We start from the raw sequence: 115,343 nt of genomic DNA, 5'->3' as shown, positions 1-115,343 counted from the left end.
CGCAGCCCGTCGATCAAGAAGTCCACGACCCGCAGGCTGCGCTCGGAGTAGTCCAGTGGCAGCCGGGTGCGGACGGTGGCACGGGCGACGAAGGCAGCCGCGCACGCACGCATCTCGCCCGCGCACGGTCGTGTGTCCACTCCACCCATGACAACGTTCCCCCTTGGCTCGGATCAGAGGGAGCGGAGTCTCGTTCCCCCTTCCACCAAGCGGAACCTGACTCCCCAACATCACAGGTCGCAGGAGTGTCAATCGCCACATGGGCACTCACACCAGATGTACGACCTTCTTACCCTGGGGTGCGTCGCGCCGATCACTTCACACCGGACGGCAGGGTCACGTGCCCGCTGAACACGCCACGGTTGTCGGCGCGCACCTCCTGACTCACTGTGATGTCCCCACCCTGGAACGGCACATGAAACGCGAACGCGTACCGATGTGCCGCGACCCGATACCCATGAGCCGCATCCCCCAGATCCCACGTCTCCGTGAAGCTCTTCAGCGTGATCTGGCCGTCCGTCGCCGTGACGCCCGCCTTGCGCAACTGCGCCAGCGCGGGCTCCACTTCGCGCACGGCCCGCTTGAGCGCGGGACGGCCGCGGGCAGCCGACAACCCCCACCCTGACGCGCTCACCCGAAGTCGTACGCCCGCCCCTGTACGACTCACCGTCGCACTCTTCGCGTACGCGGCGAACGCGTCCAGCTCGGCCAAGGGGTCCTCGACGTCATCGGCGATATCGGGCTCGGACAGCGCCCCCTTCTTCCACCCCTCGTCACCCTTCTTGACGTAACCCGTGCCGCCGACGACATACACCACCTCGGGCTTGCGCTCCCCCTTGCTGGTGGTGATCGTGCCGGTCTGCCGGAGCGCGACGGGGGCGGTGGTCCGGTGCACGGTCGCGGCGTACGTCGCCCCGGACGGCGCCTGCCCCTGCATCACGGCGGACTCGCTGCCCCGCAGGGCGAACGTCCACCCCTTCTCGGCACCCATGGCCTCCCGGGCACGGGCGACGAACTGCGCGGCGGTCTTCGGCTCCGGCCTCGCCTTCGGTGTGCCCTTCGGCGCAGATTCTGTCTGCGCGGGCTTGGAGGAAGTGTGCCGCCCGGCCGGCCTCCGCTCGCCGCCCTGCGATGAGCAACCGGCCGACACGGCCACGGCAACCGCGACCGACACAACACCGAGCGCACGACGCCCACTCGGGCAGGGGGATATTCCGATTCCGGGCAGCACGAATCAACCCTTCAACAGAGATGGTGAGTTCGATGGAGGCCCGGTTATACAGCAGCGGCGGAGAAGACGGCGAGCGTGTGGATGAAACGGGGCGAGTGAGACAGAGCAGGCCTGGTTGCCGGCTCAGCCGCCGCCGACAGCAGCTTGACCTCGTAGTAGGACCGGGGCGTCAACCAGGCGGCCAGGCAGGCGGCGCCGTTCCGGCCAGGACAGCGCTTCCCAGTCTCCCGGCCAGCAGGAGGCCCGCGGGAGGTTGACCGCCCGGAGGCCTGACGGCGCCGTAACCCATGCACCGAGGCGGGAGTTCGGGCCGCGAAGGGCAGTTCCAGAAAGGCCTGCACCCGCAGCACGCTCGGCGCAAGAAGCCCGGGCGCGGGAAATTGCCCGGCCAGATGGCTCAGGGCGGAATTCCGCGACGCCAGAGCGAACCACCCGACGGGCAGATACCGCGCGACGAACGACGGGTCCCCGTCGTGGACGCGCAGGACGTAGACGGTGAACAGGCCAGGGCACGCGGGGTGATCGCGAGGGCCGAGACGACCGACGCGACGACCACCACGTCCCCGAGTGTCCGCACGTTCATCACGTGTGGACGTACACCTTGCATTCCGTGCCCGTCCGGTGAGTCAGGACACCCACCGGCTCGTCCCCGTCCCGGAGGTAGCGCTCGTCCTCGTCGCCGTCGGTCCAGCCGTGGTCCCGCGCGAAGGCCTGGACACCGGCGATGGCTCCGTCCCGGGAGGAGGCATTGCGCAGTCCGCTGCCGGAGACGAAGCCGGACACCGCGGGACAGGGCATCCACAGCACGGCCGCCATCGGGTACTCGTCGTCCGCGGACCACGCGTAATACCCGACGACCTTCGCCGACGCGGGCACATCGAGGCCGAAGTCACGGAACGCCTTGGCCGCACTCACATCGGTGTGCGTGCCCGGGAAGGCGCCCGGAAAGTGCTTCTTCGGTTCCTCGCCGCACGAGGCGACCGCCGGCAGTGACAGCAGACCCAGAAGCAGGCCCGCGGCCATGCGCCGCATGGCACGGATGTTCATCTCACCTCCCGATCGAGTACGAGTAGCTGCCCCAGACGCTGTGTGACCAGTTGCTCGCTCGCCATGCGCGGCAAGCACGTCCAAAACGCGTCCGCCTACGGGAAGTTCGGCCCGTCGGGTGACGTCCGGGCCTTTCTTTGCGCTTTACAAGTATCGCCTGTGTGACAGGTGGTGTCATCGTGGTTCGTTTCTAGGGGTGGGGTAGTTGAGTCCTCGCAGGACGCGTGCGTACAGACCGCTCAGTCTCAAGCGGAGGGCGTGGCTGACGCTCGGAGCCGTCGTCCTGGGTGGCGCGGGAGCCGTCACCTATGCGATCGCGGATCCCGGCGCGCAGAGTGACGGCAAGGGCGCCGGCCGCAAGGCGGCCGTGCACACGGTCAAGTTGGAGAGCCGGGGCGCCGGCCGCAAGGGTCTGGGGCAGCAGCGCACCGACCGGTTCAGCGCGCTGTTGCTGACCTGGGACGACGCCCATGTGAACGCCAAGGGCAGGCCCGAGGTGCGCACCCGGGACATCGAGACGGGCAAGTGGTCCGGGTGGCAGCGGCTGGCGGACGATCCGTTCCAGGCCGACGGAGTGGAGGCACAGCGGGCCGCCGGTGCCGTGCGCGGCGGTACGGCCTCGCTGTGGACCGGTGACTCCGACGGCGTCCAGGTGCGCCTGGTGAACGCCGACGGCACCGAGGCGGGCGGCCAGCCGGCCGGCATGGACGTCAGACTGCTCGACCCGGGCACCGACCCGAAGGGCGCCACGGAGCCCGCGGCGTTCGCGGAGGAGACCACCGCCCCGGCGACGGACTCCGCGGCACCGACGGGCTCCCCGCTGCCGACGGACTCGCCGGCCGAGACCGTCACGCCGAGCGACCCGCCGGTCCCGACGGACCCGCCGTCCGACTCGCCTTCGGCCTCCGTGTCCGACTCGGCCTCCGCGTCCGTCTCGCCGTCCCCGTCCAGCACGGTCCCGGCCCCGCGCCCCTCCACGGTCGCGAAGCCGCCGATCATCACGCAGGCCGAGTGGGGCGCCTCCACCGCCTACAACGGCACACCCGAGTACGGCACCGAGATCAAGGCCGCCGTGATCCACCACACGGGCGTCGACAGCGACAACAAGTTGTCCTGCGCCGAGTCCCGTGGCCGTATGCGGACCATCCAGCAGGAGCACTTCGCCCGCGGCTACTTCGACGTCGGCTACAACTTCGTCGTCGACCGCTGCGGCCAGATCTTCGAGGGCCGCAGCGGCGGCGCGGACCTGCCGGTGATCGGCGCGCACGACATCGGGTTCAACACCAACACGGTCGGCATCTCGTACATCGGCAACTACATGAGCGCGCAGCCGTCCCGGGCCGCGCTCGACTCGATCGCCCGCATCGTGGCCTGGAAGTTCGGGATGTACGGCGTCGACCCGACCGGCAAGGTGACGCTGACCTCCGGCAGCGCCGCGGGCGTCGACGGCAACAAGGTCGCGAAGGGCACGTCCGTCACGCTGCCGCGCGTCTTCGGGCACCGGGACACCAACACCACGGCCTGCCCCGGCGACAACCTCTACAAGAAGCTCCCCCTGATCGCCACGCTGGCCAGGACGCCGGGTGTCTCGCACGCCCTGCGCACCTCGGACTACAACCGGGACGGCATCACCGACCTGGTCGCCGGCACCCCCAAGGCGAACTCGGTGACCGTCGTGCCGGGCGGCGTCGACGGGCCGGTCAAGGCGTCGAAGGTGACGCTCACCCAGAACAGCCCCGGAGTCCCCGGCTCCTCCGAGAGCGGCGACGCCTTCGGCACCTCGACCTCCTGGGGCGACGTCAACGGCGACGGCTACGCCGACCTCGCGATCGGCGCGCCCGGCGAGGACGACACCAGCGGCCACGCGGACCGGGGCGCCGTGACGGTGCTGTACGGGCCGGGTCTCAACTCCGGTTTCTCGTACACCACGTCGGGTGTCACGGCCACGGGCGCCAAGCTCGGCTCCACGGTCACGGTCGGCGACTTCAACGGCGACGGCAAGGCGGACGTGTTCTCGGCCGGCACCGGCAAGGGCGGCAACTGGAACGTCCGGCTGACCGGTGGCGCCACCACCGCCGGCACCCTGACCACCGCCACGGGTTCGGTGGCCTATCTGGACGCCGCGACCGGCGACTTCAACCGGGACGGCTACGGCGACGTGGCCCTCAACTACCGTGACGCGGGCGGCATCGGGCGCGTGGTCCGGTTCGCAGGCTCGGCGACGGGTCTGACCAAGGCGGGCGTCATCTCCGTCAAGGGCGGCCGGTCGATCGCGGCCGGAGACGTCAACGGCAACGGTTACGACGACATCGTCATCGGCCAGCCGGTCGCGGGCGAGTCCGGCGGCAAGGCGGGCGGCCAGGTCACGATGGTCCCGGGCACGTCGACGGGCTTCACGACCACCGGCATGACCGTGATCCACCAGGACACGACGGGCGTCCCGGGAGCGGACGAGTCCGGTGACGCCTTCGGTACCGCCGTCTCGGTCGGCGACTTCAACGCCGACGGCTACCAGGACGTGCTCGCGGGCGCCCCCGGCGAGGACCTCACCCGCGACGGCGTGAACCGCTCCAACGCGGGCGCGGCGTTCCTGGTCAAGGGCAGCGCCGCCGGTCTCACCGGCTCCGGCGCGGTCCTCGTCTCGCAGGACACCACGGGGGTCCCGGGCAGCACCGAGACCGACGACCGGTTCGGCTCGTCGGTGTCCCTGACGGACCTGTCCGGGTACGGGCGCGCCGATCTGACGTTCGGTGTGGAGGGCGAGGACGCCGGTGACGGCATCCTGATGTACCTGCCGAGCAACAGCACGGGCCTCGGCTACAGCCAGACCCTCGTCCTCAGCAGGTCGGCACTGGGCACACCGGCGGGGGCCCGGCTGGGCCAGACGCTGACGCCGTAACCCTGTTCAGCAGTCGGCCGGGGTCCCGCACAGCGGGGCCCCGGCCTTCGGTTTTTCCGAGCCGTGTGCATTTCTGTTTTCCCGAGCCGTACGCATGCGGCTCGTCCGAGCCGTGCGGACGCGGACTGTCGGAGCCGTGCGGACGCAACCCGTCAGAGCCGTGCGGACGCGGCCGTCGCGTCCCGGCACAGCAGTCGCAGCGACCCCTGCCCGTCGAAGCAGCGGCGGGCCTCGGCGATGGGGTCCCAGAGCCGGCCGTCGGACGTACGGACCCAGTGGTCGCCGCCGGTCGCCCACCACTCGGCGCCGGTCTGCCGGACGATCACCTCACCGGCGTACGCGCCCAGAGCGCGCAGCACGTTCTCGACGGCGGCGTACGGTGCGTCCTCGCGCCGGATGTCCTCGATCAGCCGGTCGACGCGCCACAGGCTCTGCGCCGAGTAGTCGAGCCGCACCCGCGCGCCCTCACGCATGGTCGCCACCGCGTCGGCCGCCCACCGCACCGGCTTCGCCGCCGCATGCGGCCTGGTCTCCTGCTGTGTTCTCACATACTCGACAGTCACATTCGGTAGAGCGAGGTCAGCGGCGTTTTCGTCACCGAGATCCGGGCCGTTTCCGCAACCGGTGCAGGACCGGCGCAGCGCGCCCGCACAACGCCCACAGGATCCGCTCAGGATTTCGGGTTTGCCTGTGAGTGATGCTTGGGGCCTCCGGTGCGCTCCATTGAGTGATGAGCACGTACTTCCATCTCCGCGCGATACCTGCCCCGGCGCTGCGCAACAGCGCCAACTGGCTGCGCAGGCTGTTCGAGGACGACTGGAACACGGTGCGGGTGCGGCTCGACCGGCACCGTGAAGAGATGCTGGACAAGCGGTATCTCGACCACGATCTCCTCTACGTCGGCGCCTCGCTGCGCCATGACATGGAGGGTCCGGAGACCGACGTGGTGCTCGGCGGGCGCCGCGTCTGTCACCCCGACCCCGCCCAGCCGCCGTTCCTGCTGCTCACCGCGGCGGAGGCGGACCGGGTCGCCGCATTCCTCGACTCGATCGACTTCGAGTCGCTGTGGCGTCTGGCCCGGCACGATCTCGTGCCGCGCGATGCCGATGCCGACACGGAGTCACAGGTCCGGGCCGCCTTCGAGTCGGCGCACCGGGATCTGTCGGCGTTCTACGCACAGGCGGCTCACTACGGCGAAGCAGTGGTGAAGTGGATCGTGCGGTGAAGCGGCTCGTGCGGTGAAGCGTGCCGAGGCGGGCGGTGCGCTGGGCCTCAGGCCCGGCCGCGTGCCCGCCGCGACACGACCGCGCGCAGCACCCGCCGCCCCTCGACCGACACCTCCAGCGCCCGGCGCAGCCCGCCCGCGCCGTGCTCGGCGAGCAGTTCCAGGACGGTGACCTGGCGCCGCAGTTCGGCGGCGACCAGCGGCGACATGCCCTCCGTACGGCCCTCTCGGCGCTGGTCGACGGAGCCGGCACCGTCCTCGGCGGGGTCGAGGAGGCGGTGGATCTGGAGCGAGGCGACCGAGCAGGCGTCGGCCCACACCCGTATCTCGGCGGCGTCGCGCACGGCCGGGGCGGCGCCCAGCATCCGGCGGGCGAGCAGCGCGGCCTCGTCCTCGCCGGGCTCGTCGGGGTCGGCCGAGTCGAGCGCGGCGCGCGCCTTCTCCAGGCACTCGCCCCAGTCGCCACCGCCGTCCGTCAGGCTTGCCCAGACCGGCCGAAGGACCTCGTCGTCGCCGCCCAGCAGGGGGACGCACCGATCCAAACAAGCCAACCCGCTGGCAGCCAGTCCGCGTTCGTCGGCCTGCGCGATCAGTTCCACCAGGCTCATCCACGCCTCCCTCGCCAGGGCGCCGACCTTACGGAGCCCGCACTTCCCCTTACTGCGTGCGATGGGCCGGTAGTGTCACAGGGGCACCACACCGAGCAGGTCGAGAAGGCGGAAGAAGAGGTTTTCGGCCAACGGGTCGGGGTCGGCGGTCAGCACCTCGATCAGCGCCTCGGCGCTGACCGTGTGCCCGGCCTCGGCGGCCCAGGCGACCGCGCGTCCGGCGGCGTCGGCGGGTTCGAGGAAGTAGTCGTCCAGGGTGAGACCCTCGCGCTCGGCACCCAGGTACCCGGCCATCGCCGCCCGTGCCAGACACGTGGTCCAGCCACCGCTCTCCGGCGCGGCCGCCTCGACGACCGCACAGGCGCTGTCCATCACGTACCCGAAGAGCGCGGGCGCGCCGGTCTGTTCGGCGAGCGCGTTCATGTTCCCGATGTCGCCGCCGTCCCCGGTGTACTCCCACACCTGCCAGCCGCCGGGCGCCGAGGCCCGCCGGGTCATGCCCTGGGCGCCGGACAGCGCGTCCAGCTCGGCGAGCGGCCGCTCGGCGCGGCCGACGACGAAGTAACCCCAGTGCCCCATTGCTCGTCCCCCCACGGCCGCACGGTTCGGTCGCGCCGAATACACCACAGTCGTACAGGGGTTCGCAGCCGTATGCGGTATTGCACGTCGGGAAGGGCAGTAATGAGCGCCGAGGAAAGGCGGTATTGCGCGCCGGGGGAGGTCAGACCGCGGCGGGCACCGGTCCCGCGAGCGCCTTGTGGTGCTGCATCCGGGTCAGCCGCAGCACGACGAGGACGGCGAGCACGGCCGCCGCCATGTCGAGCACGTCGGAGAACAGCATCGTGCGGGTGGCGTCGCGCAGCTCCGCCGCGCCCTCGGCCCTGCGGTAGCCGGTCAGCGCGGCCCGGTCGGCGAAGAGCGACATGATCCACAGCGTCCACCAGGCGTTGACCAGCGCGTGCGAGGCGGGCTTGCCCCACGGGCTGCTGGCGTCCCAGATGTCGAGGGTGATCCGGCGCGGGTACCACAGGTTCACCACGGGGGTGAACCAGCCGCCGATCGCCCAGCCGCGCGACTTGCTGTGCCCGGACGCGTCGAACACCTCGGCGTTGACCCGCACCCGGTGGAACCAGCACAGGAAGACCACGATGCTCCCGATCAGCGCGACTCCCTGGACGATGCCCGACGCACCGTAGAGGGAGTCGGCGCGGTGGGCCCGCCGCACCACGTCGGAGCCGCCCGCGCCGTCCACGAGGTCACCGGTGACGTCGAGCTGCAGGAAGTCGGCCCAGATCGCGAACAGATCGGCGGCGATGACGAGCCCGAGCGCCACGGCGGCGGCCCGGCCGAGCACCACCGGCGAGCGCAGCCGGGCACCGGGCGCGGCGGCGTTCGGCACTCCGGTGTACGGCGTCCCGGTGTACGTCGGCATCGGCGCGGGCGGCTCGCCCGCGCACCGGGTGCAGAGGGTTCCGCCGGGCGCGGCGGCGAAGTGATGGCAGCGCGAACAGATCATTGAGTCCCCCGAGGTGTGGTCGCGAATCCGGGCACGGCTCTCCCCCGTGAGGCACGTGCGCGGTATCCGGAAGATACGGTTCGAAAGACTCGTACGTCCACTCGATCGGGCGTCAGCCCAGCCGGTCCGCCAGCTTCTTGAACTCCGTCCAGGGCATGGTGGGTGTGCCCGGGTCCCACAGCTTCTGGGCGGTGGCCCGCAGCGGCATCCGGATGCCGGCGGCCACCTGGTCCTGCGTCTGGGCGTACGCGCGGTCGCTCCAGACCGCGAAGGACCCGCCGAGTATCTGCCCGTCGTACCGGGCGGGCACGGCGGTGGTGCCGCGCAGCACCCGCGGGTTCCACTGCTCGTAGATCCGCTGTCCCGTGGGATAGACGAAGGTCTGCGGCTCCCCGAGGACGTAGTACAGGAACTCGTCGTTGTAGTTGAGGACCTGCCGTCCCGCGCTCAGGTACTCGATCGGCTGCCGGGCGCCGATCTCCTTGCCGGTCCAGTAGGCGACCTGGAGGTCCTTGGCGGGCTGGACGGACGTGCCCCGCAGGAAGCCGTCGTTCCAGACCCGTATCGTCCGACGGTGGGCGCGGACCGTGTCGGCGCGGTCGTCGAGCCAGCCGGTGGTGAGGTCGGCGACGGTCCCGCCGGAGCCGTACGCCTTCCGCGCGGCCGCGGCCAGCTGCGGGTAGGAGGCCTGCGGGTCGGCGACCACGAGCGCCTGGTACTCGTCGCCGCCGAGGTGCCAGTAGGCGCCGGGGAACACGCTCGCGTACTCGCCCAGCAGGTCGTCGACGATCGCCGCGGACGCGCCCTTGGATATGTCGATCGCCCCGCGCGTCGGAACGCCCTGCGCGTTGCGCAGTTGCAGATCGGGGTGGGCGGCGAGGACGGCGCCCAGGTGCCCGGGCGAGTCTATTTCGGGCACGACGGTGATGTGCCGGCCGGCCGCGAGGTCGACGATCCGCTTGACCTGGGCCTTGGTCAGATGGTTGGCGGAGACGATCTCGGGGTGGGTCGTGGACTCGATCCGGAACCCCTGGTCGTCGGAGAAATGCAGCCCCAGCTGGTTGTACTTCAGGTCCCCCAGCTCACGCACCCGGTCCTCGATCCAGGACGCGCTGTACGGCTTGCGCGCTATGTCCAGCATGAACCCGCGCTGCGGCTTGGCCGGCTGGTCGCGGACGACGCCCTCCGGGGCCGTACCGCCGCCGTGGACCTCCTGCTTGAGGGTGCGCGTGCCGTAGAAGACTCCCGCGTCGGCGGGACCGGTTATGTTCACGCCCCCGCCGCGCACGGTCATGGTGTACGACTCCGGGTCCGCGCCCTTGCCGCCGCCGAGCGCCAGCCGTACGTCCCCCGGGCGTACGTCGTTCTTCTCGCCCGCGTACGACAGCCCCAGCTCGCCGGCTATGAGCCGCCCCTCGTCGGCGAGCGCCGGGTCGCTCACCACCACGCGCTCACCGCGCGCCGTACGCCAGCCGGGGCCGTGTGCGGGGGTGTGGGAGCGGACGGCGGGGATCGTGCGGGGCGCCTGGGACAGCGGGTAGGAGCGGGTGGGCGTCGGGGCGGCCGGGGTCTTGCCCGGGGTCGTCGCCGTGGTGCCCGGGGCCGTCCGCTCCGCCCCCGCGGGCTGTCCGCCGTCGCCCCCGCCCGTGGAGGCCCAGACCGCGAGCCCGGTGCCGAGGGCCACCGTGCCGACGAAGGCGGCGGCGGTCAACGCCCGCCTCCGCCTCACCTGCTGCGCCGACGCCCGACGCCTGTGCTGGCTCACCTTGCCAACCTATGACTCCCGGAAGGGCGATGCGTCCACCGCATGGTCCGAAACTCTCCCGTCCGAGTGAAATTCGGGCATCCTTCGGACACACCCTGACCGCTCTCGGTAACGTGGCGATACATCTTTCCCAGCTTCCCCTGCCAAAACACATGTGACGCGAGGACCCACGCTGCCTGCGCACCGTCTCCCGTACCTTCCGGAGCAGACCCGCACTCCCACCTGCGCCGACCTTCTGGAGGGCTTCAACACCGCGCCCGTCGAAGAGGCTCACGCCGTCCTCCTCGCCTGTCTGCGCAGCGTGCGCTGGGCGCGGCGCGTCGCCGACCACCGTCCCTACCCCGACCTGGACTCCCTCCTGGCTGCGGCGGACGAGGCGGCGTACGACCTCGCTCCCGCGGACCTCTCGGAAGCGCTGGCCGGGGAGTCGTTGCCGGACCTGCCCGAAGACACGTACTCCGCCGCGCACACCGCACTGAGTGCCGCACATGCCGCATACGAGGCACGATTCGGACACGCGTTCATCATCTATCTGGGTGACACTCCGCCCGAGGAAACCCTCGACCGCATCCTCGAAGGAATCCGGTCACGATTGACGAACGATCGCGAGGAGGAGCGCGTCCTCACGGCGGAAGAGATCCGGCGCCTCGCGAAGCAACGGCTGGGGCAGCTGCTCGGGGGCGCGGGGAGCCGCACGAGAAGCCACAACGCACCCGCACCCGGCAGATAACGGGACAGCCCACCCCAGATGCCGCCCCGCCAATAGCCCGTCCGGTGCCAGTTTGATCACACGAGGTAGGCCCCCTGTCAGGCGAGCGGCGGCACGTGGCTACGATGCTGGGGGCCGGTGGACCGTACCCGGCCGGGCCCGACCGACAACCGAAGCCGGCGCGGCCCTAGTCCCCGCTCCCGGAGGGTTCTTCCGTGCCGGCTGGAACGCTGTACCGCGGCCGGGAAGGAATGTGGTCCTGGGTGGCTCACCGAGTCACCGGCGTCCTCATCTTCTTCTTCCTGTTCGTTCATGTGCTGGACACTGCTCTCGTCCGTGTCTCCCCCGAGGACTACGACAAGGTCGTAGCCACGTACAAGACGCCGATCGTCGCGCTGCTGGAGTACGGCCTGGTGGCCGCCATTCTCTTCCACGCGCTCAACGGCCTGCGCGTCATCGCCGTCGACTTCTGGTCGAAGGGCGCGCGCTACCAGAAGCAGATGCTGTGGTCCGTGGTCGTCGTCTGGGTCGTCCTGATGGCCGGCGCGATCTACCCGGTCCTCGGCCACGCCGCTCGTGTCCTGTTCGGGAGCTGACGCCGATGTCCACCACTGAAACCACCGCGTCCGGGATCGGCCCCGTCGAGGGCGACGCCCTGTACAACGTCGACAACCCGGCCCCGCTCATCGAGGCTCCGCGCAAGCGCACCAAGAAGACCCCGCGGTCCACCCGCGGCAACTTCGAGATGGCCGCCTGGCTGTTCATGCGCCTGTCCGGTGTCGTGCTGGTCGTCCTGGTCCTCGGCCACCTGCTGATCCAGCTTTTCCTGGACGGCGGCGTCTCCAAGATCGGCTTCGCCTTCGTGGCCGGCCGCTGGGCGTCCCCGTTCTGGCAGGTCTGGGACCTGTTGATGCTCTGGCTCGCGATGCTGCACGGTGCCAACGGCCTGCGCACGATCATCAACGACTACGCGGAGCGCGCGAACACCCGGCTGTGGCTCAAGGGCCTGCTCTACACCGCCACGGTGTTCACCATCCTGCTGGGCTCGCTGGTGATCTTCACCTTCGACCCGAACATCCGCTAGGTACGGGGCTGCGAGAATCATGAAGATCCACAAGTACGACACCGTCATCGTCGGCGCCGGCGGCGCGGGCATGCGTGCGGCCATCGAGTCCACGAAGCGCAGCCGCACCGCGGTCCTGACCAAGCTCTACCCCACCCGCTCCCACACGGGCGCCGCGCAGGGCGGCATGGCCGCCGCGCTGGCCAACGTGGAGGAGGACAACTGGGAGTGGCACACCTTCGACACGGTCAAGGGCGGTGACTACCTGGTCGACCAGGACGCCGCCGAGATCCTGGCGAAGGAGGCCATCGACGCCGTCCTCGACCTGGAGAAGATGGGCCTGCCGTTCAACCGGACGCCGGGCGGGACGATCGACCAGCGCCGCTTCGGCGGTCACAGCCGCAACCACGGCGAGGCCCCGGTCCGCCGCTCCTGCTACGCGGCCGACCGCACCGGCCACATGATCCTCCAGACGCTGTACCAGAACTGCGTCAAGGAGGGCGTGGAGTTCTTCAACGAGTTCTACGTCCTGGACCAGCTGATCACCGAGGTCGACGGCGTCAGGAAGTCGGCCGGTGTGGTGGCCTACGAGCTGGCCACCGGTGAGATCCACGTCTTCCAGGCGAAGGCCGTCATCTACGCCTCCGGCGGCACCGGCAAGTTCTTCAGGGTGACGTCCAACGCGCACACGCTGACCGGTGACGGCCAGGCCGCCGTCTACCGCCGCGGGCTGCCGCTGGAGGACATGGAGTTCTTCCAGTTCCACCCGACCGGCATCTGGCGCATGGGCATCCTGCTGACGGAGGGCGCCCGTGGTGAGGGCGGCATCCTCCGCAACAAGGACGGCGAGCGCTTCATGGAGAAGTACGCGCCGGTCATGAAGGACCTCGCGTCCCGTGACGTCGTCTCCCGCTCCATCTACACGGAGATCCGTGAGGGCCGCGGCTGCGGTCCCGAGGGCGACCACGTCTACCTGGACCTCACCCACCTCCCGCCGGAGCAGCTGGACGCCAAGCTCCCGGACATCACCGAGTTCGCGCGTACGTACCTCGGCATCGAGCCGTACACGGACCCGATCCCGATCCAGCCGACCGCGCACTACGCGATGGGCGGCATCCCGACGAACGTCGAGGGTGAGGTCCTGTCGGACAACACCACGGTCGTCCCGGGTCTGTACGCGGCCGGCGAGGTCGCCTGTGTGTCGGTGCACGGCGCCAACCGTCTCGGCACGAACTCCCTGCTGGACATCAACGTGTTCGGCCGCCGCGCGGGCATCGCCGCCGCCGAGTACTCCCAGAAGGCCGACTACGTCGAGCTGCCGGAGGACCCGGCGTCCTTCGTCGTCGAGCAGATCGAGCAGCTGCGCACCTCGACGGGCAACGAGCGGGTCGCCCAGATCCGTCGCGAGCTGCAGGAGACCATGGACGCGAACGTCATGGTGTTCCGCACCGAGCAGACGATCAAGACGGCGGTCGAGAAGATCGCCGAGCTGCGCGAGCGCTACAAGCACGTGTCGATCCAGGACAAGGGCAGGCGGTTCAACACGGACCTGCTGGAGGCCATCGAGCTGGGCAACCTGCTGGAGCTGGCCGAGGTCATGGCGGTGTCGGCACTCGCCCGCAAGGAGTCCCGCGGCGGCCACTACCGCGAGGACTACCCCAACCGCGACGACGTCAACTTCATGCGCCACACCATGGCGTACCGCGAGGTGGGCGACGACGGCACCGAGTCCATCCGTCTCGATTACAAGCCGGTCGTCCAGACCCGCTACCAGCCGATGGAGCGTAAGTACTGATGGCAACTCCTGTTCTGGACAAGGTGGAGGCGGAGGCCGCGTCCTCTCCCTACATCACGGTCACGTTCCGGGTCCGCCGGTTCAACCCGGAGGTCTCGGCCGAGGCGGCCTGGGAAGACTTCCAGCTGGAAATCGACCCGAAGGAACGTGTCCTCGACGGTCTGCACAAGATCAAGTGGGACCTCGACGGCACCCTCACCTTCCGTCGTTCCTGCGCCCACGGCATCTGCGGCTCGGACGCGATGCGGATCAACGGCAAGAACCGTCTTGCCTGCAAGACGCTGATCAAGGACATCAACCCCGAGAAGCCGATCACGGTCGAGCCCATCAAGGGCCTCACGGTCCTCAAGGACCTGGTCGTGGACATGGAGCCGTTCTTCCAGGCGTACCGGGACGTCATGCCCTTCCTCGTCACGAAGGAAACGAACGAGCCGACGCGCGAGCGTCTGCAGTCGGCGGAGGACCGCGAGCGGTTCGACGACACGACGAAGTGCATCCTCTGCGCCGCCTGCACGTCCTCCTGCCCGGTCTTCTGGAACGACGGCCAGTACTTCGGCCCGGCGGCCATCGTCAACGCGCACCGTTTCATCTTCGACTCGCGTGACGAGGCCGGCGAGCAGCGCCTGGAGATCCTCAACGACCGCGACGGCGTGTGGCGCTGCCGCACGACCTTCAACTGCACGGACGCCTGCCCGCGCGGCATCGAGGTCACGAAGGCGATCGCCGAGGTCAAGAAGGCCCTGATCACCCGCCGCTTCTGAGCTCCGCTCCGCTACGGCGAGGTGGGCCCCGCCTCCGGTTTCACACCGGAGGCGGGGCCCACTCGTCTTCCCGGTCCCGCCGCTCTGCGACACCGCCGGGCGGGTGACCTCCGCGGTCTGTCCCCGGGGGTGCCTGCCGCGCCGTACCTAATCTGACGGCATGTCAGATGACGAGTCGTACGAGCTGCTCGGGTTCGACAACGTGCTGCTTCCCGTCGGTGACCTCGGGGAGGCCGTCGGCTTCTACGAGCGCGCCGGGTTCGGTGTCGCCTTCCGGTTCGACGAGGGCGGGATCGCGCTGCTGAAGGTCGGCGGCGAGACGCCCGGGATTCTGCTGCGGGTCGAGGAGGAGCTGGGCCACCGACCGCCCACCTGGCCCTCGCCACGCGTCTGGCTGGAGGTGCCGGACGCGCGGGTCGCGGCGCGGAAGCTCACCGAGCGCGGTGTCACCCTGCTCGACGAACCCTTCCCCGTGGCGACCGGCTGGACCGTCGAGATCGCCGACCCCTGGGGCAACGTCCTCGGCTTCGCGGACTACTCCAAGCGCCCGGAACTCGGCAGACGCCCCTGAGGCGAAGCCCGCCACTTTTGAGTTGAACACGTTCAAAAACAGGTCTACAGTCATCCCTGTCAGCGTTTTGAACGCGTTCAAGAAGGGGTGGGGCATGGACCGCACCGTCATCGCCTACGTCATCTACCTGGCCGTCAGCATCGCGCTGACCGTCTGGGTGGCCCGCACGCTCAGCCGCAACGGACGGATCTTCCTCTCCGACGTACTGCACGGCAACGAGCAGCTCGCCGACGCCGTCAACCACCTCCTGGTGGTCGGCTTCTACCTGGTCAACCTGGGCTTCGTGGCGCTGTACCTGAGCGGTGACGACACCATCGAGGACACCCGCGGCATCTTCGAGGCCCTGTCGACCAAGCTCGGCGTGGTGCTGCTCGTGCTCGGTGTGATGCACCTGGGCAACGTGTACGTGCTGAACCGGATCCGGCGGCGCGGAGTGCTGGACCGGGAGCAGGTGCCGCCCGTCGCGCCGCAGGGCTGGGCCGCACCGGGCACCGGGGTGTGAGCGCCGTGCCGGCCACCGCAGACCGGGGCGCCGTGCGCGTCCCGGTCCACGGGCTCACCGTGCTGTACGACGCCGAGTGCTCCCTGTGCGCCCATGTGCGCGACTGGCTCGTGAAGCAGCGTCAGTTGGTGCCGCTGGAGCTGGTGCCGGCGGGGTCGGCACAGGCCCGGCGCCGGTATCCCGGGCTCGACCACCGCGCCACCCTCGACGAGGTCACCGTCGTCGGGGACGCCGGGCAGGTCTACCGGGGCGCCGCCGCCTGGATCGTCGTCCTGTGGGCCCTGCGCGAGTACCGCCCGCTCGCCCACCGGCTCAGCACCACGGTCGGCACCGGGATCGCCAAGGGCGCGGTGCTGGCCGCGGCCAAGTGGCGGGGCTCGCAGTGGGGCGCGGGCGCCCAGTGGGGCGGGAAGGTCTACCGGCGGGAGGACGGCTGGTCGTACGACCCCCGCCAGGGCTGGTCGTACGACCCTCCGGGGTGCGACGGCGGTGCCTGCGCCAGTCGTTAGGCTCTTTGCGTGTCCGCGATGAACGAGTCCGGCCGGCCCGGTGAGGCCGACGCCCCCAGCAAGTCCGAGCAGACCCGCGCGCTGATCCTGGAGACCGCGATGCGGCTCTTCCAGGAGCGCGGCTACGACAAGACGACGATGCGGGCCATCGCCAAGGAGGCCGGGGTCTCCGTCGGCAACGCGTACTACTACTTCGCGGGCAAGGAGCACCTGATCCAGGGCTTCTACGACCGGATCGCCGCCGAGCACCAGGTGGCGGTCCGTGAGGTCCTGGCCCGGGAGACCGACCTGGAGGCGCGGCTCGCGGGCGTGCTGAAGGCGTGGCTGGACGTGGCGCGGCCGTACCACGAGTTCGCGGTGCAGTTCTTCAAGAACGCCGCCGATCCGGACAGCCCGCTCAGCCCCTTCTCGCCGGAGAGCGAGCACGCGCGCGTGGAGGCGATCAGCGTTCACAAGGAGGTGCTGCGCGGGGCGAAGACCAAGGTGCCGGAGGAGCTGCGGGAGGTCCTGCCCGAGCTGATGTGGCTCTCCCAGATGGGGCTCGTCCTGTACTGGATCTTCGACCGCACGGAGGGCCGCGAGCGCAGCTACCGCCTGGCGGCGCGGGGGGCACGGCTCACCGCGCGAGGCGTGTCACTGGCCCGGTTCCGGGTGCTGCGACCGCTGGTGCACGAGGTGCACGAGCTGTTCACGGACTTCCTGCCCGGGATGACGCGGGCGCTGCCGGATCCGGCGGGCAAGGGGCGGCGGGGCGGGGTGGGGTGATCACTTTCGGGTGCAGCGGTTCGAACGGGACGGCGGGGGCCTTGTCTGCCTACGATGATGTTCTCGATACCAGCCCAGGGAGGCACGTGATGTCCGCAGCATCCGTCGAGCGGCCCCATGGAGACCGTCCGCAGATCGCGGAAGCCAACCGGCTCATGGAGCGCAATCCGGGCTACCGCGTCGAGATCATCCGAGGCAATCTCATCGTGTCCCCGCCCCCCGACGGCCCGCACGCCGTAGCCCTGACCGACCTCATGCTCCCTTTCATCGCCGCAGGACTGCACGGCAGCGATACCCGGGTCGTCCAGGGCCTCGGGCTCTGGCTGCCGACCGGCACCGAGGACTACGCGATCCCCGACCTGTCCCTCGTCGACGCCGACTTCCGGGACCACTCCGTCGAGAACAACTGCTACGACCCGGTCTGCTTCCGCCTGGTCCTGGAGGTGACCTCCAACAACTACCGGAACGACCTGCGTGGCAAGGTGAAGGCGTACGCGAGTGCCAAGATCCCTGTCTACGTGATCGTCGACCGCAGACACCAGCGCCTCCACGTCCTGACCGACCCCGCCGGGGACGATTACGAGAACCACCGCCCGTACTCCCCCGGCGAAGTCGTCACTCTGCCTGCGGTCATCGGCGCCGAGGTCACTCTCGATGTCGACGCGATTCTCAAGGCGGGTCGGCCGGAAGCTAATTGACCGCGTCCACCTCCCCCTCCGCCAGCTCCACGTCGTGCACCACCGGCCCGTCCGCGACCGCCACATGCCTGGCCCTGGAGCCGTACGAGCCCGCCGTCACCGCCAGCACATAGGAACCCGGCGCCGGGACCGACACGATGTACGAGCCGTCGGCCAGGGACGTCACGCGGTCCAGTTGGCGGCCGGACTTCGAGAGCAGGGTCACCGCGGCGTTCTCGACGGGGTCGCCGTCCGCCGTGCGGACGAAGCCATGGACCACAGAAGCGGGGCCGCTCCGCTGTTCAGCCGGTTCCTCGTCCTCTTCCTTGGGCTCCACCGCCAGGTGCGGCAGCCGCTTCTCCAGCCACCCGGGCAGCCACCAGTTCGCGCCGCCCAGCAGATGCATCGCCGCCGGCACCAGCGCCGTACGCAGGATGAACGCGTCCAGGGCCACCGCGACCGCGAGGCCCACGCCCGCCGTCGCCGCGCCCGAGTCGCCGCTGAGCACGAACGCCAGGAACACGCAGACCATGATCAGGGCCGCGGAGTTGATGACACGGCTGGTCTCGGCCAGACCGACACGCACCGCGCGCGCGTTGTCCTTCGTGTGGACCCACTCCTCGTGCATCCGGCTCACCAGGAACACCTGGTAGTCCATCGACAGGCCGAAGAGCAGGGACAGCATGATGACCGGCAGGAAGGCGTTGATCGGGCCCTCCTTGCCGAGGCCGAGCAGATCCAGGCCCCAGCCCCACTGGAAGATCGCGACGAGGACGCCGAAGGAGGCCGCCGCCGCGATCAGGTTCATCACCGCGGCCGTCAGCGGCACCACCAGGGAGCGGAAGGCGATCAGCAGGAGCAGGAAGCCCAGGCCGACGATGGTCGCGATGAAGTACGGGAGGCGGTCGCCGGTGACCGTCGCGAAGTCCTTCGACACGGCCGTCACACCGCCCACGTGCGCCTGCACGCCCGCCTTCGGGATCACCTCGTCCCGCAGGACGTCGATCAGGTCGTCCGTCTGCTTCGACTGGGGCGAGGTCGTCGGGACCACCTGGATGACGGTGACGCCCCGGGCGGGCGGCAGCGGCGCCACCCGGGCCACCCCGGACGTCGCCTCGATGTCCTTCACCAGGGTCGTCGAGTCGCCGCCGGACGTCACCACCTGGAGCGGGCCGTTGAAGCCGGGGCCGAAGCCCTCCGCGAGCAGGTCGTACGCCTTCCTCGTGGTCGTCGACGCGTCGTCGTTGCCCTGGTCCGTCGCGCCGAGCCGCAGCGACAGCACCGGGAGGGCGAGCGCGGCCATGAGGACCACGGCGAGCACGGCGATCGTACGGGGGCGCTTCTGGACGCCCTCCGACCAGCGCACCGCGAGTCCGCTCGTCCGCTCCCGCTCGGGGCCCTGTGCGGCGAGCCGGCGGCGCTGACGGCGGCTGAGCACCCGGGGGCCGAGGAAGCCGAGCAAGGCCGGCAGCAGCGTGGTCGCCGCGAGGACGCTCAGCACCACCGTGAGGGACGTGCCGATCACCACGCCGTCCAGGAAGCGCAGGTTCGTCACCAGCATCCCGGCGAGCGCGATGCACACCGTGCCGCCCGCGAACAGCACCGCGCGGCCCGAGGTGTTGAGGGCGGTGACCGCCGACTGCTCCGGGTCCATGCCGCGCAGGATGCCGCGCCGGTGCCGGGTGACGATGAACAGCGCGTAGTCGATGCCGACGCCGAGGCCGATCAGTGTGGCGAGCAGCGGGGCCAGGTCGGGGATGTCGGTGGTGTGGCTGAGCAGCTGGGTGGAGAACAGGCCCGTGCCCACGCCGAAGACGGCCACACCGATCGGCAGCAGCATCGCGAAGAGCGAGCCGAAGGCCAGGAACAGCACGACGGCGGCGGCCACGATGCCGACCATCTCCGCGAGGCCCGTCGGCGGCTCCTGCACCCGCTGGATCGCCTGGCCGCCGAGCTCCACCCGCAGACCGCCGCGTTCGGCCGCCTGCGCGGTGTCGACGACGTCCTGCACCAGGTCCTTGGGCACGGCGTTCGCCCGGTCCGTGAACGTGATCTGCGCGTACGCGATCCGCCCGTCGCGGCTGACCTGCGCCGCGCCGCGCGGGCCGGAGTAGGGGCCGGTGACGTCGCCGACGCCCTTCATCTTCGCGATCTTCTCCAGCGCCGGCTGGATCCGGGACCGTACGTCCTGGTCCTTCACCGAGCCGGAGTCGACCTTCCACACCACCGTGTCGGTGTCGCCCGAGCTGTCCGGGAACGCCTTCTCCATCAGGTCGTACGCCCGCTTGGAGTCCGTGTCGGGAAGGGAGAAGACGTTCGCGTAGTCCGTGCCCGCCGTCGACGCCGAGAATCCCAGGCCGAACAGCGCCCCCACCCACAACAAAAGGACCACCAGCCGGTGCCGATAGCACCACCGTGCCAATGCTTCCACGCTCAGAACTCCTTGATAGTCCGGTTCATCCGGTTCATCCGGTCGGTCGGTTGGTCCCCCAGGTCCTGGGCAACAGGATTGGGGGCGCCACTCGCGTGAGGACATGGGACCGACTTGACTCTCAAGGAACTCCAAAGCTGCGACCGGCCCCGTTGTCGGTGGGCGTACGGATACTTGGGGCATGACGGCTCCAGGAACCGTGCTGGTTGTGGAGGACGAACCGAGCATCGCGGACGTCCTCGCCATCGCCCTGCGCTACCACCGCTTCGAGGTGATGACGGCGGGCACCGTCCGCGAGGCCCTCGCGCTCGCCGAGCGCACCCGGCCCGACGCCGCGCTGCTCGACGTCATGCTGCCGGACGGCGACGGCCGCGCCCTGGGCCGCGAGCTGCGCGCCCGGCAGCCCGAGCTGGCCCTGGTCTTCCTCACCGCGCGCGACTCGCCCGCCGAGATAGTCGGCGCCCTCGCCTTCGGCGACGACTACATCACCAAGCCGTTCGACATCGACGTGGTCGTCGCCCGGATCGCCGCCGTGCTGCGCCGCACCCGCCCGGCCGACGTCATCCCGCAGCAGCCGCCGCTGCGCTACGGCGACCTGGAGCTGGACGAGACGACGTACTCGGTGCACCGCGCGGGCCGCACGGTCGAGCTGACCCCGACCGAGTACGCGCTGCTGCGGTTCCTGGTGCGCAACGGCGGCCGGATCGTGCCCAAGGAGCAACTCCTGCGCCACGTCTGGCAGTACGAGCACACCCCGGCCGAGTCGACCGTCGTCGAGACCTACATCAGCTATCTGCGGCGCAAGCTGGACACCCTGGGGCCCCCGGTGATCACCACCCGGCGGGGCGTCGGATACGGGCTGGCATGAGGCTCCCGCGGTTCGAACGGCCCCACGGGGTGCACTCCCTGCGCGGCAGGATGACCCTCGCGAACGTCGCGCTGCTCGCCGTCGGCATCATCGCGGCGACCGCGGTCAGCCTGATGGGGATGCGCCACTATCTGGTCGGCCAGGTGGACTCCGAGATGGTCAAGATGCGTGACTCGCTGGGCGGTTCGCGGCTCACCCTGCGCCAGATCGACTCGCTGAGCGTGCTCGGCGTCATCCGCGACCGGTTCGCGCCCGGCGGCACGGACGAGCAGCCGGCCCCGGACTCGATCTTCGCCGCGGTCGACGGCCGGGGCGAGGCCATGACGCTCTTCGACATCGAGCCCACCGTCGCGCAGCGCGGCCTCGCGGCGGCGGTGGACGATCCGCGGGCGCTGGCCGCGGACCCCGAGCCGCACGATGTCACGGTGCGCGGCGCCGCGTACCGCGTGACCGCGATCCGGCTCGCCGACGGTCACTACATCCTGCTCGCCACCTCCACCGACGGCCTGCACAAGGGCATAGCCAAGGCCCTGAAGCTCGACCTCGCCGTCGGCGCCCTGCTGATCGGGCTGCTGGGCTGTCTGACGATGTTCAGCGTCCGGCAGGGGCTACGGCCCCTGGAGGACATGGTGGAGACCTCGTCGGCCATAGCCGAGGGCGACCTCACCCGGCGGGTCCCCTCCAGCCACCATCCGACCCAGGAGGTCGAGCAGCTGCGGCTCGCGCTCAACTCCATGCTGCACCAGGTGGAGTCGGCGTACCGGACGCGCGAGCGCAGCGCGGCCCAGCTGCGCCGGTTCGTCGCCGACGCCTCGCACGAGCTGCGCACCCCGCTGTCGGCGATACGCGGCTACCTCCAGCTCTACGACAAGGGCATGCTGACCGAGCCGGACGAACGCCGACGCGCCTGGGACCGGGTGAACGCCGAGGCGGACCGCATGGGGCGGCTGGTCGACGAGCTGCTCACCCTCGCCCGCCTCGACCAGCGGCCCGAACTGCGGCTGCGGAACGTGGACGTGAGCCGCCTGGTGCGGGACGCGGCCGAGGACCTGCGGGTGCAGCAGCCGGGCCGCCCGGTCACCGTGGCCGCCGACGGCTCCCTGCTGGTGCGCGCGGACGAGTCGGGGCTGCGGCAGGTGCTGGGCAATCTGGTGACCAACGTCCGCATCCACACACCCGTCGACGTGGCGGTGCGGCTGGGCGTGGAACGGGCGGACGGGACGGTCCGGGTGTGCGTCGCGGACGAGGGCCCGGGACTGTCCGAGGAGGACGCGGCACGAGTCTTCGACCGCTTCTTCCGCGCGGGCGGCGGCGCGGGCAGCGGACTGGGCCTGGCCATCGTGCAGGGCGTCGTACAAGCACACGGCGGCGAGGTCGCAGTACGAACCGCCCCCGGGCAGGGGCTGGCCGTGACGGTGAGCCTACCGACCCGAGCGACGGCAGAACCGTAGGCCGTACCGGCGGCCAGGGCAAAGTCCGCGGCGGGCCGAGGAGAACACGGCCAGGGCCGTCAACCACTTCTTCCGTGCCGACGGCGGCGCGGCCCGCGGACTCGGCCCGGCCATCGTGCAGGGCGTCGTACAAGCACACGGCGGCGAGGTAGCGGTACGAACCGCCCCCGGGCAGGGGCTGGCCGTGACGGTGAGCCTACCGACCCGAGCGACGGCAGAGCCGTAGGCCGTACCGGCGGCCAGGGCAAAGTCCGCGGCGGGCCGAGGAGAACACGGCCAGGGCCGTCAACCACTTCTTCCGTGCCGACGGCGGCGCGGGCCGGCGGACTCGGCCCGGCCATCGTGCAGGGCGTCGCACAAGCCCACGGCGGCGAGGTCGCGGTGCGAGTCCGTACGGCCGGCCGAGGAAGACGCGACGCGGGCCGTCGTGCAGGCCGCCAGGGGGCGGGGGGTCAGGTGTCGGTCGTTATCAGGGCCCATACCGTCTTGCCGTGTCTGCCGCGGCTCCATACCCCCCAGGCCGTCGCGATGTTCTCCACGAGGTGCAGGCCGCGGCCTGTCTCCGCGCGGTCACCCACCATGCGCAGCCGGGGTTCGAGGCGGCCCTCGTCGGAGACCTCTATCAGGCAGGAGCCGTCCGCGAGTGCCGTCACCGCGACCTCGAACTCCCGCTCCAGAGACGGGCCGTGGCGTACGACGTTGGTGGTCAGCTCGGACACCAGCAGCACCGCGTCCTCCAGCGCCGGGTCACCGGGACCGTGGCCCCAGTCGGCCAGGTGGTCCCGGACCCGGTGCCGGGCGAGTCCGACGGAAGCCGGATGCCGGGGCAGCCGGAAGGAGTTGCGTCTCAGCACATCTGCTCCTCACCCCATGCGCACCTCCGTCACAGGGTGCCGCGTCGGGTGTCTGCCCCGCGTCATTCGGCAGTAAGTTCCCGCGGGCGCGATCGGATCGCGTCAGATCCAGGTCAGCCGCCACAGCCGGAACACACCCGTGCCGTCCGAGAGGTACTGGCCGCCGCCGACGTCCTCGCTGCTGATGACGTACTCCTTGCCCTGCCACAGCGGGATCAGCGGCACGTCGGCGGCCACGTCCGCCTGCAGGTTGCGGAAGTCCTGCGAGGCGAGGCTGCGGTCGGCGTACGTCTGGCTGTTCACGATCAGGTTGTCGACCAGTTTGTTGCTGTACCCGGTGTGCATGGTGGAGCCGGTGCCGACCAGCGGGGCGGCGAAGGTGTCCGGGTCCGGGTAGTCGGCGACCCAGCCGACCGCGTACGCGTCGAGCTTGCCGGCCGCCCAGCGCTTCTGGAAGTCGGTCCACTCGTAGCCCTGGACGTCCACCTTGAACAGACCGCCGGCCTCCAGCTGCTTCTTCAGCTCCGCGGCCTCCTCCGCGCCCGCGCCGCGTCCCTTGCCGTAGCCGAAGGTGAAGCGGACCGGCAGCTTGACGCCGGCCTGGACGAGCAGGGCCCTGGCCTTCGCGGTGCTCTGCTTCGGGTAGTCGTCGAAGAACGAAGTGGTGTGGCCGGTGATACCGGTCGGGATCAGCGAGTACAGCGGGTCGACCGTGCCGTCGTACACCTTCGCGGCCAGCTGCTCACGGTCGATCAGCCAGGCCATGGCCCGCCGGACGGCCACCTCGTGCAGCGGGGAGTTCGCTCGGGTGTTGAGGTAGAGGTTGCGGGTCTCGGAGCTGTCGGACTCCGTGACACGCTGGTCGGGGTCGCTCGCCGAGAGGCGGGACAGGACCGCGGGCGGCAGCGTCCGCGTGGCGACGGCGACCTCCTTGGCCTTCCAGGCGCTGTTCAGCTCGGCCGAGTCGGCGTAGTAGCGCAGCCTCACGGGGCGGCCGGTGCCGCCGAGGTCGCCCTTGTAACGCGTGTTCGGCGTGAGGTCGGCCCGCTCGTCCTTGGTGTACCCGGACAGCGTGTAGGGGCCGGTGCCGTCCACCTCGGTGCCCCGGCGCAGGGTGTTGGCCGGATATCTGGTCCGGTCGACGATCGAGCCGGCGCCGGTGGCCACCTTGAACGGGAAGGTGGCGTCCGGCGACGCCAGATGGAAGGTGACCGTGTTCCCTTCGGCGCTCACCGAGTTGAGCGTGGACAGCAGGGACGCCGGGCCGACATCGGAGTTGATCTTCTTCACCCGGTCGAAGGAGTACTTCACGTCCTCGCCGGTCACCGCGCGCCCGCTCGGGAACGTGAGCCCGTCGCGCAGCCTGCACTGATACGTCTGGAGTCCGGTCCCCACGAACGCGCAGCTCTGCGCCGCGTCGGGCACCGGCTCGACACCGCCCGGTTCGAAGGTCAGCAACGACTGGAAGACATTGCTGAACAAGGCCCAGGAACCGGCGTCGTAGGCACCGGCCGGATCGAGTGATGTGACGGCGTCCGTGGTGCCGACGGTGATGGTTCTGTTCGTGTTCCCCTGCGACGGCAACAACTGCCAGCCGCCCACTCCCGCGGCCGCAAGTACGAGAAGCGTCACGAGAATCCGCATGCGAACAGATCGCATGGTGGTGCCCTCCCCAGGACCCAGCCTGGCCCTACCCAAGGCCAGCACAAAAAGTGCCACTCCCCTAAGTGGCGCGGCTCACCTAATCACACGTGTTTCAACCGGGGGAAGAGCAATCTGGCGAGATGAGAAAGAACTTACCGGACGCTTGTTTCCGGTGAATTTCACAGTGCTTTCACAGTTACGTCCCGCGAATGCGGGTCACGCCTGCCTCGACGCCAGCTCGATCACCGTGATGTCCGACGGCGCGCCGACCCGCGTCGGCGGCCCCCAGGCGCCCGCGCCCCGGGAGACGTACAACTGCGTGTCGCCGTAGCGGTCCAGGCCCACGACGGTCGGGTTGGCGGCGGCCGCGACGAAGTTGCCGGGCCAGAGCTGCCCGCCGTGGGTGTGCCCGGAGAGCTGGAGGTCCACGTGGTGCTTCACTGCCTCGTGGACCTGGACCGGCTGGTGGGCCAGGAGGACGACGGCGCGCGAGGTGTCGCGGTCGCCGAGCGCCCTGGCGAAGTCGGGGCCCTGGCCCTCGCTCTCGCCCGCCAGGTCGTTGACGCCGGCCAGGTCGAAGGCGGGCAGTTCGGTGCGGGCGTTCTCCAGCGGGTGCAGCCCGAGCCGCCGTACCTCCTCGACCCATTGCGCGGCGCCGGAGAAGTACTCGTGGTTCCCGGTGACGAAGTACGCCCCGTGCCGCGCGCTCAGCCGGGCCAGCGGGGCGGCCGCCGGGCCGAGGTCCTGGACGCTTCCGTCGACGAGGTCACCGACGACCGCGATCAGGTCGGGCTGGGTCGCGTTGATCGTGTCGACGACCTTCTGCGCGAAACCCCGGCCGAGGACGGGGCCCAGGTGGATGTCGCTGACGACGGCGATCCTGAAGCCGTGCGCGGACCGCGGGAGTTTGGCCAGCGGGACCGTGACGCGCTTCACGCTCGGTCCGCGCAGCACGCCGTACGTCCCGTATCCGACGGTCACGACGGCGGCGGTGGCGGCGGCTCCGCCCACGACACGGGAGACGAAGAGGCGGCGGGTGAAGTCGGCGGTTTCGGGGGTGGCGGAGCTGTAGGGAGCGGGCGGCCCGGCGGCGGGGCTGTCGGGAGCGGGACGTACGGCGGCGGGTCCGGAGGTGGGTGCAGCGGCCCGGGGTGCGCTCGCCGAGGGGGCGTTCGCGTCGTCCCGGGCCGCGCCCTCGGCCGACGCGGCGACGCTCGCCGTCTCGGGCTCGGGCTCTTCGGCCGCGGGCGCCCGCGCGGGGGCTCGCTTCTCGATGAGCCGTCGCAGCAGGGGCCGTACGGCCTCTCCCGCCACCACCGCCAGCATCAGGTACAGCCACAGCGCCATCCACAGGAAGCCCGGCCAGGCCAGGGTGCGCTGGAGCCAGAAGGGGGCGCCGGCGCGTTCGGCCACCAGCGCCGTGATCATCAGCGTGGGACCGGCGACGAGGACGACCGTGCCCACGCGGCGGGCCGGGCCCCGGCGGCGGGTCGTGTCGCGGACCAGACGGCGCCAGAGATACCGGTGCAGCCCGGCCACGACGGCCAGGACGGCCAGGGCGACCAGGACGAAGACGATGACCAAGCTGCCGTATCCCCCGCTATGACGTCCGGCGCAGTGCGCGCAGTCCGCGCAACCCGATGACCCCGATGACCGTCCCCAATACGAAGGAAACGACCGCCAGCAGCAGGTGCACCCAGAAGTAGGCCGTCGGGTGGCCGTCGTCGAAGGCGAGTCCGCTGCTGTCCTTGATCAGATTCTTGACGAAAGTGACCCAGATGACCCAGCTCCACACCCCGAAGGCGAGCAGGAACCAGGAGACCGGGCGGCTGAGCTTCATGCACCCAGTATCGCCGTCGGCTGTCCGGATCCGCGCCCGGGGTGGGAGGGTGCGCGTTACTTCGAGATCCGCTGAAGGTACGTTCTCGATCGTGCCCGCACCCAAGAAGACCGGTAAGCGATCCCTGCTGCTCGCTTCCGCCACCTTGCTGTCCCTTTCGCTCACCGCGCCCGCCGCCCTCGCGGCCCCGCGCCCCTCGACGAGCCCGTCCGCCACTCCCCCGGCGCACATGTCGACGGTCGGCGGTGCCCGCCTCGGCCAGAGCGGTACCCAGGTCAACCTCGGCAGTGGCGTCCCCGTGCTGCCCAAGGACCTCACCGCGCGCTCCTGGATCGTCGCCGACGCCGAGTCCGGCGAGGTGCTCGCCGCGCACAACCCGCACTGGCGACTGCCCCCGGCGAGCACGCTGAAGATGCTGTTCGCCGACACGGTCCTGCCGAGGTTCCCCAAGTCGACGAAGCACAAGGTGGTGCCGTCCGACATGGCGGGCATCGGCGCCGGTTCCAGCATGGTCGGGATAAAGGAGGACGAGACCTACACGGTCCACGACCTGTGGCTCGGCGTCTTCCTGCGCTCCGGCAACGACGCCGTGCACGTGCTGTCCGCGATGAACGGCGGCGTCGAGCAGACCGTGAAGGACATGCAGGCGCACGCCGAGGAGCTGCAGGCGCTCGACACGCACGTGGTCAGCCCCGACGGCTACGACGCGAAGGGACAGGTCTCCTCGGCGTACGACCTGACCCTGTTCGCCCGTTCGGGGCTGCAGAAGAAGGACTTCCGCGAGTACTGCTCGACCGTGCGGGCGGCGTTCCCGGGCGGGACGACCAAGAAGAAGGGCAAGTCCGTCCGCGGGACCTTCGAGATCCAGAACACCAACCGGCTGCTCAGCGGGGACAGCGACGTCCCGGTCTACCAGGGCATCGCCGGTGTGAAGAACGGCAACACCACCAACGCGGGCGCGACCTTCACCGGAGTGGCCGAGCGCGACGGCAGGGTGCTGCTGGTCACCGTCATGAAGCCGGAGAAGAACGAGCACAACGAGGTCTACAAGGAGACCGCCAAGCTCTTCGACTGGGGCTTCAAGGCGGCCGGCAAGGTCACGCCGGTGGGCGAGCTGGCGGCGCCGAAGAGCGCCGCGCAGTCCAGCGCCCGGCCGAGCGTCACGGCCGCCGCCGGGAAGACCGGCGGTAGCGGGAGCAACGGGTCCTCGAAGCCGGTGGTGAGCGCCTCCGCCGGGGGCGGCGGCATCGGCATCGCGCTGGCGATCACCGGTGGACTGCTGGCGCTGCTGGCGGGCGGGGTGTTCCTGGTCAACCGCCGCTGGCCGCTGCCGGATCTGGTGCGCCGCCGGTCGTCCCGTCCGTGAGCGCCGTCTCCTCGCTCTCCGTCGCCGTCCAGGCGGCGGAGAACAGGACCAGTTTCGAGGTGAAGTTGATCCACAGCAGCAGGGCCACGGGGACGCCGAAAGCGCCGTACATGCTCTTGGTGGCTACTCCCTGGATATAGCCGCTGAGCAGCAGTTTCAGCAGCTCGAAGCCGACCGCGCCGATCAGCGCCGCGACGAGCAGGCGGCGGCGCGGCGGCTCTACGCCGGGCAGCAGGGTCAGGACGTAGAGCAGCAGCAGGAAGTCGGCGAGGACGGCGACGGCGAACGCGACCGTCCGCAGCAGGACGCTGCCCCAGCTCGCGCGGCCGATGCCGAGCTGGTCGCTCATCCAGCCCACCATGGCGGAGGCGACGGTGGAGACGGCGAGGGTGGTCAGGACCGCGCCGCCGAAGCCGACCAGGACGCCCGCGTCCTTGGCCTTGCGCAGCAGGGGGTTCTCCTCGCTGTCGGGCAGTTCCCACACCGCGCGCAGGCAGTCGCGCATCTGGCCGACCCAGCCGATGCCGGTCAGCAGCAGAAAGGCGCCGGCGATGAGTCCGACGGTGCCGGCGTTCTGGACCAGGGCGTGGATGTCGAGCTGGTCGGAGATGCCGGGGACCTGGTCGGCGATCTTGTTCTGGAGGTCCCGCTGCTGCGAGTCGCTCAGGGTGGCGGCGGCGATCGCGGTGGCCACGGTCAGCAGCGGGAACAGCGCGATGAAGCTGATGAAGGTCATCGCGGCGGCCAGCCGGGTCCACTTCACCCGGTCCAGTCGCTCGTACGACCGCCACGCGTGCGTGGCCGTCAGGCGCGTGACGAGCGGCCCGATGACGGGGAGTTTCTTCAGCCAGTCCATGATCCGACTCTGCCCTCGTTGTGGAACACCCATGTCCGAGTACCCCAGAACCGCAGGACGGTGGCCAGCGCCATGCCGATTCCCGCCCCGGAGACGGTGTCGGCGCGCTGCGAGGTGAGGCCGAGGCCGTAGTGGCTGATGGCGAGGCACAGGAGCTGGACCAGAGCGCCCGCGATGTTCACGGCGACGAAGACGGCGTACGGGCGCATGCCCCGCGGCTGAGTGTGCCGGTAGGTGCCGAGCGCGTTGCCGGTGTAGGCGACCGTGCAGCCCGCGACGAAGGACAGCGCCTTGGCGGTGAGCGGGTCGAGGGCGGCCGGGCCGCGCAGCCAGGTGAACAGGGCGAGGTCGGTGACATAGGCGAGGAGACCCACGGTGGCGAAGCCGAGCACCTCGGCCCGCTGCGCCCGGGTCACCAATTCGCCACGGCCAGGCCGTACATCGCCAGCCAGGCCGCTCCGATCAGGGCCAGGGCCCGGTCGTGCAGGACCACGTCCTCGGGCTCGCCCGCGGTGCCGCGGTCGGCGAAGACGGCATATCGGAGGATCGCGAGGATGAAGGCGACCATCGACAGCTGCCGCCAGGGCAGCACGCTCGCGTGCGGCACACCGCCCGACTCCAGGGCCCACATGCAGTAGGCGAGGACGGCGACACCGGCCGCGAGCTGCCAGACGAAGCGGAGGTAGCCGGTGGTGTACTCGGTGAGCAACGCGCGCGTGGCGCCAGATTTTCCGGCCATCTGCAGGGCTTCGGAGTAGCGCTTGGCCGACACCATGAACAGCGCCCCGAAGCCGGTGGTGATCAGGAACCAGCGGGACAGCGGGATGCCGAGCGCGACCCCGCCGATCATCGCCCTCATCAGGAAGCCGGTGGTGACCACCACGAGGTCGACCACCAGGACGTGCTTGAGGCTCACGCAGTACGCCAGTTGTACGCCGATGTAGGCCGTCAGGAGCGCCGCGACGACGGGTGAGGTCAGCCAGGCCGCGGCGGCCGGCGCGAGGACGGCCAGGGCGCCTCCGGCGGCGTAGGCGACGGGCACGGGGACCTGTCCGGCGGCGACCGGGCGGCGGCACTTGGTGGGGTGTGCGCGGTCGGCCGCGGCGTCACGGGCGTCGTTGATCAGGTAGACGGCGGCGGCGCAGCCGGTGAACAGGACGAAGACCAGGCCGACCTGGACGAGGGCGTGCCGGGAGAAGATCTGCCCGGCGGCGGCCGGGGCGGCGGCCACGAGGGTGTTCTTCACCCACTGCTTGGGGCGGGTGGTCTTCACCAGGCCGGTCAGGACGGTGGCGGTGCGCACGCGCGCGGGTGGCTCGTGGTGGGCGCGCTGCTCCAGGAGGGCCGATTCCGTCAGGGGCGCTGTCTCAGTCATGGGCGCTCTCCCTCATCCAGCGCGCCCCGAGCCGGGCCGTGAGCGCCCCCAGCGCCGCGCCGGCGGCCACGTCCGTGGGGTAGTGGACGCCGACGACCAGGCGGGAGAGACACATGGCGGCGGCGAGCGGCGCGATCCCGTAGGTCCCCAGCGCGCCGAAGGCGACGGCGGCGGCCGCGGAGGAGGCGGCGTGGGAGCTCGGGAAGGAGTGCCGGCCCGCGGTGCTCACCAGGGGTTCGATGTGCGAGGGGCGCGCACGGCGCACGAGCCGCTTCACGCCCATGCTGGCGAGGTGTGCGCCCGCCACGAGCGCTGTGCCACGCAACCAGGAGCCGCGCCGGGTGCCGTCCACGGCGGCTCCGACGAGTCCCGTCCCGAGCCACAGGGCGCCGTGCTCGCCGGCGAGGGACAGGCCGCGTGCGGCGGAGGCGACGCGCGGAGCGGTGCCGCAGGCATGCAGTGCAGAAAGGATTCTGTGGTCCAGGTCGTGGAAGTCGTCCATGTGGACTCACTGTTCACGTCGACCGCCGCCAGCACTACGACAATATTGTGCGACATACCATTAATCACCCATTTCGGGGATGAGCGTAATGTTCCATAACCAATCGCCCATATAAGGGCGATACGGTCACCGCCATGTCCGAAGACACGGTGTCCGTCACCGGCTGGGGCCGCACCGCCCCCACCGTCGCCCGGCTGATCCGCCCGCGGAGCTACGAGGAAGCCGTGGCCGCCGTCCGGAACTGCGGGGCCCGGGGCAGCATCGCGCGGGGACTGGGGCGGGCGTACGGGGACGCCGCGCAGAACGCCGGCGGTTCCGTCATCGACATGACGGGGCTCGACCGCATCCACGCCATCGACGCCGACGGCGGCACCGTGCTGTGCGACGCGGGCGTGTCCCTGCACCGGCTGATGGAGGTGCTGCTGCCGCTCGGCTGGTTCGTGCCGGTGACGCCCGGCACCCGTCAGGTCACGGTCGGCGGGGCGATCGGCGCCGACATCCACGGCAAGAACCACCATGTCTCCGGCTCCTTCTGCCGCCATGTGCTGTCCTTCGAACTCCTGACGGCCGACGGCGAGATCCACGCGGTCGGCCGCGGCACGCCCCTGTTCGACGCGACCGCGGGCGGCATGGGCCTGACCGGGGTGATCCTCACGGCCACCATGCGGCTGCTGCCGGTCGAGACCTCGTACCTGTCGGTCGACACCGAACGCGCCACCGACCTCGACGACCTGATGGCCCGTCTGACGGCCACCGACCACCGCTACCGCTACTCGGTCGCCTGGATCGACCTGCTGGCCCGCGGCGCGGCGACCGGGCGCGCGGTGCTCACCCGCGGCGAACACGCGCCCCGGCAGGCCCTGCGCAAGGGCACACGCGCGTGGCGCCGTCCGCTGTCCTTCCGCCCCCGGCAGCTCCCGGCCGCCCCCGCGCTCGTCCCCGAGGGACTGCTCGGCCGTACGTCCGTGGGACTGTTCAACGAACTCTGGTACCGCAGGGCGCCCCGCACGCGCAGGGGTGAACTTCAACACCTCTCCGCCTTCTTCCACCCCCTGGACGGAGTGCCGCACTGGAACCGGATCTACGGCCGCGGCGGCTTCGTCCAGTACCAGTTCGTCGTCGGGTACGGCCAGGAGGAGGCCCTGCGCCGGATCGTCCGCCGTATCTCCGAGCGCCGCTGCCCCTCCTTCCTGGCCGTCCTCAAGCGCTTCGGGGACGCCGACCCCGGCTGGCTCTCCTTCCCGGTGCCCGGCTGGACCCTCGCCCTGGACATCCCGTCCGCGCTGCCCGGCCTCGGCGCGTTCCTCGACGAACTCGACGAGGAGGTCGCCGCGGCCGGCGGGCGCGTCTATCTCGCCAAGGACTCCCGGCTGCGCCCGGACGTGCTCGCCGCGATGTACCCCCGGCTCGCCGACTTCCGGGCCCTGCGCACGGAACTGGACCCACGCGGGCTCTTCGTCTCGGACCTGGCCCGACGCCTCGGCCTCTGAGTCCGACTCCAGCCGTTCCGCCCCCCAACCCGCCCCAAGGAGCTGTCGTGAAGGACGCCTTCGGCATTCCCCAGTCCGTGCTCGTCCTCGGCGGCACGTCAGAGATCGCGCTGGCGACCGTGCGCAGGCTCGTCGCGCGCCGCACCCGCACGGTGTGGCTGGCGGGCCGCCCCTCTCCCACCCTTGAGGAGGCCGCCGAGGGCCTGCGCTCCCAGGGGGCGGACGTCCGCACCGTCGCCTTCGACGCGCTCGACCCCGGGTCCCACGAGAGTGTGCTCGGCAAGGTCTTCGCCGAGGGCGACATCGACATGGTGCTGCTCGCCTTCGGCATCCTCGGCGACCAGGCGCGCGACGAGCGGGAGCCGATGAACGCCGTGCGCGTCGCCCAGACCAACTACACGGGCGCGGTGTCGGCGGGCCTGGTGTGCGCGCGGGCCCTCCAGTCCCAGGGGCACGGCTCCTTGGTGGTGCTGTCCTCGGTCGCCGGTGAGCGCGCCCGCCGCTCGAACTTCATCTACGGCTCCAGCAAGGCCGGCCTCGACGCCTTCACCCAGGGTCTCGGCGACGCGCTGCACGGCACCGGCGTCCACGTCATGGTCGTACGCCCCGGCTTCGTACGCTCCAGGATGACGGCCGGTCTCGAAGAGGCACCGCTGTCCACCACACCGGAGGAGGTCGCCACGGCCATCGAGCTGGGCCTGCGACGACGCACGGAGACGGTGTGGGTACCGGGAATGCTCCGCCTGATCATGTCGGCCCTACGCCACGCACCACGCGCGGTGTTCCGCCGCCTGCCGATCTAGCAGAGCCCGCTACGAGCACCCCAAAGGGGCGCGGGGAACTGCGCGACCAGCCACGAGGGCGCCGCAGAAAACCGAGTCCGGGCGCCCAGGACGCCGCACCCGATCAGCTCGGCCCGCGGCACGCGCCCCAAAGGGGCGCGGGGAACTGCGCGAAAAGCCACAACGGCGCCGCAGACAACCGACGACCCACCCCGCCGCCACCAGCCAGGCGCCCGCCGCCCGAATCCCGGGCGCCCAGGACGCCGCGCCGATCATCCCCGCCACGAAACGCGCCCCCAAAGGGGCGCGGGGAACTGCGCGAAAAGCCACGACGGCGCCACAGCCAACCGACGGCCCACTCCCGCAGATCCGCGGAGCCTCAACGGCTGGCGATCGTGCCGCGTTCCGCGTCCGCGTGGCCCCCCTGCGGGGGTACCACCGAGCCGCCGAAGGTGAACTCCCGGAGCTTGCGCCACACGCCGTCGGGGCCCTGTTCGTAGAGCGCGAAGCCCGTGCAGGGCCACTCGGCGTCGTAGTCGGCGAGTTCCTCGAAGGCGCGGTCCATCGCCGCGTCGTCGATGCCGTGCGCCACCGTGACGTGCGGGTGGTACGGGAACTGCAGCTCGCGCGCCACGGGACCGGAGGCGTCCCGGACCCGCTTCTGCAGCCGGGCGCAGGCCTCCGCGCCCTGGACGACCTTCACGTACACCACCGGCGACAGCGGCCGGAACGTGCCGGTGCCGGACAGCCGCATCGGGAAGGGGCGGCCGGCCGCGGCGACCTCGGTCAGATACGCCTCGACGGCCGACAGCCGGGTCGCGTCGAGCTCCGTCGGCGGCAGCAGGGTGACATGGGTGGGGATGCCGTGAGCCGCGGGGTCGCCGAAGCCCGCGCGCCGCTCCTGGAGCAGGCTGCCGTCAGGCTCCGGGACCGCGATCGACACGCCGATCGTTACGGTCCCCACGTCGTCTCCTGTCGTCGTGTCCGGTGCGCTGCCGGATGCGCTGTCGAGTGAGGTGTCTGGTTCGTACTCAGCCGTCCGGCTATCGACTGTAAGGCCACGGCTGTGCTGTGGGCAGGCGCAGCCGGAGTGATGTACAGCGCTCTGCCCGACGCACGTACGTGCGGTCGTACGCCTCAGTGCTTGGCCGGCAGGAAGCCCACGCGGTCGTACGCCTGGGAGAGGGTCTCCGCGGCGACGGCCCGCGCCTTCTCCGCGCCCTTGGCCAGGATCGAGTCGAGCGTCTCGGGGTCGTCCAGATACTGCTGGGTGCGCTCCCGGAACGGGGTCACGAACTCGACCATCACCTCGGCGAGGTCGGTCTTGAGCGCACCGTAGCCCTTGCCCTCGTACTTCTGTTCAAGTTCGGCGACACCCGCGCCCGTGAGCGTCGAATAGATCGTGAGCAGATTGCTCACGCCCGGCTTGTTCTCGGCGTCGAAGCGGACCACGGTGTCCGTGTCGGTGACGGCGCTCTTGACCTTCTTCGCGGTGATCTTCGGGTCGTCCAGGAGGTTGATGAGGCCCTTCGGCGTGGACGCCGACTTGCTCATCTTGATCGACGGGTCCTGGAGGTCGTAGATCTTCGCCGTCTCCCTGAGGATGTACGGCTTCGGGACGGTGAAGGTCTGGCCGAAGCGGCCGTTGAAGCGCTCGGCGAGGTCGCGGGTGAGCTCGACGTGCTGGCGCTGGTCCTCGCCGACCGGGACCTCGTTGGCCTGGTACAGCAGGATGTCCGCGACCTGGAGGACCGGGTAGGTGAACAGGCCGACGGAGGCGCGGTCGGCGCCCTGCCTGGCGGCCTTGTCCTTGAACTGGGTCATGCGGGAGGCCTCGCCGAAGCCGGTGAGGCAGTTCATGACCCAGGCGAGCTGGGCGTGCTCGGGCACATGGCTCTGGACGAAGAGCGTGCAGCGGTCCGGGTCGAGGCCGGCCGCGAGGAGCTGGGCGGCGGCCAGCCGGGTGTTGGCGCGCAGCTCCGCGGGGTCCTGCGGGACCGTGATCGCGTGCAGGTCGACGACCATGTAGAACGCGTCGTGGGTCTCCTGCAGGGCCACCCACTGGCGGACGGCACCGAGGTAGTTGCCGAGGTGGAACGATCCGGCCGTGGGCTGGATTCCGGAGAGCACGCGGGGACTGTCAGAGGCCATGCTCATCATTCTCTCAGAGCGCGGCCGCCACCCGGAACGGGTCCCGGGCAGCCGCGGGGGCCGCCCGGGGTGCCCGGGGTCAGCCGAGGTCGATCTCGGGGTACAGCGGGAAGCCCGCCACGAGGTCCGTCGCCCGCTGGGCGATCTCCTCCGCGGTCTTCGCGTCCAGGACGTGGGCCGCCTTGGACGGGGCGCCCGACTTGGTGGTGCCCGGCTCCGTCGTCGTCAGGACCCGGTCGATCAGGCCGGCCACCTCGTCCATCTCGGCCGTGCCCAGGCCGCGCGTGGTCAGCGCCGGGGTGCCGATGCGGATGCCCGAGGTGTACCAGGCGCCGTTGGGGTCGGCCGGGATCGCGTTGCGGTTGGTGACGATGCCGGACTCCAGGAGCGCGGCCTCGGCCTGGCGGCCGGTGAGGCCGTAGGAGGTGGCCACGTCGATCAGGTTGAGGTGGTTGTCCGTGCCGCCGGTCACCAGGGTCGCGCCCCGGCGCATCAGGCCCTCGGCCAGCGCCCGGGAGTTGTCGACGATGCGCTGGGCGTAGTCCTGGAACGCGGGCTGCCGGGCCTCGGCGAAGGCGACGGCCTTGGCGGCCATGACGTGCGGGAGCGGGCCGCCGAGGACCATCGGGCAGCCGCGGTCGACCTGGTCCTTGAGGGAGTCGTCGCACAGGACCATGCCGCCGCGCGGGCCGCGCAGGGACTTGTGGGTGGTCGTGGTCACGATCTGGGCGTGCGGGACCGGGTCGAAGTCGCCGGTCAGGACCTTGCCCGCGACCAGGCCCGCGAAGTGGGCCATGTCGACCATGAGGGTCGCGCCGACCTCGTCGGCGATCTCACGCATGATCCGGAAGTTCACCAGGCGGGGGTAGGCCGAGTAGCCCGCCACGATGATCAGGGGCTTGAACTCACGGGCCGACGCGCGCAGCGCCTCGTAGTCGATCAGGCCCGTGGCCGGGTCGGTGCCGTAGGAGCGCTGGTCGAACATCTTGCCGGAGATGTTCGGGCGGAAGCCGTGGGTGAGGTGGCCGCCGGCGTCCAGGGACATACCGAGCATGCGCTGGTTGCCGAAGGCCTGGCGCAGCTCGGCCCAGTCGGCCTCGGAGAGCTCGTTGACCTGGCGGACGCCGGCCTTCTCCAGGGCGGGGGCCTCGACGCGCTGGGCGAGGACGGCCCAGAAGGCGACGAGGTTGGCGTCGATGCCGGAGTGCGGCTGGACGTAGGCGTGGCGGGCGCCGAACAGCTCCTTGGCGTGCTCGGCAGCGAGGGACTCGACGGTGTCGACATTGCGGCAGCCGGCGTAGAAGCGGCGGCCGACGGTGCCCTCGGCGTACTTGTCGCTGAACCAGTTGCCCATGGCGAGCAGGGTGGCCGGGGAGGCGTAGTTCTCGGAGGCGATCAGCTTGAGCATCTCGCGCTGGTCGGCGACCTCCTGCCCGATGGCGTCGGCGACGCGCGGCTCGACGGCGCGGATCACGTCGAGGGCGGCTCGGAAGGCCTTCGACTCGGTGGAGAGAGACGCGGGGCTGGCGGAATTCTCGGGCATCGGGACCTCCGGACGTGACATTCGGCGTACTCGGCTCGGCCCAGGCGCACGGCACTGTTTCCCTCTCGGGCCGCTCCCCGATGGTCCGTCCCATCCCAGCGCGCCAGTTACGGCCCGCTGGTCAGCCTACCGGGCGCGTCGGATTCGGCAGGTCCCACGTCCACCATGCGAGCGAGGATAAGAAAGGGACGAACCCGACTCTCTGGCCCTCTGGAGATCCCGTGAACGCTACGGAGACGCTCATCGCCGCCGCGGACGCCCACAGTGCGCACAACTACCACCCGCTGCCGGTGGTCGTGGCCACCGCGGACGGCGCCTGGATGACGGATGTCGAGGGGAGGCGGTATCTCGATCTGCTGGCCGGGTACTCGGCGCTGAACTTCGGGCACGGGCACCCGCGGCTGGTGGCGGCGGCCAAGGCGCAGCTGGAGCGGGTGACGCTGACGTCCCGGGCGTTCCACCACGACCGGTTCGCCGCGTTCTGCACCGAGCTGGCCCAACTGTGTGGCATGGACATGGTGCTGCCGATGAACACGGGCGTGGAAGCCGTGGAGACCGCGGTGAAGACGGCCCGGAAGTGGGGCTACCGGGTCAAGGGGGTGCCCGCGGAGATGGCGAAGATCGTGGTCGCGGGCGGCAACTTCCACGGCCGTACGACGACCGTGATCAGCTTCTCCACGGACCCGGAGGCACGGGCGGACTTCGGGCCGTATACGCCGGGCTTCGAGATCGTGCCGTACGGCGACCTGACCGCGATGCGGGAGGCGCTCACCGAGAACACGGCCGCGGTGCTGCTGGAGCCGATCCAGGGCGAGACGGGGGTGATCGTGCCGCCGGAGGGCTATCTGCCGGCGGTGCGGGAGCTGACACGGGAACGGAACGTGCTGTTCATCGCGGACGAGATCCAGTCGGGCCTCGGCCGGACCGGGCGGACCTTCGCCTGCGAGCACGAGGGCGTCGTACCGGACATGTACGTGCTCGGGAAGGCGCTGGGCGGCGGGATCCTGCCGGTGTCGGCGGTGGTGTCGAGCGCGGAGGTGCTGGGGGTGTTCCGGCCGGGCGAGCACGGGTCCACGTTCGGCGGGAATCCGCTGGCCTGTGCGGTGGCGCTGGAGGTGATCGCGATGCTGCGGACCGGCGAGTACCAGGCGCGGTCCGCGGAGCTCGGCGCGCATCTGCACCGCGAGCTGGGCGCGCTGCCCGGCACCGGCACGGTCACCCAGGTACGGGGGCGCGGGCTGTGGGCCGGGGTCGACATCGCCCGGCGGGTGGGGACGGGACGACAGGTGTCGGAGCAGCTCATGGACCGGGGTGTCCTGGTGAAGGACACCCACGGCTCGACGATCCGGATCGCCCCACCGCTGGTGATCAGCAAGGAGGACCTGGACTGGGGCCTGGACCAGCTCCGCGGCGTGCTGGGTGTCTAGTAGGGCCTGTCCGGCGGATCAAGTCGCAGGAAAGCAGCTGCGCCGAATCAGCCCAGGTGAGCGGGGTCATGGGGGTGCCCCCTGGTCGAGCGAAGCCGAGAGCTTGGGGGAGCGTCCAGCTGCAAGGCGGAGGAGGGCGTCGACGCGATGGGGGTCCCCCCTGCTCGAGCGCAGTCGTAGAACTTGGGGGAGTCGGCAACCGACGACAACGCCTGGGGGTCCCCCTGCTCGAAGAGCTTGGGTGAGGGCGTGCCAGGCCCCGCGTCTGCGGCATGATCCGCCGGACAGGCCCAGGCGCTGTTCAGGCGTCCTGGAGGATCACATGGGGCAGGAAGCGGGCGTACTCGTCCGTGATCAGGCCCGAGGACTCGCGGATGCCCAGCCCGGCCGACTCGTCCTCGACGACCCAGGCGCCGAGGACGACGTGGTTGCCGTCGAAGGCGGGGAGCGGGGCCAGCTGCTGGTAGCAGCAGGGCTCCTCGCGCGGGACGGGCTCCGTGCCGGGCCGGTGGACGGTCACGCCGGCGCCCTCCCGGCCCAGGAGGGGTTTGGCGACGTAGCCGGTGGTCGCGGCGAGCTCGCGCGGGCCGTCGAGGTAGGAGGGCAGGAGGTTGGGGTGGCCGGGGTACAGCTCCCAGAGGATCGCCAGGAGGGCCTTGTTGCTCAGCAGCATCTTCCAGGCGGGCTCGATCCACAGGGTGCTGCCGGTGCCGCCGCCGTTGTCGAGGGTGTCGAGGACATGGCCGGCGAAGGCATCGGTGGTGAGCCACTCCCAGGGGTAGAGCTTGAAGCAGCTGCGGATGAAGCGGAGCCGGTTGTCGACGAAGCGGCCGGAGAGCGGGTCCCAGCCGATCTCCTCCATGGAGATCCAGTCGGTGTCCAGGCCGGCCTGCTGCGCGGTCTCCTTCAGATAGGCGACGGTCATCAGGTCCTCGCCCAGCTCGTCGTCGGAGGAGTGCGCGAAGTACAGGGGGCTGCCGGGCGGGAGGAGCGCGGCCTGCTTCTTCCAGGCGGCGACGAGGCGTTCGTGGAGGGAGTTCCACTGGTCGGCGCCGGGGAAGCGGTCCTCCATCCAGAACCACTGGGGTGAGGCGGCCTCCACCAGGGAGGTGGGGGTGTCCGCGTTGTACTCCAGGAGCTTTGCCGGGCCCGTGCCGTCGTAGCGGAGGTCGAAGCGGCCGTAGACGGAGGGGAGTTCGGCGCGCCGCCGCCAGGCCTCGGTGACCGCCCGCGCGATACGCGGGTCGGTGATGCCGAGGTCGGCGAGGCGGTCCTTCGCCACGATGTGCTCGGCGGCCACCAGGCACATGCGGTGCAGTTCCTCGACGGTCTCCTCCAGCGCCTCGACCTCGTCGAGCGTGAAGGCGTAGTACGCGCTCTCGTCCCAGTACGGGCGCAGCGAGCCGTCGGGGTGGCGGGTGAGCGGGTAGATCAGCCCCTGTTCCTCGACGGTCCGCTGCCAGCCGGGGCGCGGTTCGATCGTGCGGCGTTCCATCTCGCGTGTCCCGTTCAGCCGCCGGAGCTGCCCTTGCCGCTGCCGAAGCCGCCGCGGTGGACCCCGCTGTGGTGGCTGTCGTCGTCCGTGGAGCCGCCACCCGAGCCCTTGCTCGGCCTGGTGAAGGAGCCGCCGTCGACCCAGCCGTTCTTCTTCTTGCCGCCGTAGTACCAGGCGCCGTTGACGGAGACCTTGGTGACCTTGGTGGACTTGCAGTTCTTGTCGGCGACGACCTTGTAGCCCTTGGCGAGCTGGTAGCTGTCGCGGTCGACGCAGCGCTTGTCCGGTTCGGACGAGCAGGCGGTGAGGGCCGCCGCGAGGAGACCCATGCCGCCGAGGACGACGGTTCCTGAGCGCAGTTGCCTGCGTGTGCTGGCCATGTTCGTGTGTCCCCCGTCGGCTGATTTCTTGTCGCTCGTCGGCTGATTTCTTGTCGCTGTCCCGTCAGCTTAAAGATCGGTAAGAGCGCCACCCCAGGGACCCCCGGGTTTTTCCGCTCCCCTACAGTCGCTTTGTGCTCTTTGGAATGCTGTGCGCCCTTGGCGCGGCGGTCTGCTTCGGTACGGCGACGGTGTTGCAGGCGATGGCCGCGCGAGAGGCCGCCGACGCAGGTGGGGGCGGGGACGCGGCGCTGCTGCTCCGGGCGCTGCGGCAGTGGCGGTATCTGGCCGGGCTCGCGCTGGACGGGCTCGGCTTCCTGCTGCAGATCGCGGCGCTGCGGTCGATCCCCATCTACGCGGTGGGCGCGGCCCTCGCGTCCAGCCTCGCGGTGACGGCGGTGGTCGCGGCGCGGCTGCTGCGGGTGCGGCTGAGCGGGGTGGAGTGGGGCGCGGTCGCGGTGGTGTGCGCCGGGCTGGCGATGCTGGGGCTGGCGTCCGGAACCGAGGGGGACCGGTCCGGCTCGGCGGCGCTGAAGTACGCGATGCTCGGGACGGCGGTGGGGGTGCTGCTGCTCGGGACGGTCGGCGGGCGGCTGCCGGGGCGCGGGCGGGCGTTGTTGCTGGGGCTGGGGGCCGGGTTCGGGTTCGGGGTGGTGGAGGTGTCGGTGCGGCTGATCGACTCGCTGAAGCCGTACGACCTGCTCACCAACCCCGCGACCTATGCCCTGCTCCTCGGCGGCGGCGCCGCGTTCCTGCTGCTGACGTCGGCCCTGCAGCGCGGTTCGCCGACGACGGCCACCGCCGGGATAGTGATCGGGGAGACGATCGGCCCGGCCGCGGTGGGGGTGGTGTGGCTCGGGGACCGTACGCGGGAGGGGCTGACCTGGCTGGCGGTGCTGGGCTTCGTGGTGGCGGTGGCGGGAGCGCTGCTGCTGGCGCGCTTCGGCGAGGCCCCGACGGCGGACACCGCCCCGGTCACCGAGCCGACCCGGCCGCGCTCCTGACTCCCTGACGCATCACGGACAACCTGACGCATCACGGCAGCACCCGGCACAACGCCTCCAGCGCCCCCGCCCACGCATGGTCCGACGGTGTCCCGTAGCCGACGACCAGGGCGTCCAGTGGCTCCGTCGTGGCCTGGGCGTGGCGGTAGAAGGCGAGGCCGTGCAGGGCGAGGCCCTGCCAGGCGGCCGCCTGCACGACCGACGGCTCGGTGCCGGGCGGCAGGCGCAGCACGGCGTGCAGACCGGCCGCGATACCGGTGACCCGGACCTCGGGCGCGCGGGCGGCGATGGCCGCGACGAGGGCGTCCCGGCGGCGCCGGTAGCGCAGCCGGGCGGAGCGCACATGACGGTCGTACGCCCCGGAGCCGATGAACTCCGCCAGGGTCAGCTGGTCCAGCACCCCGCAGGTGTCGGCCAGGCCCTTGACCGCCACGCACTCCTCCATGAGGGACGGCGGCAGCACCATCCAGGCCAGCCGCAGGCCGGGGGCGAGGGACTTGCTGGCGGTGCCCAGGTACACCACGTGGTCCGGGTCCAGGCCCTGGAGCGCGCCGACCGGCTGGCGGTCGTAGCGGAACTCGCCGTCGTAGTCGTCCTCCAGGACCAGCCCCCCGGTGCGCCGCGCCCAGTCCACGACGGCCGCCCGCCGGTCGGCGCGCAGGGGTGTGCCCATCGGGAACTGGTGGGCGGGGGTGAGCAGCACCGCCGCGGCGTCCGGCAGGGCGCGGGTGTCCGTGGCGCGTGCGTCGTAGGGCAGGGGCCTGGTGGTCAGTCCGGCGGCCGCGAGCAGGTCCCAGTGGACGAAGAGGCCGTACGACTCGACCGCCACCGTGTGTGCGCCGCGCGCCCGCAGCACCGTGCCGAGGATCCTCAGCCCGTGGGAGAAACCCCCGCACACCAGGATGCCGTCGGGAGCGGCGCGCACGCCCCGGGCGCGGGAGAGGTAGCCGGCCAGGGCGGTGCGCAGTTCGGGGCGGCCGCGCGGGTCGCCGTAGCCGAGGGCGTCGGAGGGGGCGGCGGTGAGGGCGCGGCGGGCCGCCCTGAGCCACTCGGTGCGGGGGAAGGAGGCGAGGTCGGGGGTACCGGGGACCAGATTGTGGGTGGGCCGGCCGGGGGCGCGGGGCCGCGGAGCCGTATCGCTGGGCGGTACGACGGCCCGCTCGGCGACCCGGGTCCCCGATCCCTGCCGTGCGGTGAGCCAGCCCTCCGCGACCAGGTCGCCGTATGCCTCGGCGACGGTGTTCCGGGCGATGCCGAGGTCGGCCGCGAGGGTCCGGGAGGAGGGCAGCCGGGTGCCCGGGGCGAGCCGTCCGCCGCGCACGGCGTCCCGCAGTGCGTCGGTCAGCCCACGGCGAAGCCCACCCGCGCCGGAGGGCTCCAGATGCAGATCAACCCCGAAAGTGGCCCAAGGTCTCCCCATGGAAATGGACCATACCCCTGGGCCGCCTGCTCCATAGAGTCGAAGGCATGACCAACGAACCGACTGACACCCAGTACGCCGCGGAGATCGCCCCCCGCCTGCAGTGGGCCGAGCACGCCCCGGGCGTGTACAAGGCGATGATCCACCTGGAGACCGCCGTCCGCCGGGGCCTGGACGACCCCAAGCTGTACGAGTTGGTGAAGATCCGCGCCTCGCAGCTCAACCACTGCGCGTTCTGCCTCGACATGCACACCAAGGACGCGCTGGCGGCCGGCGAGAGCGTCGAGCGGATCGTGCAGCTGAGCGCGTGGGAGGAGTCGCGGCACTTCTACACGGAACGCGAGCTGGCCGCGATCGAACTGACCGAGGCGATCACGGTCCTCACCGACGGCTTCGTCCCGGACGAGGTGTACGACCACGCCGCCAAGCACTTCGACGACGCGGAGCTGTCCCACCTGATCGCCGCGATCATGATGATCAACGCCTGGAACCGCTTCGGCGTGAGCACCCGGATGACACCGGGGCACTATCAGCCGGGGCAGCAGGGCTGAGGCATCGGCCTGGAAGGTGCTGAGCAAGACCGGTAATTGCCCAGGGCCGCCCTCGGCCAGAAAAGCCGCCTTGAACGCGCCGAGAGACGCCGGTCCGCGGTGCGGAAGTTGACGCGCGGCAGGCCGAGTTCGGCGGGATTTCCGGCGAGCGTCGCCGTCTCCGGCTCCGCGTAGTGGTCGCCGGCATCCAGACCGACCGGGCACCAGGCCGAGACGCACACGGTGCGGTCGATCAGGTCCGGCCTCGCGTTGGCCGCGGCGGTCGAATGATGCCGCCGCGGCTGTGCGCGACGAGGATGACCCGACTCGACTGTCAATTGGGGACTTTACGTGTGCATGACGTGCGCATAAGGTGTCTGCGCATGACCGGGCTTGACCTGCCCGCGTCCGTGCACATGTATCAGCGACCGGGGGAACACCGTCGCTCACGGGGAAAGTTCGCTTCGTCATGCCGCCGTACCCGTTCGTACGGCTTCTGGGCTGCTCCCGGCACGCATCCCCCTTGACGAAGACAAGGATGCCTCTTTGCGTTCCACACCATGGTCCCGCCTGGCCAGATCACGCAGTTCAGGTTTTGTGACCACCTCCGCCGTGGCGTTGGCAGTGCTGGCCGGGCTGGCGGTCCAGCCCGGTGCGTCGCCGTTGCGGGCCGAGTCGGCGAGTGATTCCTATCCCTGGTACGAGGACACGGCTGCCGAGCAGTTGCGGCAGGACCAGTGCCTGATGGCCGACGTGCTGCGGCTCGGCGGCACGTCGATGGCAGCGACCGCGCAGGACGGCCTCAACCAGACGCCGGAGAAGCTGCATGTCGCGGCCGACCGGAAGAACTGGGAGAAGACACCGCTGGCCGTCGCCTACAAGGCGGACAAGGACGCGGCGAGCAAGGAGGGCGCGGCGCTGTCCGCGCTCCAGGAGTCCTGGAAGAAGCCGCTGGACGGTCTGGAGACGCCGGGCGGGTTCACCGTGACCGGGTTCCACTGGCCGCCGGGCACCGGCAACGACGGCCAGCAGACGTTCTACGGGCAGACCGGTCTGACCTCGTGGATCTCGGACCGGTACTGGAAGACGGACTCCGACTTCTACGACGACGAGACGCCCGCGGCCGACGAGAAGACACTCTCCGCCGTCGATCAGGTGGGCGGCCCGTTGTACGGGCAGGACCCGAGTCCGACGGGCAAGACGCAGCAGGAGTGGAACCAGGCGCTGGCCGAGCACGCCGCGTTCGAGTGGATGCACGGCCGCCCCAGTGCGAACCCGGGTGCGGACGACGCGCGGATCTTCCTGGCCTCGGGCGGCTTCCCGCGCACCGCACCGCAGCCGGGCACGCCGGAGTACCGGATCGCGGTGGAGGACGTGAAGTCCCGCTTCGCCGCGTGCGGCTGGCGTGACCCGCTGGATCCGAACGGTGTGCTGGACGACATCACCTCCACCGCGGCCGGCGAGTGGCAGCAGGAGATCGCCTCCCAGGCCACCCAGCGCAACCAGATCCTCGACGCCAACAAGTCAGCGGTCGACGCGCTGACCAAGGGCACCAAGGCCCTGGGCGAGATGCTCGGGCACTCATGGATCGCCGACCACGCCACCCGCTGGCAGGACTACTGGTCCGCGGGCGGTATCGGTTACATCGGCGACGCCCCGCTGACCATCGAGATCCCCGGCGCCAAGGGCAAGTGCCTGGACGTGGAGGGCGGCGGCACGGCCAACGGCACCGCGGTCCAGGTCTACACGTGCAACGGCGGCTCCGCGCAGGAGTGGCAGTTGCGGGGGTCCTACGACGGCGGCTACGCCCTGGCGAACACCAAGTCGCAGAAGTGCCTGGACGTGGCCGGCGGCAAGAACGCCGACGGTACGAAGATCCAGATCTCGAGCTGCAACGGCAGCAAGGCGCAGCAGTGGGACTTCGATGTACGGGCGGCGGGCGTGTTCCGCAACGCCGCGACGGACAAGTGCCTGAACCTGCCCTCGTTCGACAACAGCAAGAACTCCTCGCTGCTGACCTGCAACAGCTCGGCCTCGCAGAAGCTGCGCGTGGTGCCCAAGGGGCACACCGGCGATGACAAGCTCGGCTATCCGACCACGGCGCAGTTCACCAAGGCGAAGAACGCGGTGAGCTCGGCGCAGGCCGGGTCGAAGAGCCAGCTGGCCGTGATCAAGGCGCAGTTGGCCGCCGCGCAGAAGGCCGCGACCAGTTCGGACACCGCGCTGCAGACCGCCTACGACACCGCGGACGCCAACGGTGCGCCGCGGGGCCGGGGTCTGCTGGTGGGCCAGCAGAAGGCGCAGGTGACCAAGGGTGCGGTCGCGGCTCTGACGGCGCTGGTGAAGGCCGGCGAGACCGCCGATGCCGCGACCCGCGCCTCCGCCGGTGACAGCGCGACCATCGCGCAACGTGCGCTGGCGCAGGCGGCGCAGGCCAAGGCCGAGTTCCGCAAGGAGGCCGCGAAGACGGCCGAATGGCAGGCCAAGTCCGCGGCGGATGCGGCCAAGGTGCACCGCGACAACGCCAAGAAGGACAAGGAGACCGCGGAGGCCAAGCTCGCCGTCGCGCTCAAGGCCGAAGGTGACGCGAAGGCGGCCGCCGCCGACGCGCACGCCAAGCGGCTCACCGCCGAGGCCGAGGAGAAGACGGCCAAGGCCGAGAAGGAGACGGCCGCCGCCAAGCAGGCCGAGGCCGCCGAGCACAGGAAGAACGCCGAGGCCGAGGCGACCAAGGCCAGTGACGCCAAGGACCGGGCCGAGGCCGCCGAGAAGACCGCGCAGGGCAAGCGGGACGACGCGGTCAAGGCCAGGGACCACGCCAAGGCCATGCGCGACGACGCCTGGGACGCGCGGCAGGAGGCCAACGCCAAGCGAGCGAAGGCCGACGCCAAGGACGCCTACGCCGACAAGCTCAGCTCCGGTTCGGCGGCAGAGGACGCCCGCGCGGCCGCGAACGAGGCGGACAAGGCCGCCGACGACGCGGAGACCGCGGCGGACAAGGCCGGTTCCGAGGCCAATGCCGCCACCGAGGCCGCGGCCGCGGCGGACGCCGCCGCCACCCGCGCCGAGGCGGCCGCCAAGCGCGCCCGCGCCGCCTCCGACGCCGCCCAGGCCGACAAGCTCAAGGCCGACGCCGCGGTGAAGACCTCGACGGCCGCGGTCGCCGACGCCATCAAGGCGTCCAAGGACGCCGCCGCCGAGGCCCAGACCGCGGTCAAGCTCGCCGACGAGGCCGAACAGCACGCCAAGGACGCCAGGACCCAGGCCGACGCCGCCAACGCGGAAGCCGTGAAGGCCATCGCCGCGGCGGCCAAGGCCGCCGGCTACGCCCATGTCACCGCCCAGGCCGCCGTCGACGCCGCCAAGGCCGCCGAACAGGTCGCCGCCCCCGCCAACGACGCCGTCCAGCTCGGCTCTCCCTACGTCGACACCGACTCCGCCGCCGGCCTGGTCGTCCTGACCGGACAGGCGTCGAAGTCGATCGCCGAGCAGCAGCAGGCCGTCGCCGACGCGCACGCCAAGAACGCCAACGCCGAGGCCCAGGCCGCCAAGAACCTCGCCGACCAGGCCAAGGGCGACGCCAAGGAGGCCTACCAGCACGCGGCCAACGCCGCCCAGTACGCGGCCGACGCCCGCACCTACTCCAAGGACGCCCTCGGTTACGCGGCCGACGCCGCCACCGCCGCTTCCAAGGCGGCCGACTCACTCGCCCGCACCATCGACTACGACAAGCAGGCAGCCGCCGACGCCGCGGCCGCCGACAAGGCCGCCGGCAACGCCGAGGGCTACGCCAAGGACGCCCGCGACTCCGCCGACCAGGCCGAACTCGACGCCTCGGCCGCCCGCGCCGCGGCCTCCCAGGCCGAACAGGACGCCAAGGACGCCCGCGCCGCCGCCACCCGCGCCGACACCGCCGCCACCGAAGCCGAACAAGCGGCCAAGGACGCCGACAAGTACTCCACGGAGGCCCAGCAGGCCGCCACGGAAGCGGAGGCGGCTCAGGCGAGCAAGAACGTCAAGAACGGCTCGGGGACCGGTGTCGGCGGGGTCTTCTCCGTCATCGACGAGATCAGGCAGCGCGGGGAGCCCGAGCAACTCCCCAACGAGTGCCACGACCTCATCGTCTGCGACAAGATCGTGTACGTCGCGCACTTCGACGCGGTGGTCAGCTTCTACCTGTGCGCAAACCCCGACGTGCCCGCCACCCCGGCCGGCTGCCCGGTGGACGACACGTACTTCCTGAAGACGGTCACCATCAAGGACCAGACCAAGACGGTCAAGATCTCCACCTGGGACGCCACCGTCGACGTCTGGAAGGGCATCGCCAAGTCGATCAAGGGTGATTTCACCGGCTGTTACCACAAGGTCTTCGGCGGCGGCGAGGGCAGCGCGAGCGACTGCTTCTGGGCCGCGACCTGGCTCCCGCTCGGCGGGCCCATCGGCAAGGTCGCCGATGCGATCCGCGCCGTGGACGCCGCCATGCGCACCGGCATCGGCGTCGCCGACGCGATGAAGGCCCTGCGTGCTCTGGACATCGACGCGGAGGCGTTGGCGAGCATCGAGCGGTCGGTGAACGCCTACGAAGAATCCCGCATGGCATGCCGGCCCAACAGCTTCCCCGGCGCCACGCACGTGTTGATGGCCGATGGCACGACCAAGGCGATCAAGGACGTCAGGACCGGTGACGCGGTCCTCGCCACCGATCCCGGAAGCGGCCGGACCGCGGGGCGAGCTGTCACCGACACGATCTACACGCCGGACGACACCGACTTCGCCGACATCACGATCGACGCCGGCCGGTCACGGATCACCGCCACGCAGCACCACCCTTTCTGGTCGCCCAGCGCCCACCGCTGGATCGACGCCGGTGATCTCAGGCCCGGCCAGACGCTGCGCACCAGCAGCGGCGAGACCGTCACCGTCGTGGGCGTCCACCGCTACCAGCGGCTGCACTCCGCCTACAACCTGAGCGTCGCCGAGATCCACACCTACTACGTGCTGGCGGGGACCACGCCGGTGCTGGTGCACAACACGTTCTGCCCGATCGGCTTCGCCGACCTGGGGGGCGGCAGGCTCCAATCGCCCGGCGGGCTGATCTACGGTCTCGACCGGAGGTTCGGCAACAAGATCGACCATGTGCTCGCCCACACGGTGCCCGATGCCTCCAGAGCGACCCACACGGTGTTCATCGAGAAGGACCCCGGCAAGGTCCTCGCCCTGGTGGACGAGGCGTGGGCCATGCAGAGCAAGGCGATAAAGGATCCCGCGGATGCCTTCAGGTTCGTCTTCCCCATGGGAAGAGCAATCGGGACCAGGGGCGAGAAGTATCTGCAGATCGCGGTCAATCCGCAGACCAAGGAGATTCTGAGCGCCTATCCGGTGGCTGCGCCGTAGCGGTCCGCGCCACGTCGTAGAAGAAGCGGAAGAACGGGACCGGGCCGGCGCCGTACGCGCCGGCCCGGTCCCGACTCGACGAGCATGAGGCAACGTGAGGCAAAGTGATTCCACCATGCACAGCGACATGACTCAGCGGATCAGAGAACTGCTGGACAGTGACTTCCCGGCCGCGTCCGCACTGGGCGAGGAGATCCATCATCGGGTTTCGTCCGGAGACTTCGAGTGGGCGAGGCTGCTCGGCGCGGAGCTCGCCCGGCGGGCCGCCCGCGAAGGCGAGGATGCGTCCGAACACGCCTTCCTGCTCGACCGGTTGCAGACGGCCCTTGCCACCACGGCGGGACAGCAGAGCCTGCGCGCTCTGCTGTGTCTGCCCAGCAGCCTGCGGGCCGGAACGTCGGCACGGACCAGGGCCGAGCGGCGCCTGGCCCACCTGGTGGCCCTCGGGCATCGGCCTGCGGACATCGTGCCGGTCGTCTACGGCGAGCGGCTCGGCACCGCAGCGTCGGACGAGTTCAGGGCCTGCCTGCTGCACGAGCTGGTACTCGTAGGTGTCGCAGTCCTCCAGTACCCGCTTCTGCGGTCCTTCGGCGAAGCGCTCGTGGCCGAGGGGCATCCGCTCGCGCCCCTGCCGCTCCGCCTGCTGCCGGCGGAGCGTGCGCTGCTCAGGCCGACGCACGCTCCGCACGACTGGACGTGGGCCCTGCCCCCGGCAGCGGTGGAGCGGCACAGCGACCAACCCGAACTCCGTGTCTCCCCGGAGATGCGCCGGCGCACTGCCGCGGTCGATCCGGCGGACATCACCGTTCCGGAGGTTGCCGAGGCCATGAGCGCCGCGGTGCGGCACTGGCTCGACGAGTCCAACGGCATGGTCGCCGCGCAGGAGTTCTGGTCCGCGTCCGCTGTCTCACCGGACGACTTCGCAGCCGTCTTCGAGCGGCTGCCACTGACCGCATGGCCCACGGGAGAAACCAGGACCCGGCTGCACCCGGCCACCTCCGACAGGGTGCTGCGGGTGCTGCTCACCGCGGCGGTGCGCAGCCCCGCCTACGGCAACGGCATGTTCGGTGCGTACGGGCGGCTCGCCGCCTGGCGCTCCCTCGGCGGCATGGTCGGCGCCGCCCCGGACGCGCCGATCGACCACACGGCCATGCTGGTCGAACAGGCACACTGGTTCATCGCCGACGCCTCGTCGGACTGGTTCCACCAGGTGGCCTGGGACCTCGCCGTGGCCGCGCTGCGACCGGGCGGGCAGGAGATCGCGGTCCTCGCCGCCACGGACACCGACTGATTCCAGGCGTCAGGAAAGCCACGCCTTCCACACCGACGGATGGCTCCGCACCCACTGCCTCGCCGCGTCCTGCGGACTCATCTTCTTGTCGGCGATCATCAGGGACACCTCGTTCTGGTCCTCCGTCGTCCACTGGAACTTCTTCAGGAAGGCGGCCGCCTTGCCGCCCGACTCGGCGAAGTCCGTGTTCAGGTACTTCTGCAGCGGGGTGTGCGGATAGGCGCAGGTGATCTTCTTCGGGTCCGCGTCGCAGCCGTCCTTGTACGGAGGCAGCTTCACCTCGGTCATCGGGACCTTCTTGAACAGCCACTGGGGCGCGTACCAGTAGGTCAGGAACGGCTTCTTCTCCTTGGCGAACTGCTTGATCTGGGTGATCTGCGCCGCCTCGGAGCCGGCGAACACCACCTGGTAGTCCAGCTTGAGGTTGCTCACCAGCGCCTTGTCGTTGGTGACGTAGGACGGGGAGCCGTCCATCAGCTGGCCCTTCCCACCGCTCTCCGCGGTGCGGAAGAGGGAGGCGTACTTGTTCAGGTTCTTCCAGTCCGTGATGTCCGGGTGCTGCTCGGCGAGGTACGTCGGGACGTACCAGCCGATGTGCCCGGTCACCCCGAGGCCGCCGCCGCGCACGATGGTCTTCTTGTCGTCGACGTACCGCTTCTCCTGGTCGGGGTGGCCCCAGTCCTCCAGGATCGCGTCGACGCGGCCCTGGCTGAGCGCGTCCCAGGCGGGGATCTCGTCGACCTGGACGGTGTCGACGCGGTAGCCCAGTTCGTGCTCCAGGAGGTACTGGGCCACGGCCACGTTGGACTGCCCACCGACCCAGGACTGTACGGAGAGCGTGACGGTCTTCGCTCCCTGGGCGTTGGCGAAGGGCGAGGCCTGCTTGGTCATGTCGGCGGCCCCGCACCCGGTGGTGAGGGCCAGCACGGCCACGGCGGCCGTGATCGTCGTACGGCGCATGTCAGGCTCCCTTCCTCGCGCGGCGTTCCGTCGGCTGGGTCACCCGGTCGAGCACCAGGCCGAGGCAGACGATGGCCGCGCCGGCGACCAGTCCGGTCGCCAGGTCGCCCTGGGCCAGACCGAAGGTGACGTCGTAACCGAGGGCGCCACCGCCGACCAGGCCGCCGATGATGACCACGGCGAGGACCAGGACCACGCCCTGGTTGACGGCGAGCAGCAGCGCCGGGCGGGCCAGCGGGAGCTGGACCTGCCAGAGCTGCTGGCGGCCGGTCGCGCCGAGCGAGCGGGCCGACTCCAGCGCGGCCGGGTCGACCTGGCGCAGGCCCTGCGCGGTGATCCGTACGACGGCCGGGAGCGCGTAGACGACAGCCGCGGCGACGGCGGGGGCACGGCCGACGCCGAACAGCGCGACGACCGGGATCAGATACACGAACTGCGGCATCGTCTGGAAGACGTCCAGCACCGGGCGCAGGGCCCGTTCGAAGCGGTCGCTGCGGGCGGCGGCGATGCCGGTCGCGAAGCCGAGCACCAGGGTGACGGCGACGGCCGCGAGGACCTGGGAGAGCGTGTCCAGGGACGGCTCCCACACGCCGAGCACACCGATCGCGGCCATCGCGAGGACGGCGGTCAGGGCGGTGCGCCAGGTGCCGATCAGCCAGGCCAGGGCGGCGACGATCAGCAGGACCGACCACCAGGGCAGCCACTGCAGGCCGCTGCGGACGGGGTCCAGGACCCAGGTGGTGAAGTGGCCCGCCCAGTCCGCGGTGCCGCCGATGTACGGGACGCCGGAGTAGAGGTGGGCGGTCATCCAGTCGACGGCGCGGTTGACCGGCTCGGCGATGTGCAGGACCCAGCCGGAGGGCCAGTCGAGGCGCCCGGCAAGACGCGCGGCCAGGGCGGCGGCGACGGCCACGAGGGCCCCGTAGGCCCAGGGCCGCGGATCGCGGTGGCCCTCGCCGAGCTTCTCCCCCGCCGCGCCGGTCACCCGGTCCAGGACGACGGCGAGCAGCACGATCGGGATTCCGGCGGCGAGCGCCGCGCCCACGTCGACGGAGGCGAGCGCCTGGTAGACGCGGTCGCCGAGGCCGCCGGCGCCGATGACCGACGCGATGACCGCCATGGACAGGGCCATCATGATCGTCTGGTTGAGGCCGAGGAGGAGTTCCTTGCGGGCCAGCGGGATGCGGGCGGTCAGGAGGCGCTGGCGGCCTGTGGCGCCCAGCGACTCCACGGCCTCCAGGACCTCGGGGTCGGCGCCGCGCAGGCCCAGCGCGGTGAGGCGGGCCATCGGCGGGGCGGCGTAGACGACGGTGGCGAGGACGGCCGCGGGGACGCCGATGCCGAAGACCAGGACGACGGGGAGCAGATAGGCGAACGCCGGGAGCACCTGCATGGTGTCCAGGACCGGGCGCAGGGCGCGGTCGAGGCGGTCGGAGAGCCCGGCGGCGAGGCCGAGCAGGACGCCCACGACCACGGACGCCAGCACGGCGACCACCATCAGGGCGAGGGTCTGCATGGTCGGCACCCACATGCCGAGCAGACCGCAGACCACGAACGCGGCGGCCGTGCCCAGCGCGAGGCGGACGCCCGCGACCCGCCAGGCGACGAGCGCGCCGACGGCGGTGACTCCCGCCCAGCCCGCCGCGAGAAGCGCCAGGTACACCACGCGCACGGACAGGACGACCGCGTTGCTGATGTAGCCGAAGAAGTAGAGGAACAGCGGGTGGCTGTCGCGGTGGTCGATCACCCAGTCACCGGCGCTGGTGAGCGGCCCGGACAGATCGACGGTGAGGGCGTGCGGCCAGGTTCCGCTCGCCCAGCGGGCGGCCGCGAGGGGGACGAGCACGGCCGCGGCGAGGGCGAGCAGCACGAGCTTGCGGGCGGCGGGGCGCCGGAGGAATCCGGGCAGCGCGAGCCGCGGAGCGTCGGCGGTGACCGTGGCCATCAGACCACCTCCCTGGGCAGCTCCGTTCCGGCGACCACGTCGATCAGCCGCTCGTGGTCCACCACCCCCAGGCACCGTCCGTCGTCCATGACGCAGGCGGCCTTCCCACTGCGGGCCACCGCCTTGATCGCGTCGGCGACGACGGCGTCGGGGGCGAGCGCGCCGGGATGCTCGGGGCCGCCGCAGGCGCCGGGCCGCATCGCCGTGCGGACCGTCATGACCTGCTCGCGCGGGACGTCGCGGACGAACTCGCGGACGTAGTCGTCGGCCGGGGAGCCGACGATCTCCTCCGGGGTGCCGAGCTGGACGACGCGGCCGTCGCGCATGAGGGCGATACGGTCGCCGAGCTTGAGCGCCTCGGCCAGGTCGTGGGTGATGAAGACCATCGTGCGGCCCTCCTCCCGGTGCAGCCGTACCACCTCGTCCTGCATGTCGCGCCGGATGAGCGGGTCGAGGGCGCTGAACGGCTCGTCGAAGAGCAGCACTTCGGGGTCGACGGCCAGCGCGCGGGCCAGTCCGACGCGCTGGCGCTGGCCGCCGGACAGCTGGCCGGGCCGGCGCTTCTCCAAGCCCTCCAGGCCGACCTTGGCGACGACCTTCTGGGCCCGCGCCCGGCGCTCGGACCTGCCGACGCCCTGGATCTCCAGGCCGTACGCCACGTTGTCGAGGACCGTGCGGTGCGGGAGCAGGCCGAAGTGCTGGAAGACCATCGCGGCGCGGTGGCGGCGCAGTTCGCGCAGCCGGGCGCGGTCCATGGCGCGGACGTCCTCGCCGTCGATGGCGATCGAGCCCGCGGTCGGCTCGATGAGCCGGGTCAGACAGCGCACCAGCGTGGACTTGCCGGAGCCGGACAGGCCCATGACGACGAAGACCTCGCCCTTGCGCACGTCGAAGGAGACGTCCTGGACGGCGGCCGTGCAGCCGGTGCGGGAGCGCAGTTCGGCGGGCGGGAGGGCGGCGAGCTCGGCGTCGGCGGGGACGCGCTGCGCCTGGGGGCCGAAGACCTTCCACAGGCCCTCGACGGAGAAGACGGGGGTGTCGGTGGAATCGCCGGTGGGCGGCTTGCGGGTGGGGGCCGTGAGAGCCATCAGGCCTCACCTCCGATCAGGTCGGCTGCCTTCTCCCCGACCATGAGCACCGCGATCATCGGGTTCACGGCGGTCATGGTCGGGAAGACGGACGCGTCGGCTATGCGGATGCCGTCGAGGCCCCGGATGCGCAACTCGGGGTCCACCACGGCCAGTTCGTCGTCGGCCGCACCCATGCGGCAGGTGCCCGCCGGGTGGTAGACGGTGTGTGCGACCCTGCGGGCGTACTCGCTCAGCTCCTCGTCGCCGGTGATCTCCGGGCCGGGGCACACCTCGCGCTTCAGCCAGCGGGCCAGCGGCTCGGTCTTCGCGATCTCACGGGCGATACGGATGCCGTCGACGAGGGTGCGGCCGTCGTAGTCGTCCTCGTCGGTGAAGTAGCGGAAGTCCAGCGCGGGTTTCTCGGCCGGGTCCGAGCTGGTCAGGTACAGCCGGCCGCGGCTCTTCGGCTTGGGGATGTTCGGGGTCATGGAGACGCCGAACTCGGGGCGCTCGTAGCCCAGTCGTTCGGGGTTGTCGGTGAACGGGACCTGGTAGAAGTGGAACATCAGGTCCGGGCCCGCGTGTTCGGGGTCGCGGCGCACGAACAGGCCCGCGTCGGAGTCCATCGCGGAGTTCTCCGGAAGGGGACCGTGGGTCTCCCAGACGATCACCGACTCGGGGTGGTCGAGGAGGTTCTCGCCGACGCCGGGCAGATCGAGCGCGACGGGCATGCCGAGCTTCTCCAGATCCGCCTTCGGGCCGATGCCGGAGTGCAGCAGCAGGCGGGGCGAGTCGACCGCGCCCGCGCACAGCAGGACCTCGCCGCGGGCCCGTACGAGGAGTTGCTCGCCGTCCTTGGTGCGCGCGTGCACGCCGCGCACGCGGGTGCCGTCCAGCTCCAGCTTGTGCGCCCAGGTCTCCAGCAGGATCGTCAGGTTGGTGCGCTCGTCCATCACCGGGTGCAGATAGGCCACCGAGGCGGAGGAGCGCTTGTTGTTCTCGGGGTGGTAGGCGAGGTCGAAGAAGCCGGTGCCCTCGGTGAAGGGCTTGCGGTTGAAGCCCTCGACACGGGGCACGCCCAGCGCGCCCTGCGCGGCCTCGACGAAGTCGCGGGCGATGTCGTTCCGGTCCTTCTCGTCGACCGGGACGATGTTGTTGAGCAGCCGGGCGTAGTACGCCTCCATGGGCACCGCGCCCCAGCCCCTGGCGCCGGCCGTCTCCCACTCGTCCCAGTCGGACGGCAGCGGCTTGAAGGCGATGAGGGTGTTGTGGGAGGAACAGCCGCCGAGGACACGGGCGCGGCTGTGCCGGATGTGGGAGTTGCCGCGCGGCTGCTCGGTGGTCGGGTAGTCGTAGTCGAGCTCGCCGCCGAGCAGGCCCGTCCAGCGGCGCAGGGTGAGGACGTCGTCACGGCCGACGTCACTGGGGCCGCCCTCGATGACGGCGACGGTGACGTCGGGGTTCTCGGTGAGGCGGGAGGCGATGACGGAGCCCGCGGTGCCGCCGCCGATGACGACGTAGTCGTAGACGTGGGGGGTTTCGGGCGCTTGAGGCATGGGGGTTCTTGCTCCGGAGGGATCGGGGAGTCAGGCCGGGGGCCTGGGGGGCCGGGGGCGGGGGCTCAGCCGGCGAACCAGCGCACGGGCTTCGGCGCGAGGTTCTGGTAGACGTGCTTGGCCTCGCGGTACTCGGCGAGCCCGGCGGGTCCCAGCTCACGGCCCACGCCGCTCTTGCCGAAGCCGCCCCACTCCGCCTGCGGGAGGTAGGGGTGGAAGTCGTTGATCCAGACGGTGCCGTGCCGCAGCCGCCCGGCGACGCGCCGGGCGCGGCCCGCGTCGGCGGTCCAGACGGCTGAGGCGAGGCCGTACTCGGTGTCGTTGGCGAGGGCCACGGCCTCGTCCTCGGTGCGGAAGGTCTCGACGGTGAGGATCGGTCCGAAGACCTCCTCGCGGACGACCCTCATCTCCCGGTGGCACTGGTCGAGGACGGTCGGCTCGTAGAAGTAGCCCGCCCCTGGCCTGGTCGCGGCGGGTTCGGGCCGCTTGCCGCCGGAGCGCAGGACCGCGCCCTCGGCGAGCGCCGAGGCGACGTACGACTCCACCTTGGCGCGCTGCTGCTCGGAGACCAGCGGGCCGCACTCCACGCCCGGCTCGGTGCCCCGGCCGAGGCGTATCCGGCCCGCCCTGCGGGCGAGTTCGGCGACGAAGCGTTCGCGCAGCGGCTCCTCGACGATGAGCCGGGCGCCGGCCGAGCAGACCTGGCCGCTGTGGATGAAGGCGGCGTTGAGGGCCTGGTCGACGGCGGTGTCGAAGCCCTCGTCGGTGGCGCAGGCATCGGCGAAGACGACGTTGGGGTTCTTGCCGCCGAGTTCGAGGGCGACCTTCTTGACGGTCGGGGCGGCGGCCTGGGCGACCTTGGTGCCGCTGACCAGTCCGCCGGTGAAGGAGACCAGGTCGACGTCGGGGTGCTCGGCGAGCCGGGCGCCGACCGTGTGGCCGGGCCCGGTGACGAGGTTGGCGACCCCGGTGGGCAGCCCGGCCTCGACGAGCAGCTCGATCAGGGCGATCGTCGTCAGCGGGGTGATCTCGCTCGGCTTGACCACGAAGGTGTTCCCGGCGGCGAGCGCCGGGGCGATCTTCCAACTGGCTTGCAGGAGCGGGTAGTTCCAGGGCGTGATCAGCGCGCAGACGCCGACGGGTTCGTGTACGACGACGCTGTGCACGTCGGCCGAGCCCGCGTCGACCACACGGCCGGGGGCCTCGGCGGCGACGAGGCCGGCGAAGTAGCGGAAGGCGTCGGCGACGCAGTCGATGTCGACACGGCCCTCTTCGAGGGTCTTGCCCGCGTCCCGGCTCTCCAGCAGACCCAGCTCTTCGCGGTCGCGCACGAGGAGGTCGGCGACCCGGCGCAGCAGCGCGGCCCGCTCGGCGACGGGCGTGCGGGGCCAGTCCCCGGTGTCGAAGGCACGGCGGGCGGCGGCCACCGCGAGCTCCGCGTCCTTCTCGTCGCCCTCGGCGACGACCGCGAAGGGCAGGGCGTCCGCCGGGTCGATGATCTCGCGCGTCGCGCCGGAGACCGCGTCCAGCCACTCTCCTCCCGCGTGGATGGTCGCCGTCGACCGTCGTTCCGTTCTGTCCGCCATGTTCGGTGATGCCTTCCGTTCCTGTTGCGTTCCCCTGTGTCACATTCGTGTCACTCTCGGGGACGGAGGCCGCCTGCCCCGGCCACCGGATTGCATGCGCAATCGACACCGGAAAGTGCGCCACCTCACGGAACGTGCGGGCAAAACGGGACAAAAGGAGGAACGGTTCCGTGGCTTCGACCGCCGACCACGACCGCCGACCGGGTCAGAGGTCGGCCAGGAGGCGCCGCAGGCTGGGCGACTCGCCGGTGCGGAAGGTGACGCCGGACCGGTGGGCGGCGCCGCCCTCGTCGAGTCCTGCGCCGCGCACCCCCGGCTGCGCCTCGGCTACCTGGAAGCTCGCGGCGCCGGCGGCGGGGCGGTCAGCCGCCGCACTGGGAGTTCGTCGGGCAGAAGGACGTCACCGCTGCGGCGAGGGGATCGCGGATCTGGTCGGGGGACAGTTCCTCGGGGCCGCTGGAGCGGATCGCGTAGAGCGTGCCGTCGGCTGCCTTGAAGCGGTGGTCGATGACCTGGCGGGCGCCCTTGTCCTTGTCGTCGTAGCGGTACGACAGCTCGACCCAGGTGTCGCCCGAGGTGCGGTCGCCCGCCTGGTAGCCGGGCTGGCTGGAGTAGCCGTAGGTGGAGTCGTTCTCGGCCAGGTCCAGGGACTCGGCCGGGGTGGACTCCGACAGCTCGAAGATCTGCAGCTGGCGGCCGTCGGACGGGGAGTCGTAGAAGACCACCGCGGCCTTCTCGCCCTGCTTCTGCCGGCGGGTCCAGCCGTCGGGCACGTTGAGCGTGTAGCCGACCGGGTCCCGGGCGGTGCGGTAGCCGGCGGCGGGCGGAGAGGCGAGGGTCGAGGCCGACGGGGTTTCCTGCGCGGTGTCCTGCGGGCTCTCGGGGGTCCGTGACGGGAGCGAGGTCGCCGGTGTCGAGGCTCCGGCGGACACGCTCGTGGAAGGGCTCGCCCCGTTTCCGGTGCCGTCGTCGCGGTTGAGGAACCAGACGCCGAGTGCGGATCCCGCGGCGACGACGATGACGGTGAGCACGAGGAGCACCCGGCCGGGGCCGCGCCGCGGGGCGCCGGGCTGGGTGGTGTAGGGCGGAGCCGGGAAGGACGGAGCCCAGGCCTGAGGCTGCTGGTGCTGGTGCGGCTGCTGCGGCTGGGGCTGTGCCGGTGGCGGCATCTGCGGCGGTGTGTGGAACACGGGTGCCGGCGTGCCGACCTGCGTCTCGGCGGACGCCCACGGAGGTGGCGGCGGGGGCGGTGCCGAGGCCGTACGGGTCTGCGCCGACGCCCACGGGGGCGGGGAGTCCGGCTCGGGCGCGGACCACGCGGCCTGGCCCCTCTCCTCGCTCGGCTCGCGCTCCGGCCCCGAACCCGCGCTGTGGCCGTCCTGACCGCCACTGTCCCATTCGCTCATCGCGAACCCCCCGAATCACCGTGCCGCGTACCGCTCTTGACGGTAGCGGCGAAAACGGGCGCGGGCCCCGTTCCGGAGGAAAACCGGAACAGGGCCCGTGCGGGCTCGTGACAGAAACGGTCTGCCGGTCGGCTCAGATGAGGCCGAGGGAGCGGACCGCCTCGCGCTCCTCCGCGAGCTCCTGGACGGAGGCGTCGATACGGGCGCGGGAGAACTCGTTGATGTCCAGGCCCTGGACGATCTCGTACTTGCCGTCCTTGGTGGTGACCGGGAAGGAGGAGATCAGGCCCTCCGGGACGCCGTAGGAACCGTCCGACGGGATGCCCATGGAGGTCCAGTCGCCCTCGGCGGTGCCGTTGACCCAGGTGTACACGTGGTCGATGGCGGCGTTGGCGGCGGAGGCCGCGGAGGAGGCGCCACGGGCCTCGATGATCGCGGCGCCGCGCTTGGCGACGGTCGGGATGAAGTCCTCGGCCAGCCACTTCTCGTCGCTCACGACCTCGGCGGCGTTCTTGCCGGCGACCGTGGCGTGGAAGATGTCGGGGTACTGGGTGGCGGAGTGGTTGCCCCAGATGGTCAGGCGCTTGATGTCGGCGACCGTGGAGCCCGTCTTCTTCGCGAGCTGGGTCAGCGCGCGGTTGTGGTCGAGGCGGGTCATCGCGGTGAAGCGCTCGGCCGGTACGTCCGGCGCGGCGGCCTGGGCGATCAGGGCGTTGGTGTTGGCCGGGTTGCCGACGACCAGGACCTTGATGTCGTCCGCGGCGTGGTCGTTGATGGCCTTGCCCTGCGGCTTGAAGATGCCGCCGTTGGCCTCCAGCAGGTCACCGCGCTCCATGCCCTTGGTGCGCGGGCGGGCGCCCACGAGGAGGGCGACGTTGGCGCCGTCGAAGGCGACGTTCGGGTCGTCGCTGATGTCGATGCCCTGCAGGAGCGGGAACGCGCAGTCGTCCAGCTCCATGGCCGTGCCCTCGGCGGCCTTCAGGGCCGGGGTGATCTCCAGAAGGCGCAGCTTGACCGGCACGTCCGCGCCGAGCAGCTGGCCGGAGGCGATGCGGAAGAGCAGGGCGTAACCGATCTGGCCGGCCGCGCCGGTGACGGTGACGTTCACGGGAGTGCGGGTCATGGCGTTCTCCGTATGACAGCTGGCGGTGGGGCGTCCCTGCCCCTGGGGTACGGGATCCCCGCCCCGGCTTGTGGCCGGATGCCCGCCGCGATGATCGATCACGGGTATGAATGATCGATCTCTTGGCGTCAAGAGAGATCCAGCGGTCAGGCTATCGCGCCTCCAGCATCCCGCACGGCCGGGTGGGTGTGGCCCGTCCCACAGAGTGACAAAAAGGAGGCGGCCGCCCGTCCGGGAGAGGTGAGACGAAGGCGGCCGCCGGTTGGGGGTACCGGTTACCGGACTCCCGTGGGGGTACCGTTCGCGTGCCCGGGATCCGGCCGGCCATGCATGCCTCACGGGATCGATTTCCGGCCGTCCCCCCGTCCGCCCCGCCACTGGGTGCATCCCGTAGGTGCACCCCGTCTGCCCCGCTACTTGGTGCACCCCGTCTGCCCCGACGCCAGCGTGGCGCACGCCTTCGCCTCGGCCGCGTCCTTCACGGCCACCATCGGCGTGTAAGCGATGGTGTCACCGGGGGTCGTGATGTCGCCGGTCTCCTTGACCTTGCCCACGGTGACCCGGACCTGGTCCCCCTGCGCGGCCCCGGTGATCCGCCCCCAGGCCGCGCCGCAGGTCTTGCTGTAGCGGACCTCCAGGACGACCGCGCCGACGGCGAGGGACTTGGCGGTGGTCACCAGGTCGCCGCTGCACCCCATGCTCTCCGCGTCCTTGCCGGTGCAGCCCGCGCCGCTGCACTTGACCCCGGCGGGCAGGCTGGCGTTGGTGCTGGCGGACGGGGAGGGCGACTTGGCCGAGCCCTCGTTCTTCTTGTCGCCGCCCCTGGTGAAGAAGAAGACGGCGGCCACGACGACGGCCGCGCCGACGACGCCCGCGAGGAACATCGTCAGCCGCCGCCTGCCCGCGCTCCCCGCGCCGGCGGGGCCGCCGGGGCGCGGAGCCTGGGGAGGTTCGCCGTACGGACCCGGATCGGCCGTGGTCCGGCCGGGGCCGTCCGGGGAGGCCTGCGCCGGTGCCGGTCCCGCGGACTCGGGCGTCGCCGCCTGGCCGGAGGGCCGACGGCTCGCCTGCGACGGGCCCTCGTACCCGGCGATCCCCCAGGAGTTGGGGCCGCTCGGCGCGGAGGGCTTCCCGGCCTCCTCCCGGGCGTCGGCGTCGGGTGCCGTCGGCTGGGACGGGATCGTCGGGGACACGCCAGCCGGTCCCGCGATCCCGGGGCTGACCGTGGCGCTGCCGCCCTTACGGGCCGTCTTGTTCCCGTTGGCGGCGGCGGGAGGTGCGCCGAACTCCCCGAGCGCGGCGCGCGCCTGGGAGATCCGGATCGCCTCCATGGTCATGTCGTGGCGGTTCTCCGAACGGCTCCAGGCACGTTCGGCGAGCTCCCACATGGTCGTCAGGTGAATGGGATTGGTGCCGGTGACCTCGGCCAGCGCCACAATCGCACCCTTGGGCGCGAGCAGCCGGCCGTTGAGATAACGCTCCCAGGACGTCTTGCTGTAGCCCGTGCGGTCGGCCAGCGCCGCGATGCTCAGCCCGCTGCGGTCCACGAGCCGCCGCAGTTGGCTTGCGAACTCCCTGACCTGCGGATCGAGTTCATCCGGCAAGGCTTTCCAACGAGGCATCGAATCCCCCTCTTTCCCCCCTGTTGGTGCTGTTCTTTTCCCCGCGCCTTCCCCTGTGCCACGTGCGCGTGGTGCCCTCCGCCAGTCCCCGTTCTGGCTACCCACGGGGATGCGTCCCCTAAGGATCGCAGTTCCCGGGAAGGGGGCGCACGGGAGCAAAGGGCCCTTTGGGCATGCACCGTTGCACGCCGATCGCCGCGCGGTCCAACGGACCGTCCCGATTGGACACGTTAGCCCGATCGAGTGGGCAACGGGCGCCCAGGTCGGCCGTCAGCCGAAGACCACGGCACCGACGACCACGACGAGGAGCAGGAGAAGCAGGAGTAACACCGCGGACAGCAGTAGGCGTCCGGCCGGGCGGGGCGGTCGCTCCTCCGGCCGGTCCCACCAGGGAAGCGTGGGGTCGTCCTCGTACGCCTCGGTGCCGGCGGGTCCCCCGGAGCGTTCGGGTGCCGTCGCCGGGCGGGGCCAGGCCTTGACCGCGAGTTCCCAGCGCACGGTGTGCCGTTCGGCGTCTGCGCCGGCCACGCCCGCGACCCGGCACAGTGCCTCGACGGCCTGCCGGGGCGGCGGCTGGACCGCGTTGAGGTAGCGCTGCCAGGAGGACTTGCTGTACGCGGTGCGCGCGCCCAGCGCGACCAGGCTGAGGCCGGTGCTGTCCTTGAGGAGCCGCAGATGTTCGACGAAGTGCCGTACTTCCGGCGGGAGTTCGTCCGGCAGCGGCTGCCAGCAGCCCACTGTGCACCTCCTGGCATCCTTCGGCTCTTCGATTCGCCCGCTCTGATCGGTGACGATGCCGGGCGGCCGGTCGGTTCCCATGGCTGTGACCAGGGTCCGGTCACGTAGCGGAACGGTCACCTCCGTGCCACAGCGCACTGACAGGCGTTGAACAGGGCGTTCCCGCTGCAGGAGTGTGGTCGTGGCGGCGGTCCGTCCCCGTTCGGGGGAGGGGGCGGGCCTCCGCTGCGGAGCTCCCCTCCCTGGAGCCCGGCGCCCTGAGAACGACCGTGGCCCGCACCCCTCGGGGGAGGGTGCGGGCCACGGTCGCGTGGTGAACCTAGTTCTCCATCGTGAAATGCAGGGTGTCCTTCAGGAACGGGATCTCCAGCCAGGGTTTGGGCTGGGCCATCATCGCCAGCAGGACGATCGCCAGGCCGAGTACGCCGTAGGTGACGATGTCCGTGAAGCGGGAGCGCACGGCGAGCATGCCGACGCTCGGCAGGACCCAGCGCATCACCGCACCGGCCAGCAGGGCGGCGCCGATCAGCAGGGTCCCGTAGCGGAACAGGTCGAGCGCGGCCAGCAGCAGGCCGATGGCGACCGCCGACAGCACGACGAGCATCGGCCACTGGCGGGCGGGCGCCGGGGCGTCGCCGGACGCGGCCCGGCCGCCGCCCTCGGGGCGCGCGGTGTCCCGGGTGAACAGCGGGAATCGGCGCGTGGTCCGCCTCGGGTGGCCCTCGGCGTCCGGCGCGCTGATCGCGTCACGGACCGTCGGCTCCGCGTCCGCGGGAGCCTTGGGGGTGTGGATGTCGTCCTCAGCCGGCACTGCGCTCCGCCGCCTCGACCACGTTGACGAGCAGCTGCGCACGGGTCATCGGACCCACGCCGCCCGGGTTCGGGGAGATCCACCCGGCCACCTTCGCCACGTCCGGGTGGACATCGCCCACGATCTTGCCCTCGGCGCTGCGCGAGACGCCGACGTCGAGGACGGCCGCGCCCGGCTTGACGTCCTCGGGCCGGACCAGATGGGCGGAACCGGCGGCCGCGACGATGATGTCCGCGCGCCTGAGGTGGGCGGAGAGGTCACGGGTGCCGGTGTGGCACTGGGTCACGGTCGCGTTCTCGCTGCGCCGGGTGAGCAGCAGCGGCATCGGGCGGCCGATGGTGACACCGCGGCCGACGACCACGACCTCGGCGCCCTTGATCTCCACGCCGTAGCGGCGCAGCAGGGTCAGCACGCCGTTCGGGGTGCAGGGCAGGGGGGCCGGCTCGTTGAGCACGAGACGGCCGAGGTTCATCGGGTGCAGGCCGTCGGCGTCCTTGTCCGGGTCCATCAGCTCCAGGATCCGGTTCTCGTCGATGCCCTTGGGCAGCGGCAGCTGGACGATGTAGCCGGTGCAGGCCGGGTCCTCGTTCAGCTCGCGTACGACCGCCTCGATCTCCTCCTGTGTGGCCGTGTCCGGCAGCTCGCGCTGGATGGAGGCGATGCCGACCTCCGCGCAGTCGCGGTGCTTGCCGGCGACGTACTTCTGGCTGCCGGGGTCGTCCCCGACCAGGATCGTGCCGAGGCCGGGCGTGACGCCCTTCTCCTTCAGCGCCGCCACGCGGGCGGTCAGATCGGACTTGATCGCGGCTGCGGTGGCCTTGCCATCGAGAATCTGGGCGGTCATGTCCCCATCCTCGCGGATGACGGGCTCCGGGTTCCAATCCGGGGTCCGGACCTTGGACACCTCATGATCAATGATGTTGCACTTGCACAACACATAGCGAATGCGGCTGGACAAGTAAGAGCCTGCTAAAGAACGATGAGCACACAGTGCCGCGGGCAGTACCGGGGGGACGGACCGCATCTGTAGAACTCTCCTCCGCACCGTGCCGCGCTGCGTCCCCGCACTTGAGCAACGGAGGAAAGACCGCCATGAGCTTCGGCGACCCGAACAACCCCTATGGCCCGCCGCAGGGCCAGCAGCCCGGTTACCCGCCCCAGCCGCCGCAGGGCCAGCCCGGGTACGGCTACCCGACCGCTCCCCCCGCCCAGCCCGGCTACGGCTACCCCGCCGCCCCGCCGGTCCAGCAGCCGTACGGCTACGGCATGCCGATGGAGATGCCGGGCCTGATCAAGACCGCCCGCGTGCTGCTGTTCGTCGTGGCCGGCTTCCAGTTCCTGGCCGGCGTCGTCATCGGCATCGCCGGCGCCGCCCTCCAGGACGGCTCCAACGCCCTGGGCTCCGGTGACGACACCAGCGCGGCGACCGGCGTGATCGTCCTGATCGCCCTGCTGATGCTGGCGCTGGGCAGCCTGTCGATCTTCCTCGGCGTGAAGTTCAAGAACGGCGGCAGCGGCATCCGCATCACGACGATCGTGTACTCGTCACTGATGATCCTGGGCAGCCTGGTCAACATCGTGAACGGCGCGGGCGGTTCGGCCACCTTCGGCGGCATCATCTCCCTCGCCATCGGTGGCATCGTCCTCGCGGCGATGGTCAACGGCGCGGCCTCGACATGGTTCAACCGCCCGAAGTACTGAGCCGGTACAGCACAACACACAGCCAAGGGCCGTGTCCCACCCCGGACGGGGGGACACGGCCCTTGTGCGCTCAGTGGAAGAAGTGGCGCGTGCCCGTGAAGTACATCGTCACGCCTGCCTTCTTCGCGGCCTCGACGACCAGTTCGTCGCGGACCGAACCGCCGGGCTGGGCCACGGCCTTGACGCCGGCCGCGGTCAGGATCTCCAGGCCGTCCGGGAACGGGAAGAACGCGTCGGAGGCGGCGTACGAGCCCTGGGCGCGCTCGGCACCGGCCCGTTCCACGGCCAGCTTCGCGGAGTCGACCCGGTTGACCTGGCCCATGCCGACGCCGACCGAGGCGCCGTCCTTGGCGAGCAGGATGGCGTTGGACTTGACGGCCCGGCAGGCCTTCCAGGCGAAGGCGAGCTCGGCCAGTTCCTCGGGGGACAGCGCCTCGCCGGTGGCCAGCGTCCAGTTGGCCGGGTCGTCGCCGTCGGCCTGGAGGCGGTCGGTGACCTGGAGGAGGACTCCGCCGTCGATGTGCTTGGCCTCGACCCTGTTGCAGGGACCGTCCGGGGCCTTCAGGACGCGGATGTTCTTCTTCTTGGCGAGGGCCTCCAGGGCCCCCTCCTCGTAGTCGGGCGCGACGATGACCTCGGTGAAGATCTCGGCGACCTGCTCGGCCATCTCCTTCGACACCGGGCGGTTGACCGCGATCACGCCGCCGAACGCCGACAGCGGGTCGCAGGCGTGCGCCTTGCGGTGCGCCTCGGCCACGTCCGCGCCGACCGCGATCCCGCAGGGGTTGGCGTGCTTGATGATCGCGACGCACGGCTCGTCGTGGTCGTACGCGGCACGGCGCGCGGCGTCCGTGTCCGTGTAGTTGTTGTACGACATCTCCTTGCCGTGCAGCTGCTCGGCCTCGGCGAGACCGCCGGCCGGGCCGCCGCCGGTGTAGAGGGCGGCGGGCTGGTGCGGGTTCTCGCCGTAGCGCAGGGTGTTCTTGCGCTCGTAGGTGGCCCCCAGGAAGTCCGGGAAGGCCGACTCGTCGACGGGGGCGTACGAGGAGGCGAACCAGGAGGCGACCGCCACGTCGTACGACGCCGTGTGCTGGAAGGCCTCGGCGGCGAGCCGCTTGCGGGTGGCGAGGTCGAAGCCGCCCTCCTTGACCGCGTGGAGGACGTCGGCGTAGCGGGCGGGGCTGGTGACCACGGCCACGGACGGATGGTTCTTGGCGGCGGCGCGGACCATCGACGGCCCGCCGATGTCGATCTGCTCGACGCACTCGTCGGGCGAGGCGCCGGAGGCGACGGTCTCCCGGAACGGGTAGAGGTTCACGACGACCAGGTCGAACGGCTCGACGCCCAGCTCGGCCAGCTGCCGCTGGTGGTCCTCCAGGCGCAGGTCCGCGAGGATCCCGGCGTGGACCTTCGGGTGCAGGGTCTTGACCCGGCCGTCCAGGCACTCGGGGAAGCCGGTGAGCTCCTCGACCTTGGTGACGGGGACGCCGGCGGCGGCGATACGGGAGGCGGTGGAGCCGGTGGAGACGAGTTCGACACCGGCCTCGTGCAGCCCGCGGGCGAGCTCTTCGAGTCCGGTCTTGTCGTAGACACTGACGAGCGCGCGGCGGATGGGCCGCTTGTTGCTCTCGGCGGTGGCGGTCACTGGATAACTACCTTTCGTCCCTCAATGCGATAGCCGTTGCGGGCGATCCGCCCCACGACCTCGACGAGCAGCCTTCGCTCGACTTCCTTGATGCGCTCGTGCAGAGCGCTCTCGTCGTCCTCGTCCCGGACCTCGACCACGCCCTGAGCGATGATCGGTCCGGTGTCGACGCCGTCGTCGACGAAGTGGACGGTGCAGCCGGTGACCCGGGCGCCGTACGCGAGCGCGTCCCGTACGCCGTGGGCCCCCGGAAAACTGGGGAGGAGAGCCGGGTGGGTGTTGACGAACCGCCCGCCGAAGCGCGCGAGGAACTCCTTGCCCACGATCTTCATGAACCCGGCGGAGACGACCAGGTCGGGCTCGTAGGCGGAGACGGCCTCGGTGAGCGCGGCGTCCCACTCCTCCCGTGTCCCGTAGTCCTTCACCTTCCGCACGAAGGTCGGCAGCCCGGCCCGCTCGGCCCGCGCCAGCCCCTCGATGCCGTCGCGGTCGGCGCCGACCGCGACGATCTCGGCGCCGTAGGCCTCGCTTCCGGTGCGCGCGATCTCGTCGAGGAGCGCCTGCAGATTGGTGCCGGATCCGGAGACCAGCACGACGAGGCGCTTGGCCACGGGCTTGGCGGCCACGGTGGGGCCCTTTCTCGGGGGAGCGTCTTACGGGGGCCGGAACCGTACGATCATTTGTGTATTCGTACGAATGCTTCGCGCCCCTGGATACGGGGAAGTCTACGAAGCGGCCGACCGTCAGCAACGATACCGGCACACGGAACGGGCCCCCACGGGACGGGTGTGTGGCCGGAAGGTAGCGTCTGGGAGGGAGCGGGCTCGGGAACGCGGTCGCCGTGCGGCGCGTTCACCCAGTGAAAGCTCACGTCAGACGGGTCGTACCAGCCGTATTCATCTAGGGGAAGACGCTCACTTGATGCCGGACCGCAGCCTGCGACTTCTCACGTTCCCCCCGCAGTCGGCGCTGGGAGGGGAGCGTGGCGCCCTGCTGCGCGAGCGGCCGGCCTCGCCCCCCGAGGCACCCTCGGGCCGGGAGAACGGCGAAGGCGACGGGCAGGGCGGCGCATCGCAGGACGACAACCCGTTCGCGCCACCGCCGGAGGGCACCCCGGACCGCCCGTGGCAGCCGCGGCGCCCCGCACCGGGATCCTCCGACGAACACGACTCCCCCTGGGGCAACCAGTGGAGCGACCGCCAGCCGGGCCGCTCCCCCGGCGGTTTCGGCGAGCGCCCCGGAGGCGGTCCCGAGGGTCCGGGCGGCGGCCCCGGCCAGGGTCCGGGGCCGGGCATGCGCTGGGACCCCACGGACCCCGCCCAGCGCCGGGCCCGTTACGCGCTCCTGAGCGGCATGTGGGCCTTCTTCTTCGCCCTCTTCAGCTGGCCCTACGTGGCCCTGCTGCTCGGCTCCCTGGCCATCTACTGGGGCGTGAGCGCGCTGCGCGCCAAGCCCCGCACCCCGGACCCGGACACCCCCGCGGCCCAGCAGACCGGCCGCCCCCAGACCACGGCGGCCGTCAGCGGCCTGGTCACGGCGTCCCTGGCGCTCGCCCTGGTCGCGGCGACCTTCACGGCCCAGCTGGTCTACCGCGACTACTACACCTGTGTGAACGACGCCCTCACCAACCAGGCCAAGCAGTCCTGCAGCCAACTGCTGCCGCACGAGCTGCGCGGGCTGCTGGGGACCGGCAACGGCTGACCCCGGGTCGCCCGGCGCCGGGCCCCTCACGCGCTCTCCGCGTCCGGGGCGTCCGGGGCGGCCGGCTGGGCCGAGGCCTCCTTGAGGGCAGCCCAGCGCGCCGCGCGTGCCGCGTCGTCGTGCCAGGAGAGGCCCGGCGGGTCGCCGACCGGCAGGAAGCCGTACGCGGCTTCCGTGTCGTCGACGGGCAGAAAGTCGTACGCGTCCTCCCCGTCGTACGTGTCCTCCCTGTCGTACGCGCCTTCCGCGCCGGCCGCCTCCCGCATGCCGGCCGCATCCCTCGTGCCGGGCGCATCCGTCGTGTCGTGCGCCTCTTCGGTGTGCGGCTCGTGCGCGGGAGGCGACGCGGGCTGCGCCGGCAGCCTCCCGGCCGGGACGACCGGTGCCGCCCCGGGTTCCCGGGACCGGAGGCCCAGCAGCCGCCAGGTCCGCAGCCGCCAGGCCCGCAGCCCCAGCACCACCGGAACGGCGACGACCGTGATCCAGGCCGCCGTGGCGAACCCCGCCTGCCACCACACCGGACCGAACCGGGCGAGCGCGGCGACCCCGAGCGGCCCGCCCGAGAGCTCGGCGAGCGTCGCGAACGCGAGCGCGCACACCCCGGCCGCCAGCACCGCGGCCCCGGCGGTCCGCGCCGCCGACCAGCCCGGCACCCTGCGCCACACTTTCCCCGCGCCGTCCCCCGGCTCTCCTCGCCGCACGGCCACCCGCACCGTGAACCACGCCACCGTCACCCCCGCCACCACCGGCACCACCCCGGCCGCCCAGTTCAGCGGCGTGCCGGCACCCGCCACCGGCACCGCCGCCAGCAACGGGAACGGCGGCAGCAGCGGCGCGGGGTTCGAGGCGAGCGGATACACCAGGTGCCCGGTCCCGAGCGCGAAGCCGGGGCCGAGGGCATAGGCCGCCGACCACACCGCCGCGTTGGGGGCCAGGGCCGCGCACAGCAGCAGGACGGCGAACTGTCCCGACCAGCCTTCGGTCAGCTGACCGAAGGACGCGCGCGCCGGCCCGCCGTGCCCCACCAGCGACACCAGGAGCAGCAGTACCCCGCCCCCGAAGAGCACCACCGTCCCGGCGCCGGCAGCCCGCACGGCCGCGACCAGACCCGCCCGGCCGACCGGCCCCAGGAGCCGCCGGCGCAGCACCCCGGGCAGCAGCACCAGCGCGCTCAGCAGCGGCCCGCGCGGACGGCCGTACGCCGTCCACACCCCGGCGCCCGCCGCCCCCGTCGCGACGAGCGGCAGACACACCGCCACCCACCCCCACTGGGGGCGCAGCGCACCGCCGGAGGCGTACAGCGCGGCGCAGACTCCGACGGCGACATAGCCGAGGACGACGCCCACCCACGCGGTCCGCGCGTCGATCGGCGGTGGCCCCTCGGGTTCGATGGGCGCGTCCACCGCGTCCCGTGCCGCCCGGTACACCAGCAGCACCGGCAGCACCAGGAGCAGCAGAGGGGTGACGCCCATGGGCGCGGGGGCGCCGGAGAGCGTCTCGACGCGCACCAGCTCGACTCCGTGCGCGAGGAGCCACAGCGCGCCGGCGATGTGCAGGGCGCTGCCCGGCCCGCTGTCGGGGTAGGGCGAGCTGATCCACAGCACCATCACGGGCACGGCGAACGAACCGAGCCCGAGCCCGGCCGCGAGCGCACCTTCGAGAACGCTCGCGCCCAGTCCCGGGGACCGGTCCCGCAACCGGGTGAGCAGGGGTGCCAACGACAGTCGGCGAGCGGTCATCTGGCGAGCGGTCATCTGGGGCACGACCGCCATGCTCCCAACGACACGCGCTTTTCCGTCGTAACGGGCGAACACCCGAAGTGTCGCTCAATATATGTTTATGTACTTTTTCGTACGAAGGGGCGAACTGTGACACAGAGCCCCGAGAGCCCGCTGCCACCGCCCAAGGAACGCCGACGCCTGCGCGAGTCCCGGTCGCTGACGCAGGTTCAGGTCGCCGAGCGTATCGGCGTCAGCCGCGCGACCGTACGCGCGTGGGAGACCGGCCGGACCACCCCGAAGGCAGAGAGACTGGAGGCGTACGCCCAACTGCTGGCGTCGCTCGCGGCAGACACGGCGGACGCGGCCGACACGGCGAACGCCGTGGAGGACACCGCGCCCCAGCCCGTGATCCCCGCCCCGGCGGCCCCCTCCCTGACGCCCGCACAGGCATTCGACGCCCTGTACGAGTTCTGCGCCCCCGCCCTCGTACGCCAGACGTATCTGCTCACCGGGCGGCGCGAGCTGGCCCGCGAGTCCGTGGAGCGTGCCTTCCAACTCGCCTGGCAGCAATGGCCGCAGGTGGCCCAGGACCGCGATCCGGCGGGCTGGGTGCGGGCGACGGCGTACGAGTACGCCCTCTCCCCCTGGCACTCCTTCCGCCCGCGCTACCGGCACCCCGAACCACCGCCCGCCGACGCCGGCGACCGCACCCTGCTGCACGCGCTCCTGAAGCTGCCGCCGTCGTACCGCCGCACGCTGCTGCTCTACGACGGCGTCGGCCTCAACCTGCCCGAGACCGCGGCGGAGACGGAGGCGAGCACACCGGCGGCGGCGAACCGGCTCACCCACGCGCGGGCCGCGCTGGCCGAGCACCTGCCCGAGCTGTCGGACCCCGTCGCGCTCCACCGGCGGCTGGCCGAACTCGCCTCCACGGAACGGCTGCGGGCGCCGCAGCCGACGACGGTACGGACCGTCGGCGAACAAAGGACCCGGTTCTGGACCCGGGCCGCCATCGCCTTCACGGTCGCCATCATCGGCGCGACCTCACTCACGCTGCGCACCGCGCCGACCCGGTACGAGGCACCGCTCGCCCCGGCACAGGCGGTTCGCGGGGTGCCGCCGAGGGCCGCGCTGGGTCCGCTGTCCGGCGCCGAGCTGAAGCTGCAGGCGAAGCTGCGGTCGGCGGCGGCCCGCGGACCGGAGAGGGTGCTGCCACTGCCCCGGTGAACCGTGCGCACCCGGCATGTGAACCGTGCGCACCCGGCATGCGGAAGGGCCCGCACCCCCGTGAGGGTGCGGGCCCTTCCGGCCGTGATCCGGGACGTCAGCCGTTCAGGATCTCGCGGGCGAGCTTCGCCGTCTCGGTCGGCGTCTTGCCGACCTTGACGCCGGCGGCCTCAAGGGCCTCCTTCTTCGCCTGGGCGGTGCCGGACGAACCGGAGACGATGGCGCCGGCGTGGCCCATGGTCTTGCCCTCGGGGGCGGTGAAGCCCGCGACGTAGCCGACGACCGGCTTGGTCACGTTCTCCTTGATGAAGGCCGCGGCCCGCTCCTCGGCGTCGCCGCCGATCTCGCCGATCATGACGATCAGGTCGGTGTCGGGGTCGTCCTGGAAGGCGGCCAGGGCGTCGATGTGCGTGGTGCCGATGATCGGGTCGCCACCGATGCCGACGGCCGTCGAGAAGCCGATGTCACGCAGCTCGTACATCATCTGGTACGTCAGCGTGCCGGACTTCGAGACCAGGCCGATACGGCCCGGCTTGGTGATGTCGCCCGGGATGATGCCGACGTTCGACTGACCCGGGGTGATGATTCCGGGGCAGTTCGGGCCGATGATGCGGGTCTTGTTGCCCTTCTTGCCGGCGTACGCCCAGGAGGCGGCCGTGTCGTGCACGGCGATGCCCTCGGTGATCACGACGGCCAGCGGGATCTCGGCGTCGATGGCCTCGACGACCGCGTCCTTGGTGAACTTCTCCGGCACGAAGATGACGGAGACGTTGGCTCCGGTCTTCTCGATGGCCTCGGCGACCGTGCCGAACACGGGTACCTCGGTGCCGTCGAAGTCAACGGTCTGCCCCGCCTTGCGCGGGTTCACGCCGCCCACGACGTGGGTGCCGTCGCCCAGCATGAGCTTGGTGTGCTTCATGCCCGTGGCGCCGGTCATGCCCTGGACGATGACCTTGCTGTCCTTGTTGAGCCAGATAGCCATGGTGTGTTGGTGTCCTCGTCCTGAGTGCTTACTTGGCGGCGTGGGCCAGCTCGGCGGCCTTGTCCGCCGCGCCGTCCATGGTGTCGACGCGCTGCACCAGCGGGTGGTTGGCGTCCGTGAGGATCTGCCGGCCCAGCTCGGCGTTGTTGCCGTCGAGACGGACGACGAGCGGCTTGGTGACCTCTTCGCCGCGGTCCTCCAGCAGCTTCAGGGCCTGCACGATGCCGTTGGCGACCTCGTCACAGGCGGTGATGCCGCCGAAGACGTTGACGAAGACCGACTTGACGTCCGGGTCGCCGAGGATGATCTCCAGGCCGTTCGCCATGACCTGGGCGGAGGCGCCACCGCCGATGTCCAGGAAGTTGGCGGGCTTGACGTTGCCGTGGTTCTCACCGGCGTACGCGACGACGTCCAGGGTGCTCATGACGAGACCGGCGCCGTTGCCGATGATGCCGACCTCGCCGTCGAGCTTGACGTAGTTGAGGTTCTTCTCCTTGGCGGCGGCCTCCAGCGGGTTGGCCGCGGCCTTGTCGTGGAGCTCGTCCCAGTCGTGGCGGAACTCGGCGTTGTCGTCGAGCGACACCTTGCCGTCCAGGGCGATGACCTCACCGGAGGCGACCTTCGCGAGCGGGTTGACCTCGACGAGGAGGGCGTCCGACTTGATGAAGGTGTCCCACAGCGTGACGAGGACGTTCGCGACCTTGTCGGCGACCTCGGCCGGGAACTTGGCGGCCGCGACGATCTCGCGGGCCTTGGCCTCGTCCACACCGTCGATCGGGTCGATCGGGGTCTTGGCGACGGCCTCCGGGCGGGTGGCCGCCACCTCCTCGATCTCCATGCCGCCCTCGACGGAGGCGATGGAGAGGAAGGTGCGGTTGGCACGGTCGAGGAGGAAGGAGACGTAGTACTCCTCGACGATCTCCGGAGCGGTCTCCGCGATCATGACCTTGTGGACCGTGTGGCCCTTGATGTCCATGCCGAGGATGTCCGTCGCGCGGGCGACGGCCTCGTCCGCGGAGGCGGCCAGCTTGACGCCGCCGGCCTTGCCGCGACCACCGACCTTCACCTGCGCCTTGACGACCGACTTGCCGCCCAGCCGCTCGGTGATCGCGCGCGCCGCCTCAGGCGTGTCGATGACTTCACCGGCCAGCACCGGTACATCGTGCTTGGCGAAGAGGTCCCTCGCCTGGTACTCGAACAGGTCCACGCGCTTCCGTCCCTATCAGTGATCTCGCGGTTCGTTGGATGCGTGGGCGTGCCGCGAAGGGCAACGTGACGTCCGCATGTGTCACTAGGGGGGCGCACACGGTGTCCGAGCGCGCGGCATGTCCGTCTCGCAGGTTATCTCTGCTTGCGGGAGGCCTCTAAATCGCGGGTCACACGTGAGCGGTGATACCTGTCACATGATGCCGTAATCGCTGGCACGGCGTGCCGAAACGGCGAGGCCTCACCGGGCTGGGGTTGACCCGGTGAGGCCTCTGGAGCGGCCCGGAAGGGCCCGGGGCGGCTGATCCCCACCCCAATGGGGACCAGCCGACCCCATCCGTGAGGTGTCGGTCCGACGCGCCGACGGCATTCGGCCGTCCGATACCTCCCTCCCCACGGAGCCGGTCGGGACGGGGCGCCTCAGCTGCCCTGCGTCAGCTGCCCCGGGTCAGATGCCCTGGGTGCGCCCGTCGTGCACGTTGTGCAGGGTGTGCAAGGTGTTCATGTACCCCGTGTGCCCGACCTGAGACGGGGCCACGGAATCGGCGACACCCGCCGTGCCGTACACGGCGTGCCCGGCGAGCGGGCCGGCGGCCTGGACGGTGCCGCCCGCCAGGTCCTGCGCGAAGGGCGCGGCCTGCTGGGCGACACCGTGGGCGAACGGGTCGGCCTCACCGGCCACGCCGTACGCGAACGGGGCGACGTCGCCCGTCACGTCGTACGCCAGCGTCGTGGTGCTGCCCGCGACCGGCTGCGCCGTCCGGGTGACGGTGTCGACGACGGGCTGTACGGCACCGCTCACCCCGTGCGCGAACGGCGGGACCTCCTCCGCCACGCCCTGCGCGAAGGGGCCCACCTGCCCGGTCACACCTTGCGCGAGCGGCGGTACGGCGCCGACGACGCCGTCCGCGAAGGGGTGGACGTCACCCACGACGCCGTACCCGAGCAGCTGGGCGTCCGCCACCGCCTGCCCGGCCACCGGCACGACCCCGTGCACGGCGGTGCCGGCGACGGGCGGCAGCACGGCCTGTGTGCCGTCCTGGGCGACCTGCCCGACCACACCGGTGGCGTACGGCGGCACGTCGGCGACGACCCCGCCGGCGACCGGCCGCACGTCGGCCACGGCACCCGCGGCGACACCCTGCACGCCCGTGACGGCGTCCCCGGCGACGGGCGTCACCCCGTGCACGGCAGCGGTGACCACCGGCGTCACGCCGTTCACCGCGCCCGTGGCCACGCCCTGCGCGCCCGTGACCGCGCCCCCGGCGACCGGCTGGACGCCCTGGACGGCGTACCCGGCGACCGGGACGGCTCCGTGCACGGCGCCGGCGGCGACCGGCGGGCAGGCCTCGGCGGCCGTCTCGTACGCGACCGTGGTGACCGTGCCGGGAACGGCCGTCATGGTGCCGGTGAGGTGCGCGGGCACGGAGGACACGGAGGCCTGGGCGGCGGACGTGGCGTCGGCGGCCCGGCCCCGGACGCCGGCGAGCGCGCCCTGGCCCGTGCGGCCCGCGGTGGCCACGGTCTGCGCGGCCTTCGTCCGTACGGCTCCGTCGACGCCCTGGGCCTGGCTGCGGGCGGCCGCCTGGGTGGCCTGGAGCTTGGTCTGGGCGGCGGCCAGGGCCTCCTCCACCTCGGGGGCGAAGGAGGACAGCGGGCCGAACAGGTAGTCGATCTCGTCCTGCGGGGAGGACGCGTCGGAGACGGTGGCGGCCGCCTCCGCCCTCGCCTCGACGGCCCCGTGGTGGGTCGTGGCCTGCGCGGCACGGGCCGCCCGGGCGCCGTTGATGGCCTGGGCGCCCCTGACCTTGGCGTCCACGTAGCGGCGGGCCTGGTCGGCGGTGGCGGTGGACGTGCCGGTGGCGGTGTGGGCGGCGGTGGCGGCCGTCTGCCCGGCCCCGGCCGCCTTGCTCCGGGTGTCGGACACGGTGGACTTCGCCTTCGCGGTGGTGTTCGTGGTGGTGTTCTGGGTGGTCTTCTGGGCCGTCGAGGTCACGCCGCCGGTGACACCGGTGACCGTGTCCTGCACGTCGGACACGACACCGTCGACCGTCCCGGTGAGGCCGGAGGTCGTGTCGGAGACGGACAGGGACGAGGCGGGCAGTTCGTCGGCGCTGGCCACGGTCGAGCCGAGCGCCCACGCGCCGGTCACTCCGGCGGCTATGACGATGGAACGGCGGATGTTCTTGTTCATGCGTGCGTCAGATCCTTAAGGGATTCCCGGACGTCGGAGCCGCAGGGGCTGCGAGGACGCCGGAAGTGCGACTGGGACTCGGGCCGTCCGGAGTTCGGAGGGGTGTCCGGACGGTCGGGCAGACCTGTTCCGCCCCCGCGCGACAGGTCCACGGCGGGCAGGTGGCCGTGGTGTCCTAGCCGGGGAAGATGGGAATGTCCCGGTGCCTGTCCCGGGTCCCGGCCGCGTCGACGCGCGCGGCGGCACCGGGCGCGAGCCGCAGGGGCGCCCGGTCGTTCAGGGTGACGGCGTGTGCGTCACCGTGCCTCGGAGAGCCGTTGTCGACCGCCGACTTGCCCAGCGCGCCGCCCTGGTCGCCGGTCGGCGCGGGGCTGCTCGGGGCGGTGACGGGGGCCGCGGCGCGATGACCGTCGGCGTGCGCCGCGGAACGCGGTGCGGGGGTGGCGGCGGTGAGGTCCGGTCCGTACGCGCCGTTCCTCACGGGCTTCGGCGTACGGGCCGTGGTGCCCCCGAGGTCCTCACCGGACACGGCAGCCGGCCGAGCCGCGCCGTGCTGTGTCGTCCCGGGGGCCGAGGTGACCGGCGCCGGCAGCAACCGGCCGGGCAGCTCGGACATTCCGGGGAGTCCGGGAAGCCCTGGCAGCGAGGGAGTCGCGGGCAGGGCAGGCAGTTTGCCGCGCACCGTGTCCAGTTGCTGCGTCACGGCGCCCACCAGGTCCCCGACCGGGCGCGTGGCACGACGGGTCACAGACGCGACGGCGTCCTGGTCCACCGCGGGCACGGCGGCCACCGCGCGGCGACCGGTGTGCTCCACCGGAGCGGTGACCGGGGCGGTGACCGAGTCGGCAACTGCCCCTACGACGCTCTTCGTCGGTGCCTTCCGCGGAGTGGCCCGCACCGCGTCCGCCACGTTCGTCACATCCGTCACGGCCGACGACACGGACGCGACCGACGAGGCGGAGGCGGCCGACGTGACGGAGGCGGCCGAGGTGGGTGAGGTACCCGTCGGCGTCCCCTCCGCGGCGTGCGCCCGCTCCCCGCAGAGGATTCCGAGCGCGAACAGACCGGCCATCAGCAGCCCCAGTTGCAGGGCACGTCGTCCCGCCGCCGTGCGCAACACGCGCACGCCGGTGGCGGGCTGGACTGCTGCTGAGGTCAAGAGGGGACGGGTCCTCCCGTGCGGCGGAACACGTGACGAGTTGGCACATCGCGGGCGAGCCCGATCCTCGCACGGCACGCCCGAGGTTGCGCAAGCCCCCCGTTACCGATGGGTACTCATGTCCCTTTTCCCGCCTGGCGTCACACGGTGTCCGGTATCGGAAGGGGACGCTTCTCGATCGCCGCCGCCATCACGTCCGGGAACAGATCGGGCGTACAGGCGAAGGCCGGTGCTCCCAGGGCGGCGAGCGCGGCCGCATGCTCCCGGTCGTAGGCGGGCGCCCCTTCGTCGGACAGCGCGAGCAGCGTGACGAACTGCACCCCCGACGCCTTCATCGCTGATACCCGCTTCAGCATCTCGTTCCGTATCCCTCCCTCGTACAGATCGCTGATGAGCACCACCACCGTCTCTGCGGGCCGGGTGATCTGCGACTGGCAGTACGCCAGCGCCCGGTTGATGTCCGTGCCGCCGCCGAGCTGGGTGCCGAAGAGGACGTCGACGGGGTCGTCGAGCTGGTCGGTGAGGTCGACCACGGCCGTGTCGAAGACCACGAGCCGGGTGCTGATCGACCGCATGGAGGCGAGCACCGCCCCGAACACGGACGCGTAGACGACGGACGCCGCCATCGACCCCGACTGGTCGATGCAGAGGATGACCTCCTTCTTCACGGACTGGGCCGCGCGTCCGTATCCGATCAGCCGCTCCGGCACGACCGTGCGGTACTCGGGCAGGTAGTGCTTGAGGTTGGCCGCGATCGTGCGGTTCCAGTCGATGTCGTGGTGGCGCGGCCGACTGACCCGGGCACTGCGGTCGAGGGCGCCGGTGAGCGTGGCCCGGGTACGGGTGACGAGCCGCTTCTCCAGGTCCTCGACGACCTTGCGCACGACCGCCCGTGCCGTCTCCTTGGTGGTCTCCGGCATCGCCTTGTTGAGCGAGAGCAGCGTGCCGACCAGGTGCACATCGGCCTCCACCGCCTCCAGCATCTCCGGTTCGAGGAGCAGGGAGGCAAGGCCGAGCCGGTCGATGGCGTCCCGCTGCATCACCTGGACGACCGAGGAGGGGAAGTAGGTCCGGATGTCACCGAGCCAGCGCGCCACCGACGGCGCCGACGCCCCGAGCCCGGCCGAACGGTCCCGGCCCGTCTGCGGTTTGTCCCCCTTGCCGTAGAGCGCGGCGAGCGCTCCGTCCATCGCGGCGTCCTGCCCGGACAGCGCGCAGCCGGTTCCGTCGGCCGTGTCGCCCCCGAGCACCAGCCGCCAGCGCCGCAGCCGCTCCGATGACGGGTCGGCGGTGTCCACCGCTGTCGGCTCGGTCGTCATGTGCCCACCCCCACGAAGTCGTTGTCGCCGGTCTTCTCCCGCTCGGCCTTGTCCCCCGCGGTCTTCCCCTCCTCGGCCTTGTCCCCCGCGGCCTTCTCCTCCTCGGCCAGGCCGAGCAGCAGCCGGACGAGGGGCAGTACGGCGTCGGCGCGCTCGGTGTCCGGCTCCGGGGCGAAGCCCGGTATGCCGGCCCCCCGGCCGGCCGCCGCGCTCCCCCGCGCACCCGGTCCGCGCCGCACCAGCTCGCCCAGGGTTCTGCGTACCCCTGGCTCGTACGCCGAGAACGTCCGCCGCAGCAGCGGCAGCACGTCCGTGAACGCCTCCGTCGGCACCCCGGTGAGCCAGGCGTCGACCAGGCCGAGCAGCCGCTCGTCGTGGACCAGCAGCATCCCGCCCCCGCCGCCGACGAAGCCCTCGATCCACGCGGCCGCGTCCGGCGGCGGTGTCCCCGGGGACAGCACGAGCCCCATCAGCCGCGCCGCCTCGTCCTGGCCCAGCTCCCCCTCGTCCAGCAGCAGCCGCACGGCCCGCCCCCGGATGACCCCCGGCACCGTGTCACGCCCGGACAGGACGCGCAGCACCGAGCGCCAGCGGGCGCGCAGGTCGCCGGCTCCGGGAGCGGGCGGGTCCTCGCGGCCGACGGCGGAGACCTCCCCCAGCAGGACCACCGCCCCGTGCACCTCGTCCACATGACGCCGCATCTCCTCGGCCGCGTCCGCGTCCAGGGCGGCGCAGGCCGGGGGCAGGCCGACGAAGATCCGCTCGGCGAGGCCGGCGGCGACCTCGGCGAGGGCCCGCGTGTCGGTGCCGCGCACATCGCCGTAGCGCAGGGAGCGGACCAGGGCGGGGAGCGCCTGGGCGAGGTGGCCGACGTCGGCGTCGAGGGCCGCGCGATCGGCGAGCACCCGCATCACCACGGGGAGCGCGTCGGGCAGTTCGGCGAGCAGACACCGTTCGGCGAGCGCGGTGACCTCGGCGAGGGCCTGCGCTGCCACGGCGTCCGCCTCGGCCTTGGCGGTCGCGGCGCCGAGCACCGTCGTGCCCCAGACCCCGGCTTCGGCGACCCGCACCGACAGCTCCGGCTCCCAGCGCAGTCGCCAGGTCTCCCGGAACGTGCCCGTGCTGCCCCGCGACTCCCTGGGCTCGCCCCAGCCGACGCCCAGCAGCCGCAGCCGGTGCAGCAGCCTGCTGCGTCCGGCGTCGGTCTCCTTGCGCAGGTCGAGCTCCAACTCCCGCTCCAGCGCCTCCGGTTTGAGCCGCAGCCGGCGCTGCAACCGGGCCAGGTCCCGCTGCAACGGCACCGCGGGCGCCGCGTCGGGCACCTCGCCCAGCAGGTCCCCCACCACCAGCCGGTCGTGCACCAGCGCGAGCGGTACGTCGGAGCCGTCGCACATCACCGCACGCACGGCATCGGTCGTCTCGCTCAGCCCGGCCAGCGGTCGGCCCCGCATCGCGGCGAGCGTCTCCGCCAGCCGCACCGCCTCGATGACATGCGCCGAGGACACGATCCGGTCCTCCTCGCGCAGCAGCCCGGCCACCTTGGTCAGCCACCGCTCCACCGGCCGGTCCGGCGCGCCGAACAGATGCCCGTACCAGCCCGGTGAGTCGATGCCCGCCCCGTACCCGCTGGACCGGGACAGCCTGCGGTGCGTCCACGGCACCCAGGTCATGTCCACCTTGGCCTTGGGCAGCCCCTTCAGCAGGGCCCGGTCGGCGGCGACGGAGGCCTTCTGCCGCAGTGCGGGCACGTGCCAGGCTCCGCACACCACGGCTACAGCGTCCTCGAACTCACGCTGCGCAGCCCGTAGTTGGAGCCGCATATGGGCCTCGCGCACAAGGTCCCTGGCGTGCCCGCCGGCGCCGTACGTCTCCCGCAGCGCCCCCATGGCCTCCTCAAGCGCGGCGAACGGCGCGAGCGCCGCGCCCGAATGCTCACCCCTGTGTTCGACCACGTCTTCCCACCAGCGCTCTGGGTCGTCGTAGCCGCCGGTCTCGGCGAGCACGGCGATCGGGTCAACGCGGACGTCGGGCCCGGACGCGGGCTCGTCGATGGCATCGGCATCGGCGTCGCCCCCGGCCCCGGCCCCGGCCCCGGGAGACTCCCCCTCCTCACTCGCCCACGCGAGCGTGTGCGCGGCCGGCAGGTCGATGAAGCGGGCCGGGACCCCGTGTTCCAGGGCCCAGCGGATGGCCACCCACTCGGGGGAGAACTCGGCCAGCGGCCAGAAGGCCGACCGTCCGGGCTCCTCCACGGCGTGCGCGAGGAGCGCGACCGGAGGGCGCATGTCCTCGTCGGCGGCCAGCGGGATCAGCGCGTCGGCCTCGGGCGGCCCTTCGAGGAGCACCACCCTCGGGCGGGCCGCGTCCAGCGCGGCCCGCACGGCCCGCGCCGACCCGGGCCCGTGGTGCCGCACCCCGAGCAGCAGCGGCCCGGAGTCGAACGCCCGCCCCCACTCGGACTCGCTCACACGCTCACCTCCCGGCAGGCCCGGTAGAAGTCCTTCCAGCCGTCCCGCTCGCGCACGACCGTCTCCAGGTACTCCTGCCACACGACGCGGTCGGCCGCCGGGTCGCGGACGACGGCGCCGAGGATGCCCGCGGCGACATCGGCCGGCCGCAGTATGCCGTCGCCGAAGTGGGCGGCCAGCGCCAGGCCGTTGGTGACGACGGAGATCGCCTCGGCCGTGGACAGCGTGCCGCTGGGCGACTTCAGCTTCGTACGGCCGTCGGTGGTGACGCCGTCGCGCAGCTCGCGGAAGACCGTCACCACCCGGCGGATCTCGTCCATGCCGTCGGGCACGGCGGGCAGTTCGAGGGGGCGGCCGATCTGGTCGACGCGGCGCGAGACGATGTCGACCTCGGCGTCGGCACTCTCCGGCAGCGGCAGCACCACCGTGTTGAAGCGGCGGCGCAGGGCGCTGGACAGGTCGTTGACGCCGCGGTCGCGGTCGTTGGCCGTGGCGATCAGGTTGAAGCCGCGGACCGCCTGCACCTCCTGGCCCAGCTCCGGGATCGGCAGGGTCTTCTCGGACAGGATCGTGATCAGCGTGTCCTGGACGTCGGCCGGGATGCGGGTCAGCTCCTCCACGCGGGCCGTCATGCCCTCGGCCATGGCCCGCATGACCGGGCTGGGCACGAGCGCGTCACGGCTGGGGCCGTGGGCGAGCAGCTGCGCGTAGTTCCAGCCGTAGCGGATCGCCTCCTCCGGGGTGCCGGCGGTGCCCTGCACCAGGAGCGTCGAGTCGCCGCTGACGGCGGCGGCCAGGTGTTCCGACACCCAGGTCTTGGCGGTGCCGGGCACGCCGAGCAGGAGCAGTGCGCGGTCGGTGGCGAGTGTGGTGACCGCGACCTCGACGATGCGGCGCGGGCCCACGTACTTCGGTGTGATCACCGTGCCGTCCGGCAGTGTGCCGCCGAGCAGATACGTCGCGACCGCCCACGGCGACAGCTTCCAGCGGGCCGGGCGCGGGCGGTCGTCCTGGGCCGCCAGCGCGGCGAGTTCGGCGGCGAACGCGTCCTCGGCGTGCGGCCGCAGCGCCTCGGCCGGTTCCTTCACGAGTGCTTCGGCCGCATCGGCTGCTTCGCCTGCCTGTACGGACGTTGCTTCCACGGACACAGTCATGGCTGAGGCCCCCTCCAGCTCGGCCGGTTCGGTCTGTCACCAACCGTGCACCACGCCACTGACAATCCGTTCCGACCTGCGAAAACATGGCGGCAGGGCCGATTGTCAGTGGCGGGATCTACCTTCGATTGCATGACTCAGCAGGGGGTGCGCTGGACCGCGGACCAGGTGCTGGCACTGGCGCCTGACGTCGCGTCACGCAAAGCGGGAAGCAAACTCGGCGCGGCCGGACCGTGGTCCGAGGCGGGGAGCTCCGACGAGGGGACGGTGTGGGGGCTGTGCAAGGGCAGCGGCAGCAAGCCGTATCAGACGGTCGTCGACATCGCGGAGGCGGCGGGTCCGGCATACAAGTGCTCGTGTCCCAGCCGTAAGTTCCCGTGCAAGCACGCGATCGGACTGCTGCTGCTGTGGGCGGGCGGGGACGGTTCGGTGCCGACGGCTAAGGCGCCGGACTGGGCCGAGCAGTGGATCGCGGGCCGGAAGAAACGCGCGCAGGAGAAAGGGGAGTCGGGCGGCGGGGGTTCGGGGTCCGCATCCGCCGATCCCGAGGCGGCGCGGCGCCGGGCCGAGCGCCGGGCGGAGCGGGTCACGGCGGGGGCGACCGAGCTGGAGCAGCGTCTGGCGGATCTGCTGCGCGGCGGCCTGGCCTCGGCGGAGCAGGCGGGGTACGGGCTGTGGGAGGAGACCGCGGCCCGCATGGTCGATGCGCAGGCGCCGGGACTGGCGGCCCGGGTGCGGGAGTTGGGGGCGATCCCGGGGTCGGGGCCGGGCTGGCCGGTGCGGCTGCTGGAGGAGTGTGCGCTGCTGCATCTGCTCGACCAGGGCTGGCTGCGCCGTGAGCGGCTCCCGGACGGCCTCGCGGCGACGGTGCGTTCCCGTGTCGGCCTGCCCGCCTCGGCGGAGGGCCCGCCGGTGCGCGACCGCTGGCTGGTCCTCGCCCAGTACGACACGGCGGACGCGAAACTGACGACGCGCCGGATCTGGCTGTACGGCGCCGAGTCGGACCGTATCCGCCTGCTCCTCTCCTACGGCGCGGCCGGCCGGGCTCCGGAGCTGGCACTGCCCGTCGGGCTGGCCCTGGAGGCCGAGGTGTCCGCCTATCCCGGCGCGGGACAGCTGCGGGCGGCGCTGGGCGAGCAGTTCGCCCCGCCCGCTCCGGCCGCGATACGGCCCCCGGGGGTGACGACGGCCCGGGCGGCCGCCCGGTACGGGGAGGCGCTGCGGGACGACCCGTGGCTGGACGCGGTCCCGGTGACGCTGGACCGCGTCCTGCCGATCCCGGACGGCGACTCCTGGCAACTGGCCGACGCCGACGGGGACTCGGCGCTGCCGCTCAGTCCGGCCGCCCGTTCCCGCCCCGGCCTGTGGCGGCTCGTCGCCCTTTCCGGCGGCGCACCGGTCAAGGTCTTCGGCGAGTGCGGCCACCGCGGCTTCACCCCGCTCACGGCATGGCCACAGGGAGCGGGAGAGGCGGTGCCGCTGTGCTGAGGGGGCCCGGCACCGAAGGACGACCGATGGAAAGGGGCGTCATATGAAGGGGAACCCGGCTTCCGTGGGGGCGGCGGGTGCGGCGGGCATCTCGAACGGTGCGGGTGCGGCGGGCGTCTCGAACAGCGCGGGCGCCTCGGGCACCCCGAACGCCCCGAGCACGTGGGAAGAGCTCGTCACCGCGGCACTGCTCGGCACGGACCGGCGTGCGCCCGTCGGCGGTGCGCCGGGGCGGGAGGCTCCGGTCGCGCTGCTGGACGCGGCGGCCGTGGAAACCGTGCGGCGGCGGGCGGGGCTGCGTCCGGCGCGAGCCGCCCGGCGTCCGGAGCCGGCCGCCGAGGACCCGCGCCCTGCGCTGCCCGCCGCGGCGGCCCGCAGGCTCGTGATGCTGCTGGCCGACCGTCCCGGCACGGGCGGCGGCAGACGGGGCACCTCGCCGGATCTGATGGAGCTGCTGCCCCAGTGGCTCGCGGCGGCGAACGCACGAGGGTTCGCCGCACCCCCGCAGTCCCTGCCCGCACTGCTGGACGCGGCCCGGGGGCGTACGGACCTGCGGCCGGCGGCGCTGGCGTTCGCGGGACCGCGTGCGCTGTGGCTGGCCCGGCTGAACCCGGACTGGCGCTTCGCCCTGCGCGCGGCCCCGGGCGGTGGGACGTCGCTGCCGGACCCAGACGACGACTCCGCCGTCGGCGAGGTGCAACGGCTGTGGCAGGAGGGGCTGTTCGCCGAGCGGGTCGCCCTCCTCGCCGCGATACGGGCACGCAGGCCCGCGGCCGCGCGCGAACTGCTGGCCGCGACCTGGGCGACGGAGCGGGCGGAGGACCGCCTGATGTTCCTCGACTCGCTGCGCACGGGGCTGTCCGCCGACGACGAGCCGTTCCTGGAGCAGGCGTTGGGTGATCGCAGCCGCAATGTGCGGGCGACGGCAGCGGAGTTGCTGTCCGCGCTGCCGGACTCGGCGCTGGCCGCGCGGATGGCGGTGCGGGCCGGAGCCTGCGTGGCCGTCGACCACACGCGCGACATTCCGACGATCGCGGTCGAGGCGCCGCTTGAGTGCGATACGAGGATGGAGAGAGACGGTGTCGTGGCCAAACCTCCTTCGGGTAGAGGGGAGCGATCGTGGTGGTTGGGCCAGTTGGTGGAGGCGGCGCCGCTCGGAACATGGCGGGGACGGCTCGGCGGTCGTACGCCGCAGGAGATCGTGGCACTGCCGGTTGCGGACGGCTGGCAGGGCGAGCTGCATGCGGCGTGGTGCCGGGCCGCGGCTCGGCAGCGGGACCCGGAGTGGGCCCGGGCTCTGCTCGGTGCGCCCTCGGCGCCCGAGGCCGGCGGCCCGGGAGCGGTCTCCCTGGCGGAGCGGGCGAAGCTGCTGGGCACGCTGGACACCCGGGAGCGCGCCGAATGGGTGGCCGGCTTCATCGCGACGCACGGTTTGTCCGAGGCGTTCCAGCTGCTCGGGGTGTGCGCCGTGCCCTGGGCCCCGCCACTCGGACGGGCGGTGGTGGATGCGCTCGACATCGCCCGGGAAGCGGGGAGTTACCCGTGGAGCTTCAGTGGGGTGATGGGGCTGGCCGAGCGGTGCCTGGATCCCGCGGCGGCGTCGCGGCTGGACGGGCTGCTGGCGGTGCCGGACGAGAAGGAGGACGCGTCGCCCGGCGCCGGGGGCTACTGGGCGGAGGCGTTCCAGCGGCTCGTGACCACCTTGCGGCTGCGCGCCGCGATGGCCGACGAGTTGGGGGTGACGCCGGAGCCGGGTGCACTGCGGGTGCGCTGAACGGCACCCGCGCGGTGACCCTCGTCGATCCGGCGCCGCGGGGACTACGCGCCGGCGGGCTGGCGTACGTTCTGCCGCACCCAGTCCACGATCGAGGCCGTGGTGGCACCGGGCGTGAAGATCTCGGCGACGCCCTTCTCCTTGAGCGGCGGGATGTCCGCCTCGGGGATGATGCCGCCGCCGAAGACCAGGATGTCCTCGGCGTCCCGCTCCTTGAGGAGGTCGATGACCGCCGCGAAGAGGGTGTTGTGGGCACCGGAGAGGATGGACAGACCGATCGCGTCGGCGTCCTCCTGGATCGCCGTGTCGACGATCTGCTCCGGGGTCTGGTGGAGTCCGGTGTAGATGACCTCCATACCGGCGTCGCGCAGCGCACGCGCGATGACCTTGGCCCCGCGATCGTGGCCGTCGAGCCCCGGCTTGGCCACCACCACGCGGATCGGTCCGGCTGCCACACCCATCACTGCCTCCATGAAGCGACTACATCCATCCGTACCGACAAGTACCGCACATTCCGCGCGTTCCGCCACCCGTCGCGAAGTGAACGAACGTTATCTCCAGCATCCCTCAACCGGCAGTTTCACGGTGGTGACAGAGGGGGAAATCACACGGTGGGACACGTTCGGGAGCCGCAGCGTGGTCCGCGCGGGCACGAAGGGCACACAGGGCAGGTAAGGCACGACAGCGGGGAGCCTCGTCGCCACGCCGGCAGGACGCCTCGTCAGGTCATCGGCGCCGCATGCGCCGCACGCCTCAGCCAACCCGCGCGTGCCACTCGGGCACCGGCGGCCGCCCCCACTGCGACTGCCCATGAGGGCACACGGGGGATCGGGCCGTCCTCCTGCGTGCCGACAGGAGGTCGGCCATGAAGGTCACCAAGGCACTCGAACCCCTGGTTCCGATCTGGCAGCAGCTCCTGCCGGGCAGACTCACGGGGCTCTCCATGGCCCTCCTCAAGGCGACCGCGCTGGAGATCGCGATCCTGGCCGGGCACATCGCCCTCTATCCCACCGGCATCACCCCGGAGCGCCGCTCCCCCACGCGGGCAACGACCCTGCCGGACGGCACCGCGCAGCTGCCGGCCACGCCGGATCCTCCGGTTGTCCTGCTGCACGGCTTCATCGACAACCGTTCGGTCTTCGTCCTGCTGCGCCGCAACCTCGTCCAGCACGGCAGACAGCGCGTCGAGTCGCTCAACTACTCACCGCTGACCCGGGACATCCGCACCGGGGCCGAGCTGCTGGCCCGGCACATCGAGGAGATCTGCGAGCGCACGGGGAGCCCGCAGGTCGACATCGTGGGGCACAGCCTGGGCGGGCTGATCGCGCGCTACTACGTACAGCGGCTCTCCGGTGACCTCCGGGTCCGCACGCTGGTGACGCTAGGCACCCCGCACTCCGGCACCCGGGTGCTCCCGCTGGCGAACGCGCACCCGATCGTGCGCCAGCTGCGCCCCGGTTCGGAGGTGTTGGAGGAGCTGGCCGAGCCGGCGCCCGGTTGCCGTACGCGCTTCTTCTGCTTCTGGAGCGACCTCGACGCTCTGATGGACGAGCCGGAGACCGCCCGTATCGACCATCCCGACCTTATGGCGCAGAACATACAAGTGATGGGAATCGGGCATCTCGCCCTTCCCGTCCACCCGGCCGTCGCGGCCGGGATACGGCAGGCACTCGACGCCGAACACCCGGAAGTGGAGGTCGCCAGGCCGGCCGGCGGGCTGACCGTGGCGTGAGAACAGGGTCATAACCGGGTCATACCGGGCGAGTCCGGGCGGCGCAACAGCCGTCCGGACTCGCCGACTCAGCGGGACCGGCAGACAACCGGATGTCGAACAATCTTCGAACACAAAGCCAAACCCGCGTCCATCGTCCCCCGAAACACGGCCGAATGCCCGTTTCCTTCGGGCGCGAAACCTTCCGAAGATTGTCGCGCCCGCATACCGACGGGTACAGTCGCCGCACTGCTCTGGCAGCCCCTGTTGTCGAGGCGAAAGAGAAGTTGGTGAACGACCGTCACCCGTCGGGGATCATGACCTCCCCGGCTCCGGCTTCCGATGCCGCCTCGGCGCCCTACGCGTCGTACGGCGGGCAGGAGGCCCAGTACGGCGACTTCACCTCGTACGCCGGATACGGCACGGACGGCTATGCCACCGGTGCCCACACCGCCACCTCGGCCTTCGAGACCGACCCGCTCTTCGGGAATCTCCCGGGCGGGGGTCACACCACGGGCGCGTACGACACCACGCAGTGGCAGACCAGCGGTCACCACACGCTGAACTACGACCCGTACGCGGCCCAGCACCACGCCGCCTACGACAGCGGCGCCTACGACAACACCGCCTGGACGATCCCTCATCAGGCCACGGGGAACGACATCAGTGGGCAGTGGGATGCGAACGCCTGGCTCCAGCCCGAGCAGCACACCGGCGCCGCCCCGACCCAGCAGTGGGAATGGGGCACCCAGGCCTACGAGACCGGTACGTACGACGCCACGCAGTGGAACTCCGACGGCGGCGTCGCAGCCACCGAGCCCGAGCGGCAGGCCGAACCCTTCGACCAGCAGGCGACCACCACCTTCGACCAGCTCTCGTACGAGAATCCCGCCCACGAGGAACTCGGCCACGAGAACTACGAGGACTACGCGGATGACGAGGACGACGCCTTCGAGGGTGCCGCCCCGGACGAGGACGAGTCGACGGCCACGGGCGAATTGCCCGCAGTAACGCCACTGCTGGACGATCAGGAAGAGTTCACCCCGCGCCCGTCCACCCGTGCGGGGTCACGCGGCGGTGCGCGTTCGCGCCGCCGTACACCCAAGCGCTCCGCGCTGCTGACCGTGGCCGTGCCTTCGGCCTGTGTGATGGGGGTGGCCGGGATCGCCGCCGCCTCCGTGGGCAATCTGAACCTGATCGGCGGCGGCAAGGACACCAGCGCCTCCGCGGCGGAGACGAAGTCGGTGAAACCGTCCGCCGCCAACAACAAGCTGGACACCCAGCTGGAGAGCCTCTCCGCCGGCGCCGACGACTTCGCCGACCGGGCCAGCCGCACCCAGGAGCGCATCGACCTCAAGGCGCAGCAGGTGGCCCAGCAGAAGAAGGCGGCGGCCGAGGCGGCCCGCAAGGAGCGGCTGCGCCCGAAGTACGCGCTTCCGGTCCTGCAGAGAGGGCTCAGCGCCTATTTCGGCCAGGCGGGCGTCAACTGGATGTCCGTGCACACGGGCATCGACTTCCCCGTCTCGTACGGCACGACGGTGATGGCCGCGACCGACGGCACGGCCCGCACCCAGTGGAACAGCGCCTACGGCAACATGATGATCGTGACGGCCAAGGACGGCACGGAGACCTGGTACTGCCACCTCTCCAGCTACCGGGTCGCCTCCGGTACGAGCGTCAAGGCCGGGCAGCCGATCGCCTACTCGGGCAACTCGGGCAACTCGACCGGCCCGCATCTGCACTTCGAGGTCCGGCCGGCGGGCGGTTCGGCCATAGACCCGCTGCCGTGGCTTCGCAGCCATGGCCTCGACCCGACGTAGGTCCCCCGCCTTCTCCACGAGTGACCCAGCCCCCGCCGGACCCTCCGATCGGCGGGGGCTCTTCGCGTGCGGCTACAGCTTCTCCACCGGCGCGTACCGCAGCACCAGCCGCTTCGGCTTCGCGTCACCGAAGTCGATCGTCGCCTGGGCGTTGTCCCCCTGACCCGTCACCGCGAGGACCGTGCCGAGGCCGAACTGGTCGTGGGTGACCCGGTCCCCGACGGCCAGGGACACCACCGGCTTCGACGAGACCCGCTTCGTGGCGAAGCCGGACGCGCCCGACGCCGACGAGCGGGAGCGGGACGAGGACAGCGAGGCCGCCACACCGGAAGCAGGTCCGGAGGAGACCGGCGCCGCCGCTCCCGTCCGCTTCCACTGCACATGGGCGGGCGGGATCTCCTCCAGGAAGCGGGAGGGCGGGTTGTACGACGGCTGTCCCCAGGCGCTGCGCAGGGACGACCGCGTGAGATACAGCCGCTCCCGCGCGCGGGTGATGCCGACGTACGCCAGGCGCCGCTCCTCCTCCAGCTCCTTGTTCTGGCCGAGGGCGCGCATGTGCGGGAAGACGCCGTCCTCCATGCCGGTGAGGAAGACGACCGGGAACTCCAGGCCCTTGGCGGTGTGCAGGGTCATCAGGGTGATGACGCCCGAGCCCTCCTCGTCCTCGTCGGGGATCTGGTCCGAGTCGGCGACCAGGGCGACCTGCTCCAGGAAGTCGGCCAGCGTGCCTCCCGGGGCGGCAGCCCCTGATGTCGCCGCGCCCTCCTCGCGCTCCTGCTCGAACTCCAGGGCTACGGCGGCGAGTTCCTGAAGGTTCTCGATGCGGGTCTCGTCCTGCGGGTCGGTGGAGGCCTGCAACTCGGCGAGATAGCCGGTGCGTTCGAGGATCGCCTCAAGGACCGTGGCCGGTCCCGCGCCGGACTCGACGATCGTACGGAGGTCCTCCATCAGCACGTTGAACCGCTTGACGGCGTTCGTCGAGCGCGCCGCCATGCCGTACGCCTCGTCGACCCGGCGCAGCGCCTGCGGGAAGCTGATCTTCTCGCGCTGGGCGAGGGCGTCGATCATCGCCTCGGCGCGCTCGCCGATTCCGCGCTTGGGGACGTTGAGGATCCGGCGCAGCGGCACGGAGTCCTCCGGGTTGGCCAGGACGCGCAGATAGGCCAGGACGTCCCGGACCTCCTTGCGCTCGTAGAAGCGGACGCCGCCGACGACCTTGTAGGGCAGGCCGACGCGGATGAAGACCTCTTCGAAGACACGGGACTGGGCGTTGGTGCGGTAGAAGACGGCGACGTCGCCCGCCTTCGCCTCGCCCGCGTCCGTGAGCCGGTCTATCTCGTCGGCGACGAACTGTGCCTCGTCGTGCTCGGTGTCGGCGACATAGCCGGTGATCCCCGCGCCCGCGCCCGCATTCGTCCACAGGTTCTTGGGGCGGCGGGACTCGTTGCGCTCGATGACCGCGTTGGCGGCGGAGAGGATCGTCTGGGTGGAGCGGTAGTTCTGCTCCAGGAGGATCGTCGTCGCGTTCGGGTAGTCCTCCTCGAACTGGAGGATGTTGCGGATCGTCGCGCCGCGGAAGGCGTAGATGGACTGGTCGGCGTCACCCACGACGCACAGCTCGGCGGGCTGGAGGTCGTGCTCGCCCGGCGGTACGTCCACCGGGTGCGCGGCGGTGCCGACGAGCTCGCGCACGAGGGCGTACTGGGCGTGGTTGGTGTCCTGGTACTCGTCGACGAGGACGTGGCGGAAGCGGCGGCGGTAGTGCTCGGCGACGTCCGGGAAGGCGCGCAGCAGGTTGACCGTCGTCATGATCAGGTCGTCGAAGTCGAGGGCGTTCGCCTCGCGCAGCCGCGACTGGTACATGGCGTAGGCCTGGGCGAGGGTCTTCTCGAAGCCGTCGGTGGCCTGGGCCGCGAAGTCCTCCTCGTCGATCAGCTCGTTCTTCAGGTTCGAGATCTTGGCGCTGAAGGACTTCGGCGGGAAGCGCTTGGGATCGAGCTCCAGGTCGCGGCAGACCAGGGCCATCAGGCGCTTGCTGTCGGCGGCGTCGTAGATCGAGAACGACGAGGTGAAGCCGAGCTTCTTGCTCTCGCGGCGCAGGATGCGCACACACGCGCTGTGGAAGGTCATCACCCACATCGCGTTCGCGCGCGGGCCGACGAGGTGCTCGACGCGCTCCTTCATCTCGCCCGCGGCCTTGTTGGTGAAGGTGATCGCGAGGATCTGCCCCGGGTGCACGTTCCGCTCGGCCAGCAGGTGGGCGATGCGGTGCGTGAGCACACGGGTCTTGCCTGAGCCGGCGCCGGCCACGATGAGCAGGGGGGAACCGGCGTGCACGACGGCCGCGCGCTGGTTCTCGTTCAGCCCCTCCAGCAGCGCCGCGGCGTCGATCACCGGGCGTGGGGCGCCGTCGCGGTAGTAATCGTCCCGGTCCGGCGGCACGTCGAACTTCCCGCCGAACAGATCGTCCGGAACCGACTCCGGAGCGTGATCGTCCTCGGGCGGCGGCGGAGGCTCCTCCTCGCGCCCGTGAGGGGTCTGGAGGTCCGCCAGGAAGCTGTCGTCAAAGAGGCTGCTCATCGCTCTCCGAGTCTAGGGCGCCCCACCGACAAACGACCGCCGCCCCGGAAACAGGACCGGCCCCGCGCGCGGGGGATCTTCCCGATGCGCGAGCCGGACAACTGGCTCACGCTCCGGAGGCATGCTGTCACACGGGCGGAATTCTGCGTCAGGTCACAAAAATGTATCGGGCATATCGCCCATCAACCTTCACACGGGCCACACCAGTTGGCTACCGTCTCGGGCGGGCCGTACGACCCCCACCGGCGAACGTCGCCGGGCCGCGCGGCCTCCGCCGAGTCCGGTGTGCCCGCCACGGCAGCCGGAGCCGGGGACCCAACCGACCTTGGGGTGAATCGGCCCAACCTCCACCCGGAGAAAGGCCGTAGGGCAACCCTTCCGAACCACCCGCCCGAACCCGACAGCTAACTCGGTAGGCGGAACATGGAAGGAGTCGCCTCCCTTGGCGTCGCACCGCAAGTCGCGCCCCGCGAGTGCCCTAGCAGCAGGCATACGCACCCCCGCCATCGCCACCGCCGCGCTCACCTCCGTGGCCCTGCTCTCCCAGACCGCCAACGCCACCCCCTCCGCCGACGGCAAGCCGAGCATCGAGGAAGTCGAGAAGAAGGTCGACGACCTCTACCGCCAGGCGGAGTCGGCGACCGAGAAGTACAACGCGGCCAAGGAGAAGTCCGGCCAGCAGCGCAAGAACGTCGACACCCTGCTGGACGACGTGGCGCGGCGCACGGACAAGCTCAACAAGGCGCGTGAGGAACTGGGTACGTTCGCCGCCGCCCAGTACCGCACCGGGGCCGCCGCGCCCGACACCGCCACCTTCCTGCTCTCGAACTCCCCGCAGGACTACTTCGACCAGACCCAGCTGATGGGCCGGATGACCTCGCGGCAGAAGGTCGCGGTCGACGACTACATCACACAGCAGTCGGCGACCATGAAGAAGCGGCAGGAAGCCACCAAGAGCCTCCAGACGCTGACCGAGTCGCAGAACGAGCTGAAGACGGCCAAGGCCACCGTCCAGAAGAAGCTCTCCTCGGCGCGCGAGCTGCTGTCCGAGCTGACGGCGCAAGAGAAGGCCCGGCTCGCCGCGATCGAGAAGCAGAAGCAGGAGGAGGCCGCGCGCCAGGCCGCGGAGCTCGCCAAGAAGCAGGCGGCCGCGGAGGCGGCGAAGAAGGCCGCCGCCGCGAGCTCGTCCGGTTCCTCGGGCTCCTCCACCTCGACGGGTTCGACGGGGTCGACGGGCTCGACCGGCTCGTCCTCGGACTCCACGTACGCCACCAAGGCGGAGAAGGCGATCGCCTTCGCCCGCGCCCAGATCGGCAAGCCGTACGTCTGGGGCGCCACCGGCCCCGACTCCTACGACTGCTCCGGCCTCACCTCGGCCGCCTGGCGGGCCGCGGGCGTCAGCCTTCCGCGCACCACCTATGACCAGGTCAACGTGGGCACCACGGTCTCGCTCACCAATGCCGAGCCCGGCGACCTGATCTTCTTCTACGACGACGTCAGCCACGTCGGCATCTACATCGGCAACGGCATGATGATCCACGCCCCGAAGCCCGGCGCCTACGTCCGCGAGGAGTCGATCTACTACGGCGGCGCGTCGATCATCCACAGCGTGGTACGGCCGGCGTAAGAGACCTCCGTGGGGCAGGGACGCGAGCGCCGTGGCTGTGGTGACGCGAGCGCCGCGGCCGTCGTGAGCCGCAGGCGCACGCGCCCCTGTCCCGCACCCGCGCGTTTTTCCCCGCACGCGCGCGCGTGCCCCGCTCGCAAGGCGCGCACGGCTCCCTAGCATCGGGCCCATGCCCGCCTCCTCACCCCTACGCGCCTGGTGGAAGCGGCGCCCGCCGGCGGCCGGGGCCGCCGTGATGGCGACCGGCATCGTGTCGGTCGGGCTGCAGCTGGCGGGGTACGAGGCACTGTCCCTGATCGCCCTCGCGTTGGCCTCGGTCGCCTGGCTGGCGCCGGCCGTGGACTTCACCGTGGGGCTGCTGTGGCAGCGCAGGCGCTGGGTGGCCGAGGCGCGGACGCCGGGCGCGCTCACCGCCGTCGCCGCGACCGCCGTGCTGGGCACCCGTTTCTCCGCACTGGGCCGCCACGGCCTGGCCGAGGTGCTGCTCGCGCTGTGCGCGGCGCTCTGGCCGGTGCTGATCCTCCTCGTCGTACGGCACTGGCACCGGCGCATGCCGGGCACGGTGTTCCTGTGCTGCGTGGCCACGCAGGGGCTCGCCGTGCTCGGCGCCACGCTCGCCGCGGCCGAGGCGACGGCATGGCTGGCCCACGCGGCGCTCGTGCTGTTCTGGCTGGGCCTCGTGCTCTACGGGTTCGCCCTGGCCCGGTTCGACGTGCGGCAGGTGGTCGAGGGGCCCGGGGACCAGTGGATCGCGGGCGGCGCGCTCGCGATCTCGGCGCTGGCCGCCGCGAAGCTGATCTCCGCCGACAGCGCGCGGCTGTACCTGTGGGACGACGACAACCTCGGCGTCCTGCGCGACACGGCCCTCGCGCTGCTCGTCCTCGATCTGAGCTGTTACGTCGTGCTCCTGACCGCCGAGGTGGTGCGCCCACGGCCGCGCTTCGACGTACGCCGCTGGTCGACGGTGTTCCCGATGGGGATGACGGCGACGGCGACGCTGTCCGTCGCCGCCGCCCTCGGCATCCCGTGGCTGGAACGGCCCGGTCAGGTGCTGGTGTGGATCTCCGTGGCCGTCTGGCTCGTGGTAGCCACCGGTGCGGTCCGGTCGGCCCGCGCGGGGCTCAGGGACGTGCGCTGAGCCCGGTCACGTCCACAGCACGGCGATGAAGATGTTCGCCGTGGTCAGCAGGCCCACCAGCCCGAACAGGCGCTTGTCCACCGTCTCGTCGTCCCGCTTCACATAGACGAGCCCGAGGATCACGATCAGCAGGGCCAGCTTCACGCCGATCTTGACGGCGTTGACGTGGTGGCCGTCGGCCTGGTTGAGGCCGACCAGGATCACACCGGTGACCAGCATGGTCAGGGCGCCGTGCAGCATCGCGGGGACGAAGCGGGCGGTGCCCCGGCCCATCGCCTTCATCTGGGTGAGGAAGCCGCCGAGGAGCGCGGCGATGCCGATGATGTGCAGGCCGACGAAGAGATGGATGAGTACGTCCATGAGGCGGGAGCCTAATCCCCCGCATATATGCGCCCCATAGCACCCCACCACCCCCGTGCACCGCGGAACCGCCGCTTCGGTCATCGCACTGTGTGAAGAGGGCGGCTCCGGACCCCGATCACGGTCACATACGGTCACCGCCAACCCGATCCGGGCACTTCCTTACATGACGTTACCGAGCCGACACCGTCAGGTTTAGCGTCCTCCACCAGGTGACCGGCTCCCCACCGCCGCCCGGGCCAGGGGCGGCAGCCGACCACCTCCGCCGAGAAAGGTCCGGCGGCGGCCCGCTCCCCCTGTGCGGGCCGCCGCCGGACGCGTAGCCGGCCAGGTCGTACGAGAGGACGTGACGGTCGAGGTGGCAGTGCACCGAAGGCCCCGACAGCGCTCGCTGGGCGGCAACACCGCCCGCACGGCCGTGACCATCGCCCTGGCGGGCGCGGCCACGGCAACGGGCTTCGAGGGGATCGGGCACGCCGAGCCGCAGCTGACACCGGCCCAGGTCAAGGCGAAGGTCGACAAGCTGTACCAGGAGGCGGAGGTCGCCACCGAGAAGTACGACGGCGCGAAGGAGAAGGCGGATTCGGCGGAGCAGCGGCTGAAGTCGCTGCGGGACGAGGCGGCACGCAAGGAGCAGAAGCTCAACTCGGCGCGGGACGCGCTGGGTTCCGTCGCGGCCGCGCAGTACCGCAGCGGCGGGCTCGATCCCACGGTGCAGCTGATGCTCTCCGGCGATCCCGACCGCTATCTGGAGGGCACGGCGTTCGCCGAGCGGGCGGGCGACCGGCAGTCCCAGGCCGTGGCCCGGGTGCGGGGGCAGCTCCGGGAGATCGAGCAGTTGCGCGGCGCCGCCCATGTCGAGCTGGTGTCGCTCAGGTCACGGCAGGCCGAGCTGAAGCGGCAGAAGAAGACGGTCACCGGGAAGCTCGACGAGGCGCGAGAGCTGCTGTCCGGGCTCTCCCCGCAGGAGCGGGCGCGGGTCACGGCGGACGGTGGCACGGACACCGCGGCTGCCACGGGCCACGCCTCCAGGTCGGCCTCGGACACACGGGACGCCCTGACCGCCCCCGGCTCCACGGCGGCCTCCAACTCCCGTGCCGCGGCGGCCGTCGCGTACGCCTACCAGAAGCTTGGCAGCCCCTATGTGTGGGGCGCAACGGGCCCGAACGCCTTCGACTGCTCGGGCCTCGCCCAGGCCGCCTACCGCTCCGCCGGCATCTCCCTCCCCCGCACCACCTACGCCCAGATCAACGCGGGCCGACGGGTCTCCCGCTCCGAACTCCAGCCCGGCGACCTCGTGTTCTTCTACTCCGGCATCAGCCACGTCGGCATCTATGTCGGCAACGGCCAGATGATCCACGCCCCGAACCCCTCGGCACCCGTGCGCCTGGCCCCGATCGACGAGATGCCGTTCGCGGGGGCGACGCGGGTGGTGTGAGGCCCGCCGCGCAAGCCCCCGTTCACACCAGCCGACGTGCCGTGGCCCACCGGGTCAGTTCGTGCCGGTTGGACAGCTGGAGCTTCCTCAGGACCGCCGAGACATGGGACTCGACCGTCTTCACCGAGATGAACAGCTGCTTGGCGATCTCCTTGTACGCATAGCCGCGGGCGATCAGCCGCAGTACCTCCCGCTCCCGCTGGGTGAGGCGGTCGAGGTCCTCGTCGACCGGCGGGGCGTCGGTGGAGGCGAAGGCGTCGAGGACGAAGCCGGCCAGCCGCGGGGAGAAGACCGCGTCGCCCTCCTGGACCCGGAAGACGGAGTCGACCAGGTCCGTGCCGGTGATCGTCTTGGTGACATAGCCCCGGGCGCCGCCGCGGATCACACCGATCACGTCCTCCGCCGCGTCCGACACGGACAGCGCGAGGAAGCGGACCGGCCGCTCGGTGTCGGCCATCAACGGGGCGCAGCGGCGCAGCACTTCGACACCGCCGCCGCCCGGGAGATGGACGTCGAGGAGCACCACTTCGGGCCGGGTCGCGGTGATCACCGTAACGGCCTGGTCGACGTCCGCGGCCTCGCCGACGACCTCGACGCCGGTCTGCTCGGTCTGGCCGATCTCGGCCTGGACGCCCGTACGGAACATACGGTGGTCGTCGACGAGGACCACCCGGACGCGACGCCCGGACGCCGCGCCGCCTCCCTCCGCCGCTCCCGCCGTGCCGTTCGCCTCGGTCGCGTCGCTCATGACGTCTTCTCCGCCCTCTCCATCTCCAGCTCGACCTCCGTGCCGCCGTCCGGCACCGGCCGCAGCCGTGCCGTACCGCCGTTGCGTTCCATACGGCCGATGATCGATTCTCTGACGCCCATGCGGTCGGCGGGTATCGAATCGAGATCGAAGCCCGGACCGCGGTCACGGACGGACACGAAGACCGTCCTGCCCTCGACTTCGGCGTAGACCTGCACGGCGCCGCCCTCGCCACCGTACTTGGCGGCGTTCACCATCGCCTCGCGCGCGGCCTGCATCTGTGCGGCGATCCGCTCGTCGAGGGGGCAGTCGCCGACCACGACGACCTCGATCGGCACGCCGTGCTTGTCCTCCACCTCGGCGGCGTTGCGCCGGACCGCGTCGGCGAGGCTGTCCGGTTCGTCGGCCTCGTCCTTGCCGGTGCCCTCGGGTTTGTACAGCCAGGTACGCAGATCGCGCTCCTGGGCGCGGGCGAGGCGGCGCACCTCGTTCGCGTTCTCCGCGTTGCGCTGGATCAGGGTGAGGGTGTGCAGCACCGAGTCGTGGACATGGGCGGCGACCTCGGCGCGCTCCTGGGCGCGGATACGCATCAGACGCTCCTCGGAGAGGTCCTGGGTCATCCGCACGAGGTACGGCCCGGCGAGCAGCGTTATGCCGACGAGGACCGCGAGGGCGGCCTGGAGGACCGAGCCGAGGTGGGCGGCGGAGCCCTGCAGGACGAAGACGCCGGAGACGCCCGCGGTGACCAGCAGGACGCCTCCGCCGGTGCGCAGCAGGGTCAGGGTGCGGCGGCGGCTGCCGACCTCGACCCAGCGGGCCCGGCGGGCGTTGTCCGCCTGGCGCCAGACCAGGGCGACGCCCGCGCCGACCAGGACGGCGGGCAGGAGATACGCCTTGGCTCCGCTGCCCAGGTTGACGTTGCTGACGAAGACCATGGCCACGACGACCATGAGGAGCAGCGCGACGATCTGGCCCTTGTCCGGCTTACGCGCGATGAGTCTGCGCCGGCCGTCCGGCGAGGTCTCGGTGGTGACCAGGGAGGGCGGCTTCTGGCCGCCGACGCCGCCGACGCCGAGCGGCACGAAGAACCAGAACGCGGCGTACAGCAGCGCGCCGAGGCCGTCGGCCATGAACAGGCCGACGAACACCAGCCGCACCCAGATCACGGGCAGCCCGAGGTGCCCGGCGAGGCCCCGCGCGACACCACCGAGCCAGCGGCCGTCGCTGCTGCGGTAGAGCTTGCGCGGTGGCCGCGGGTCTTCGATGGGCGCTGCTGCGGCTTCCGGCATGCCATCGATGGTCACACGGGCCGAGTGGCGGAGCATCAGGGTCTACCCCCGAGACTCCCCTGATCTTCGAAAGTCCGGCCGTCGAACGCCTCCCCCGCCCGGTCTCAGGGCCGATATCAGGGTTCACCCAGGGTCATTCCGACTGCCGTCGCGGCGGCACGCCCGTCACCATGGACGCATGACAGATCACGAGCACGCCGCGACGGGTCCGGGACCCGGCCCCGGCCCGCGCCCCGCCCCGGGCGCCGGGCCGACGGATGCCGCGCCCGCCGCGGACGCGGCGGCGCCCGGCGAGGGCGGTGCCGTCGAATCCCCCCGCAGGTTCCGCCGCGACCGGCGGCACAAGATGATCTCGGGGGTGTGCGCCGGGCTCGGGCGGCACACCGACATGGATCCCGTGATCTTCCGGATCACCCTCGCGGTGCTCGCCGCGGCGGGCGGGATCGGCCTCATCTTCTACGGCTTCGCGTGGCTCTTCGTGCCGTACGAGGACGAGGAGGAGAACGAGGTCCGCAAGCTGCTGACCGGGCGGGTCGACGGGCAGGCCCTCGCGGCCGTGCTGTTCGCGCTGGTCGGCTGCGGAGTGTTCCTGACGATGCTGAGGAACGGCGGGGTGCTCACGTTCGCCGTCGTTCTCTCCCTGCTGCTCGCAGGCGCCGGTTACTGGTCGCGGCGGCGCGGCGCGCCCGACCCCGATCCTCTGGCGGCGCAGGCCGTGGCCGACGCCCCGCCGGAGGCCCAGGCGCCGCCGGTCCCCACCGCCTACCCGTCCTGGTGGCGCGACCCGATCGTCAAGGACGGCACGCACGTCGGCGGCACCGGCTATCTGTGGGGCCCCGGGGACTCGCGGGACCGGGACATCGCGGCGGCCGTCAACATCGGCCTCGGCAACTCCTGGAGCAACCGCGCGGACGTACGCGCCCCGCACAGCGGGCCCCCGCGGCCGCGCGGTCCGCGCTGGATCGGCGGCTGGGTCTTCCTGCTCGCCCTGCTGGCCGGCGGCCTGGGCACCGGCGCGACCTGGGAAGGGCATCCGCTGGGCACCAGCCTGCAGGCCGGCCTGGCCTGTGCGCTCCTCGTCCTCGGCCTCGGCATCGCGCTCAGCGCGGTCCTGGGACGTACGGGCGCGGGGTCGGTGTTCCTGGCGATCGTCACGGCGGCGCTGCTCGCCGGGGCGTCGGCCCTGCCCAAGGACATCACCACGCACTGGATACGCACCTCGTGGAAGCCGGCCTCGGTGGCGGAGGTGCGGCCGAAGTACGACCTGGGCACCGGCGAGGGCACCCTGGACCTGACCCGGGTGCGCATCGCCAAGGGCGAGACGGTGGAGACGAAGGCCGCGGTGGGTGCGGGCCGGCTGCGGCTGATCGTGCCGGCGGACGCGACCGTACGGATGAGCATCGATGTGGGGGTCGGCGACATCCAGTTGCCGGGTGAGGACAGAAAGGACGTGGACGTGGCACCGGGCAAGCACAAGGACGTGACGCTGACACCCGTGAAGGGCGGCAAGAACGCCGGGACGCTCGACATCGATCTCGAAGTCGGTGTGGGACAGGCGGAGGTGAGCCGTGCTGCGTCATGAGTTCCAGCCCGGAAGGCTGGTCGCCGGTCTCTTCCTCACCGTCACGGGCGTCGCGTACGCCGGGGACGCGGGCGGTCTCTGGGAGACGCCCTGGTTCGCGGCCGTCCCCCTCGTCGTGGGCGGCCTCGCCCTGGCGGGCGCGGCGGCGGCCCTGACCCGGCTCATACGCGGACGGCAAGGGCCGTGCCGTACGAACGCGCCGGAGACGGGCACCACCGGGCCCGGCCACCCGGGCTGAGGTCCGCGCCCGGGCTGACGGTCGCGCGAGGGACTGCGTGCTACCGGTAGCCCGCCGCCCGCTGCCGTCGCCGTGCGCGCAGCATCGAGTCGAGGGAGAGGTACGGGGTGCCGGCGAGGACGAGAGGCAGCCAGGCCATCAGATAGGCGAGGTCGTTGCCGTAGTAGTACGGGGTGGAGGACCAGCTCACCGTCAGCCACAGGCTGAGCGAGATCAGCGCGCCGCCGAGCGCGGCAAGACGGCCGAACAGTCCGGCCAGGACGCCGATGCCCACGGCCAGTTCACCGAAGGCGATGGCGTAGCCGAAGCCGACCGGGTTCTTCAGGGCCAGGTCGACCAGGGCCGGGATGGCGGAGGAGTCGCGGACCGCGCGCATGGTGTCGCCGATCGATCCGGAACCGCCCGACTTCATGAAGGCACTGTTGGTCAGCTTGTCCAGGCCGGCGTAGATGAAGGTGACGCCCAAGAAAATGCGCAGAGGAAGGAGGGCATAGCGGGTGGCGGTGTCCCGCCAGTCGCGGTCGCCGTCGAGATAGGGAGTGTGCGTGTCCGTACGAATGCTGTGAGTCATCGTTCCTAGCCGCCTCTCGCCCGCATGCAGAGACCCCTCAACAGACCTTACGTACGACAAATGGGTCCGGCTCAATCCTCTTGCGAAGGTTTTTCAGTCTCTTCGGTCAACCGGAGCGGCCCGTGGTCCCGTTCGGTGATCGGCCGGTCTCAGTCCGTCACCTCGACCGTGCACCGGTTCGTGGCCACCCCCGCCGCGGTGATCACCTGCACCTCCACACATCCGGGTTCCACGTCCGCGGGGACCGGCACCGTCAGGACCGTGTCCGAGGGGTTGCTGAAGCCGCCCCTGACGGGGATCAGCGGGACGTGGACGTTGACCGCGCCGATGCGGACGACCAGGCGGGAGAGCTGGTCGGCGGTCTGTGCGCCCAGCGGGACGAAGCAGGCGCCACGGATCTCGATGTCGTCGCCCGTGCGGATCGGCCCGTCCAGATCGCCGGCCTCGCGGGCACGGACGACGGAGAGGATCACCGGGCGGCCTCCCTCCGCGTACTTGCCGGCCAGGTAGGTCAGGGCGGAGACCAGGACCAGCACCGCGAGGCCCCACGGCAGGTCGGGCAGCTGGTCGGGGCGGCGGGCCAGCCGTACGGCGGCGAACAGCAGGGCCACGGCGCTGATCACGACGTACTGGATGTCGGCGAAGGTGCCCCGGCCGGAGTCGTCGGTGAGCAGGTCGGCCGCGCGCGGACGGGGTGCGGGCACCTTCTGCAGCCGCTGTCCGTGGATCCGCAGGCCGACCACGCGCCGTACGAGCACCGCGATGCCGCAGACCACGGCGAGGACGGTCACCATGCCCGCGCCGCGGGCGAGCTCGAGCCCGGAGATGAGCGCGTCGCGTTCCGTGTGGTCGGAGGCCGCGGCGAGGCGGCTCGCGAGGACCAGGACCGCGTACGCCACGAGCAGCACCCAGGCCGCCGCCACGGTGCGCGAGGTGGACATCCGGTTGTCCTCGCCGATCACCGGCGCCAGCGCCCCGCCGCGCGCCCGGTGGAACCACGAGGCCCCGCTCAGGGCGCCGGCCACCAGCAGCGCGGCGAGCAGTGCGGCGGTGCGGGCGCTCGTCCAGCCCGCGCCGATCGCGGTCAGCGACTCCACCAGCAGCAGGAGGACGACGGCCGCCCACAGGACGTAGAGCGTGCGCAGCCACAGCCGCGCCAGCCAGGCGTCACCCGCCGCCCGGCCGCGCTCGGCGACGACCTCGGCGGACTGGGTCAACTCCTCGGACACCCACTGCCGGGAGGCGGAGGCGGAGTGGGCCACCGCCGCGGGCAGACCCTGTCCGGCAGCGAACTCGTCGCGCTTGAGGAGGAATTCGGCGACGGCCCGCCGATGCCCCTGCCGCGCCCCGTGGGGGCAGTCCCCGCAGGTGCAGCCACCCCCGTGGGCAGCCCCGTGCGCGCCCGCCTGCACGCCCTGCCTCGCCTCCTGCACCGCCACGCCCGACGCCCGCCTTCCCCATGACCCACGACCCGACCCACGACCCGATCCACGACCGACCCACGCCCCCGGGGCACGACCGGTGGCGTCCTCCGCGGAGACCGACTGTGACCGTGCAACTCCCATGCGACAAAAGCGAATTGTGCCCTACGCCACCTCGCGCCCGTCCGGCAGGTGGTCACCGCGGGTGAAGTGCGGGCCGCCGTGTTGACCCGGCTGGGAGAATTTCGGTATGGCCGAGATCATCCAGCGGGACGGGACCTGGGCCTTCGACGGCAGCACGGTCCGGATCACACCGGGGCTCCACCGCTCGGTGCCGCTGTTCCGGCAGACGTACGGAGAGATCGCCGTACCCCTGGAGGCCGTGGCGGGCGTGGTCTACGAGCCCGAGCGCAAGCGCGGCCGGCTGCGGATGCGGCTGCGCGAGGGCGCGGATCCGCTGTTGCAGGCCACGGGCGGGCGGCTGCCGGAGCCGGCCGATCCCTACCGGCTGACGGTGGACCTGGACCGGTCCGGGGTGGCCGAGTACATCGCCGAGGAGATCCGGCACGCGCTCCTCCTCGACCGGATCCCCAAGGAGCCGACCAAGGCCTATCTGCTGCCCGGGCCGCCGGTGCCGGTCTCGGTGCGTTCCTCCGACGGCACGGTCTCCTTCGACGGCACCCAGGTCCGTATCGACTGGGCCGACACCTCGGACCGGGTCAAGCGGGCCACCGGGCCCCGGATCATCAACGTCGTCGACCTGGCCCAGGTCGAGTGGCTGCCCAACTCCGGCTACGAGGACGGCCTCCTGCGGTTCGCGTTGCGCGAGACGGTGTTCTCCAGGCTGCCGCCCGAGCGCGACCCGTACGCCCTCGACCTGTGGGGCAGTGTCCGCCGCGATCTGCTCACCGCGCTGGTCGCGGCCGCGGTCACCGCGCGGCTGCCGCATCCGTCCACCCGGGCCGGCGTCCCGTACGCCGACCGGGACCGGCCCGCGGGCGCGCTGCCGCCGCCGGCCGACCACCACGACGTACTGCTGCGCCGGCTGCGGGAACTGGGCGAGCTGCACCGGGAAGGGGTGCTCACGGACGAGGAGTTCGCGATGACGAAGGCGGTGGTCCTGCGCGGGTTCTAGCGGGGTCGCGGCGGGCCGGCATGATCCAAACGACAAACGCTAGCTGAGCAGATCCGGCTCGCTGCGGCTGATGTCCTGCCACAGCGGCTGGTAGTTGATCCAGGCCACCAGGTCGCCGCCGAGCTGCTCACGGGTCGCCACCGCCAGTTTGTGGTCGATGAGCAGGGGGCGGCCCGCCGCCTTCGCCATCAGCTGCACCTGGCAGGACTTCTCCATCGACATGAACCACCAGGCCGCCGCGTCCACCGAGTCGCCGACCGTCAGCAGCCCGTGGTTGCGCAGGACGAGGGCCTTGCGGGAGCCGAGCGCGGCCGCGATCCGGCGGCCCTCCTCGATGTCGACGGCGACGCCCGTGTAGGCGTCGTACAGGGCGTGGTCCTCGTAGAAGGCGCAGCTCTCCTGGCTGAGTGGGTCGAGCAGGTCGCCGAGCGCGGACAGGGCGCGGCCGTGCACCGAGTGGCAGTGGGCGACGGCGACGACGTCCGGGCGGGCGGCGTGCACCTGGGCGTGCACGGTGAACGCCGCCTGGTTGACGTGGTAGCGGCCCTCGATCACCTGCCCGTCCTGGTTGGCGAGGACCAGGTCGCTGACGGTGACGTGCTTGAACGGCATCCCGAACGGGTTGACCCAGAAGCAGTCGGAGAACTCCGGGTCGCGTGCGGTGATGTGGCCGGAGACCCCGTCCTCGAATCCGGACCGGCCGAAGAGCCGGAGCGCGCCCGCGAGCCGTTCCTTGCGGTGCCGGCGTTCGTCGTCGAGCGAGTCGTGCATCGGCGGCATCGCGAACTGCAGCTGGTCGGTGGGCAGCGGCAGGGGCGGGGTCGGCCCGTGCATAGGTCCTCCTGCACTGGGTTTTGCTTTACGTTGCGGAAGTTACCGTCGGTCAGCGCAGGAGAACAGAGCTGTTCCGTAAAGAAGACGCCCGGATACCCGACAGGGGATGTCGGGTATCACCGCCACACTCGCCGTATGACAGCGAACACGGCAGTGAACTGGGCGGCTCTCACCGAGGCGGAACCCGGACTCGCGAAGATCGCGGAAGAGCGCTTCGGTGCCTTCACGCATCACGTCCTCGCCACGCTCCGCAAGGACGGCTCCCCGCGCACCACCGGCCTGGAGGTCCGCTTCCTGAGCGGTGAGCTGTGGCTCGGCATGATGCCGGGCTCGCTCAAGGCCCTCGACCTGCTCCGGGACCCGAGGTTCGCGCTCCAGGCGAACCCGGGGCCGGACACCGCGATGGGCGGCGGGGACATCCGGATCGCCGGGCGGGCGATCGAGGTCGAGGACCCGGAGGTGAAGGGGGCGTACATGGAAGAGGTGGAACCGCCGCAGCCGTTCCACCTCTTCCGCACCGAGCTGACGGAGGTCGTACGGACCTTTGTCGAGGACGACAAGTACCTCGTCGTCCAGGTCTGGAAGCCCGGGGAGCCGGTGCGCACCCTCAAGCGGACTTGACCTTCGGAGCCGGGAGGGCTACTCCCACTCGATGGTGCCCGGCGGCTTCGAGGTCACGTCGAGGACGACGCGGTTGACGTCGCGGACCTCGTTGGTGATGCGGGTCGAGATGCGCGCGAGGACCTCGTACGGCAGGCGCGACCAGTCGGCGGTCATCGCGTCCTCGGAGGAGACCGGGCGCAGCACGATCGGGTGGCCGTAGGTGCGGCCGTCGCCCTGGACGCCGACGCTGCGGACGTCCGCGAGCAGGACCACCGGGCACTGCCAGATGTCGCGGTCGAGACCGGCCGCGGTCAGCTCCTCGCGGGCGATGGCGTCGGCCTCGCGCAGCAGGTCCAGGCGCTCCTTGGTGACCTCACCGACGATGCGGATGCCGAGGCCGGGGCCCGGGAAGGGCTGGCGCTGGACGATCTCCTCGGGCAGGCCGAGCTCCTGGCCGACCATCCGGACCTCGTCCTTGAAGAGCTTGCGGAGCGGCTCGACGAGCTTGAACTCCAGGTCCTCGGGAAGGCCGCCGACGTTGTGGTGGGACTTGATGTTGGCGGTGCCGGTGCCGCCACCGGACTCGACCACGTCGGGGTAGAGCGTGCCCTGGACGAGGAACTCGACGGCCGGGCCCTCGTCGGCGATGATCTCGGCCTGCGCCTGCTCGAAGACGCGGATGAACTCGCGGCCGATGATCTTCCGCTTCTCCTCGGGGTCCGAGACCCCCTTGAGGGCGGTGAGGAACCGCTCCTCCGCGTCCACGACCTTCAGCTGGACGCCGGTCGCGGCCACGAAGTCCTTCTCGACCTGCTCGGTCTCGCCCTTGCGCATCAGGCCGTGGTCGACGTACACGCAGGTCAGCTGGGAGCCGATGGCCTTCTGGACCAGGGCGGCGGCGACGGCGGAGTCCACACCGCCGGACAGACCGCAGATGGCGCGCTTGTCGCCGACCTGCTCACGGATCAGGGCGACCTGCTCGTCGATCACATTGCCCGTGGTCCAGTTCGGGGACAGGCCCGCGCCGCGGTAGAGGAAGTGCTCCAGGACCTGCTGGCCGTGCGTGGAGTGCATGACCTCGGGGTGGTACTGGACGCCGTACAGCTTCTTCTCGTCGTTCTCGAAGGCGGCGACCGGGACGACGTCCGTGGACGCCGTGACGGTGAAGCCCTCGGGGGCGGCGGAGCAGGCGTCGCCGTGGGACATCCACACGTGCTGCTCGGCCGGGGTGCCCTCGAAGAGGGTGGAGGACGTCCTGGAGACGTACATGTCCGTACGGCCGTACTCACGGGCGCCGGAGTTGTCGACCGTGCCGCCGAGGGACTGCGCCATCAGCTGGAAGCCGTAGCACATGCCGAAGACGGGGACGCCGGCCTCGAAGAGCGCGCGGTCGAGGCCGGGGGCGCCCTGCTCGTACACGGACGAGGGGCCGCCGGAGAGGATGATCGCCGCGGGCTTCTTGGCGAGCATCTCCGCGACCGGCATGGTGCTCGGCACGATCTCGCTGTAGACCCGCGCCTCGCGGACGCGACGGGCGATGAGCTGGGCGTACTGCGCGCCGAAGTCGACGACCAGAACGGTGTCGGGGGTGGCGGCAGCGGAAGTCGCTGATGACACGGGGTGCCTTCCGGCGGTTTGGGCGGGGGTCTGTGCTGTCGATTCTAACGGGGTGGGCGTGGGGGGCGTCCCGTGCGCCGGGGGCTCTGCCCCGGGACCCCCGACAGACCAGGAATGCGGCATGGCATACTGACCACCATGCTCACGCAGACGACCTTCCTCTTTACCTATGGCAACCGGCCCGCCGGCTGCCATGGTCGTCCTGCTTGAGCGAAACGCCGAGCGACTTCCCAGGCGCCCCGGGCCGACAAGGCCCGGGGCGTCTGTCGTTTTCCGGGTCCTGCCGTTCCGGGGCACCGCGTCCGAACCGATGAGGAGCCCCCGACATGACCGTCACCCCCACAGAGAAGACCGGCGCCCGTACTGCCGAGGCCGCCGATGTGATCACCGGTGCGCGTGAGCGCATCGACACGCTCGACGACCGGATCATCGGACTGATCCAGGAACGGATGGCGGTGTCCGCCGTGATCCAGGAGGCCCGGATCACCTCCGGCGGGCGCCGGGTGAACCTCTCCCGCGAGATGGAGGTCCTCGACCACTACCGGGAGGCGCTGGGCAAGCCGGGTACGTCCCTCGCCATGACCCTGCTCGAACTGTGCCGTGGTCGCATCTGAGTTCGGGTCGGCACTCACCCGTACGGCGCGTGACCGGCCCGCGCACCGCTTCGTTGGTCCCGGTGTCCGTGCCAGCCAGGGGCGGGCCCGAAAGAACCACGCGTGGCTCGCTGGAGCGATGAGGCGTGCGGATCGTGCCGTGCGCCGTGGGACCTCGCTCCAGGAAGGTGACCGGACGGCAGGGGACAGCAGCCCGGTCATTCAAGAGAACGGTCGGCTCCGGGGACGCCCGGGGCCGATCGGCGGAAAAAACAAAAATGCACATGGGCTGGGTCAAACGGTTGCGGAGGCCGCGTCCATCCAGCACGATGCGTAGAAAGCCCCCCAAGTCCCCGGACACGCAACAGCATTGCAATGCGCTGCCCGACCGCCAGAGGTCGAGACCATCCGCGCGCCCCGAATGCGCCGGGGTGCCGACCGAGGCGCACAGGGCAGATAGGGCGACAGAGAGCAAGCGGCGCAACCCCCCGGCGCCGCTCCCCGGGCACCGACGCTGCCCTGACGTCGGTGCTGACGGAGAAGGGCCCCGCGGCTCCGTCCCGCGGGGCCCTTCGCATGCCCGCTTCCTCTCACGTGGCTCCCCATCTCGTGTGTGATCCAAGCCACATAAGAATCCTGTGAGTGATCGTGCAACCTTTCACCCACCTCAGTGATCAAACTTGCTGAATCAAAGAAACCGGTAAGAGGCCGGTAAGAGCCGGTCACACAGCAGAAACCAAGGGTCACACCCGCGCCCCACACGCGGAGCCCGCCTCCACTTCGTGCCGCCCACCGCGGCACGCCGGACTCCCCGAGGTCTTCATGAAGCTTCGCCGTGCCATGGCCGCAGCGGCCGCGACGGCTGTCATAGCCCCGCTCGCTCTCCTGTCCGCGCCCACCGCTTTCGCGGACGAGTCCACGTCGCCCACTCCCACCGAGACCGTGACGTCCGAGGCACCCACCGAGATTCCGAGCGACACGGCCTCCGCGTCCGCACCCGAGACCGAGACGCCTCCTCCCGCCACCGAGACGCCGGGCAGCAGCGCGTCCGCCTCGGTGACCCCGAGCGACAGCGCGAGCGCGTCCACCGAGCCCGAGCCCTCCGAGACGGCCGAGCCGAGCGAGGACCCGTCGGACCCCGACGTGCCCTTCTGCGAGGACCTCGACGAGAACTTCGGCGACGCCAAGGTGTCCGCCGACATCAAGGGCCTGCCGGGCAAGATCGTCGCGGGTGACGGCTTCCACAACTTCAAACTGGTCGTCACCAACGACTCCAAGGTCGACATCCAGGGCGTCGCCTTCTACGCCGAGGTCGAGAACTACGAGCTCGACGAGTCGAAGTACCTGAGCCCGTACGTCGACCTGGAGTTCAAGAACCCCGAGAACGGCTCCTGGGACCGCATCGGCAGCGACGACTGGGCCGGCGACTACTTCTTCTACGTGGAGAAGCTGAAGTCCGGCGCGAGCCAGTCGATCGACCTGCGCGTCAGCATCGACGCCAAGGCCCCCGCCGGTGACGCCTACTCCTTCGGCTCCGGCGCCTACCTCGACAACGTCAAGGGCCAGGACTGCATCGCCGAGGGCTGGGCCCAGTACGACTTCGAGGTCCTGAAGGCCGGCTCCTCGAACCCCGAGCCGGGCGACGCCACCCCGAGCGACAACGGCAGCAAGGACTCGCCGAAGAAGCCGCAGGGTGACGTCTCCGAGCTGCCGACCGGCAACCTCGCCGAGACCGGCTCCAGCTCCGCGCTGCCGGTGCTCGGCCTCGTCGGCGGTGTCGCCGTCGTCGCCGGTGCGGGCGCGGTGTTCGTGGTGCGCCGCCGGAGGACCGCGGCCGGCGCGTAACCGGTACGCCGGCACATAGCCGGTACGCACAGACAAGAGAGGGACCTGCGCTCGGAGGGGGGCGCAGGTCCCTTTTTCTCTGCCGTGCTGTCTGCCGTCGCGGGCTACTTCTTCGGCGGTACCGTCGGCATCCCCAGGAACGGCAGCCGCAGTGCGCCGAACGCGTCCGCCGGGACCACCGGGTTCGCCGGCTCCACCGGCTTCAGGCGTTCGTACGCCACGCCCTGCGCCGGACGCGGGTCCGCCTCACCCTTGTTGGGCCAGTACGACATCGCCCGCTCGGCCTGCGCGGTGATCGTCAGCGACGGGTTGACGCCCAGGTTCGCCGACACGGCCGCGCCGTCGACCACCGAGATCCCGGGATGGCCGTACAGCCGGTGGTACGGGTCGATCACACCGGTCTCGGGCGAGGCGCCGATCGGACAGCCGCCTAGGAAGTGCGCGGTCAGCGGGGTGCCCATCAGCTCGCCGACGTTGCTGCCCGCGAAGCCGTTGATCTCCGAGGCCAGTGCGGAGGCCGCCTCCGAGGCCGCCCTGATCTGCTTCGGGTTGGGCGCGCCATGGCCCTGGCGGGCGGTGAGCAGGCCCTTGCCGACGCCGTTCGGCTTCAGATACGTCGTCAGGGAGTTGTCCAGCGACTGCATCACCAGGCCGATGATGGTCCGCTCCGACCAGCGGCGGTTGGACAGGGAGCGGGCCACCAGCAGCGGGTGGCGTGCCGCGTTCGCCAGCCAGGCCAGGACGCGCGAGGAGCCCTCGGCGTACGGGACCTGGAGGATCGACATGCCGCCCATCGCGTTGGAGCCCTTGCCGTAGCGGACCGGCTCGATGTGCGTGTCCTCGTCCGGGTGGATCGAGGAGGTGATCGCCACACCCCGGGTGAAGTCGGCCTTCGTGCCGTGCGCCTTGCGGTAGCGCCGGTCGTCCGTCTGGGCGCCCACCAGCGCCTCGGAGTTGGTGCGCGTCAGATCGCCCAGCCGGCCGGAGAGGTGGGGCAGCTGTCCGTTCGCCTTCATGCGGTGCAGCAGCGTCTGGGTGCCGTAGGTGCCGGCCGCGATGACGACCCGCCGCGCGGTGAAGGTGCGCCCCTTGCCCTTCTTCTTCTCGTCCGTCGGCAGGGTCGCGACGGCGTACCCGCCCCGGGAGTCGTCGGTGACGGACACGACCGTCGTCATGGGGTGGACCACCGCGCCCGCCTTCTCGGCGAGGTGGAGGTAGTTCTCGTTGAGGGTGTTCTTCGCGCCGTGCCGGCAGCCGGTCATGCACTCGCCGCACTCGGTGCAGGCCTTGCGGGACGGACCCACCCCGCCGAAGTACGGGTCGGCGACCTCCTGACCCGGCCGCGTCCTCGACTTTCCGTCGGCGTCGTCGCCGTCCCCGAAGAACACCCCGACCGGCGCCATGTGGAAGGTGTCGCCGACCCCCATCCGCTGCGCCGCCGCCTTCAGGTGCACGTCGGAGGGGGTCATGGTCGGGTTGAGCCGTACGCCGAGCATGCGCCGCGCCTGGTCGTAGTACGGCTTCAGCTCCTCCTGCCAGTCGGTGATGTCCCGCCACTGCGGGTCGTCGAAGAAGGCCTTGGGCGGTACGTAGAGGGTGTTGGCGTAGTTGAGCGAGCCGCCGCCCACTCCGGCGCCGGCCAGCACCATCACATTGCCCAGCAGATGGATGCGCTGGATGCCGTACATGCCGAGCCTGGGGGCCCAGAGGTAGTTCTTCAGGTCCCACGAGTTCTTCGGGAGGGTGTCGCGGGTGAAGCGGCGGCCGGCCTCCAGGACGCCGACGCGGTAGCCCTTCTCGGTCAGGCGCAGCGCGGTCACGGACCCGCCGAACCCCGATCCCACGACGATGACGTCGTAGTCGTACCCGTCCTCGTCCCGGGTCTGGACAGACTTCTCCTGCGACACGTGCTGCTCTCCTCGTTGAGAACGGGGTTCCTCGTTGAGAACGGGGTTCTGTCTAGCGGAAGCGGAACGCCTTCATCAGCCGGAGGCTCCGGCTCATGAACCGCGCGTACTTCTCGTCGTCCATGCCCAGCGACGGGGCCATCGGCAGCAGCCGCTGCTGGGCGACGGTCTGGGCCTCGGTGTACTTGAGGATGCCCTCGGAGCCGTGCCGGCGGCCGAGGCCGGAGTCCTTCATGCCGCCCATCGGCGACTGGACGCTGCCGTAGGCCGGGGCATAGCCCTCGTTGACGTTCACGGTGCCGGTGCGCAGCCGGGAGGCGACCTCGCGACCGCGCCGGCCGTCCTTCGTCCAGACCGAGGAATTGAGGCCGTACGGCGTCGAGTTGGCCGCCTCGACCGCCTCGTCGTCGGTCTTGAAGCGGTAGATGGACACGACCGGGCCGAAGGTCTCCTCCGCGCACACGGCCATCGGGGTCTCGACGCCGTCGAGGACGGTCGGCTCGAAGAAGTACGGGCCGATGTCGGGGCGGGCGACGCCACCAGCGACCAGCCGGGCGCCCTTGGCGACGGCCTCCTCGACATGCCGCTTGACGGTCTCCAGCTGCCGCTCGCCGACCAGCGAGCCCATGTCGGCGCCGTAGGCCAGCGACCTGCCGAGCCGCATGGCCTTCGTACGGGCGGCGAAGCGCTCCAGGAAGGCGTCGGCGATCGACTCGTGGACGTAGAGCCGCTCGATGGAGATGCAGAGCTGGCCCGCGGAGGAGAAGCAGGCGCGGACCGCGCCGGCGGCCGCCTTCTCGATGTCGGCGTCCTCCAGGACCAGCATGGCGTTCTTGCCGCCGAGTTCGAGGGAGACGCCGACCAGGCGGGCCGCCGCGCCTTGCGCGACCTCGCGCCCGGTGCGGGTGGAGCCGGTGAAGGAGACGTAGTCGGCGTGCTTGACGACCTCAGGTCCGACGACCGGGCCCTCGCCGAGCACGACCTGGAAGACATCGGCGGGCAGGCCGGCCTCGACCAGCAGGTCCCGGGCCCACAGGGCCGTCAGGCAGGTCTCGGTGTCGGGCTTCATGACGACGGCGTTGCCCGCGACGAAGGCGGGCAGGGCGTCGCCGACGGAGAGTTCGAGGGGGTAGTTCCAGGGGGCGATCTGGCCGACGACACCGCGCGGGTGGCGCAGCTCGGTCACCTTCGTCAGGGTGGGCATGGCACCGGCGTGCCGCTTCGGGCCCAGGTAGGCGGGTGCCTTGCGGCCGTAGTGCCGGGCGGCGACGGCTACGGCCTGGACCTCCTCGTGGGCGTGCAGGCGGGCCTTGCCGGTCTCCAGCTGGATGAGGTCGAGCACCTCGGCCTGGCGCTCCAGGACCAGGTCGTGGAAGCGCAGGAGGACGGCCGCGCGCTCGCGTACCGGCCGCTGGGCCCAGACGGCCTGGGCGGCGCGGGCGGCCTCGAAGGCCTTGGCCACGTCCTCGGGGGTGGACTCGGGCAGATCGGCCAGCTTCTCGCCGGTGAAGGGCGTGTGGTTGGCGGTACGGCCGGAGCCGACCACGCCCTTGGTGAGCTGGGCGACCAGCTCCGGGGTGACCACGTCGGCGGCGGTACGGGCGCCGGCGGGGGCGGGGGCGAGGGGATTCGTGCCAGTGATTTCCGTGGCCTGTTCCGGGGCCTGCGAGTCCGTCATGACGCGCAGGGTATGCCGGAGCGGAAGCTTTGGGTACCCGCCGGTAACGGGGATTCACGGACTGCTCACATACCGCCAGTGACCACTGGCAGCAAATGCGCTGATCAGGGGTTGTGCGGCGACGGTCGTCCGGTGGTTCAGTCCGTTCCCGGTTTTTTCGGGAGGAGCAGGCCAAGGGCGGTGAGCAGGGGGCGCCGGGGCGGGGGTGTCCTTTCGGGCGCGGGTACGGGGGCCGGTATGCGCAGCGGCTCCGGCCCGGGTACGGATTCGGGTGCCGACGGCGCCGAGGGCACTCCGGCGACGTCCTTCAGTACGGCCGCCACCTCCTCCGCTCCCGGCCGCTCCTCCGGCGACTCCGCCCGGAGCCGCGCGAGCAGCGCGAGCAGCGCCGAGAGCGATCCGGCGTGCTCGTGCCCGTGTTCGTGTTCGTGTTCGTGTTCGTGCTCATGGTCCACGGCGGCATGGAGCAGGGCGCCCAGGGACCAGAGGTCGGAGGCGGGCCCGGCGCCGCGCCCCGCCAGCTGCTCCGGGGCGACGAAGCCGGGGGTCTCGCCGGGGACGGGGGCGGGGCCGTGGCCGATGCCGAAGTCGGTGAGGACCACGCGGTCGGTGCCGGATTCCAGGAGGACGTTCTCCGGCTTGACGTCACGGTGCACGATGCCGACGGAGTGCGCGGCGCGCAGGGCACCGAGGACGGCGAGCCCGACGCGCGCGGCCTCGGCGGGGTCGAGGGGGCCGCGTTCGAGGGCCGTGCGGAGCGACTCCCCGTGGACGAACTCCATGACGATCCAGGGGAGTCCGTCCTCGACCACGACCTCGTGGATGGCGAGGGCGGCGGGGTGGTCGACGCGGGAGGCGGCCCGCGCCTCGTGGTGCAGCCGTTGGACACCCCGCCGGTGGTCCTCGTCCTCCGGGTCACCGTTGAGCCGGAGCTCCTTGACGGCGACGTCCCGCTCCCCCGCCTCGTCGCGCGCCCGCCACACGGTACCCGTCGTGCCGGAGCCGATGCGCTCGGTCAGCCGGTAGCGTCCGCCGAGCAGAAACCCGCCGGATTCGCGTCCGTCGGGCGCGTGTTCGCCGTCTTCGCTCATGCCTCATGAGTACCGTGCGTACCGGGCTCTTGTCGAAGCGGGCGGCACGGGGACACGGCCAACTCCCGCTCGTCCGCCGCCGGTTCGAGGGCGGGCCAACTCCCGCTCGTCCACCGCCCGTCAGAGCACTCGCCGAGGCCCGGGGCGGTCAGAGCCTGTCGACGCCCAGGTTCGCGATCGCCGTCTTCGCCACCTCCCGGCCCCGGGCGGTGAAGTCGCCCCTGCCCGGGTAGCTGATGGTGAGCTTGTACATGTCCCCGGCCTTGGTCCGGTAGTAGAAGATCTGCAGTTCGCGCAGGCGCGGGTTCTGGCTGTCGTCGGTCGTGTAGACGACGGTGTTCATCGCCGCCTGCCTGCCGTGGTACTCGGCGTCACCGTCGACGTGCGTCCTCGGCCCCTTGGGCATGCCGACGGTGTAGTCGCCGTCGCTCTTGAACTTCTCGTTGTCGGCGTACATCTGGGCCGGCGCGGAGTTCTTGATCTCGTGGAGCGAGTCGTCGGACTTCCTGGACAGTTTCAGGGCGATCCCGATGGCGCCGCTCTCGTCGGTGTAGGTGACCCAGTTCTTGTCGGAGTCGTTCTTGGCCGGGTGCCCCGGCCTGTATGTGTCGGGGAACGCCACCGTCGCGCCCAGCCGGGGGCTCGCGGCCTTCCTCCAGCCGTCGGGGAGCGGCCCCGCGAAGGGGTCGGCGAGCACCAGGTACCCCGCCACCGCCGCCACGACGACCAGCGCGCCGACGCCGAGCCACGTCTTGCGGCCGAGCCGGCGGGAAGGCGCGGCGGGCCCGGCGACCCGCTCGACCCGGGTGGGCTCCGGGGCGGGCGGGTTCGCGGCCGTCTCCAGCAGGGCGCGGAGCCGGGCCGCGTCCGGGCGGTGTGCCGGGTCCTTCTGGAGGAGACCGTTGATGGCCTCGGCCAGCGGTCCCCGCGCGGAGGCGGGCGGCGCGGGCGTGGCGTTGAGGACCGACTGGAGGGTGGCCGGGGTGTTGCTGCGCCGGAAGGGCGAGACACCTTCCGTGGCCGCGTACAGGACCACGCCCAGCGACCACAGATCGCTCGCGGGGCCGGGCCGCTGCCCCAGCACCCGCTCCGGCGCGATGTACTCGGGCGAGCCCACGAAGCCGCCCGTGTCCGTCAGATTCGTCTCGCCCTCGATCTGCGCGATGCCGAAGTCGGTGAGGACGACCCGGTCGTGCCGGCCGAGCAGTACGTTGTCCGGCTTGACGTCGCGGTGCAGAACGCCCGCCGCGTGCGCCGCCTCCAGCGCGCCCAGCACCTTCAGACCGATCCGGGCCGCCTCGCGCGCGTCGAGGGTGCCCTCCTGGAGGGCGTCGCCGAGCGACCGGCCGTGGACCAGCTCCATGACGATCCACGGCTTGCCGTCCACGATCGCCACGTCGTGGACGTTCACCACCGCCGGATGGTCGAGCCGGGCCGCCGCACGGGCCTCGCGGCGCATTCGCTCGTAGGCGTTGGCACGTTCACGCTCGGGAAGATGGTCCGGTACGCGCGGCTCCTTCACCGCGACCTCGCGGTCCACCGTCTCGTCCTTGGCCCGCCACACCGTGCCCATTCCGCCGTGGCCCAGCTTGGCGAGCAGCCGGTAGCGACCGGCGATCAGCCGCTCCGCGTACGGATTGCCCGGGTGGGGCAGGTGCGCGGGCGGGTTCGGCGGTTGCAGACCGAAACTCGTCGGCTCGTCGGCCCCTTGGCGGGCTCCCCCGTTGCCTCTCATGGGTCCATCCATATCGCGCCACGCGCCGGCGCTTCCACAGCTGACGCCAACCGGTCACAGACCCGTGACCCAGGATGCCGGGCATCTCCCGTTACCGGCTGTTTCAGGACCGTACGAACGTGTCCACCGCGACGTCGAAGTACTCCCGCGCCTCCCGCACCTTGCCGACCGGCGCCGACACCCACACGTCGTACAACTGCCCGGCCTCCTCCCAGCACACGTCGTAGGTGTGCCGGGGCCCCTCCGCCGTGCTGAAGCCGTTCCAGCTGAACTCCCAGAGCGCGGCGGGGTGTCCGTTGTGCGTGGTCCGGGTGACCCGGCCGTCGTGGTAGCCGGGGTTCGTGCTCGGGCCCTCGGCGGCCGCCCGGTCCATCACGGCCGACGGGCCGCCCGTTTGGGGGTCGGACACCTTGATGCCGAGGCGGAAGGTCTCCCCCGGCGACATGTAGAAGATGCGCTCGCCCTGCGGCTTGCGCGTGAACCCCTCGGGTACGGCGACGGAGAACCCGCCCGGGTCCTCGGCGATGCGGTAACCCGAGGGCGCCGTATGGGTGTTGGCCGCGCTGGGGGAAAGGGAGGCGTTGCCGGACGGGGAGCCGGTCACGGTGACCGTGGGGGTGACCGCGGAAGGTGTCGGGGCGGTCGCGGACGTGTGCGGCGCCGAACTCGTCGGCGCACCGCCGCCGTTCCCGCCGTCCCCCTTCATCAGCAGGGCCGCCGCGGACACGCCCGCCCCCGCCATCGCGGCGACGAGCAGCGCCGCCAGCAGCATGCCCCGCGTGGACTGCCTGGCCTGCGGATCCGCCCCGGGCGGCGTCGGCTCCGGGCGGGGCACATCGCGCTGCGTCGGTGTGTAGGGGACCTGCAGTTTCGGTGTGCGGCCCGAACCGAGCGCGGGCGTACGGCTCTTGCCGGACGTGCTCACCGGCGTACGCCCCGTCTCCAGGAACGCCCGCAGCATCCCCTCCGCCTCCTCGGCGTCCAGCCGCCGGTCCGGATCGCGCTCCAGCAGCCCCTGTACGACGGGCAGCAGCGGCTCGGCCTGGGCGGGCGGGCGGATCTCGCCGACGACGACGGCGTGCAGGATGCCGCCGAGCGAGTCGCGTCGGAACGGTGACTCGCCGCTCAGCACCGCGCACAGCAGCGCGCCGAGCGACCACAGGTCGGACTCCGGCCCGGTCCTGACCCCGGACATCCGCTCGGGCGCGGTGTATTCGGGCGAGCCCACGAAGGAACCGGTCTCGGTGAGGGTGGTGGCGCCCGCGACCTGCGCGATACCGAAGTCGGTGAGGACGACCCGGTCGGTGCCGGCCTCGACCAGGACGTTCGCGGGCTTGATGTCCCGGTGTAGCACACCGGCCGCGTGCGCGGTGCGCAGCGCGCTCAGCAGGTCGATGCCGATACGGGCGGCCTCGGCGGCATCGACCGGTCCGTGCGCCGAGACGCGGTCGGCGAGCGATCCGCCGTCGATCAGCTCCATGACGATGTA

The 115,343-nt window shown here is 71.5% G+C and carries 96 protein-coding genes, 2 pseudogenes and 2 riboswitches (2 of these 100 only partly in view); of the genes and pseudogenes, 39 read left to right on the top strand and 59 right to left on the bottom strand.

Annotation, left to right across the window (positions count from 1 at the left end):
• The 3 genes from AB0I54_RS01495 to AB0I54_RS01485 all read right to left on the bottom strand — a co-directional run.
• Positions 1-149, bottom strand: the 5' portion of a protein-coding gene (locus tag AB0I54_RS01495; protein ID WP_363293811.1) for a hypothetical protein. Its footprint begins 280 nt before the window's first position; the window shows 149 of its 429 coding nt (coding positions 1-149); it begins with the start codon at positions 147-149; its stop codon lies off the left edge, out of view.
• A 164-nt stretch (positions 150-313) separates the two neighbouring features.
• Positions 314-991: a hypothetical protein gene (locus AB0I54_RS01490; protein ID WP_363293810.1), complete on the bottom strand. Its 678-nt coding sequence runs from the start codon at positions 989-991 to the stop codon at positions 314-316.
• An 822-nt stretch (positions 992-1,813) separates the two neighbouring features.
• Positions 1,814-2,278, bottom strand: coding sequence for a hypothetical protein (locus AB0I54_RS01485; RefSeq protein WP_363293809.1), 465 nt, complete (start codon positions 2,276-2,278; stop codon positions 1,814-1,816).
• A gap of 205 nt (positions 2,279-2,483) precedes the next feature.
• Between AB0I54_RS01485 and AB0I54_RS01480 the strand changes: the two genes are divergently transcribed.
• Complete coding sequence (locus AB0I54_RS01480; protein WP_363293808.1) at positions 2,484-5,177, top strand: N-acetylmuramoyl-L-alanine amidase; 2,694 nt, start codon at positions 2,484-2,486, stop codon at positions 5,175-5,177.
• A 152-nt stretch (positions 5,178-5,329) separates the two neighbouring features.
• On the opposite strand, the gene AB0I54_RS01475 is transcribed toward AB0I54_RS01480, so the two are convergent.
• Positions 5,330-5,725, bottom strand: coding sequence for a hypothetical protein (locus tag AB0I54_RS01475; protein WP_363293807.1), 396 nt, complete (start codon positions 5,723-5,725; stop codon positions 5,330-5,332).
• A gap of 182 nt (positions 5,726-5,907) precedes the next feature.
• Between AB0I54_RS01475 and AB0I54_RS01470 the strand changes: the two genes are divergently transcribed.
• Positions 5,908-6,402, top strand: coding sequence for a DUF1877 family protein (locus AB0I54_RS01470; RefSeq protein WP_363293806.1), 495 nt, complete (start codon positions 5,908-5,910; stop codon positions 6,400-6,402).
• A 47-nt stretch (positions 6,403-6,449) separates the two neighbouring features.
• Here the strand turns inward: AB0I54_RS01470 and AB0I54_RS01465 are convergent, their stop codons facing one another.
• The 4 genes from AB0I54_RS01465 to AB0I54_RS01450 all read right to left on the bottom strand — a co-directional run bounded on the left by AB0I54_RS01465 (position 6,450) and on the right by AB0I54_RS01450 (position 10,237).
• Entirely contained in the window at positions 6,450-7,010 is a 561-nt protein-coding gene (locus AB0I54_RS01465; RefSeq protein ID WP_363293805.1) for a hypothetical protein, read from the bottom strand.
• 75 nt (positions 7,011-7,085) lie between these two features.
• A complete protein-coding gene (locus AB0I54_RS01460; RefSeq protein WP_363294345.1) occupies positions 7,086-7,589 on the bottom strand; it encodes a hypothetical protein in 504 nt (167 codons plus the stop codon).
• Positions 7,590-7,731: 142 nt separating this feature from the next.
• Positions 7,732-8,526: a DUF4328 domain-containing protein gene (locus AB0I54_RS01455; protein ID WP_363293804.1), complete on the bottom strand. Its 795-nt coding sequence runs from the start codon at positions 8,524-8,526 to the stop codon at positions 7,732-7,734.
• 112 nt (positions 8,527-8,638) lie between these two features.
• Positions 8,639-10,237 carry a glycoside hydrolase family 20 protein gene (locus AB0I54_RS01450; RefSeq protein WP_363293803.1) on the bottom strand — a complete coding sequence of 533 codons (1,599 nt, stop codon included), beginning with the start codon at positions 10,235-10,237 and terminating at the stop codon, positions 8,639-8,641.
• A gap of 208 nt (positions 10,238-10,445) precedes the next feature.
• Between AB0I54_RS01450 and AB0I54_RS01445 the strand changes: the two genes are divergently transcribed.
• From AB0I54_RS01445 to AB0I54_RS01400, 10 genes are all read left to right on the top strand, one after another.
• Positions 10,446-11,021, top strand: a complete 576-nt coding sequence (locus tag AB0I54_RS01445; protein ID WP_363293802.1) for a 2-oxo-4-hydroxy-4-carboxy-5-ureidoimidazoline decarboxylase — start codon at positions 10,446-10,448, stop codon at positions 11,019-11,021.
• A gap of 194 nt (positions 11,022-11,215) precedes the next feature.
• Positions 11,216-11,596 carry a succinate dehydrogenase, cytochrome b556 subunit gene (sdhC, locus tag AB0I54_RS01440; RefSeq protein ID WP_363293801.1) on the top strand — a complete coding sequence of 127 codons (381 nt, stop codon included), beginning with the start codon at positions 11,216-11,218 and terminating at the stop codon, positions 11,594-11,596.
• Positions 11,597-11,601: 5 nt separating this feature from the next.
• Positions 11,602-12,084, top strand: a complete 483-nt coding sequence (locus AB0I54_RS01435) for a succinate dehydrogenase hydrophobic membrane anchor subunit (RefSeq protein WP_363293800.1) — start codon at positions 11,602-11,604, stop codon at positions 12,082-12,084.
• A gap of 19 nt (positions 12,085-12,103) precedes the next feature.
• Positions 12,104-13,858 (top strand): succinate dehydrogenase flavoprotein subunit, encoded by a 1,755-nt coding sequence (gene sdhA, locus AB0I54_RS01430; RefSeq protein WP_363293799.1) that lies wholly within the window; start codon positions 12,104-12,106, stop codon positions 13,856-13,858.
• Positions 13,858-14,619 (top strand): succinate dehydrogenase iron-sulfur subunit, encoded by a 762-nt coding sequence (locus AB0I54_RS01425; protein ID WP_363293798.1) that lies wholly within the window; start codon positions 13,858-13,860, stop codon positions 14,617-14,619. Before sdhA ends, AB0I54_RS01425 begins: the two co-directional genes overlap by 1 nt.
• A gap of 160 nt (positions 14,620-14,779) precedes the next feature.
• A complete protein-coding gene (locus AB0I54_RS01420) occupies positions 14,780-15,190 on the top strand; it encodes a VOC family protein (protein WP_363293797.1) in 411 nt (136 codons plus the stop codon).
• A gap of 94 nt (positions 15,191-15,284) precedes the next feature.
• Entirely contained in the window at positions 15,285-15,692 is a 408-nt protein-coding gene (locus AB0I54_RS01415) for a hypothetical protein (protein WP_363293796.1), read from the top strand.
• Positions 15,689-16,201 (top strand): DCC1-like thiol-disulfide oxidoreductase family protein, encoded by a 513-nt coding sequence (locus AB0I54_RS01410; protein ID WP_363293795.1) that lies wholly within the window; start codon positions 15,689-15,691, stop codon positions 16,199-16,201. The genes AB0I54_RS01415 and AB0I54_RS01410 overlap by 4 nt, the downstream gene beginning before the upstream one ends.
• A gap of 18 nt (positions 16,202-16,219) precedes the next feature.
• Positions 16,220-16,966 (top strand): TetR family transcriptional regulator, encoded by a 747-nt coding sequence (locus AB0I54_RS01405; protein ID WP_363294344.1) that lies wholly within the window; start codon positions 16,220-16,222, stop codon positions 16,964-16,966.
• Between the two features lie 89 nt (positions 16,967-17,055).
• Positions 17,056-17,664, top strand: a complete 609-nt coding sequence (locus tag AB0I54_RS01400) for a Uma2 family endonuclease (protein ID WP_363293794.1) — start codon at positions 17,056-17,058, stop codon at positions 17,662-17,664.
• On the opposite strand, the gene AB0I54_RS01395 is transcribed toward AB0I54_RS01400, so the two are convergent.
• Positions 17,657-20,065 carry an MMPL family transporter gene (locus tag AB0I54_RS01395; protein ID WP_363294343.1) on the bottom strand — a complete coding sequence of 803 codons (2,409 nt, stop codon included), beginning with the start codon at positions 20,063-20,065 and terminating at the stop codon, positions 17,657-17,659. The genes AB0I54_RS01400 and AB0I54_RS01395 overlap by 8 nt on opposite strands.
• A gap of 190 nt (positions 20,066-20,255) precedes the next feature.
• On the opposite strand from AB0I54_RS01395, the gene AB0I54_RS01390 reads away from it, so the two are divergent.
• The 3 genes and pseudogenes from AB0I54_RS01390 to AB0I54_RS01380 form a co-directional block, all read left to right on the top strand.
• Positions 20,256-20,942 carry a response regulator transcription factor gene (locus AB0I54_RS01390; RefSeq protein ID WP_363293793.1) on the top strand — a complete coding sequence of 229 codons (687 nt, stop codon included), beginning with the start codon at positions 20,256-20,258 and terminating at the stop codon, positions 20,940-20,942.
• The gene (locus AB0I54_RS01385; protein ID WP_363293792.1) at positions 20,939-22,393 is read left to right on the top strand and encodes a HAMP domain-containing sensor histidine kinase; all 1,455 of its coding nucleotides are present in this window, start codon (positions 20,939-20,941) and stop codon (positions 22,391-22,393) included. The genes AB0I54_RS01390 and AB0I54_RS01385 overlap by 4 nt, the downstream gene beginning before the upstream one ends.
• 37 nt (positions 22,394-22,430) lie before the next feature.
• A pseudogene (locus AB0I54_RS01380) lies at positions 22,431-22,619 on the top strand (ATP-binding protein); the annotation flags it as partial.
• 226 nt (positions 22,620-22,845) lie between these two features.
• Here AB0I54_RS01380 and AB0I54_RS01375 read toward each other — a convergent pair.
• The 4 genes from AB0I54_RS01375 to AB0I54_RS01360 all read right to left on the bottom strand — a co-directional run bounded on the left by AB0I54_RS01375 (position 22,846) and on the right by AB0I54_RS01360 (position 26,731).
• Positions 22,846-23,247, bottom strand: a complete 402-nt coding sequence (locus AB0I54_RS01375) for an ATP-binding protein (protein ID WP_363293791.1) — start codon at positions 23,245-23,247, stop codon at positions 22,846-22,848.
• A gap of 102 nt (positions 23,248-23,349) precedes the next feature.
• Positions 23,350-24,906, bottom strand: a complete 1,557-nt coding sequence (locus tag AB0I54_RS01370) for an ABC transporter substrate-binding protein (protein WP_363293790.1) — start codon at positions 24,904-24,906, stop codon at positions 23,350-23,352.
• A 201-nt stretch (positions 24,907-25,107) separates the two neighbouring features.
• Positions 25,108-26,475, bottom strand: a complete 1,368-nt coding sequence (locus AB0I54_RS01365) for a metallophosphoesterase (protein ID WP_363293789.1) — start codon at positions 26,473-26,475, stop codon at positions 25,108-25,110.
• 16 nt (positions 26,476-26,491) lie between these two features.
• Positions 26,492-26,731 (bottom strand): SCO4848 family membrane protein, encoded by a 240-nt coding sequence (locus tag AB0I54_RS01360; protein WP_316747584.1) that lies wholly within the window; start codon positions 26,729-26,731, stop codon positions 26,492-26,494.
• 91 nt (positions 26,732-26,822) lie between these two features.
• On the opposite strand from AB0I54_RS01360, the gene AB0I54_RS01355 reads away from it, so the two are divergent.
• Positions 26,823-28,097 carry a D-alanyl-D-alanine carboxypeptidase gene (locus AB0I54_RS01355; protein ID WP_363293788.1) on the top strand — a complete coding sequence of 425 codons (1,275 nt, stop codon included), beginning with the start codon at positions 26,823-26,825 and terminating at the stop codon, positions 28,095-28,097.
• Here AB0I54_RS01355 and AB0I54_RS01350 read toward each other — a convergent pair.
• From AB0I54_RS01350 to AB0I54_RS01335, 4 genes are read right to left on the bottom strand one after another with little or no spacing between them, the layout of a single operon-like run.
• Positions 28,042-28,953, bottom strand: a complete 912-nt coding sequence (locus AB0I54_RS01350; protein WP_363293787.1) for a YihY/virulence factor BrkB family protein — start codon at positions 28,951-28,953, stop codon at positions 28,042-28,044. The genes AB0I54_RS01355 and AB0I54_RS01350 overlap by 56 nt on opposite strands.
• Complete coding sequence (locus tag AB0I54_RS01345; RefSeq protein ID WP_363293786.1) at positions 28,941-29,369, bottom strand: GtrA family protein; 429 nt, start codon at positions 29,367-29,369, stop codon at positions 28,941-28,943. Before AB0I54_RS01345 ends, AB0I54_RS01350 begins: the two co-directional genes overlap by 13 nt.
• Positions 29,366-30,328, bottom strand: a complete 963-nt coding sequence (locus AB0I54_RS01340) for a decaprenyl-phosphate phosphoribosyltransferase (protein WP_363293785.1) — start codon at positions 30,326-30,328, stop codon at positions 29,366-29,368. Before AB0I54_RS01340 ends, AB0I54_RS01345 begins: the two co-directional genes overlap by 4 nt.
• Complete coding sequence (locus AB0I54_RS01335) at positions 30,321-30,830, bottom strand: phosphatase PAP2 family protein (RefSeq protein ID WP_363293784.1); 510 nt, start codon at positions 30,828-30,830, stop codon at positions 30,321-30,323. The genes AB0I54_RS01340 and AB0I54_RS01335 overlap by 8 nt, the downstream gene beginning before the upstream one ends.
• A 134-nt stretch (positions 30,831-30,964) precedes the next feature.
• Here AB0I54_RS01335 and AB0I54_RS01330 point away from each other — a divergent pair, with 134 nt between their 5' ends.
• Positions 30,965-32,320 (top strand): FAD-binding oxidoreductase, encoded by a 1,356-nt coding sequence (locus AB0I54_RS01330; RefSeq protein ID WP_363293783.1) that lies wholly within the window; start codon positions 30,965-30,967, stop codon positions 32,318-32,320.
• Positions 32,321-32,367: 47 nt separating this feature from the next.
• Entirely contained in the window at positions 32,368-33,123 is a 756-nt protein-coding gene (locus tag AB0I54_RS01325; RefSeq protein WP_363293782.1) for a decaprenylphospho-beta-D-erythro-pentofuranosid-2-ulose 2-reductase, read from the top strand.
• Positions 33,124-33,481: 358 nt separating this feature from the next.
• Here AB0I54_RS01325 and AB0I54_RS01320 read toward each other — a convergent pair whose 3' ends face one another.
• From AB0I54_RS01320 to AB0I54_RS01310, 3 genes are all read right to left on the bottom strand, one after another.
• Positions 33,482-34,066, bottom strand: a complete 585-nt coding sequence (locus AB0I54_RS01320; RefSeq protein WP_363293781.1) for a 2'-5' RNA ligase family protein — start codon at positions 34,064-34,066, stop codon at positions 33,482-33,484.
• A 173-nt stretch (positions 34,067-34,239) separates the two neighbouring features.
• Complete coding sequence (gene trpS, locus AB0I54_RS01315; protein WP_363293780.1) at positions 34,240-35,253, bottom strand: tryptophan--tRNA ligase; 1,014 nt, start codon at positions 35,251-35,253, stop codon at positions 34,240-34,242.
• A gap of 79 nt (positions 35,254-35,332) precedes the next feature.
• Entirely contained in the window at positions 35,333-36,796 is a 1,464-nt protein-coding gene (locus AB0I54_RS01310) for a glycine hydroxymethyltransferase (protein ID WP_363293779.1), read from the bottom strand.
• 31 nt (positions 36,797-36,827) lie between these two features.
• A riboswitch (ZMP/ZTP riboswitch) is annotated at positions 36,828-36,917 on the bottom strand.
• A gap of 100 nt (positions 36,918-37,017) precedes the next feature.
• Between AB0I54_RS01310 and rocD the strand changes: the two genes are divergently transcribed.
• Entirely contained in the window at positions 37,018-38,223 is a 1,206-nt protein-coding gene (gene rocD / locus AB0I54_RS01305; RefSeq protein ID WP_363293778.1) for an ornithine--oxo-acid transaminase, read from the top strand.
• A gap of 301 nt (positions 38,224-38,524) precedes the next feature.
• Here rocD and AB0I54_RS01300 read toward each other — a convergent pair whose 3' ends face one another.
• Positions 38,525-39,718, bottom strand: a complete 1,194-nt coding sequence (locus AB0I54_RS01300) for a glutathionylspermidine synthase family protein (RefSeq protein WP_363293777.1) — start codon at positions 39,716-39,718, stop codon at positions 38,525-38,527.
• Positions 39,719-39,732: 14 nt separating this feature from the next.
• Entirely contained in the window at positions 39,733-40,098 is a 366-nt protein-coding gene (locus tag AB0I54_RS01295) for a hypothetical protein (protein WP_363293776.1), read from the bottom strand.
• A 146-nt stretch (positions 40,099-40,244) separates the two neighbouring features.
• Here AB0I54_RS01295 and AB0I54_RS01290 point away from each other — a divergent pair, with 146 nt between their 5' ends.
• Positions 40,245-41,102: a hypothetical protein gene (locus tag AB0I54_RS01290; protein WP_363294342.1), complete on the top strand. Its 858-nt coding sequence runs from the start codon at positions 40,245-40,247 to the stop codon at positions 41,100-41,102.
• A 31-nt stretch (positions 41,103-41,133) separates the two neighbouring features.
• Here the strand turns inward: AB0I54_RS01290 and AB0I54_RS01285 are convergent, their stop codons facing one another.
• Positions 41,134-42,522, bottom strand: a complete 1,389-nt coding sequence (locus AB0I54_RS01285; RefSeq protein WP_363293775.1) for a PLP-dependent aminotransferase family protein — start codon at positions 42,520-42,522, stop codon at positions 41,134-41,136.
• Between the two features lie 47 nt (positions 42,523-42,569).
• Between AB0I54_RS01285 and AB0I54_RS01280 the strand changes: the two genes are divergently transcribed.
• On the top strand, positions 42,570-43,073 hold the full coding sequence (locus AB0I54_RS01280) for a carboxymuconolactone decarboxylase family protein (RefSeq protein ID WP_363293774.1): 504 nt from the start codon (positions 42,570-42,572) through the stop codon (positions 43,071-43,073).
• 51 nt (positions 43,074-43,124) lie between these two features.
• On the opposite strand, the pseudogene AB0I54_RS01275 reads toward AB0I54_RS01280, so the two are convergent.
• Positions 43,125-43,374, bottom strand: a pseudogene (locus AB0I54_RS01275) (alpha/beta hydrolase); the annotation flags it as partial.
• 422 nt (positions 43,375-43,796) lie between these two features.
• On the opposite strand from AB0I54_RS01275, the gene AB0I54_RS01270 reads away from it, so the two are divergent.
• Together AB0I54_RS01270 and AB0I54_RS01265 are read left to right on the top strand one after the other, a co-directional pair.
• A complete protein-coding gene (locus AB0I54_RS01270) occupies positions 43,797-48,446 on the top strand; it encodes an RICIN domain-containing protein (RefSeq protein ID WP_363294341.1) in 4,650 nt (1,549 codons plus the stop codon).
• Positions 48,447-48,573: 127 nt separating this feature from the next.
• Positions 48,574-49,737, top strand: a complete 1,164-nt coding sequence (locus AB0I54_RS01265) for a DUF6183 family protein (RefSeq protein ID WP_363293773.1) — start codon at positions 48,574-48,576, stop codon at positions 49,735-49,737.
• A 9-nt stretch (positions 49,738-49,746) separates the two neighbouring features.
• On the opposite strand, the gene AB0I54_RS01260 is transcribed toward AB0I54_RS01265, so the two are convergent.
• From AB0I54_RS01260 to AB0I54_RS01210, 11 genes are all read right to left on the bottom strand, one after another.
• Positions 49,747-50,697, bottom strand: a complete 951-nt coding sequence (locus tag AB0I54_RS01260) for an ABC transporter substrate-binding protein (protein WP_363293772.1) — start codon at positions 50,695-50,697, stop codon at positions 49,747-49,749.
• A 1-nt stretch (position 50,698) separates the two neighbouring features.
• The gene (locus AB0I54_RS01255) at positions 50,699-52,642 is read right to left on the bottom strand and encodes an ABC transporter permease subunit (protein WP_363293771.1); all 1,944 of its coding nucleotides are present in this window, start codon (positions 52,640-52,642) and stop codon (positions 50,699-50,701) included.
• Complete coding sequence (locus tag AB0I54_RS01250) at positions 52,642-53,730, bottom strand: glycine betaine/L-proline ABC transporter ATP-binding protein (protein ID WP_363293770.1); 1,089 nt, start codon at positions 53,728-53,730, stop codon at positions 52,642-52,644. Before AB0I54_RS01250 ends, AB0I54_RS01255 begins: the two co-directional genes overlap by 1 nt.
• On the bottom strand, positions 53,730-55,268 hold the full coding sequence (locus AB0I54_RS01245) for a GMC oxidoreductase (protein WP_363293769.1): 1,539 nt from the start codon (positions 55,266-55,268) through the stop codon (positions 53,730-53,732). Before AB0I54_RS01245 ends, AB0I54_RS01250 begins: the two co-directional genes overlap by 1 nt.
• A gap of 65 nt (positions 55,269-55,333) precedes the next feature.
• Complete coding sequence (locus AB0I54_RS01240; RefSeq protein WP_363293768.1) at positions 55,334-56,854, bottom strand: aldehyde dehydrogenase family protein; 1,521 nt, start codon at positions 56,852-56,854, stop codon at positions 55,334-55,336.
• 362 nt (positions 56,855-57,216) lie between these two features.
• The gene (locus AB0I54_RS01235) at positions 57,217-58,260 is read right to left on the bottom strand and encodes a hypothetical protein (protein ID WP_363293767.1); all 1,044 of its coding nucleotides are present in this window, start codon (positions 58,258-58,260) and stop codon (positions 57,217-57,219) included.
• Between the two features lie 133 nt (positions 58,261-58,393).
• Positions 58,394-59,383 (bottom strand): malate dehydrogenase, encoded by a 990-nt coding sequence (locus AB0I54_RS01230; protein ID WP_363293766.1) that lies wholly within the window; start codon positions 59,381-59,383, stop codon positions 58,394-58,396.
• 413 nt (positions 59,384-59,796) lie between these two features.
• A complete protein-coding gene (locus AB0I54_RS01225; RefSeq protein WP_363293765.1) occupies positions 59,797-61,005 on the bottom strand; it encodes a DUF2690 domain-containing protein in 1,209 nt (402 codons plus the stop codon).
• A 270-nt stretch (positions 61,006-61,275) separates the two neighbouring features.
• Positions 61,276-61,743 carry a helix-turn-helix transcriptional regulator gene (locus AB0I54_RS01220; RefSeq protein ID WP_363293764.1) on the bottom strand — a complete coding sequence of 156 codons (468 nt, stop codon included), beginning with the start codon at positions 61,741-61,743 and terminating at the stop codon, positions 61,276-61,278.
• A 319-nt stretch (positions 61,744-62,062) separates the two neighbouring features.
• Positions 62,063-62,536 carry a DUF3017 domain-containing protein gene (locus AB0I54_RS01215; protein ID WP_363294340.1) on the bottom strand — a complete coding sequence of 158 codons (474 nt, stop codon included), beginning with the start codon at positions 62,534-62,536 and terminating at the stop codon, positions 62,063-62,065.
• Between the two features lie 7 nt (positions 62,537-62,543).
• Complete coding sequence (locus AB0I54_RS01210; RefSeq protein WP_363293763.1) at positions 62,544-63,398, bottom strand: bifunctional methylenetetrahydrofolate dehydrogenase/methenyltetrahydrofolate cyclohydrolase; 855 nt, start codon at positions 63,396-63,398, stop codon at positions 62,544-62,546.
• A gap of 248 nt (positions 63,399-63,646) precedes the next feature.
• On the opposite strand from AB0I54_RS01210, the gene AB0I54_RS01205 reads away from it, so the two are divergent.
• Positions 63,647-64,255, top strand: a complete 609-nt coding sequence (locus tag AB0I54_RS01205) for a hypothetical protein (RefSeq protein ID WP_363293762.1) — start codon at positions 63,647-63,649, stop codon at positions 64,253-64,255.
• A gap of 70 nt (positions 64,256-64,325) precedes the next feature.
• Here the strand turns inward: AB0I54_RS01205 and purH are convergent, their stop codons facing one another.
• The gene (gene purH / locus AB0I54_RS01200; protein ID WP_363293761.1) at positions 64,326-65,900 is read right to left on the bottom strand and encodes a bifunctional phosphoribosylaminoimidazolecarboxamide formyltransferase/IMP cyclohydrolase; all 1,575 of its coding nucleotides are present in this window, start codon (positions 65,898-65,900) and stop codon (positions 64,326-64,328) included.
• Positions 65,897-66,526, bottom strand: coding sequence for a phosphoribosylglycinamide formyltransferase (gene purN, locus AB0I54_RS01195; protein ID WP_363293760.1), 630 nt, complete (start codon positions 66,524-66,526; stop codon positions 65,897-65,899). Before purN ends, purH begins: the two co-directional genes overlap by 4 nt.
• Before the next feature lie 295 nt (positions 66,527-66,821).
• Between purN and AB0I54_RS01190 the strand changes: the two genes are divergently transcribed.
• Positions 66,822-67,601, top strand: coding sequence for a hypothetical protein (locus AB0I54_RS01190; protein WP_363293759.1), 780 nt, complete (start codon positions 66,822-66,824; stop codon positions 67,599-67,601).
• Positions 67,602-67,627: 26 nt separating this feature from the next.
• Here the strand turns inward: AB0I54_RS01190 and AB0I54_RS01185 are convergent, their stop codons facing one another.
• The gene (locus AB0I54_RS01185; RefSeq protein ID WP_363293758.1) at positions 67,628-69,373 is read right to left on the bottom strand and encodes a DUF6350 family protein; all 1,746 of its coding nucleotides are present in this window, start codon (positions 69,371-69,373) and stop codon (positions 67,628-67,630) included.
• A 96-nt stretch (positions 69,374-69,469) separates the two neighbouring features.
• On the opposite strand from AB0I54_RS01185, the gene AB0I54_RS01180 reads away from it, so the two are divergent.
• Positions 69,470-70,549 carry a helix-turn-helix domain-containing protein gene (locus AB0I54_RS01180; protein WP_363293757.1) on the top strand — a complete coding sequence of 360 codons (1,080 nt, stop codon included), beginning with the start codon at positions 69,470-69,472 and terminating at the stop codon, positions 70,547-70,549.
• Between the two features lie 97 nt (positions 70,550-70,646).
• Here AB0I54_RS01180 and sucD read toward each other — a convergent pair whose 3' ends face one another.
• From sucD to AB0I54_RS01145, 7 genes are all read right to left on the bottom strand, one after another.
• The gene (gene sucD, locus AB0I54_RS01175; protein ID WP_363293756.1) at positions 70,647-71,531 is read right to left on the bottom strand and encodes a succinate--CoA ligase subunit alpha; all 885 of its coding nucleotides are present in this window, start codon (positions 71,529-71,531) and stop codon (positions 70,647-70,649) included.
• Between the two features lie 28 nt (positions 71,532-71,559).
• Positions 71,560-72,738, bottom strand: a complete 1,179-nt coding sequence (sucC, locus tag AB0I54_RS01170) for an ADP-forming succinate--CoA ligase subunit beta (protein WP_363293755.1) — start codon at positions 72,736-72,738, stop codon at positions 71,560-71,562.
• 447 nt (positions 72,739-73,185) lie between these two features.
• Positions 73,186-74,931, bottom strand: coding sequence for a hypothetical protein (locus AB0I54_RS01165; RefSeq protein ID WP_363293754.1), 1,746 nt, complete (start codon positions 74,929-74,931; stop codon positions 73,186-73,188).
• 175 nt (positions 74,932-75,106) lie between these two features.
• Positions 75,107-76,090, bottom strand: coding sequence for a hypothetical protein (locus AB0I54_RS01160; protein WP_363293753.1), 984 nt, complete (start codon positions 76,088-76,090; stop codon positions 75,107-75,109).
• A gap of 140 nt (positions 76,091-76,230) precedes the next feature.
• A complete protein-coding gene (locus AB0I54_RS01155; RefSeq protein ID WP_363293752.1) occupies positions 76,231-77,409 on the bottom strand; it encodes a VWA domain-containing protein in 1,179 nt (392 codons plus the stop codon).
• Positions 77,406-79,877: a DUF5682 family protein gene (locus AB0I54_RS01150; protein WP_363293751.1), complete on the bottom strand. Its 2,472-nt coding sequence runs from the start codon at positions 79,875-79,877 to the stop codon at positions 77,406-77,408. Before AB0I54_RS01150 ends, AB0I54_RS01155 begins: the two co-directional genes overlap by 4 nt.
• Complete coding sequence (locus AB0I54_RS01145) at positions 79,874-81,031, bottom strand: AAA family ATPase (protein ID WP_363293750.1); 1,158 nt, start codon at positions 81,029-81,031, stop codon at positions 79,874-79,876. The genes AB0I54_RS01150 and AB0I54_RS01145 overlap by 4 nt, the downstream gene beginning before the upstream one ends.
• 132 nt (positions 81,032-81,163) lie before the next feature.
• Between AB0I54_RS01145 and AB0I54_RS01140 the strand changes: the two genes are divergently transcribed.
• Positions 81,164-82,519 carry an SWIM zinc finger family protein gene (locus AB0I54_RS01140; protein WP_363293749.1) on the top strand — a complete coding sequence of 452 codons (1,356 nt, stop codon included), beginning with the start codon at positions 81,164-81,166 and terminating at the stop codon, positions 82,517-82,519.
• A 43-nt stretch (positions 82,520-82,562) separates the two neighbouring features.
• Positions 82,563-84,293: a DUF5691 domain-containing protein gene (locus AB0I54_RS01135; protein WP_363293748.1), complete on the top strand. Its 1,731-nt coding sequence runs from the start codon at positions 82,563-82,565 to the stop codon at positions 84,291-84,293.
• A gap of 44 nt (positions 84,294-84,337) precedes the next feature.
• On the opposite strand, the gene AB0I54_RS01130 is transcribed toward AB0I54_RS01135, so the two are convergent.
• Positions 84,338-84,754 (bottom strand): cobalamin B12-binding domain-containing protein, encoded by a 417-nt coding sequence (locus AB0I54_RS01130; protein ID WP_316747512.1) that lies wholly within the window; start codon positions 84,752-84,754, stop codon positions 84,338-84,340.
• Positions 84,755-85,158: 404 nt separating this feature from the next.
• Here AB0I54_RS01130 and AB0I54_RS01125 point away from each other — a divergent pair, with 404 nt between their 5' ends.
• The gene (locus AB0I54_RS01125; RefSeq protein WP_363293747.1) at positions 85,159-86,025 is read left to right on the top strand and encodes an alpha/beta fold hydrolase; all 867 of its coding nucleotides are present in this window, start codon (positions 85,159-85,161) and stop codon (positions 86,023-86,025) included.
• 269 nt (positions 86,026-86,294) lie between these two features.
• Positions 86,295-87,824 carry a M23 family metallopeptidase gene (locus AB0I54_RS01120; RefSeq protein WP_363293746.1) on the top strand — a complete coding sequence of 510 codons (1,530 nt, stop codon included), beginning with the start codon at positions 86,295-86,297 and terminating at the stop codon, positions 87,822-87,824.
• A 72-nt stretch (positions 87,825-87,896) separates the two neighbouring features.
• Here AB0I54_RS01120 and pcrA read toward each other — a convergent pair whose 3' ends face one another.
• Complete coding sequence (gene pcrA, locus AB0I54_RS01115; RefSeq protein ID WP_363293745.1) at positions 87,897-90,404, bottom strand: DNA helicase PcrA; 2,508 nt, start codon at positions 90,402-90,404, stop codon at positions 87,897-87,899.
• 262 nt (positions 90,405-90,666) lie between these two features.
• Positions 90,667-90,838: riboswitch (cyclic di-AMP (ydaO/yuaA leader) on the top strand.
• A gap of 8 nt (positions 90,839-90,846) precedes the next feature.
• On the opposite strand from pcrA, the gene AB0I54_RS01110 reads away from it, so the two are divergent.
• Positions 90,847-92,031: an NlpC/P60 family protein gene (locus AB0I54_RS01110; protein ID WP_363293744.1), complete on the top strand. Its 1,185-nt coding sequence runs from the start codon at positions 90,847-90,849 to the stop codon at positions 92,029-92,031.
• A gap of 169 nt (positions 92,032-92,200) precedes the next feature.
• Positions 92,201-93,169: a tellurite resistance/C4-dicarboxylate transporter family protein gene (locus AB0I54_RS01105; RefSeq protein ID WP_363293743.1), complete on the top strand. Its 969-nt coding sequence runs from the start codon at positions 92,201-92,203 to the stop codon at positions 93,167-93,169.
• A 6-nt stretch (positions 93,170-93,175) separates the two neighbouring features.
• On the opposite strand, the gene AB0I54_RS01100 is transcribed toward AB0I54_RS01105, so the two are convergent.
• Positions 93,176-93,529 (bottom strand): hypothetical protein, encoded by a 354-nt coding sequence (locus AB0I54_RS01100; protein ID WP_363293742.1) that lies wholly within the window; start codon positions 93,527-93,529, stop codon positions 93,176-93,178.
• A gap of 358 nt (positions 93,530-93,887) precedes the next feature.
• Here AB0I54_RS01100 and AB0I54_RS01095 point away from each other — a divergent pair, with 358 nt between their 5' ends.
• Complete coding sequence (locus AB0I54_RS01095) at positions 93,888-94,967, top strand: NlpC/P60 family protein (RefSeq protein ID WP_363294339.1); 1,080 nt, start codon at positions 93,888-93,890, stop codon at positions 94,965-94,967.
• A 22-nt stretch (positions 94,968-94,989) separates the two neighbouring features.
• On the opposite strand, the gene AB0I54_RS01090 is transcribed toward AB0I54_RS01095, so the two are convergent.
• Together AB0I54_RS01090 and AB0I54_RS01085 are read right to left on the bottom strand one after the other, a co-directional pair.
• Positions 94,990-95,715, bottom strand: a complete 726-nt coding sequence (locus tag AB0I54_RS01090) for a response regulator transcription factor (protein WP_363293741.1) — start codon at positions 95,713-95,715, stop codon at positions 94,990-94,992.
• Positions 95,712-97,004: a PspC domain-containing protein gene (locus tag AB0I54_RS01085; RefSeq protein WP_363293740.1), complete on the bottom strand. Its 1,293-nt coding sequence runs from the start codon at positions 97,002-97,004 to the stop codon at positions 95,712-95,714. The genes AB0I54_RS01090 and AB0I54_RS01085 overlap by 4 nt, the downstream gene beginning before the upstream one ends.
• A gap of 178 nt (positions 97,005-97,182) precedes the next feature.
• Here AB0I54_RS01085 and AB0I54_RS01080 point away from each other — a divergent pair, with 178 nt between their 5' ends.
• Both AB0I54_RS01080 and AB0I54_RS01075 read left to right on the top strand, forming a co-directional pair.
• The gene (locus AB0I54_RS01080; protein WP_363293739.1) at positions 97,183-98,586 is read left to right on the top strand and encodes a PspC domain-containing protein; all 1,404 of its coding nucleotides are present in this window, start codon (positions 97,183-97,185) and stop codon (positions 98,584-98,586) included.
• Positions 98,573-98,824: a hypothetical protein gene (locus tag AB0I54_RS01075; RefSeq protein WP_363293738.1), complete on the top strand. Its 252-nt coding sequence runs from the start codon at positions 98,573-98,575 to the stop codon at positions 98,822-98,824. The genes AB0I54_RS01080 and AB0I54_RS01075 overlap by 14 nt, the downstream gene beginning before the upstream one ends.
• Positions 98,825-98,864: 40 nt before the next feature.
• Here AB0I54_RS01075 and AB0I54_RS01070 read toward each other — a convergent pair whose 3' ends face one another.
• Together AB0I54_RS01070 and AB0I54_RS01065 are read right to left on the bottom strand one after the other, a co-directional pair.
• Complete coding sequence (locus AB0I54_RS01070; RefSeq protein WP_363293737.1) at positions 98,865-99,395, bottom strand: DoxX family protein; 531 nt, start codon at positions 99,393-99,395, stop codon at positions 98,865-98,867.
• Between the two features lie 149 nt (positions 99,396-99,544).
• Positions 99,545-100,834 (bottom strand): hypothetical protein, encoded by a 1,290-nt coding sequence (locus tag AB0I54_RS01065; protein ID WP_363293736.1) that lies wholly within the window; start codon positions 100,832-100,834, stop codon positions 99,545-99,547.
• 232 nt (positions 100,835-101,066) lie between these two features.
• Between AB0I54_RS01065 and AB0I54_RS01060 the strand changes: the two genes are divergently transcribed.
• Complete coding sequence (locus AB0I54_RS01060; RefSeq protein ID WP_363293735.1) at positions 101,067-101,951, top strand: DUF4429 domain-containing protein; 885 nt, start codon at positions 101,067-101,069, stop codon at positions 101,949-101,951.
• Positions 101,952-101,990: 39 nt separating this feature from the next.
• Here AB0I54_RS01060 and AB0I54_RS01055 read toward each other — a convergent pair whose 3' ends face one another.
• Positions 101,991-102,785 carry a class II aldolase/adducin family protein gene (locus AB0I54_RS01055; protein ID WP_363293734.1) on the bottom strand — a complete coding sequence of 265 codons (795 nt, stop codon included), beginning with the start codon at positions 102,783-102,785 and terminating at the stop codon, positions 101,991-101,993.
• A 135-nt stretch (positions 102,786-102,920) separates the two neighbouring features.
• On the opposite strand from AB0I54_RS01055, the gene AB0I54_RS01050 reads away from it, so the two are divergent.
• On the top strand, positions 102,921-103,406 hold the full coding sequence (locus AB0I54_RS01050) for a pyridoxamine 5'-phosphate oxidase family protein (protein ID WP_363293733.1): 486 nt from the start codon (positions 102,921-102,923) through the stop codon (positions 103,404-103,406).
• 18 nt (positions 103,407-103,424) lie between these two features.
• Here AB0I54_RS01050 and guaA read toward each other — a convergent pair whose 3' ends face one another.
• Positions 103,425-105,005, bottom strand: a complete 1,581-nt coding sequence (guaA, locus tag AB0I54_RS01045) for a glutamine-hydrolyzing GMP synthase (RefSeq protein WP_363293732.1) — start codon at positions 105,003-105,005, stop codon at positions 103,425-103,427.
• A gap of 326 nt (positions 105,006-105,331) precedes the next feature.
• Here guaA and AB0I54_RS01040 point away from each other — a divergent pair, with 326 nt between their 5' ends.
• Positions 105,332-105,619 carry a chorismate mutase gene (locus tag AB0I54_RS01040; protein ID WP_363293731.1) on the top strand — a complete coding sequence of 96 codons (288 nt, stop codon included), beginning with the start codon at positions 105,332-105,334 and terminating at the stop codon, positions 105,617-105,619.
• Positions 105,620-106,420: 801 nt separating this feature from the next.
• Positions 106,421-107,443, top strand: coding sequence for an LAETG motif-containing sortase-dependent surface protein (locus AB0I54_RS01035; RefSeq protein WP_363293730.1), 1,023 nt, complete (start codon positions 106,421-106,423; stop codon positions 107,441-107,443).
• A 104-nt stretch (positions 107,444-107,547) separates the two neighbouring features.
• Here the strand turns inward: AB0I54_RS01035 and AB0I54_RS01030 are convergent, their stop codons facing one another.
• From AB0I54_RS01030 to AB0I54_RS01010, 5 genes are all read right to left on the bottom strand, one after another.
• Positions 107,548-109,350 carry a GMC family oxidoreductase gene (locus AB0I54_RS01030; protein ID WP_363293729.1) on the bottom strand — a complete coding sequence of 601 codons (1,803 nt, stop codon included), beginning with the start codon at positions 109,348-109,350 and terminating at the stop codon, positions 107,548-107,550.
• A 52-nt stretch (positions 109,351-109,402) separates the two neighbouring features.
• The gene (locus tag AB0I54_RS01025; protein ID WP_363293728.1) at positions 109,403-111,028 is read right to left on the bottom strand and encodes a succinic semialdehyde dehydrogenase; all 1,626 of its coding nucleotides are present in this window, start codon (positions 111,026-111,028) and stop codon (positions 109,403-109,405) included.
• A gap of 137 nt (positions 111,029-111,165) precedes the next feature.
• A complete protein-coding gene (locus AB0I54_RS01020; protein WP_363293727.1) occupies positions 111,166-112,119 on the bottom strand; it encodes a serine/threonine-protein kinase in 954 nt (317 codons plus the stop codon).
• Between the two features lie 148 nt (positions 112,120-112,267).
• Positions 112,268-113,854 carry a serine/threonine-protein kinase gene (locus AB0I54_RS01015; protein WP_363293726.1) on the bottom strand — a complete coding sequence of 529 codons (1,587 nt, stop codon included), beginning with the start codon at positions 113,852-113,854 and terminating at the stop codon, positions 112,268-112,270.
• Between the two features lie 103 nt (positions 113,855-113,957).
• Positions 113,958-115,343 carry the 3' portion of a serine/threonine-protein kinase gene (locus AB0I54_RS01010; RefSeq protein ID WP_363293725.1) on the bottom strand. It continues 276 nt past the right edge of the window, so only the last 1,386 of its 1,662 coding nucleotides appear in the window; its start codon lies beyond the right edge, outside the window — the gene reads right to left on this strand; the stop codon is at positions 113,958-113,960.

Origin of the sequence: Streptomyces sp. NPDC050625 (assembly GCF_040654755.1) — a bacterium.
In the GTDB taxonomy this organism is placed as follows: domain Bacteria; phylum Actinomycetota; class Actinomycetes; order Streptomycetales; family Streptomycetaceae; genus Streptomyces.
This window is presented reverse-complemented; position numbering and strand designations above follow the sequence as displayed.

Coding starts and splice junctions, on each gene's coding strand:
- AB0I54_RS01490 (WP_363293810.1), bottom strand. CDS start 991: ATGGGTGCCGAGAAGGGGTGGACGTTCGCCCTGCGGGGCAGCGAGTCC.
- AB0I54_RS01485 (WP_363293809.1), bottom strand. CDS start 2,278: ATGAACATCCGTGCCATGCGGCGCATGGCCGCGGGCCTGCTTCTGGGT.
- AB0I54_RS01470 (WP_363293806.1), top strand. CDS start 5,908: ATGAGCACGTACTTCCATCTCCGCGCGATACCTGCCCCGGCGCTGCGC.
- AB0I54_RS01465 (WP_363293805.1), bottom strand. CDS start 7,010: ATGAGCCTGGTGGAACTGATCGCGCAGGCCGACGAACGCGGACTGGCT.
- AB0I54_RS01460 (WP_363294345.1), bottom strand. CDS start 7,589: ATGGGGCACTGGGGTTACTTCGTCGTCGGCCGCGCCGAGCGGCCGCTC.
- AB0I54_RS01455 (WP_363293804.1), bottom strand. CDS start 8,526: ATGATCTGTTCGCGCTGCCATCACTTCGCCGCCGCGCCCGGCGGAACC.
- AB0I54_RS01435 (WP_363293800.1), top strand. CDS start 11,602: ATGTCCACCACTGAAACCACCGCGTCCGGGATCGGCCCCGTCGAGGGC.
- sdhA (WP_363293799.1), top strand. CDS start 12,104: ATGAAGATCCACAAGTACGACACCGTCATCGTCGGCGCCGGCGGCGCG.
- AB0I54_RS01425 (WP_363293798.1), top strand. CDS start 13,858: ATGGCAACTCCTGTTCTGGACAAGGTGGAGGCGGAGGCCGCGTCCTCT.
- AB0I54_RS01420 (WP_363293797.1), top strand. CDS start 14,780: ATGTCAGATGACGAGTCGTACGAGCTGCTCGGGTTCGACAACGTGCTG.
- AB0I54_RS01415 (WP_363293796.1), top strand. CDS start 15,285: ATGGACCGCACCGTCATCGCCTACGTCATCTACCTGGCCGTCAGCATC.
- AB0I54_RS01405 (WP_363294344.1), top strand. CDS start 16,220: ATGAACGAGTCCGGCCGGCCCGGTGAGGCCGACGCCCCCAGCAAGTCC.
- AB0I54_RS01400 (WP_363293794.1), top strand. CDS start 17,056: ATGTCCGCAGCATCCGTCGAGCGGCCCCATGGAGACCGTCCGCAGATC.
- AB0I54_RS01390 (WP_363293793.1), top strand. CDS start 20,256: ATGACGGCTCCAGGAACCGTGCTGGTTGTGGAGGACGAACCGAGCATC.
- AB0I54_RS01385 (WP_363293792.1), top strand. CDS start 20,939: ATGAGGCTCCCGCGGTTCGAACGGCCCCACGGGGTGCACTCCCTGCGC.
- AB0I54_RS01370 (WP_363293790.1), bottom strand. CDS start 24,906: ATGCGATCTGTTCGCATGCGGATTCTCGTGACGCTTCTCGTACTTGCG.
- AB0I54_RS01360 (WP_316747584.1), bottom strand. CDS start 26,731: ATGAAGCTCAGCCGCCCGGTCTCCTGGTTCCTGCTCGCCTTCGGGGTG.
- AB0I54_RS01350 (WP_363293787.1), bottom strand. CDS start 28,953: ATGGACTGGCTGAAGAAACTCCCCGTCATCGGGCCGCTCGTCACGCGC.
- AB0I54_RS01340 (WP_363293785.1), bottom strand. CDS start 30,328: ATGACTGAGACAGCGCCCCTGACGGAATCGGCCCTCCTGGAGCAGCGC.
- AB0I54_RS01335 (WP_363293784.1), bottom strand. CDS start 30,830: ATGGACGACTTCCACGACCTGGACCACAGAATCCTTTCTGCACTGCAT.
- AB0I54_RS01330 (WP_363293783.1), top strand. CDS start 30,965: ATGTCCGAAGACACGGTGTCCGTCACCGGCTGGGGCCGCACCGCCCCC.
- trpS (WP_363293780.1), bottom strand. CDS start 35,253: ATGGCCTCTGACAGTCCCCGCGTGCTCTCCGGAATCCAGCCCACGGCC.
- AB0I54_RS01310 (WP_363293779.1), bottom strand. CDS start 36,796: ATGCCCGAGAATTCCGCCAGCCCCGCGTCTCTCTCCACCGAGTCGAAG.
- AB0I54_RS01300 (WP_363293777.1), bottom strand. CDS start 39,718: ATGGAACGCCGCACGATCGAACCGCGCCCCGGCTGGCAGCGGACCGTC.
- AB0I54_RS01295 (WP_363293776.1), bottom strand. CDS start 40,098: ATGGCCAGCACACGCAGGCAACTGCGCTCAGGAACCGTCGTCCTCGGC.
- AB0I54_RS01290 (WP_363294342.1), top strand. CDS start 40,245: ATGCTGTGCGCCCTTGGCGCGGCGGTCTGCTTCGGTACGGCGACGGTG.
- AB0I54_RS01285 (WP_363293775.1), bottom strand. CDS start 42,522: ATGGGGAGACCTTGGGCCACTTTCGGGGTTGATCTGCATCTGGAGCCC.
- AB0I54_RS01280 (WP_363293774.1), top strand. CDS start 42,570: ATGACCAACGAACCGACTGACACCCAGTACGCCGCGGAGATCGCCCCC.
- AB0I54_RS01270 (WP_363294341.1), top strand. CDS start 43,797: ATGGCCGACGTGCTGCGGCTCGGCGGCACGTCGATGGCAGCGACCGCG.
- AB0I54_RS01265 (WP_363293773.1), top strand. CDS start 48,574: ATGACTCAGCGGATCAGAGAACTGCTGGACAGTGACTTCCCGGCCGCG.
- AB0I54_RS01260 (WP_363293772.1), bottom strand. CDS start 50,697: ATGCGCCGTACGACGATCACGGCCGCCGTGGCCGTGCTGGCCCTCACC.
- AB0I54_RS01255 (WP_363293771.1), bottom strand. CDS start 52,642: ATGGCCACGGTCACCGCCGACGCTCCGCGGCTCGCGCTGCCCGGATTC.
- AB0I54_RS01250 (WP_363293770.1), bottom strand. CDS start 53,730: ATGGCTCTCACGGCCCCCACCCGCAAGCCGCCCACCGGCGATTCCACC.
- AB0I54_RS01245 (WP_363293769.1), bottom strand. CDS start 55,268: ATGCCTCAAGCGCCCGAAACCCCCCACGTCTACGACTACGTCGTCATC.
- AB0I54_RS01240 (WP_363293768.1), bottom strand. CDS start 56,854: ATGGCGGACAGAACGGAACGACGGTCGACGGCGACCATCCACGCGGGA.
- AB0I54_RS01235 (WP_363293767.1), bottom strand. CDS start 58,260: ATGAGCGAATGGGACAGTGGCGGTCAGGACGGCCACAGCGCGGGTTCG.
- AB0I54_RS01230 (WP_363293766.1), bottom strand. CDS start 59,383: ATGACCCGCACTCCCGTGAACGTCACCGTCACCGGCGCGGCCGGCCAG.
- AB0I54_RS01225 (WP_363293765.1), bottom strand. CDS start 61,005: ATGCCTCGTTGGAAAGCCTTGCCGGATGAACTCGATCCGCAGGTCAGG.
- AB0I54_RS01210 (WP_363293763.1), bottom strand. CDS start 63,398: ATGACCGCCCAGATTCTCGATGGCAAGGCCACCGCAGCCGCGATCAAG.
- AB0I54_RS01205 (WP_363293762.1), top strand. CDS start 63,647: ATGAGCTTCGGCGACCCGAACAACCCCTATGGCCCGCCGCAGGGCCAG.
- AB0I54_RS01190 (WP_363293759.1), top strand. CDS start 66,822: ATGCCGGACCGCAGCCTGCGACTTCTCACGTTCCCCCCGCAGTCGGCG.
- AB0I54_RS01185 (WP_363293758.1), bottom strand. CDS start 69,373: ATGGCGGTCGTGCCCCAGATGACCGCTCGCCAGATGACCGCTCGCCGA.
- sucD (WP_363293756.1), bottom strand. CDS start 71,531: ATGGCTATCTGGCTCAACAAGGACAGCAAGGTCATCGTCCAGGGCATG.
- AB0I54_RS01165 (WP_363293754.1), bottom strand. CDS start 74,931: ATGAACAAGAACATCCGCCGTTCCATCGTCATAGCCGCCGGAGTGACC.
- AB0I54_RS01155 (WP_363293752.1), bottom strand. CDS start 77,409: ATGACGACCGAGCCGACAGCGGTGGACACCGCCGACCCGTCATCGGAG.
- AB0I54_RS01145 (WP_363293750.1), bottom strand. CDS start 81,031: ATGACTGTGTCCGTGGAAGCAACGTCCGTACAGGCAGGCGAAGCAGCC.
- AB0I54_RS01140 (WP_363293749.1), top strand. CDS start 81,164: ATGACTCAGCAGGGGGTGCGCTGGACCGCGGACCAGGTGCTGGCACTG.
- AB0I54_RS01135 (WP_363293748.1), top strand. CDS start 82,563: ATGAAGGGGAACCCGGCTTCCGTGGGGGCGGCGGGTGCGGCGGGCATC.
- AB0I54_RS01130 (WP_316747512.1), bottom strand. CDS start 84,754: ATGGGTGTGGCAGCCGGACCGATCCGCGTGGTGGTGGCCAAGCCGGGG.
- AB0I54_RS01125 (WP_363293747.1), top strand. CDS start 85,159: ATGAAGGTCACCAAGGCACTCGAACCCCTGGTTCCGATCTGGCAGCAG.
- pcrA (WP_363293745.1), bottom strand. CDS start 90,404: ATGAGCAGCCTCTTTGACGACAGCTTCCTGGCGGACCTCCAGACCCCT.
- AB0I54_RS01105 (WP_363293743.1), top strand. CDS start 92,201: ATGCCCGCCTCCTCACCCCTACGCGCCTGGTGGAAGCGGCGCCCGCCG.
- AB0I54_RS01100 (WP_363293742.1), bottom strand. CDS start 93,529: ATGGACGTACTCATCCATCTCTTCGTCGGCCTGCACATCATCGGCATC.
- AB0I54_RS01090 (WP_363293741.1), bottom strand. CDS start 95,715: ATGAGCGACGCGACCGAGGCGAACGGCACGGCGGGAGCGGCGGAGGGA.
- AB0I54_RS01085 (WP_363293740.1), bottom strand. CDS start 97,004: ATGCCGGAAGCCGCAGCAGCGCCCATCGAAGACCCGCGGCCACCGCGC.
- AB0I54_RS01080 (WP_363293739.1), top strand. CDS start 97,183: ATGACAGATCACGAGCACGCCGCGACGGGTCCGGGACCCGGCCCCGGC.
- AB0I54_RS01070 (WP_363293737.1), bottom strand. CDS start 99,395: ATGACTCACAGCATTCGTACGGACACGCACACTCCCTATCTCGACGGC.
- AB0I54_RS01060 (WP_363293735.1), top strand. CDS start 101,067: ATGGCCGAGATCATCCAGCGGGACGGGACCTGGGCCTTCGACGGCAGC.
- AB0I54_RS01055 (WP_363293734.1), bottom strand. CDS start 102,785: ATGCACGGGCCGACCCCGCCCCTGCCGCTGCCCACCGACCAGCTGCAG.
- AB0I54_RS01050 (WP_363293733.1), top strand. CDS start 102,921: ATGACAGCGAACACGGCAGTGAACTGGGCGGCTCTCACCGAGGCGGAA.
- AB0I54_RS01040 (WP_363293731.1), top strand. CDS start 105,332: ATGACCGTCACCCCCACAGAGAAGACCGGCGCCCGTACTGCCGAGGCC.
- AB0I54_RS01035 (WP_363293730.1), top strand. CDS start 106,421: ATGAAGCTTCGCCGTGCCATGGCCGCAGCGGCCGCGACGGCTGTCATA.
- AB0I54_RS01025 (WP_363293728.1), bottom strand. CDS start 111,028: ATGACGGACTCGCAGGCCCCGGAACAGGCCACGGAAATCACTGGCACG.
- AB0I54_RS01020 (WP_363293727.1), bottom strand. CDS start 112,119: ATGAGCGAAGACGGCGAACACGCGCCCGACGGACGCGAATCCGGCGGG.
- AB0I54_RS01015 (WP_363293726.1), bottom strand. CDS start 113,854: ATGAGAGGCAACGGGGGAGCCCGCCAAGGGGCCGACGAGCCGACGAGT.